Origin of the sequence: Streptomyces griseoloalbus, assembly GCA_014650015.1 — a bacterium.
Lineage (GTDB): Bacteria > Actinomycetota > Actinomycetes > Streptomycetales > Streptomycetaceae > Streptomyces > Streptomyces griseoloalbus.
In genome coordinates, this window is record BMUD01000004.1 from 114,956 (window position 1) to 226,733 (window position 111,778).

107 protein-coding genes and 7 pseudogenes (2 of these 114 cut by a window edge) are annotated in these 111,778 nt (G+C 72.6%); 53 read left to right on the forward strand and 61 right to left on the reverse strand.

Annotated elements, in window-relative coordinates; genetic code table 11:
- The 5 genes from IE178_RS07645 to IE178_RS07665 all read right to left on the reverse strand — a co-directional run.
- A protein-coding gene (locus tag IE178_RS07645) for a glycoside hydrolase family 65 protein (protein ID WP_193511706.1) crosses the window boundary here: on the reverse strand, window positions 1-2,289 show its 5' portion. 81 nt of this gene lie to the left of the window's left edge; only the first 2,289 of its 2,370 coding nucleotides appear in the window; it begins with the start codon at window positions 2,287-2,289; its stop codon lies off the left edge, out of view.
- Between the two features lie 348 nt (window positions 2,290-2,637).
- Window positions 2,638-3,012 carry a roadblock/LC7 domain-containing protein gene (locus IE178_RS07650; RefSeq protein WP_184762749.1) on the reverse strand — a complete coding sequence of 125 codons (375 nt, stop codon included), beginning with the start codon at window positions 3,010-3,012 and terminating at the stop codon, window positions 2,638-2,640.
- 171 nt (window positions 3,013-3,183) lie between these two features.
- Window positions 3,184-3,696: a roadblock/LC7 domain-containing protein gene (locus IE178_RS07655; protein WP_193511707.1), complete on the reverse strand. Its 513-nt coding sequence runs from the start codon at window positions 3,694-3,696 to the stop codon at window positions 3,184-3,186.
- 38 nt (window positions 3,697-3,734) lie between these two features.
- On the reverse strand, window positions 3,735-4,514 hold the full coding sequence (locus IE178_RS07660; protein WP_193511708.1) for a hypothetical protein: 780 nt from the start codon (window positions 4,512-4,514) through the stop codon (window positions 3,735-3,737).
- Complete coding sequence (locus IE178_RS07665) at window positions 4,511-4,915, reverse strand: hypothetical protein (protein ID WP_184762746.1); 405 nt, start codon at window positions 4,913-4,915, stop codon at window positions 4,511-4,513. Before IE178_RS07665 ends, IE178_RS07660 begins: the two co-directional genes overlap by 4 nt.
- Before the next feature lie 462 nt (window positions 4,916-5,377).
- Here IE178_RS07665 and IE178_RS07670 point away from each other — a divergent pair, with 462 nt between their 5' ends.
- A complete protein-coding gene (locus IE178_RS07670; RefSeq protein ID WP_193511709.1) occupies window positions 5,378-6,538 on the forward strand; it encodes a hypothetical protein in 1,161 nt (386 codons plus the stop codon).
- A gap of 596 nt (window positions 6,539-7,134) precedes the next feature.
- Here the strand turns inward: IE178_RS07670 and IE178_RS07675 are convergent.
- Window positions 7,135-8,250, reverse strand: a complete 1,116-nt coding sequence (locus IE178_RS07675) for a hypothetical protein (RefSeq protein ID WP_193511710.1) — start codon at window positions 8,248-8,250, stop codon at window positions 7,135-7,137.
- A gap of 220 nt (window positions 8,251-8,470) precedes the next feature.
- Here IE178_RS07675 and IE178_RS35765 point away from each other — a divergent pair, with 220 nt between their 5' ends.
- From IE178_RS35765 to tgmB, 4 genes are all read left to right on the forward strand, one after another.
- Window positions 8,471-8,599, forward strand: a complete 129-nt coding sequence (locus IE178_RS35765) for a hypothetical protein (RefSeq protein WP_318279897.1) — start codon at window positions 8,471-8,473, stop codon at window positions 8,597-8,599.
- Between the two features lie 206 nt (window positions 8,600-8,805).
- Window positions 8,806-9,132 carry a YkvA family protein gene (locus IE178_RS07680; RefSeq protein WP_184762743.1) on the forward strand — a complete coding sequence of 109 codons (327 nt, stop codon included), beginning with the start codon at window positions 8,806-8,808 and terminating at the stop codon, window positions 9,130-9,132.
- Between the two features lie 120 nt (window positions 9,133-9,252).
- Entirely contained in the window at window positions 9,253-9,444 is a 192-nt protein-coding gene (tgmA, locus tag IE178_RS07685; RefSeq protein WP_184762742.1) for a putative ATP-grasp-modified RiPP, read from the forward strand.
- A 16-nt stretch (window positions 9,445-9,460) separates the two neighbouring features.
- Entirely contained in the window at window positions 9,461-10,444 is a 984-nt protein-coding gene (gene tgmB, locus IE178_RS07690) for an ATP-grasp ribosomal peptide maturase (protein ID WP_193511711.1), read from the forward strand.
- Between the two features lie 20 nt (window positions 10,445-10,464).
- Here tgmB and IE178_RS07695 read toward each other — a convergent pair whose 3' ends face one another.
- Together IE178_RS07695 and IE178_RS07700 are read right to left on the reverse strand one after the other, a co-directional pair.
- The gene (locus IE178_RS07695) at window positions 10,465-10,680 is read right to left on the reverse strand and encodes a hypothetical protein (protein WP_184762740.1); all 216 of its coding nucleotides are present in this window, start codon (window positions 10,678-10,680) and stop codon (window positions 10,465-10,467) included.
- 172 nt (window positions 10,681-10,852) lie between these two features.
- Window positions 10,853-11,326, reverse strand: a complete 474-nt coding sequence (locus tag IE178_RS07700) for a hypothetical protein (RefSeq protein ID WP_193511712.1) — start codon at window positions 11,324-11,326, stop codon at window positions 10,853-10,855.
- A 187-nt stretch (window positions 11,327-11,513) separates the two neighbouring features.
- On the opposite strand from IE178_RS07700, the gene IE178_RS07705 reads away from it, so the two are divergent.
- Complete coding sequence (locus tag IE178_RS07705; RefSeq protein WP_193511713.1) at window positions 11,514-12,485, forward strand: GlxA family transcriptional regulator; 972 nt, start codon at window positions 11,514-11,516, stop codon at window positions 12,483-12,485.
- Between the two features lie 42 nt (window positions 12,486-12,527).
- Here the strand turns inward: IE178_RS07705 and IE178_RS07710 are convergent, their stop codons facing one another.
- The 3 genes from IE178_RS07710 to IE178_RS07720 form a co-directional block, all read right to left on the reverse strand.
- A complete protein-coding gene (locus IE178_RS07710; protein WP_193511714.1) occupies window positions 12,528-12,785 on the reverse strand; it encodes a DUF5133 domain-containing protein in 258 nt (85 codons plus the stop codon).
- 112 nt (window positions 12,786-12,897) lie between these two features.
- On the reverse strand, window positions 12,898-14,667 hold the full coding sequence (locus IE178_RS07715) for an ABC transporter ATP-binding protein (protein ID WP_193511715.1): 1,770 nt from the start codon (window positions 14,665-14,667) through the stop codon (window positions 12,898-12,900).
- A 306-nt stretch (window positions 14,668-14,973) separates the two neighbouring features.
- Complete coding sequence (locus IE178_RS07720; protein ID WP_184762735.1) at window positions 14,974-15,831, reverse strand: aldo/keto reductase; 858 nt, start codon at window positions 15,829-15,831, stop codon at window positions 14,974-14,976.
- A gap of 269 nt (window positions 15,832-16,100) precedes the next feature.
- Here IE178_RS07720 and IE178_RS07725 point away from each other — a divergent pair, with 269 nt between their 5' ends.
- A complete protein-coding gene (locus IE178_RS07725; protein ID WP_184762734.1) occupies window positions 16,101-16,523 on the forward strand; it encodes a VOC family protein in 423 nt (140 codons plus the stop codon).
- 11 nt (window positions 16,524-16,534) lie between these two features.
- On the opposite strand, the pseudogene IE178_RS36895 reads toward IE178_RS07725, so the two are convergent.
- A pseudogene (locus IE178_RS36895) lies at window positions 16,535-16,999 on the reverse strand (substrate-binding domain-containing protein); the annotation flags it as partial.
- A 197-nt stretch (window positions 17,000-17,196) separates the two neighbouring features.
- Between IE178_RS36895 and IE178_RS07735 the strand changes: the two are divergent.
- The 3 genes from IE178_RS07735 to IE178_RS07745 all read left to right on the forward strand — a co-directional run bounded on the left by IE178_RS07735 (window position 17,197) and on the right by IE178_RS07745 (window position 20,111).
- The gene (locus tag IE178_RS07735; RefSeq protein ID WP_193511717.1) at window positions 17,197-18,087 is read left to right on the forward strand and encodes a Gfo/Idh/MocA family protein; all 891 of its coding nucleotides are present in this window, start codon (window positions 17,197-17,199) and stop codon (window positions 18,085-18,087) included.
- Between the two features lie 385 nt (window positions 18,088-18,472).
- Window positions 18,473-19,678, forward strand: coding sequence for a glycoside hydrolase family 64 protein (locus tag IE178_RS07740; protein WP_193511718.1), 1,206 nt, complete (start codon window positions 18,473-18,475; stop codon window positions 19,676-19,678).
- 226 nt (window positions 19,679-19,904) lie between these two features.
- Window positions 19,905-20,111, forward strand: coding sequence for a hypothetical protein (locus IE178_RS07745; RefSeq protein ID WP_184762731.1), 207 nt, complete (start codon window positions 19,905-19,907; stop codon window positions 20,109-20,111).
- A 91-nt stretch (window positions 20,112-20,202) separates the two neighbouring features.
- Here the strand turns inward: IE178_RS07745 and IE178_RS07750 are convergent, their stop codons facing one another.
- The 5 genes from IE178_RS07750 to IE178_RS07770 form a co-directional block, all read right to left on the reverse strand.
- Window positions 20,203-20,691, reverse strand: coding sequence for a DUF5709 domain-containing protein (locus tag IE178_RS07750; protein ID WP_184762730.1), 489 nt, complete (start codon window positions 20,689-20,691; stop codon window positions 20,203-20,205).
- A gap of 122 nt (window positions 20,692-20,813) precedes the next feature.
- A complete protein-coding gene (gene prcB, locus IE178_RS07755) occupies window positions 20,814-21,659 on the reverse strand; it encodes a proteasome subunit beta (RefSeq protein ID WP_193511719.1) in 846 nt (281 codons plus the stop codon).
- A 98-nt stretch (window positions 21,660-21,757) separates the two neighbouring features.
- Entirely contained in the window at window positions 21,758-23,254 is a 1,497-nt protein-coding gene (locus IE178_RS07760; protein WP_193511720.1) for a hypothetical protein, read from the reverse strand.
- Window positions 23,255-23,430: 176 nt separating this feature from the next.
- Window positions 23,431-25,785: a glycoside hydrolase family 65 protein gene (locus tag IE178_RS07765; protein WP_193511721.1), complete on the reverse strand. Its 2,355-nt coding sequence runs from the start codon at window positions 25,783-25,785 to the stop codon at window positions 23,431-23,433.
- Window positions 25,782-26,519 carry a beta-phosphoglucomutase family hydrolase gene (locus tag IE178_RS07770; RefSeq protein WP_184762726.1) on the reverse strand — a complete coding sequence of 246 codons (738 nt, stop codon included), beginning with the start codon at window positions 26,517-26,519 and terminating at the stop codon, window positions 25,782-25,784. The genes IE178_RS07765 and IE178_RS07770 overlap by 4 nt, the downstream gene beginning before the upstream one ends.
- Window positions 26,520-26,611: 92 nt before the next feature.
- On the opposite strand from IE178_RS07770, the gene IE178_RS07775 reads away from it, so the two are divergent.
- The 3 genes and pseudogenes from IE178_RS07775 to IE178_RS07785 all read left to right on the forward strand — a co-directional run bounded on the left by IE178_RS07775 (window position 26,612) and on the right by IE178_RS07785 (window position 28,892).
- Window positions 26,612-27,301, forward strand: coding sequence for a nucleoside/nucleotide kinase family protein (locus tag IE178_RS07775; RefSeq protein ID WP_193511722.1), 690 nt, complete (start codon window positions 26,612-26,614; stop codon window positions 27,299-27,301).
- Window positions 27,302-27,317: 16 nt separating this feature from the next.
- Window positions 27,318-27,821: a GNAT family N-acetyltransferase gene (locus IE178_RS07780; RefSeq protein ID WP_184762724.1), complete on the forward strand. Its 504-nt coding sequence runs from the start codon at window positions 27,318-27,320 to the stop codon at window positions 27,819-27,821.
- Window positions 27,822-27,872: 51 nt separating this feature from the next.
- A pseudogene (locus IE178_RS07785) lies at window positions 27,873-28,892 on the forward strand (phospholipid carrier-dependent glycosyltransferase).
- Between the two features lie 9 nt (window positions 28,893-28,901).
- Here the strand turns inward: IE178_RS07785 and IE178_RS07790 are convergent.
- Window positions 28,902-29,315 carry a DUF3662 domain-containing protein gene (locus tag IE178_RS07790; protein ID WP_193511724.1) on the reverse strand — a complete coding sequence of 138 codons (414 nt, stop codon included), beginning with the start codon at window positions 29,313-29,315 and terminating at the stop codon, window positions 28,902-28,904.
- A 53-nt stretch (window positions 29,316-29,368) separates the two neighbouring features.
- Window positions 29,369-29,530, reverse strand: coding sequence for a hypothetical protein (locus tag IE178_RS07795; RefSeq protein ID WP_184762721.1), 162 nt, complete (start codon window positions 29,528-29,530; stop codon window positions 29,369-29,371).
- A gap of 166 nt (window positions 29,531-29,696) precedes the next feature.
- On the opposite strand from IE178_RS07795, the gene IE178_RS07800 reads away from it, so the two are divergent.
- The 3 genes from IE178_RS07800 to IE178_RS07810 all read left to right on the forward strand — a co-directional run bounded on the left by IE178_RS07800 (window position 29,697) and on the right by IE178_RS07810 (window position 34,002).
- On the forward strand, window positions 29,697-30,614 hold the full coding sequence (locus IE178_RS07800; RefSeq protein WP_184762856.1) for a MurR/RpiR family transcriptional regulator: 918 nt from the start codon (window positions 29,697-29,699) through the stop codon (window positions 30,612-30,614).
- 391 nt (window positions 30,615-31,005) lie between these two features.
- Entirely contained in the window at window positions 31,006-31,380 is a 375-nt protein-coding gene (locus tag IE178_RS07805) for a hypothetical protein (protein WP_193511726.1), read from the forward strand.
- 219 nt (window positions 31,381-31,599) lie between these two features.
- Complete coding sequence (locus tag IE178_RS07810; RefSeq protein WP_193511728.1) at window positions 31,600-34,002, forward strand: SpoIIE family protein phosphatase; 2,403 nt, start codon at window positions 31,600-31,602, stop codon at window positions 34,000-34,002.
- Between the two features lie 40 nt (window positions 34,003-34,042).
- Here IE178_RS07810 and IE178_RS35770 read toward each other — a convergent pair.
- Together IE178_RS35770 and IE178_RS07815 are read right to left on the reverse strand one after the other, a co-directional pair.
- Window positions 34,043-34,675 (reverse strand): annotated as a pseudogene (locus IE178_RS35770) (peptidoglycan-binding protein).
- A gap of 75 nt (window positions 34,676-34,750) precedes the next feature.
- Complete coding sequence (locus tag IE178_RS07815; protein ID WP_193511729.1) at window positions 34,751-35,626, reverse strand: ATP-grasp domain-containing protein; 876 nt, start codon at window positions 35,624-35,626, stop codon at window positions 34,751-34,753.
- A gap of 94 nt (window positions 35,627-35,720) precedes the next feature.
- On the opposite strand from IE178_RS07815, the gene IE178_RS07820 reads away from it, so the two are divergent.
- Together IE178_RS07820 and IE178_RS07825 are read left to right on the forward strand one after the other, a co-directional pair.
- Window positions 35,721-36,443 carry a TetR family transcriptional regulator gene (locus IE178_RS07820; protein ID WP_184762717.1) on the forward strand — a complete coding sequence of 241 codons (723 nt, stop codon included), beginning with the start codon at window positions 35,721-35,723 and terminating at the stop codon, window positions 36,441-36,443.
- 165 nt (window positions 36,444-36,608) lie between these two features.
- Window positions 36,609-37,025: a Zn-ribbon domain-containing OB-fold protein gene (locus IE178_RS07825; RefSeq protein WP_193511730.1), complete on the forward strand. Its 417-nt coding sequence runs from the start codon at window positions 36,609-36,611 to the stop codon at window positions 37,023-37,025.
- A 24-nt stretch (window positions 37,026-37,049) separates the two neighbouring features.
- Here IE178_RS07825 and IE178_RS07830 read toward each other — a convergent pair whose 3' ends face one another.
- The gene (locus tag IE178_RS07830; RefSeq protein WP_193511731.1) at window positions 37,050-37,805 is read right to left on the reverse strand and encodes a class I SAM-dependent methyltransferase; all 756 of its coding nucleotides are present in this window, start codon (window positions 37,803-37,805) and stop codon (window positions 37,050-37,052) included.
- Between the two features lie 42 nt (window positions 37,806-37,847).
- Complete coding sequence (locus IE178_RS07835; RefSeq protein ID WP_193511732.1) at window positions 37,848-39,041, reverse strand: MalY/PatB family protein; 1,194 nt, start codon at window positions 39,039-39,041, stop codon at window positions 37,848-37,850.
- A 24-nt stretch (window positions 39,042-39,065) separates the two neighbouring features.
- Here IE178_RS07835 and IE178_RS07840 point away from each other — a divergent pair, with 24 nt between their 5' ends.
- Window positions 39,066-40,088, forward strand: coding sequence for a DUF3800 domain-containing protein (locus IE178_RS07840; RefSeq protein ID WP_193511733.1), 1,023 nt, complete (start codon window positions 39,066-39,068; stop codon window positions 40,086-40,088).
- Window positions 40,089-40,220: 132 nt separating this feature from the next.
- On the forward strand, window positions 40,221-41,594 hold the full coding sequence (locus IE178_RS07845) for a S1 family peptidase (protein WP_193511734.1): 1,374 nt from the start codon (window positions 40,221-40,223) through the stop codon (window positions 41,592-41,594).
- Between the two features lie 15 nt (window positions 41,595-41,609).
- On the opposite strand, the gene IE178_RS07850 is transcribed toward IE178_RS07845, so the two are convergent.
- The 3 genes from IE178_RS07850 to IE178_RS07860 all read right to left on the reverse strand — a co-directional run bounded on the left by IE178_RS07850 (window position 41,610) and on the right by IE178_RS07860 (window position 42,900).
- Window positions 41,610-41,972, reverse strand: coding sequence for a DMT family transporter (locus IE178_RS07850; RefSeq protein ID WP_193511735.1), 363 nt, complete (start codon window positions 41,970-41,972; stop codon window positions 41,610-41,612).
- Between the two features lie 186 nt (window positions 41,973-42,158).
- Window positions 42,159-42,344: a hypothetical protein gene (locus IE178_RS07855; protein ID WP_030863721.1), complete on the reverse strand. Its 186-nt coding sequence runs from the start codon at window positions 42,342-42,344 to the stop codon at window positions 42,159-42,161.
- A gap of 100 nt (window positions 42,345-42,444) precedes the next feature.
- Entirely contained in the window at window positions 42,445-42,900 is a 456-nt protein-coding gene (locus IE178_RS07860) for a hypothetical protein (RefSeq protein WP_438874355.1), read from the reverse strand.
- On the opposite strand from IE178_RS07860, the pseudogene IE178_RS07865 reads away from it, so the two are divergent.
- A pseudogene (locus IE178_RS07865) lies at window positions 42,892-43,098 on the forward strand (gfo/Idh/MocA family oxidoreductase); the annotation flags it as partial. The gene IE178_RS07860 and the pseudogene IE178_RS07865 sit on opposite strands and share 9 nt — an antisense overlap.
- Before the next feature lie 30 nt (window positions 43,099-43,128).
- On the opposite strand, the gene IE178_RS07870 reads toward IE178_RS07865, so the two are convergent.
- The 5 genes from IE178_RS07870 to IE178_RS07890 form a co-directional block, all read right to left on the reverse strand.
- Complete coding sequence (locus IE178_RS07870) at window positions 43,129-43,824, reverse strand: L,D-transpeptidase family protein (RefSeq protein ID WP_184762710.1); 696 nt, start codon at window positions 43,822-43,824, stop codon at window positions 43,129-43,131.
- A 123-nt stretch (window positions 43,825-43,947) separates the two neighbouring features.
- Window positions 43,948-44,760: an SDR family NAD(P)-dependent oxidoreductase gene (locus tag IE178_RS07875; protein ID WP_193511736.1), complete on the reverse strand. Its 813-nt coding sequence runs from the start codon at window positions 44,758-44,760 to the stop codon at window positions 43,948-43,950.
- Between the two features lie 50 nt (window positions 44,761-44,810).
- Window positions 44,811-45,725, reverse strand: coding sequence for an SDR family oxidoreductase (locus IE178_RS07880; protein ID WP_193511737.1), 915 nt, complete (start codon window positions 45,723-45,725; stop codon window positions 44,811-44,813).
- Window positions 45,726-45,825: 100 nt separating this feature from the next.
- Entirely contained in the window at window positions 45,826-46,455 is a 630-nt protein-coding gene (locus IE178_RS07885; RefSeq protein WP_184762707.1) for an MBL fold metallo-hydrolase, read from the reverse strand.
- Window positions 46,455-47,540, reverse strand: a complete 1,086-nt coding sequence (locus tag IE178_RS07890) for an S-(hydroxymethyl)mycothiol dehydrogenase (protein ID WP_193511738.1) — start codon at window positions 47,538-47,540, stop codon at window positions 46,455-46,457. Before IE178_RS07890 ends, IE178_RS07885 begins: the two co-directional genes overlap by 1 nt.
- Before the next feature lie 130 nt (window positions 47,541-47,670).
- Between IE178_RS07890 and IE178_RS07895 the strand changes: the two genes are divergently transcribed.
- Both IE178_RS07895 and IE178_RS07900 read left to right on the forward strand, forming a co-directional pair.
- A complete protein-coding gene (locus tag IE178_RS07895) occupies window positions 47,671-49,425 on the forward strand; it encodes an ABC transporter ATP-binding protein (RefSeq protein ID WP_184762705.1) in 1,755 nt (584 codons plus the stop codon).
- Window positions 49,426-49,546: 121 nt separating this feature from the next.
- Window positions 49,547-49,912 (forward strand): nuclear transport factor 2 family protein, encoded by a 366-nt coding sequence (locus tag IE178_RS07900; RefSeq protein ID WP_184762704.1) that lies wholly within the window; start codon window positions 49,547-49,549, stop codon window positions 49,910-49,912.
- Between the two features lie 18 nt (window positions 49,913-49,930).
- On the opposite strand, the pseudogene IE178_RS07905 reads toward IE178_RS07900, so the two are convergent.
- Both IE178_RS07905 and IE178_RS07910 read right to left on the reverse strand, forming a co-directional pair.
- Window positions 49,931-50,356 (reverse strand): annotated as a pseudogene (locus IE178_RS07905) (CU044_5270 family protein); the annotation flags it as partial.
- Between the two features lie 54 nt (window positions 50,357-50,410).
- Window positions 50,411-50,809 carry a tautomerase family protein gene (locus tag IE178_RS07910; RefSeq protein WP_193511739.1) on the reverse strand — a complete coding sequence of 133 codons (399 nt, stop codon included), beginning with the start codon at window positions 50,807-50,809 and terminating at the stop codon, window positions 50,411-50,413.
- Window positions 50,810-50,902: 93 nt separating this feature from the next.
- Between IE178_RS07910 and IE178_RS07915 the strand changes: the two genes are divergently transcribed.
- The 3 genes and pseudogenes from IE178_RS07915 to IE178_RS07925 all read left to right on the forward strand — a co-directional run bounded on the left by IE178_RS07915 (window position 50,903) and on the right by IE178_RS07925 (window position 53,860).
- Window positions 50,903-51,397 carry a MarR family winged helix-turn-helix transcriptional regulator gene (locus tag IE178_RS07915; RefSeq protein WP_184762702.1) on the forward strand — a complete coding sequence of 165 codons (495 nt, stop codon included), beginning with the start codon at window positions 50,903-50,905 and terminating at the stop codon, window positions 51,395-51,397.
- A gap of 305 nt (window positions 51,398-51,702) precedes the next feature.
- Window positions 51,703-52,965: a YncE family protein gene (locus IE178_RS07920; protein WP_193511740.1), complete on the forward strand. Its 1,263-nt coding sequence runs from the start codon at window positions 51,703-51,705 to the stop codon at window positions 52,963-52,965.
- A 78-nt stretch (window positions 52,966-53,043) separates the two neighbouring features.
- Window positions 53,044-53,860 (forward strand): annotated as a pseudogene (locus IE178_RS07925) (XdhC family protein).
- Window positions 53,861-53,977: 117 nt separating this feature from the next.
- Here the strand turns inward: IE178_RS07925 and IE178_RS07930 are convergent.
- Window positions 53,978-54,478: a metallophosphoesterase family protein gene (locus IE178_RS07930; protein ID WP_184762700.1), complete on the reverse strand. Its 501-nt coding sequence runs from the start codon at window positions 54,476-54,478 to the stop codon at window positions 53,978-53,980.
- A gap of 349 nt (window positions 54,479-54,827) precedes the next feature.
- Here IE178_RS07930 and IE178_RS07935 point away from each other — a divergent pair, with 349 nt between their 5' ends.
- A complete protein-coding gene (locus IE178_RS07935; protein ID WP_193511741.1) occupies window positions 54,828-56,765 on the forward strand; it encodes a glycosyltransferase family 2 protein in 1,938 nt (645 codons plus the stop codon).
- Between the two features lie 284 nt (window positions 56,766-57,049).
- Here the strand turns inward: IE178_RS07935 and IE178_RS07940 are convergent, their stop codons facing one another.
- The 6 genes from IE178_RS07940 to IE178_RS07960 form a co-directional block, all read right to left on the reverse strand.
- Complete coding sequence (locus tag IE178_RS07940) at window positions 57,050-57,853, reverse strand: class I SAM-dependent methyltransferase (protein ID WP_184762698.1); 804 nt, start codon at window positions 57,851-57,853, stop codon at window positions 57,050-57,052.
- Window positions 57,840-58,547: an SDR family oxidoreductase gene (locus IE178_RS07945; protein ID WP_193511742.1), complete on the reverse strand. Its 708-nt coding sequence runs from the start codon at window positions 58,545-58,547 to the stop codon at window positions 57,840-57,842. Before IE178_RS07945 ends, IE178_RS07940 begins: the two co-directional genes overlap by 14 nt.
- Window positions 58,544-59,611: a glucose-1-phosphate thymidylyltransferase gene (locus tag IE178_RS07950; RefSeq protein WP_193511743.1), complete on the reverse strand. Its 1,068-nt coding sequence runs from the start codon at window positions 59,609-59,611 to the stop codon at window positions 58,544-58,546. Before IE178_RS07950 ends, IE178_RS07945 begins: the two co-directional genes overlap by 4 nt.
- A gap of 100 nt (window positions 59,612-59,711) precedes the next feature.
- On the reverse strand, window positions 59,712-59,891 hold the full coding sequence (locus IE178_RS35780; protein ID WP_318279901.1) for a hypothetical protein: 180 nt from the start codon (window positions 59,889-59,891) through the stop codon (window positions 59,712-59,714).
- Between the two features lie 138 nt (window positions 59,892-60,029).
- Window positions 60,030-60,320 carry a CBS domain-containing protein gene (locus IE178_RS07955; RefSeq protein WP_193511744.1) on the reverse strand — a complete coding sequence of 97 codons (291 nt, stop codon included), beginning with the start codon at window positions 60,318-60,320 and terminating at the stop codon, window positions 60,030-60,032.
- A 130-nt stretch (window positions 60,321-60,450) separates the two neighbouring features.
- Window positions 60,451-62,898: a SpoIIE family protein phosphatase gene (locus IE178_RS07960; protein ID WP_193511745.1), complete on the reverse strand. Its 2,448-nt coding sequence runs from the start codon at window positions 62,896-62,898 to the stop codon at window positions 60,451-60,453.
- A gap of 294 nt (window positions 62,899-63,192) precedes the next feature.
- Between IE178_RS07960 and IE178_RS07965 the strand changes: the two genes are divergently transcribed.
- Window positions 63,193-65,340 carry a SpoIIE family protein phosphatase gene (locus IE178_RS07965; protein WP_193511746.1) on the forward strand — a complete coding sequence of 716 codons (2,148 nt, stop codon included), beginning with the start codon at window positions 63,193-63,195 and terminating at the stop codon, window positions 65,338-65,340.
- 95 nt (window positions 65,341-65,435) lie between these two features.
- Here IE178_RS07965 and IE178_RS07970 read toward each other — a convergent pair whose 3' ends face one another.
- Entirely contained in the window at window positions 65,436-66,782 is a 1,347-nt protein-coding gene (locus IE178_RS07970) for a S1 family peptidase (protein ID WP_193511747.1), read from the reverse strand.
- Window positions 66,783-67,348: 566 nt separating this feature from the next.
- On the opposite strand from IE178_RS07970, the gene IE178_RS07975 reads away from it, so the two are divergent.
- The 4 genes from IE178_RS07975 to IE178_RS07990 all read left to right on the forward strand — a co-directional run bounded on the left by IE178_RS07975 (window position 67,349) and on the right by IE178_RS07990 (window position 73,528).
- Window positions 67,349-67,564, forward strand: coding sequence for a type A2 lantipeptide (locus IE178_RS07975; protein ID WP_184762691.1), 216 nt, complete (start codon window positions 67,349-67,351; stop codon window positions 67,562-67,564).
- 111 nt (window positions 67,565-67,675) lie between these two features.
- Window positions 67,676-68,482, forward strand: a complete 807-nt coding sequence (locus IE178_RS07980) for an HlyD family efflux transporter periplasmic adaptor subunit (protein WP_184762690.1) — start codon at window positions 67,676-67,678, stop codon at window positions 68,480-68,482.
- The gene (locus IE178_RS07985; RefSeq protein ID WP_193511748.1) at window positions 68,479-70,701 is read left to right on the forward strand and encodes an NHLP family bacteriocin export ABC transporter peptidase/permease/ATPase subunit; all 2,223 of its coding nucleotides are present in this window, start codon (window positions 68,479-68,481) and stop codon (window positions 70,699-70,701) included. Before IE178_RS07980 ends, IE178_RS07985 begins: the two co-directional genes overlap by 4 nt.
- Window position 70,702: 1 nt before the next feature.
- Complete coding sequence (locus tag IE178_RS07990; protein ID WP_193511749.1) at window positions 70,703-73,528, forward strand: NHLP bacteriocin export ABC transporter permease/ATPase subunit; 2,826 nt, start codon at window positions 70,703-70,705, stop codon at window positions 73,526-73,528.
- Window positions 73,529-73,532: 4 nt separating this feature from the next.
- Here IE178_RS07990 and IE178_RS07995 read toward each other — a convergent pair whose 3' ends face one another.
- The gene (locus IE178_RS07995) at window positions 73,533-74,063 is read right to left on the reverse strand and encodes an SRPBCC family protein (RefSeq protein WP_184762687.1); all 531 of its coding nucleotides are present in this window, start codon (window positions 74,061-74,063) and stop codon (window positions 73,533-73,535) included.
- A gap of 5 nt (window positions 74,064-74,068) precedes the next feature.
- Window positions 74,069-74,410 (reverse strand): ArsR/SmtB family transcription factor, encoded by a 342-nt coding sequence (locus IE178_RS08000; protein WP_193511750.1) that lies wholly within the window; start codon window positions 74,408-74,410, stop codon window positions 74,069-74,071.
- Window positions 74,411-74,557: 147 nt separating this feature from the next.
- On the opposite strand from IE178_RS08000, the gene IE178_RS08005 reads away from it, so the two are divergent.
- Together IE178_RS08005 and IE178_RS08010 are read left to right on the forward strand one after the other, a co-directional pair.
- Window positions 74,558-75,568: a Ppx/GppA family phosphatase gene (locus tag IE178_RS08005; RefSeq protein WP_193511751.1), complete on the forward strand. Its 1,011-nt coding sequence runs from the start codon at window positions 74,558-74,560 to the stop codon at window positions 75,566-75,568.
- A gap of 27 nt (window positions 75,569-75,595) precedes the next feature.
- Window positions 75,596-75,778, forward strand: a complete 183-nt coding sequence (locus IE178_RS08010; protein ID WP_193511752.1) for a hypothetical protein — start codon at window positions 75,596-75,598, stop codon at window positions 75,776-75,778.
- A gap of 84 nt (window positions 75,779-75,862) precedes the next feature.
- Here IE178_RS08010 and IE178_RS08015 read toward each other — a convergent pair whose 3' ends face one another.
- On the reverse strand, window positions 75,863-76,471 hold the full coding sequence (locus IE178_RS08015; protein WP_193511753.1) for a flavodoxin family protein: 609 nt from the start codon (window positions 76,469-76,471) through the stop codon (window positions 75,863-75,865).
- A gap of 80 nt (window positions 76,472-76,551) precedes the next feature.
- Here IE178_RS08015 and IE178_RS08020 point away from each other — a divergent pair, with 80 nt between their 5' ends.
- From IE178_RS08020 to IE178_RS08030, 3 genes are read left to right on the forward strand one after another with little or no spacing between them, the layout of a single operon-like run.
- Window positions 76,552-77,565 carry an iron-containing redox enzyme family protein gene (locus tag IE178_RS08020; protein ID WP_193511754.1) on the forward strand — a complete coding sequence of 338 codons (1,014 nt, stop codon included), beginning with the start codon at window positions 76,552-76,554 and terminating at the stop codon, window positions 77,563-77,565.
- Window positions 77,566-77,611: 46 nt separating this feature from the next.
- On the forward strand, window positions 77,612-78,235 hold the full coding sequence (locus tag IE178_RS08025) for a HemK2/MTQ2 family protein methyltransferase (RefSeq protein WP_193511867.1): 624 nt from the start codon (window positions 77,612-77,614) through the stop codon (window positions 78,233-78,235).
- Entirely contained in the window at window positions 78,216-78,413 is a 198-nt protein-coding gene (locus tag IE178_RS08030; RefSeq protein ID WP_184762681.1) for a CDGSH iron-sulfur domain-containing protein, read from the forward strand. The genes IE178_RS08025 and IE178_RS08030 overlap by 20 nt, the downstream gene beginning before the upstream one ends.
- Window positions 78,414-78,578: 165 nt before the next feature.
- On the opposite strand, the gene IE178_RS08035 is transcribed toward IE178_RS08030, so the two are convergent.
- Window positions 78,579-79,016, reverse strand: coding sequence for a subtilase-type protease inhibitor (locus IE178_RS08035; protein WP_184762680.1), 438 nt, complete (start codon window positions 79,014-79,016; stop codon window positions 78,579-78,581).
- 325 nt (window positions 79,017-79,341) lie between these two features.
- Here IE178_RS08035 and abmR point away from each other — a divergent pair, with 325 nt between their 5' ends.
- On the forward strand, window positions 79,342-79,899 hold the full coding sequence (gene abmR / locus IE178_RS08040; protein WP_193511755.1) for an ATP-binding transcription factor AbmR: 558 nt from the start codon (window positions 79,342-79,344) through the stop codon (window positions 79,897-79,899).
- A 674-nt stretch (window positions 79,900-80,573) separates the two neighbouring features.
- Here the strand turns inward: abmR and IE178_RS08045 are convergent.
- Entirely contained in the window at window positions 80,574-81,284 is a 711-nt protein-coding gene (locus IE178_RS08045; RefSeq protein ID WP_193511756.1) for a GntR family transcriptional regulator, read from the reverse strand.
- Window positions 81,285-81,374: 90 nt separating this feature from the next.
- Between IE178_RS08045 and manD the strand changes: the two genes are divergently transcribed.
- The 5 genes from manD to IE178_RS08070 all read left to right on the forward strand — a co-directional run bounded on the left by manD (window position 81,375) and on the right by IE178_RS08070 (window position 87,627).
- Window positions 81,375-82,583 carry a D-mannonate dehydratase ManD gene (gene manD, locus IE178_RS08050; RefSeq protein ID WP_184762677.1) on the forward strand — a complete coding sequence of 403 codons (1,209 nt, stop codon included), beginning with the start codon at window positions 81,375-81,377 and terminating at the stop codon, window positions 82,581-82,583.
- Window positions 82,580-84,028 carry a mannitol dehydrogenase family protein gene (locus IE178_RS08055; RefSeq protein WP_193511757.1) on the forward strand — a complete coding sequence of 483 codons (1,449 nt, stop codon included), beginning with the start codon at window positions 82,580-82,582 and terminating at the stop codon, window positions 84,026-84,028. Before manD ends, IE178_RS08055 begins: the two co-directional genes overlap by 4 nt.
- Before the next feature lie 82 nt (window positions 84,029-84,110).
- Window positions 84,111-85,505, forward strand: a complete 1,395-nt coding sequence (locus IE178_RS08060; RefSeq protein WP_193511758.1) for an MFS transporter — start codon at window positions 84,111-84,113, stop codon at window positions 85,503-85,505.
- Entirely contained in the window at window positions 85,502-86,545 is a 1,044-nt protein-coding gene (locus IE178_RS08065; RefSeq protein WP_193511759.1) for an L-idonate 5-dehydrogenase, read from the forward strand. Before IE178_RS08060 ends, IE178_RS08065 begins: the two co-directional genes overlap by 4 nt.
- A gap of 113 nt (window positions 86,546-86,658) precedes the next feature.
- Window positions 86,659-87,627 carry a sugar kinase gene (locus IE178_RS08070; protein WP_318279908.1) on the forward strand — a complete coding sequence of 323 codons (969 nt, stop codon included), beginning with the start codon at window positions 86,659-86,661 and terminating at the stop codon, window positions 87,625-87,627.
- Window positions 87,628-87,963: 336 nt separating this feature from the next.
- Here the strand turns inward: IE178_RS08070 and IE178_RS08075 are convergent, their stop codons facing one another.
- The 3 genes from IE178_RS08075 to IE178_RS08085 all read right to left on the reverse strand — a co-directional run bounded on the left by IE178_RS08075 (window position 87,964) and on the right by IE178_RS08085 (window position 90,847).
- Entirely contained in the window at window positions 87,964-89,607 is a 1,644-nt protein-coding gene (locus IE178_RS08075; RefSeq protein WP_193511760.1) for an RICIN domain-containing protein, read from the reverse strand.
- A gap of 613 nt (window positions 89,608-90,220) precedes the next feature.
- A complete protein-coding gene (locus IE178_RS08080) occupies window positions 90,221-90,598 on the reverse strand; it encodes a toxin Doc (RefSeq protein ID WP_184762672.1) in 378 nt (125 codons plus the stop codon).
- Between the two features lie 3 nt (window positions 90,599-90,601).
- The gene (locus IE178_RS08085) at window positions 90,602-90,847 is read right to left on the reverse strand and encodes a hypothetical protein (protein ID WP_193511761.1); all 246 of its coding nucleotides are present in this window, start codon (window positions 90,845-90,847) and stop codon (window positions 90,602-90,604) included.
- A 125-nt stretch (window positions 90,848-90,972) separates the two neighbouring features.
- Here IE178_RS08085 and IE178_RS08090 point away from each other — a divergent pair.
- Window positions 90,973-91,517 (forward strand): annotated as a pseudogene (locus IE178_RS08090) (cytochrome bc1 complex cytochrome b subunit); the annotation flags it as partial.
- 181 nt (window positions 91,518-91,698) lie between these two features.
- Here the strand turns inward: IE178_RS08090 and IE178_RS08095 are convergent.
- Window positions 91,699-93,942: a glycoside hydrolase family 9 protein gene (locus tag IE178_RS08095; RefSeq protein WP_193511762.1), complete on the reverse strand. Its 2,244-nt coding sequence runs from the start codon at window positions 93,940-93,942 to the stop codon at window positions 91,699-91,701.
- A 359-nt stretch (window positions 93,943-94,301) separates the two neighbouring features.
- Between IE178_RS08095 and IE178_RS08100 the strand changes: the two genes are divergently transcribed.
- Window positions 94,302-96,680 (forward strand): SpoIIE family protein phosphatase, encoded by a 2,379-nt coding sequence (locus tag IE178_RS08100; RefSeq protein WP_184762669.1) that lies wholly within the window; start codon window positions 94,302-94,304, stop codon window positions 96,678-96,680.
- A 1-nt stretch (window position 96,681) separates the two neighbouring features.
- Window positions 96,682-97,335 (forward strand): DUF4232 domain-containing protein, encoded by a 654-nt coding sequence (locus IE178_RS08105; RefSeq protein WP_184762668.1) that lies wholly within the window; start codon window positions 96,682-96,684, stop codon window positions 97,333-97,335.
- Between the two features lie 55 nt (window positions 97,336-97,390).
- On the opposite strand, the gene IE178_RS08110 is transcribed toward IE178_RS08105, so the two are convergent.
- On the reverse strand, window positions 97,391-97,930 hold the full coding sequence (locus IE178_RS08110; protein ID WP_184762852.1) for a flavoprotein: 540 nt from the start codon (window positions 97,928-97,930) through the stop codon (window positions 97,391-97,393).
- 231 nt (window positions 97,931-98,161) lie between these two features.
- On the opposite strand from IE178_RS08110, the gene IE178_RS08115 reads away from it, so the two are divergent.
- A complete protein-coding gene (locus IE178_RS08115) occupies window positions 98,162-98,794 on the forward strand; it encodes a LysE family transporter (RefSeq protein WP_193511763.1) in 633 nt (210 codons plus the stop codon).
- A gap of 71 nt (window positions 98,795-98,865) precedes the next feature.
- Here the strand turns inward: IE178_RS08115 and IE178_RS08120 are convergent, their stop codons facing one another.
- Window positions 98,866-99,831, reverse strand: coding sequence for a cation diffusion facilitator family transporter (locus IE178_RS08120; RefSeq protein ID WP_318279910.1), 966 nt, complete (start codon window positions 99,829-99,831; stop codon window positions 98,866-98,868).
- Between the two features lie 100 nt (window positions 99,832-99,931).
- Between IE178_RS08120 and IE178_RS08125 the strand changes: the two genes are divergently transcribed.
- Window positions 99,932-100,957: a glutathione S-transferase family protein gene (locus tag IE178_RS08125; RefSeq protein WP_193511764.1), complete on the forward strand. Its 1,026-nt coding sequence runs from the start codon at window positions 99,932-99,934 to the stop codon at window positions 100,955-100,957.
- Between the two features lie 71 nt (window positions 100,958-101,028).
- A complete protein-coding gene (locus tag IE178_RS08130; RefSeq protein ID WP_184762665.1) occupies window positions 101,029-101,340 on the forward strand; it encodes a DUF4235 domain-containing protein in 312 nt (103 codons plus the stop codon).
- 70 nt (window positions 101,341-101,410) lie between these two features.
- Here the strand turns inward: IE178_RS08130 and IE178_RS08135 are convergent, their stop codons facing one another.
- Window positions 101,411-101,803, reverse strand: coding sequence for a VOC family protein (locus IE178_RS08135; RefSeq protein WP_193511765.1), 393 nt, complete (start codon window positions 101,801-101,803; stop codon window positions 101,411-101,413).
- 320 nt (window positions 101,804-102,123) lie between these two features.
- Between IE178_RS08135 and IE178_RS08140 the strand changes: the two genes are divergently transcribed.
- Window positions 102,124-103,155, forward strand: a complete 1,032-nt coding sequence (locus IE178_RS08140; protein ID WP_193511766.1) for a 7-epi-alpha-eudesmol synthase — start codon at window positions 102,124-102,126, stop codon at window positions 103,153-103,155.
- A 44-nt stretch (window positions 103,156-103,199) separates the two neighbouring features.
- Here IE178_RS08140 and IE178_RS08145 read toward each other — a convergent pair whose 3' ends face one another.
- Genes IE178_RS08145 through IE178_RS08165 form a run of 5 tightly spaced genes read right to left on the reverse strand, consistent with a single transcriptional unit; the run spans window position 103,200 to window position 107,535 of the window.
- Complete coding sequence (locus tag IE178_RS08145; protein WP_193511767.1) at window positions 103,200-104,435, reverse strand: cytochrome P450; 1,236 nt, start codon at window positions 104,433-104,435, stop codon at window positions 103,200-103,202.
- Window positions 104,432-105,037 carry a GTP-binding protein gene (locus IE178_RS08150; protein ID WP_318279911.1) on the reverse strand — a complete coding sequence of 202 codons (606 nt, stop codon included), beginning with the start codon at window positions 105,035-105,037 and terminating at the stop codon, window positions 104,432-104,434. The genes IE178_RS08145 and IE178_RS08150 overlap by 4 nt, the downstream gene beginning before the upstream one ends.
- Window positions 105,018-105,389 (reverse strand): DUF742 domain-containing protein, encoded by a 372-nt coding sequence (locus tag IE178_RS08155; RefSeq protein ID WP_184762661.1) that lies wholly within the window; start codon window positions 105,387-105,389, stop codon window positions 105,018-105,020. The genes IE178_RS08150 and IE178_RS08155 overlap by 20 nt, the downstream gene beginning before the upstream one ends.
- A complete protein-coding gene (locus IE178_RS08160) occupies window positions 105,386-105,796 on the reverse strand; it encodes a roadblock/LC7 domain-containing protein (protein ID WP_184762660.1) in 411 nt (136 codons plus the stop codon). Before IE178_RS08160 ends, IE178_RS08155 begins: the two co-directional genes overlap by 4 nt.
- Complete coding sequence (locus IE178_RS08165) at window positions 105,793-107,535, reverse strand: sensor histidine kinase (protein ID WP_193511768.1); 1,743 nt, start codon at window positions 107,533-107,535, stop codon at window positions 105,793-105,795. The genes IE178_RS08160 and IE178_RS08165 overlap by 4 nt, the downstream gene beginning before the upstream one ends.
- A 364-nt stretch (window positions 107,536-107,899) precedes the next feature.
- Between IE178_RS08165 and IE178_RS08170 the strand changes: the two genes are divergently transcribed.
- The 3 genes from IE178_RS08170 to IE178_RS08180 all read left to right on the forward strand — a co-directional run bounded on the left by IE178_RS08170 (window position 107,900) and on the right by IE178_RS08180 (window position 109,644).
- Window positions 107,900-108,280 (forward strand): anti-sigma factor antagonist, encoded by a 381-nt coding sequence (locus IE178_RS08170; protein WP_193511769.1) that lies wholly within the window; start codon window positions 107,900-107,902, stop codon window positions 108,278-108,280.
- Window positions 108,281-108,417: 137 nt separating this feature from the next.
- Window positions 108,418-109,080 carry a DUF4230 domain-containing protein gene (locus tag IE178_RS08175; protein ID WP_193511770.1) on the forward strand — a complete coding sequence of 221 codons (663 nt, stop codon included), beginning with the start codon at window positions 108,418-108,420 and terminating at the stop codon, window positions 109,078-109,080.
- Window positions 109,081-109,167: 87 nt separating this feature from the next.
- Complete coding sequence (locus IE178_RS08180) at window positions 109,168-109,644, forward strand: VanZ family protein (RefSeq protein WP_184762656.1); 477 nt, start codon at window positions 109,168-109,170, stop codon at window positions 109,642-109,644.
- Window positions 109,645-109,892: 248 nt separating this feature from the next.
- Here the strand turns inward: IE178_RS08180 and IE178_RS08185 are convergent, their stop codons facing one another.
- The 3 genes from IE178_RS08185 to IE178_RS08195 all read right to left on the reverse strand — a co-directional run.
- Complete coding sequence (locus IE178_RS08185; protein ID WP_193511771.1) at window positions 109,893-110,168, reverse strand: hypothetical protein; 276 nt, start codon at window positions 110,166-110,168, stop codon at window positions 109,893-109,895.
- Window positions 110,169-110,230: 62 nt separating this feature from the next.
- Complete coding sequence (locus tag IE178_RS08190; RefSeq protein ID WP_184762654.1) at window positions 110,231-111,040, reverse strand: SDR family oxidoreductase; 810 nt, start codon at window positions 111,038-111,040, stop codon at window positions 110,231-110,233.
- A gap of 256 nt (window positions 111,041-111,296) precedes the next feature.
- Window positions 111,297-111,778, reverse strand: partial view of a family 78 glycoside hydrolase catalytic domain gene (locus IE178_RS08195; protein WP_193511772.1) — the 3' end only. 2,767 nt of this gene lie beyond the right edge of the window; the window shows 482 of its 3,249 coding nt (coding positions 2,768-3,249); its start codon lies off the right edge, out of view; its stop codon occupies window positions 111,297-111,299.

Genomic DNA, 111,778 nt, shown 5'->3' on the forward strand with positions numbered 1-111,778 from the left:
CCGGCCGGACGAGGGCACGGTGACCTCCAGCAGGCCGCGTTCCAGCCGCAGCCGCACGCCCCAGTGGCCGTGGTAGCGCAGGGTGAAGCCGTAGGAGGACAGTTCCGGCAGGGGCACGGGGTCGAGCCACAGGGCTCCGCCGCGGGTCTCCAGTCCGGTCAGTCCGCGCTGGACCAGATCGAGGGTGCCGGCCATGGCACCGAGGTGGATGCCCTCACCGGTGGTGCCGCCCTGGATGTCGGCGATGTCCGCCTGGAGGGCCTCCTGGCAGAACTTCCAGGCGTCCGCGCGCCGGGCCCGGGCCAGGACCCGGCCGTGGACCAGTCCGCTGAGGGTGGATCCGTGGCTGGTGCGGTGCAGGTAGTGGTCCACCGTGCGCCGCCAGGTCCGTCCGTCCAGGTCCAGGCCCAGCCGGTGGAAGAGTCCCTGGAGTTCGGCGGGTGAGAAGAGGTAGCCGAGCATCAGGACGTCGGCCTGCTTGGAGGCCTGGTAGCGGTTGACGGTGTCCCCCTCGGCCTCCAGGATCCGGTCCAGGCGCCGGATGTCGCCGTACCGGCGCCGGTAGCCGCGCCAGTCGAGTTCGGCGAGTTCGCCGTAGCCCTCGAACTGGCTGATGACGCCGTGGTGGAAGGGGACGTGGAGGGTGCGGGAGATGTGGTCCCACTCGTCGAGTTCGCCGGCGTCCAGTCCGGTCCGCTCGGCGAGTTCCCGGCGGCGCGGCTCGGTCAGGCCGCGCAGCACGTCCAGGGTGCGGCTGAGCACCCAGGCGGCCGTGACGTTGGTGTAGGCGTTGTCGTCGAGGCCCGGCTCGGCGGCGTCCGGGTAGGCGTCGTGGTACTCGTCGGGACCGACCACGCCCTTGATGCGGTGCCGGCCCAGACGCTCGTCGTAGGTGGCCGAGTCGGCCCAGAAGCGGGAGATCTGCAGCAGCATCTCGGCGCCCTTGGTCTGCAGGAACTCTTCGTCGCCGCTGGCCTCGCAGTACTGCCACACGTTGTACGCGATCGCCGATCCGACGTGGTGCTGCAGATGCGAGCGGTCGGGCAGCCAGCGGCCGGAGAGGGGATTGAGATGCAGCTTCTGGGTCTCCTCCCGGCCGTCGCTGCCGCTCTGCCAGGGATACATCGCGCCTGTGTGCCCCGCGTCCCGTGCGGCGGTGCGGGCGCGTTCCAGGCGCCGGTGCCGGTAGTACAGCAGGGCGCGGGAGACCTCGGGGAAGTGCAGGTTGAGGTACGGCAGGACGAACAGCTCGTCCCAGAAGACGTGCCCGCGGTAGGACTCGCCGTGCAGTCCACGGGCCGGGACCCCCACGTCCAGGTCCGCGGTGTGCGGCGAGAGGGTCTGCAGGACGTGGAAGAGGTGCAGCCGCAGGATGCGGCCCGCCTCGCCGGGCACGTCCAGTTCGGCGCGGCGCCACAGTTGGTCCCAGGCCGTCAGATGCGGCTGGAGCAGCGCGTCGAAGGCTCCCGCCCGGCCCACCCGGTCGACGGCTGCGTGCAGCGGGTCACTGATCGCGGGGTCGCGTGAGGTGTGCAGGGCGACGACCTTGTCGACGGTGACGGGGCGGCCGGCGGCCAGTTCCAGGCGGGTCGTCTGGAGGGCACGCGGGCGGTCGTGCCGGTTCCTGAGGGGTGTGGGCGCCGTCAGCCGGGCGGCGAGGGCGACCCGGACGTCCGAGGTGCGGGTGCGGCAGCGCAGCCACACCGTGTCCGCGGCGGACGTGCCGGTGAGCACATGGGTGAGATGGCGGCCGTCCAGATCGCGGTAGCGCGGCACCCCGGCGTTGGTGACGCCGCCGTCGAGCGCCGCCTCGATCTCCAGGGTGCCCGAGAAGCCCTGGGCGGTGAACTCGGTGCGCAGGCCCGCCAGATGGGGGTCGGCCATGTGCACGAACCGGTGCTGGCGGACGAGGAGCGCCCGTCCCCCGCCTAGCCCGTAGCGCGTTCCGCGTTCCAGCAGCCCGGAGGACAGGTGGAGGGTCTCGCCGTGGTCGAGGACGGTCGCGGTGTCGGGGGACAGCCAGGGTTCGTCCGGCAGGCGGAAGCGCAGCGGCAGCCAGTTCGGCAGGTTGACCATGTCCTCGTTCTCGACCTGCCGTCCGGCCACCTCGGAGATGAGCCGGTTGTAGCAGCCGGCCGCGTATGTGCCGGGGTAGTGCACCTCGTCCGCGGAGCACTCCGGCAGCGCGCCCCGGGTGGCGAAGTAGCCGTTGCCCAGGGTGCACAGGGATTCCCTCAGGCGCGCGTCGGCGGGGTCGTACCCCTCGTGCTCCCAGGTCCAGCCCGTCACTTCGACGCTCCTCCCGCCGACGGCCGTGGCGCGTCCTCGGACGTCCGTACGACGACGTCGACGCCGTACCGCGGCGGTCCGTCCCTCGGGCGCCACCGACGGTGAGACCCACACCGGTCGTGGGCCGGACGGCCACCACGGCCGGGCGTCGCTCACGGGTACCCCCGACGGGTGCGGGACACACACCGGCGCGGGCGTCCGCCGCCCCGCACGTTCGGCCAGGTGGCACGGCCCGTCGCGGCGAGGTCGGGGAGGTCGGGGAGGTCGGCGGGGACCGGCGCCGGGGGCCCTTCGCGCGACGTGCGGCGCGGAGGGCCCGGGCGGCGCCGGTTCCGGTCGGGGGCCGGCTCAGACCTCCAGCTCGGACTCGATACGGCGCAACTGGTGCCGCGCCATGGCGAGGTTGGCCCGGCCCGCGTCGAGCACCAGGTACAGGAAGAGGCCGTTCCCGCCACGCCCCTTGAGCAGGCGGATCAGGTGGTACTGGCTGTTCAGGGTGATCAGGATGTCCTCGATCTCCTCGTTCAGGCCCAGGTGTTCCATCGTGCGCAGTTTGGACCGTACGACGTCGGTGTTGCCGGCGGCGGCGACCTCCAGGTTGAAGTCCTTGCCGCCGCCCAGCGTGCCGAGTGCCATACCGCTGGTGTAGTCGACGAGTGCGGCGGCCGTCGCGCCGTCGATGGAGCCGAGGCATTCCTTGAGCGAGGTCTCGGTGTTCGCCATGGGAGGTGTCCTACCTTTCAAGGGTGGTTGCTCTGGTCATTCGTAAAATCGGAGGGCCCGGGGGCTCTGGGTATGGCTGTCATGGGGAAGCCGTCCTTTCCGTCGGGATGGGTGGTTCGGGCCGGCCGCCGGGTCGTGCGCAGGCGCCCGGCCGTGGGGAAAAGCCGGGGGTCAGCCGCCGGGCCGGGGCCGGTGCGTGGGCCGCTGCGGGGTCCGCACGGGGAGGGTGCCGATGCGCCGGTCCGGGTCCTCGGCGGGCGCGGGGTGGTCCCCCCTCGCGAGCCGCTCGGCGTGCCGGCCGCCGCCCGGGCCGATGTGGGTGTCCACCAGCTCCGCGATCCGGGCGCCGCTGCGGCGGCCCTCCAGATGCAGCCGGCCCACGTTGACCCGGTCGTCGGCGAGGAGGGTGAGGACGACGGTGGTGCCGGCGGCGTACGTCGCGACATAGCCCTGGCTGCCGCGGACCAGAAGTTCGCGGAACTCGCCCCGGGCGGCGGCGTCCGTCATGCGGTGCGCGACGCCCAGCGAGGCGGCGGTGAGCGCGGCCAGCCCCTCCGGTTCGGTGTCCGGCACGTCGTGGGCCAGGACGAGGCCGTCGACGGTCGCCGCGAGGGAGCCCGCGAGCCGGGGTACGCGGCTGCGGAGCCGACGCAGTTCGTCCAGCACGTCGGTCTCGACGGCCATGAGCAGTCTCCTTTCGGCTCGCTGCCGGCGCGCGCGGATCACAGAGCCTCCAGGGCGCCCAGGAGCCGTCTCAACAGCGCTGTGTCGGGCTCGTCCCATGCCGCGCCGCCCGCCCCGGGGACGGGGACGACGGGTGCGGCGGGCAGGGGTGGCGCGGGCGTGATCATTCCGTCGGCGGCCAGGCGGCGCAGTTCGACGAGGGTGTGGAAGGTGCGGTGGGCGAGGGCCGAGGCGATCTGTGCGGCGGTGCGGACGCCGTCGACCAGGGCGAGGGTGCGTGCGCGGCGGGGCGGCAGCTCGGCGGGATCGGCGCCGGGCAGACGGGCGAGCGGGGCGGTGTCGACGGCCGGATCGGGCCAGATGCGGTGCAGCAGGTCACGGCGGCGCCACGACTCGCGCAGCACCGTCGCCACCGGTACGGGGCGGACCGCGCCGAGCCAGTGGGCGGCTCCGGGGCGGAAGCGGAGCGTGGCGCCGTCGTGGGCGAGCGCGCAGTACGCGGCGTCGAAGAGCGCGCCGAGATGGCACAGCTCCAGCGCCCCGGCGGTCAGCCGCCCGCTGTCCACCAGGTGGCGGCCGACACGGTGGCCGGCCCCGGCCCGCTCGACCGCCTCCCACCAGCCGGCCGGGGCGACGGCGCCGCTGCGGGTGAGCAGGTCGCCGAGGTCGGGGCTGTACGGGGATTCGACATGGATGACGCGTCCCGCCGAGAGGTAGAAGATCCCCGACTCCGTGGAGAGTGCCCCGGTGGCGTGGTCGGCCGCGAGGGTGCCGAGCCGTTCCGGAGCGGTTGCGTCCGTGGACGCCGCCGTGGTCATCCGAGCACCAGCCGGTCCGCCATCTCGGCCAGCCGGATACGGGCCAGGGCGAGGTTGCCGTCGGCGCGGTCGAGCCACAGGTACAGGAACACCGTGCTGTCGAAGGCCGTGACGACGAACCGCAGCAGGTGATACGCGTCCGCGGTGGTGAGGATCAGGTCCTGGACGGGTGGTTGTTCCTTGCCGGACCCGGCTCCGCCCCCGTCGGCCGGTGCGAGCGTGCCGCTCTCCATGGCCAGGCGGGCGAGTTCGGCGGTCTCCGCGGCCGCGGCCTCCGCGTCACCGCCCGGTGTCTCACCCACCGCGCCCAGGGCGAGCCCGCTGATCCAGTCGGCCACCAGGGCGCCGCGCGCCCCCGGCAGGCGCATGGCTTCCAGCAGGCTCTCGTCGATTCCGGGCACGCCGGATCCCCCATTTCGCACGGCTGTACCGCGAACGTGACGTCGACGCTACGGTGTGTGCTCGATCGAGGTGAGGGCATTGGCGTTTTCCGGTGGAATATGCGGCAGGGATGGTTCACCGCTGATAGGGTCCGCGCTTCTGCCGCACGGCCGAAGGGCCAGGGCCTTGGTGTGCGACCGGGTGCGGGCAGGGCCGGCCCCGGTGCGGATGGTGGGCCGACCCTGCTCGCGGGGCCCATTGTGGTGAGTCCGTACCGCCGGGACCACGGGTGAACGGCCGTCACCGCGTGTGCGCCGCGCACACCCCGCGCGCGACACGCCGCCTGCTCGCGGCCGCATGGGGGCCGTACGGGGCGGGTAGGCGCGGGCGGGGCAGCCGCCCGACGGAACCCCCCGCCTCAAGTCGCCGGCCGACGGCGACGATACTGGCAGCAGCACGTGCCCCCGCTCACCACTGGACCCATGCCGACCTCCTCCGCAGTCCGCCCCGCAGTCCCTCCCACGGTCTGGCTCACCCGCGGCCGCCATCCGGCGACCGCGGCCGACCAGGTGCTCCGGCGCAGCCTGCGCCGGCTCAAGGACAGCCGGGCCATCGACGATTTCCTCGAACTCCCCGCATCCGGGACCGCGCACGACCTGGTGTTCGAAGCCAGGCTCCGGGTCGCCGGTGAGGTCACCGTGCGCGCCCGGCTGACTCTCGCGCCCGGCACGGACAAGGGCCGGGACTGGATGCTGGTCGCGGAGGCGGAGCAGCCCTGGGACCGCTCCTGGCCCTCCCCCGCCGAGATGTTCTGGCCGCAGGATCCGGACGCCGAGTGGTACCACGACGCGGCGACGGGACTGCGGCTGGGGGAGATCAATCCGCTTCCCGAGGACGACAAGGCCGTACGACGGCTGCTGCGGGACTGCGCGCGCGACGCGTGGCACATCCACGTCGTCGTCCATGAGGCCATGACCACGGACGCACGCGGCCGGGTGCCGCTCGCTCGCTGGCTGCCGCCGGCGCTGCGGCACCGTGTCGTGGAGCACCGGGCCACGCCGCAGCAGTCGCGGGTGGCGAACTGGGCACTGCGGGAGTTCGGTGTGGAGGTCCCGCGAGGCGGTGCGGTGGTGCTGCCCGGCGACCCGGCCCGCGAGGGTTACGACGCCGAGGCCTTCGCCGTGCGGGCGGTGTTCCTCGACGGCACGGAGCCGGGCGAGCTCGTCGACGCGGTGACCCGGTTCGACGCTCTGCCGCGCGCGCTGCCGGACGGCGCGCAGGACGCCCTGACCGCCCTCCGGGAGGACTGGCGCCTGCTGACACTCGAGGAGGAACTCGCCCGCGAGCGGGCGCTGGTGGCCATGTACGCCGAGGCCCTCGATGCCATGACGAAGTCGCGCGACCTGTACCGCGAGGCGGCCGAACGCGCCCACGAGGCACTGGCCGCGTTCCGGGACGCGCCCGATGCCCCGGGCCCCGCGCAGCCGCCCCCGCCCCGGACGTCCTCCGCCCCCTCACCCCTCCAGCACCTGACCCGCACCCTGGAACGCCTCAAGACCGGCAACACCAGGACCCGCCGCCCCTCGGCCCAGGGGGACGAACAACCGGCCCCGGAACCACAGTCGACGACGTCCGACCGCTAGGGCCTGTCCGGCCATCCGCGCCGGCCGCCCGAAGGACGGGCCCCGCGGTGTCATGGGCTCTCCCTGGTCGAGCGGAGCCGGGACTTGGGGGAGCGCGCGGCCACAAGGCGCCGGAGCGCCTCGTGGCGGCGGAGTCGCGTGGGCGGTCCGCGTTCCAGGCGTACGGGGCGGGCGGGAGCGGTCGGAAAGGCTCCTGGGACCGTTCGGAGTGCGTCGCACCGGGCAGGGGCCGGGGCCCGGCCCCTGCTCCCCACTCCCCCTGCCTCGCGGGCGCAGACGCGCCGCACCGGGCAGCGGCGCAGCTGTCCGGGGTGTGCGGATCCGGTCCCGGGCGTCGGCCCGGAAAGCCGCTCGGCCGGTGCGGTCGGGCGGCGACCGCGCCACGCGACGGGTGGTGACCCCGGTCCCGAGCGGAGAGTTGACTCCGCCGCACGGCGCGCCCGGGGCCCCCGACTCGTCCTGAGCGCCGGCGCCGGGCGGCTGCCGCCTGCCCCGGCCGTGCGGGACGGGACGCCGCGTCCGAGCGGAGTGCGGTCGCCTCACGGTCGGCCGGAGCGGTCACTCCGTCACGCGGTGGTCACTCCGTCACGCGGTGGTCACTCCGTCACGCGGTGGGCCTTCGGTTCCGGCCAGGGTGACCAGCGGCCGCCGGGGAGTGGGGATACCACCCAGAGCACCAGTGCCGCCAGCGCCAGCAGTGCGGCCGCGGCGGCGGCCGGGACGGCGAGCCACGGGGGTGCGAGGCCGAGGCCCACCGCCCGGGACAGGGCGGCCGACGGGAAGGAACCGCCGTGGGTGTGCGCCGCCGTGAGAACCGCCGGGACCACGACCGCTCCCACGAGTGCCGCCGCACCGGGGCGGACCACCAGGAGCAGGGCCAGCACCGTGCAGAGCACCGGCAGGCCGACGGCGAGGGCGTGCAGACGCAGTGGGGCACCGTCACCTCGCAGGGGGAAGTGAGTCACCGCGCACACCGCGAGGGCCACGGCGGCGAGCCAGCCCGACCAGATCACCGGCCTGACGACCGGCTCGGGCGTGCGGTCGCGGGCGGCGGCGCCGGGGCTGCGGAGCCACCGGGTGTCACGGCCGGGCGAACCGGCGGGGCGAGGGCGTCGCGTTCGAAGGCGGCCCGCCACGCGGGCGGGGGGACTCAGCCGGCCGGGCAGGCGCCCGGCCTCCGGCCTCTCGTCGCCCTCGCCCCCTGGGCGGGACGAGGCCCCCGTCACCGACCGGGCGGGGCGTTCGGGTGGCCGGTGGGCGGCCAGGCGGTCGATCAGTTCGACCAGTTCGTCGACGGACCGGCCGGTCGCGGCCGCCCGCAGTGCCTCCTCGCGGCAGTGGGGCGCCAGCGGCTCGCTGTGCAGCAGCGCCACCAGACGGGTGACGTCCTCGACGGAGCGGTGTGCCGCTGCCGCGCGGATCGCCTCGTCCGCGCTGCCGGCGTCGCGCGGCGGCCGGGTCAGCCGGGCGACGAGGCGGGTGACGTCCTCCACGGACCGGTCGATCCCGGCGGCGCGCAGCGCGTCGACCACGGCCCGCGTGTGCTCGGGCGAGCGTTCCAGCGCGGTGATGAGGTCGACGACTTCCTCCAGGGGCCGGTCCGACACGGCCACGTGCACCAGGTCGCTGACCGGATCGCCGTACGGCTTCCCGGTGACCGCGGCGTCGGCGTGCGCCGGGGCCGGCGGACCCCCGGGATCCGGCGGACCCATGGGATCCGGCGGACCCATGGGATCCGGCGGACCCATGGGATCCGGCGGACCCATGGGATCCGGCGGACCCATGGGATCCGGCGGACCCATGGGATCCACTGGATCCACTGGATCCACTGGATCCACTGGATCCACCGGGTCCGATCGGGCGGCGCGGGCGGCGCGGTCCACCACCTGGGGCCCTGAGCGTGCCGGGTCCAGCCGGTGGGTGCCGGTCGCGGTGACCGTCGTGGCGGAGGGCGGGTCCGACGCGGCCGCCTCGGTGGGTATGACCGGTTCGTTCGAGGAAGAGGACGCGGAGAAAGTGGTCATGGTCGGCTCCCTGAGGAAGGCTGATGACCAGTTCTAGGCGCCCCCGCCGCTCGCTGCCACTTGGCTGGTCCACCGGGATGACCTGCGAGGACTCGGGGTTTCGCGCGCACGCCGCGGGGCATTCGACGCTGGCGCGCATGGCCGGTCCCCGCCGTCATACCGGCGTCCTGAGCGGGAATCCGCTCGGAGACGGCTGTGTCGCCGCGAGGACCCGGCACGGGTCACCGGAAGGAGGGCGGTCCGTTGGAGACGACCCCTGTGGTACTGACCGTCGCCGCGGTCATCGCGGCCGCGTTGCTGGCCGCCGCCGTCGCCGTCCTGGTACGCCTCGTCCGCACGCGGCGGCAGTTGCGGCGGGCGGGGCTGCCCACAGGGCCGCGCTGGGTGTTCTGGGGCGCGGTCCTCTATCTGGTGCTGCCGGCGGACCTGCTGCCCGATCCGGTCTACCTGGACGACATCGGCGTGCTTCTGCTCGCTCTGCGCACCATGCGTGGCTCCCTCGGGGCGGGGGCGCCCGGCGCGCCCCCGCGGCGGCCGGCTCGGCGACCCGCCAATGATCACGCTCCGTGAGGAAACCAACCACCCGTTCGATTCGTATAAGTCTCTGGAAGCCAAAAGAAGTCGGCGGACCACGCGACGGCGCCCCGTGGGCCGTCGCCTGATCGGCGCAGCACCGACGAGGGAGAGACGATGCAACCGTTCGCGCTCAACTACGCACGTCCGGCAGTGGAGTTGGCCGTTGCCACTCCGTACGCGTATGACTCCGGACTGCAGTTGAACGTACTCGGCGACGGACGGATCGCGGCCTGCGACCTCGCGCTGTTGCGTGAGGTGGGGACGACGACGTCCACTGCGGGCTCCAAGACCCACTTCGACGACTGAACGCGGACCGTAGACCATGACCGTGCTGATCCTCACCAGTGAGGAGGATGTGACCGCCGACATGGTGGTGGTCCATCTGAACGGCTTCGGAGTGCCGGTGGTTCGCCTCGATCCCGCCGATCTGACCGACGGCGTCTCGCTGTCCGGCGAGTACGTCCACGGCCGCTTCCGCGGCCATCTCTCCGCCGGAGGACGGCTGGTGAGCATCGGCGGGCTGCGGTCCGTGTGGGTGCGCCGGCCGGGCACGCCGGCCGGCCGCGCGCCGCAGCCGTCGGCGTGGCTGACCGAGGAGGCCTCGCAGGCGCTCTACGGCATGCTGCGGGGCTGCGACGCGCGCTGGATGAACCACCCGGACGCGGCCCGGCAGGCCCGCCACAAGCCGTGGCAGCTGCGGCTGGCCCAGCGCTGCGGCCTGCCCGTGCCCGCCACGGTGATCACCACGTTTCCGCGCGCCGCGCGGGAGTTCGCCGAGCGCTTCCCGGATCTGGTGGTCAAGCCGGTGTCGGGGGCGCATCCGCAGGATCCGCCCCGGGCCGTGCCGACCAGCCGGGTGGCGCCGGACACGGACTTCTCCGCGGTCGCGTTCGGGCCGACGCTGCTCCAGCGGCGGATCGCCAAGCGGGCCGACATCCGGCTCACCGTGGTGGGCGAGCAGTTGCTGGCGGCCCGCAAGGCGACGGCCGCGGACGCGGATCCGGAGGAGGTGGATGTGCGGTTCGCCACACCCGGCTCGCCCTGGGAGCCGGTGGAGGTCCCGGCGCGCACCGCCGACGCCGTCCTCGCGTATCTACGTCGGGCCGAACTGGCGTACGGCGCTTTCGACTTCGCCGAGGACGCCGACGGGACGTGGTGGTTCCTGGAGTGCAATCAGTCGGGGCAGTTCGGGTTCGTCGAGGTGGAGACGGGACAGCCGATCGCCCGGACCATCGCCGAGTGGCTGTCCCGCCCCATTCCCGACGAACCGGCGGAGCTCGACGAGGCCAGCAGCACGGTGCGATGAGCGACCGTCACCGCACGGGGTCAGTGCGTCCTCGGTCCGGGCAGCATCGCGGCGCGCTGCCAGCCGTTGCCCGGGGACTGCGGCCGGTCGAGGCCGGGGGCGTAACCGGGGGACTGCAGAGGCCGCATGACCAGCTCCAGTTCCCTGCTCACGCGTTCGGCCTCGCGGCGAACCTGCGCGGGCACGTCGCCGCACTCCGCGATGAGTCGGTCGTAGATGGGGGAATCCTGGAACACCCGACAACGTGCCTTTCTGCTCGACGGCCCCGGTGCGGGGACGCAACTGCCGAGTGTAAGCGCCCGTCCACCGTGACGTGGGAATTCCCCGGGACGAGTGATGCGGAACGGTCACCGCGCATCTGCCGCCCAGAGCGGTGACAGGGAGCGGGGCCGGGGCGGGGGTGGGCCGTCAGGCCCCCGTCGTCGAGCCGGGGCGGACGATCATCAGGACCGTGACGGTCGCCCACAACAGGTTGAACACCCCGGTGAACATCGCGAGTTGTACGGTGCTCTGCCGGTCGACGGGCCGGTGCTCGTTCAGCTGCCCGATGAGTTCGTCCTGGCGGGGCAGCACGAAGGCGAGGAGGACGCCGGCGGCCGCGGCGGTCAGGGCGATCGAGGTGACGAGCCAGCCGTCGCCCAGGACGCCCATCGCGAGGGCGGTGGCGAGGCCGAAGAGGGGCACGACGATCCCTATGCGGGCGTAGACCCGGCAGATGCGGTGGAGCAGTGCGACGGTGGTCACGGCCGTCGCGGCGGGCCCGTCGCCCTCGGCCGGGGTGGCGCGGCGCACGGCCGGCGGGAACATGCTGGCGGCGACGGTCACGGGACCGACGGCGATGATGGCGGCCAGGACGTGGAGGGACAGCAGGAGCTTGGTCACCGGGACTCTTTCCATGGTGTGATCGGCGGTGCCGGGCTCACGCTAGATGTTCGCCGGGTGATCACCCAGAGGCTGAAACGACAGGATCCAACGGATTCCCGCCAGCCCCGCCACCACGGCTTCGGCGGCTCGTCTCCCCGTCTTCCCGGTTCGGGGGCGTGGCGGGAACCCGCCTATCGTGGCGGTCATGCACTCCGTGGCGATCCTGGTTCTCGATTCCGTCGTGCCGTTCGACATGGCGGCGCCCATGCAGGTCTTCGACTGGACACGGCTGCCCGACGGCCGGCATCCCTACCGGGTCCGGCTGTGCGCCGAACGGCCGGAGGTGGTCGCGGACGGCGGGTTCACCCTGCGGGTCGACCGCGGGCTGGAAGCGCTGGCGGACGCCGACACGGTCATCGTCCCGGGCCGCGCCGAGGGCGCCCCGCCGCCGTCGCCCGCCGTGCTCGCGGCGCTGCGGCAGGCGGCCGGGGCGGGCACCCGGATCGCCTCCGTGTGCGTGGGCGCCTTCGTGCTGGCCGAGGCCGGGCTGCTGGACGGACTGCGCGCCACCACGCACTGGGTGGCCGCCGACCAGCTCGCCCGCGCCTTTCCGCGCGTCGAGGTGCAGCCCGACGTGCTCTATGTCGACAACGGACAGATCCTCACCTCGGCCGGCGCCGCCGCCGCGCTGGACATGTGCCTGCACATGATCCGCCGGGACCTGGGCTCGGCCGTGGCCGCGAACGCCGCCCGGATGTCGGTCATGCCGCTGGAGCGGGAGGGCGGCCAGGCCCAGTTCATCGTGCACGAGCACCCGCCCGTGCCCCGTGGCTCGGCCCTGGAACCCCTGCTGGACTGGATCGAGGACAACCTGGCGCACGAGGTCACGCTCGGGGCGATGGCCGCCCGCGCCGGTATGAGCGAGCGCACCTTCAGCCGCCGTTTCCGGGAGCAGACGGGCACCACGCCGCTGCAGTGGCTGCTGCGCGCGCGGGTGCGGCGCGCCCAGTATCTGCTGGAGAACAGCGACTGCACGGTCGAACGGATCGCCCAGCAGTCCGGCTTCGGGTCGCCCACGGCGTTCCGTGAACGGTTCCGCAAGGTGGTGGGCACCACGCCGTACGCCTATCGCTCGACGTTCAACGGGAGGCGTGCCGTCACCACGAGCGGCTCGTAGCGGAAGGGGGCGGCCCGGTGGCTCAGACGCTCGACGACAGCGTCAGGAAGCCAGGGGCAGGCCACCCTCCCCGCCCGCCTCCGGGGTCCGGCCGTTGGTGGGCCGTGCCCCGACGAGCAGGGCGTCCGCCTGGGCGATGGCGTCGTGAACGCCGGGCGTGCCCATCATCACGCAGAGCCGGTGACTGACATCCTCGAGTTCCCGCGCCGCCGCCGGCGAATGTCGCTCCGCCTGAGCGATCTGCAGCGTCGCGTACCGCGTCAGCAGCTGTCTGACGACCTTTGGGTCGGTTACGAGCACGAAGCGCCCCTCTCTGGTTTTCGCTGCGTATGCCCGAACCAGGCGGAAGCACTCACCCCATTCAGTCACCTGACCGAAATTGACCGAAAACTGTCGCCCGCTGACCGGAGTGTCAGGCGACCTGGCCGCTGTGCAGCGCCGTGTACGCCCCGCCCCGGCGCAGCAGGTCCTCGTGGGTGCCGATCTCCTGGATCCGGCCGTCCGCCATCACCACGATCCGGTCGGCGCCGCGCACGGTGGACAGCCGGTGTGCCACGACGAACGTGGTGCGCCCGCGCAGCAGCCGCGCCAGGGCCTCCTGCACCAGGGCCTCCGAGCGGGTGTCCAGCGCCGACGTCGCCTCGTCGAGGACCAGCACCTTGGGGTCCCGGATCAGGGCGCGGGCGATGGCCAGGCGCTGCCGCTGCCCGCCGGACAGCCGGGCGCCGCGTTCCCCGACGAGGGTGTCGAGGCCCTGGGGCAACCGGTCGACGAACTCCAGCGCGTTGGCGTCGCGCAGCGCGGCCCGCACCGTCTCCTCGTCGGCGTCGTCCATGCCGTAGGCGACGTTCTCCCGGACGGTGCCGTCGAACATGATCGACTCCTGGGGCACCACCGACAGGAAGCGCCGGTAGGTGCGCAGGTCGAGGCTGTTCATGTCGGTCCCGTCGAGCAGCAGCCGGCCCGAGGTCGGGCGGATGAAGCCGATGACGAGGTTGAGCACCGTGGACTTGCCCGCCCCCGAGGCGCCCACCAGAGCGATGGTCTCCCCCGGAGCGACATCGAGGGTGAAGTCGCGCACGGCGGGACGGCCGTCGCTCTCGTACGCGAGGCCGACGTTCTCGAAACCGATCGCGCCGCGCAGGGCGGTGAGCTCCGCCTTGCCCTCGTTGTCCTCCAGTTCGGGAGCCTGGAGGACCTCGCCGACCGAGCGGACGGACTCCAGACCCTTGGTGATGACCGGGGCCAGACCGGCCAGCGTGGTCGTCGAGTTGGTGAGCGTGGTCAGGAAGGCGCTGAGCATCACGACGTCGCCCGCGGTGACGCCCCAGACGTCGTAGTACGAGATCAGCGCGGCGCCGGCCAGCACCAGCACCCCCACCACGTTGAGGACCACCCAGGCCAGCGATCCGAACCGGCCGTTGACCAGGTCCAGGCGCATCCCGGAGGTGAGCAGCCGCTTCAGGGTGCCGTCCATCCGGCGCAGCGCCTTGCCTTCCAGGCCGTGGGCGCGGGTGACGGGAATGAGCCGCGTCATCTCCGTCACCCGGGAGGACAGCGCCTCCACCTCGTGGCGGAAGTGCTCGTTGTGCGTGCGCAGCCGGGCCCGGAGCCGGGCGACGAGCAGGGCCGCGGCGGGCACGACGATCAGGAAGACGGGAAGGAACTCCGGGGTGCGGATCGCGATGATGACGAATCCGCCGGTGAGCACGGTGAGTGCGCCGAGCCCGATCTCCGCGGTCTGCTGGACCATCTGCTCCACGGTCTCCACGTCCCGGACGACCTTCGCCTGGAGCACGCCGGCGCTGACGCGGGAGTGGTAGCCGATGGAGAGCTGCTGCATGCGGGTGCACAGGGCGGAGCGCAGGGCCGTGCCCATGCGGCGGACGCTGCCGTACAGCAGACGGACGTACAGCACGTGCAGCGGATAGTTGACCAGCAGGATGAACATGATGACGCCGGTGCTGGTCCAGAGCCGGGAGATCGGCTGGTGCTGCACGACGGTGTCGATGATGGACGCGGTGATCAGCGGCAGCAGCCAGACGGGACTGTGCTTGACGGTGAAGACGACGACGGCGCCGGCCAGCCGGCGGCGGTCCGCCCGGAGGAGATAGGCGAGGGTGCGGATCGGATGCTCGCCCCGGTAACGGTGGTCGAGCGGTCTTTCCAGCGACGTCGCCATCAGTGGTGGTCCTCCCCGGTGAGCCGGCGTGTGCAGTAAGCGCTTTCTCGCCTTGCGTGCCCGGAGTACACCAGGCACGCGAGGTGTTTCGTCGGCGGCGTCCACCGCCTGAGACGGGCCGCGCCGGCCCTGGGCCTGTCCGACCGTTCCCGCTGTTGCCCGAGGGACGGCTCCGCGGCGTCGGGTGCGTGCTCTCGGCGTGCCGGCCCCTGGCCCTCGTCCTGGAGGTACGTGGGTCAGGGGCCGGTGCGGTGAGAGTGCGTGCCTGGCGTCGCGGAGCAGACGGGAAGGGTCGGACAGGCCCTCTCAGGCGGCGTCCAGCTCCGCAACGTCCTCGGCCGTCAGCACGAGGTCCGCCGCGCCGATCGAGTCACGGATCGACTCCGGCCGGCTCGCTCCCGGGATCGGTACGACGACCGGCGACTTGGCGAGCATCCAGGCGAGGCACACCTGGTGCGCGCTCACCCCGTGCGCCCGGGCGATCCGCGCGAACGGAGCGTGGGTGGCGGCGAGTTCACCGGCCCGGGAGATGCCGCCGAAGGGGCTCCAGGGCAGGAACGCGATGCCGAGCTCGTCGCACAGGCGCAGCTCCGGCTCGCTGGAGCGGAAGGCCGGGGAGAACTGGTTCTGTACGGAGACCAGCCGGCCGCCGAGGATCTCGTCGGCCTGCCGGATCTGCTCCGGGTCGGCGTTGGAGATGCCGGCCATGCGGATCTTTCCCTCGTCCAGCAGCTCGCGCAGGGCGCCGACGGACTCCGCGTACGGGACACGGGGGTCGGGCCGGTGGAACTGGTACAGGCCGATGGCCTCCACCCCGAGCCGGCGCAGGGACGCCTCGCACGCGCTCTTCAGATGTGCGGGGCTGCCGTCCCTCGTCCAACTGCCGTCACCGGGGCGCAGATGACCGCCCTTGGTGGCGACCAGGACGTCGCCACCCCGCTCGTGGGAGGCGAGGGCCTTGGCGATCAGGGTCTCGTTGTGGCCGACCTCGTCGGCACCCACGTGGTAGGCGTCCGCTGTGTCGATCAGCGTGACGCCTGCGTCCAGGGCGGCGTGGAGGGTGGCCAGGGAGCGGGCCTCGTCCGGGCGCCCCTCGATCGACATGGGCATGGCGCCCAGTCCGATGGCGCTGACCTCGACGTCACCGATACGGCGGGTGTGCATAGTGCGCGTGACCTCTTCCGGCTGTCGTTCCGCGGTCCTTGGAAGGCATGGGGAAAGCGCGTACCAGCCTGGTCGCGGTCCGGCCGGAAATCCAATAGAAGAAACCGAACGCATTCAGCAGGCGGGGCGCTGAATCGGGTGCCCGCCGCCGACAGCGTCGCCGCGCGGCTGTCTCGGGCGCCCGCCGCCGGCAGCGTCGCCGCGCGGCTGTCTGTGCCCGGCGTTACGCTGCGCGCAGCCGAACTTCTGCACCCTTTCGGGAGGTATGTATGGCCTCGACCCTCAACCCGTATCTGAGTTTCGACGGGGACGCACGGCAGGCGATGGAGTTCTACCAGGACGTCTTCGGCGGCGAGCTGAGCCTCCATACCTACGGCGAGTTCGGCGGGCCGGGCGCCGAGAACGCCGAGAACGCCGACAAGATCATGCACGGCATGCTGAAGACCACCGAGGGCTTCACCCTCATGGGCGCCGACATGCCGCCGGGCATGAAGCACTCACCGGGCAACACCTTCGCCGTGAGCGTCAGCGGCGAGGACGAGTCCGCGCTGCGCGGCTACTGGGACAAACTGTCCAGCGGCGGCTCGGTGTCCGTGCCGCTGGAGAAGCAGATGTGGGGGGACGTGTTCGGGATGTGCGCGGACCGCTTCGGCGTCCCCTGGATGGTCGACATCAGCCGGTCCGAGGGCTGAGCCCACCAGCGGACCGGCTCGGGGTCCAGCACCGCCTCCCGCGGCGGTGTTGCTCGTCCCGCAGCCGCTCCGCGGCGAACCGCACAGCGTGCTCGGCCATCGGACCGGCGTCCTGGCGGACGGCGGTCAGGCCGACGGCGTCATGCGGGACAGGCGGCTGTCGTCGTAGCCGACCAGCGACAGACCGCCGGGGACGCCGACGCCCGCCCGGGTCATGACCGTCGACGAGCCCATCGCGCACCGGTCGGCGCCCGCGAGGTCCGCGGTCGGCAGCGGCGGTCCGCCTTCGCCTTCCACCGACAGCCGACAGCCGGTGGCCGGTGGCCGGTGACTGACAGCCGGTGGCCCGTCTCGCCCCCGGACCGCTCGGTGTGCTCGCCGGGGATCACCACGGCTCGGAGTCCCGCGCGTGGCGGCGCATCGCGACCCGGCAGGCGCGCCGTCGCGCGTCCGGGCCGGGTACCGCGTCCGCCGTCGTGGGCCGCGGCCTGCCCGACCCGTCCACCGGTGAACCCGCCCTCCGGCGTCGGCCACCCCGCGGGCTCCGCGGCTCCCGGTGACCGGCTGTTGACATCACCTTTCGACAGGATCATCGTGCTGACCCGGAGCACGTCGGGAGAGCGCGGGGACAGACGGTCCGGCGGCGGACGCCGGCCCCAAGAGAGGCGGCGGCATGCGGATCGGACTGCTCGGCACCGGACCCTGGGCGCAGGTGGCACACGCCCCCGCGCTGAGCGGGCACAGGGACCTGGAGTTCACCGGCGTGTGGGGCCGCCGGCCCGACGCCGCCCGGGAGCTGGCCGACCTGCACGGCACCCGGGCCTACGACGACGTGGAGGCACTGTTCGCCGACGTGGACGCCGTCGCCGTCGCGCTGCCGCCGGCAGTGCAGGCGGAGCTGGCGGTGCGGGCGGCGCGGGCCGGATGCCATCTGCTCCTCGACAAGCCGCTGGCGCCGACGGTCGCGCAGGGGCGGGCGGTGGTCGAGGCGGCCGAGGAGGCCGGGATCGCCTCGGTGGTCTTCTTCACCACCCGCTTCCAGCCCGGACCCGAGGCATGGATCACCGAACAGGCCGGCACCGGCGGCTGGTTCACCGGGCGGGCGCAGTGGCTCGGGGCAGTGTTCACCGCCGAGGACAATCCCTTCGCGGCCTCGCCGTGGCGGCGGGAGAAGGGCGCCCTGTGGGACGTCGGCCCGCACGCCCTGTCCGTACTGCTTCCGGTGCTCGGCGACCCACGGCGGGTGACGGCGGCGGCATACGGCCCCGGTGACACCGTCCATCTCGTCCTCGACCATGTGAGCGGTGCGTCGAGCAGTCTCACCCTGAGTCTGACCGCTCCCCCGGCCGCGGCCGGCGCCATGGTCGAACTCCGCGGCGAGGCGGGGGTCACGGTCCTCCCGCAGGCCACGCAGGGAGCGGTCCCGGCCCTCAGCCGGGCCCTGGACGCCCTCCTCGCCGCGGCCGGCACCGGCACTCCCCACGCCTGTGACGCCGCGTTCGCCCTCCGGGTCACGGAGATCCTCGCCACGGCGGAGACGCTGCTGCACAGCGGAGCGCGCTGACCGCGTGCCGCGGCCGGCCCGGAGGTTCGACCCCGGACCCGGGCCGGCGTCCCGGCCCGTCACCCCGGACCGGCTGCGGAATGGAGCGCTTTCAACGCGCTCCGTGTTCGCCCGGATCGGGCGCCTTAAGCCACCCTTAAAGGCCGGTTAAGCCCTCGTGGGCTCTTCGTCATTGTTTCAAGTAGGCCCAGGTCACAGCGGGTTGGGGACAAGTCGGACCATTGGCGGGGACCGTCGTGGTCCCTACCATCGAGAGCGCGCGCCGGTCCCGACCAACGACATGAGAGCGCTCTCAGCGCAGCAGGACGCGTCTCTGGTGTCCGTCCCTCCCCACGTCGGCCGGCGCGGTCCGAAAGCCGCACGAACACCCCAGGAGACCCCCCACATGACTCCTCGTCACCAGCGCACCCTCGGCCGCCGCAAGGTCCTCTTCGCCCTCGGCGGCGCCGCCGTGGCCGTCCCCGCCGCGGCAGCGCTCGCTCCGCACGCCCTCGCCGGGCAGTCCGACGGGCGGAAGGCCGCCGCGACGGCGGCGGGGCCCCTGCCGCTGACGATCGCCAACGACAGCGGTTCCTTCGGCAACGAGAACGTGCACCTCTACATCGTGGGCAACGCGGACGGCCGGCAGGTCCGCGTCACCCCGGAGGGGACCCTCGCCCCGATCGCCGCGTCGGACAACGGCCCCGACGGCTTCACCGACTACGCGATCAGCCTGGCCGGAAGCGGCGAGACGAAGCTGTCCCTGCCGTACATGTCCGGCCGGATCTACGTGTCCCTCGGCGAGAAGCTCAAGTTCAAGGCCGTCACGGACGGCAACGGCAACGCGGCGCTGCAGTACCCGGCCGGCTGGGTCACCTCGGACCCCAACTACGGCGTGCTGCACGACTGCGCGGAGTTCACGTACAACTCCTCGGGCATGTTCTGCAACACGACGATGGTCGACATGTTCAGCGTGCCGCTGAGCATCCGGCTGACGGGCGCCAAGGACCAGACGACGGGCACGGTGCGCGAGGGAGGCCGCGCCGCCGCGTTCGCCGCCGTCAAGGAGATGGAGGCGTTCTCCCGGCTCGTCGTGGACGACACCCGGATCATCGCCCCCGGCCACGGTCTGGACGCCGGTCTGTTCGCCGAGGACTACCTCGCCCCGTACATCGACGAGGTGTGGAGCACCTACACCGGCAAGGACCTCAAAATCACCACCAATGCCGGTACCTTCACCGGCCGGGTGCGCGGCGACCGGTTCACCTTCGACGGACCCGCCCAGGTCTCCTTCGGCAAGCCGTCCACGCGGGACGTCCTGTTCTGCGACGGTGCCCTCGCCGCCCCCAACGACGGCACCACCGGTCCGGTCGCCGCGGTGCTGGGCGCCGGCTTCAACCGCTCCACGCTCCTCAGCCACCCCGACCAGCCGACCACGGACCCCTCGGTCTTCTACGCGACCGAGCTCACCAACCACTACTCCAAGGCCATGCACACGGCCACCGAGGACGGCAAGGCGTACGGCTTCGCCTTCGACGACGTGGCCGACTTCGCCTCGTACATCCAGGACACGGCCCCGACGGGCCTGCGGCTGACGCTCTCGCCCTTCTAGGGCCTGTCTGTCCTCGGGCGGGCCTCCCGGTGCGCTGCCCGGGCCGGCACTGCGGGAGCAGGTTTCCCGTCGGCCCGGGAAGGTACCCCGGCATCCAGGAGGCGGCCCTTCACCGCGGTGCCGCGGGCGTTCCGGATGCACGGCGGGCCCCCGCGTTGAATGGTGATATCGGACCCGATGACAGCACCGGGGCCGCAACAGCGATCCGGACCCGAGGAGCCAGAAGATGTCGACGTCCCAGCCCGACGCGTCCCGGCAGCCCGAGGACCGCGCCACCCCGGACAGCCTGCTCCACGCCCGCACCGGCACGGATGTGTCGCCGGAGGACCTGGTCCTCGCCTCGGGCAAGGACCTCACCCCGCAGAACCTCGACTGGGCCCGGCGGAAGCTGGCCGAGGAGGGGCCCGCCGCCCTCGACAAGATCCTTCCCTGAGATTCCCGCAGGCCCTGCCGGTGGGGCAGGACACGGCGCCGCCGGTCCGGTGCGATGGTGCACCGGACCGGCGGCGCCGTGAGGGCTCGGCTCAGGTTCTGTCCTGATCGTCCGGGAGCGCCGTCTCGTCCTCGATGACGTGTACGGCGGCCTCCTCGGCGCCGGCGGCCCCTCCGTCGATGCCGACGTCCTCGGCGACGCTCTCCTTGGTGGTGTCGGTGTGGGCGCCCTCGTCGGGGGCGACCAGGCGTCCGGCCCGGCCGGTGCCCGCCTCCGGGTCGACCGGCTCGCCCTCGCCGCCGGGAAGGTCGCCCACCTCGTCCCCGACGGGCACGGACGCGTCCGGCACCTCCTGGGCCAGCCGTTCGTCGAGGGTCTCCCCGTCGTGCTGCTCGGCGGCCGTGGTGCCGTGCTTGGTGACGCCGAGCGGTTTCTCCGGCGGCGAGTAGCCCTCGTCGAGGGTGTCGTCGTAGGACCGTTCGTCGAGGGCGTCCTGCATGTCGAGCGGCGCGGCGTCCTCCTGCTCCTCGTTGCTCCCGGTGGGCTGGTACGCGTCGTCGGCCATCGGTTCGGTGCCCATGGCTGCCTCCCTGTCACGCTGCGTCGGCTCGTTCCTCCGCGGGTGTCAGATCCGCGTTTCCCGTCACGCGATCTCTAACCCAGTGCGCCGGACGACAGGGAGCGTCACGCGCGGTGCGGAGGTCACACGGGCGCGTTCGGCCCGTCCGGCCGGGACTGCCGCCGCTCGACCACGGCGAGGCTCAGCCGCCGGGTCTCCGTTTCGGCGAGCCGCTCGTACCCGTCCCCGGTGATCACCGACACGACCGGGAAGATGCGGCGGGCGACGTCCGGGCCACCGGTCGCGGAGTCGTCCTCGGCCGCGTCGTAGAGCGCCTCCAGGGCGACCAGGGCGGCCTCGTCGCGCGACATGTCCGGCCGGTGGAGCTTCTTCAGCGCTCCCCTGGCGTACGGCGATCCGGAGCCCTCCGCGTGGAAGCCGAACTTCTCGTAGCGGCCGCCGGCGGCGTCGAAGGAGAAGATGCGGCCCCGCGCGCCCGCGGGCGCGGTGGTGTCGTAGCCGGCGAGGAGTGGGACGACGGCGAGACCCTGCATGGCCTGGCCGAGGTTCTGGCGGATCATGGTGGCCAGCCGGGTCGCCTTCGCGGCGAGGGTCATGGGGATGCCCTCGATCTTCTCGAAGTGCGCGAGTTCGACCTGGTAGAGCCGCACCATCTCCAGGGCGATCCCCACGGTGCCGGCGATCGCGATCGCGGTGTGGTCGTCGGCGGGCAGCACCTTCTCCAGGTCGCGCTGGGCGATCAGGTTGCCCATCGTGGCTCTGCGGTCGCCGGCGATCAGCACGCCGTCGCGGTAGGTGAGGGCGAGGATCGTGGTGCCGTGCGGGCTCTCCGGGGCGCGGACCCCCTGGGGCAGGGTGCGTGTGCCCAGCAGCTCGGGGCGGTGGACCGCCAGGAACTCGGTGAAGGACGAGGTCCCCGGAGTGAAGAACTCCTCCCCCAGCCGCCCTTCGTGATCGCTCCCCGCCATGCCGCACTCCCCCTCGTCGCACATCCGCGTTCCGACAACCGAGTCCTACCTGGACCGGGCGCGCGGGAAACACCGCCGGCGGTACGGGGTGATCGCCGTCACCCTGCGGTGCCCGGACCGGGCGCGGGGGCGATACGCACCTGGAGGTCGCCGATCCGGTGGGCGGGCCAGGCACGGGCGTAGCCGGGCGGTGTACCGCCGGGGCCGGTGAGCGTGGCGACGGGGATGCGGTCGGCGGTGCGCAGGATCTCGGCGGCCGTGGTGTTCTCGTTGTTCCCGGCGGTCGCACCGGAGGAGCAGCCGGCGTAGTAGCCGACGGGAATGGCCTCGTGGCCGGTGATCAGACAGGGTGGGCGGACACCGAGCCGGTGCAGCCGGCCGGCCATGCGGGCCCAGTCGCGGCGGCTGTCGGTGTTTCGGTCCACGGTGTGCACGAGGACGGCCAGCTGCACCGTCAGATGGCCGGCCAGCCCGAGCGCGACCAGGGCCCCGACGGTCGGCCGCCACCTCCCGCGCGGCGCTGTGAGCAGGTACCACAGCGCGTCGGCGACCGGGATCGCGAGCAGGGCGTAGGCGGGCTGGAGGAAGCGGGGCGCCGCGTATCCGATCATGAACAGGTACGGAAGTGCGGCGGTCGTGGCGCAGACCAGGGGCACCAGGGTGCACAGGGTGCGCCGGGCCCGCACCGCGACGATCAGCCCGAGCACGGCGAGCACCGGCAGGACGAACCACCACAGGGTGATCACCGGGTGCGGCATCGGCCCCGTGCACGGACGGCACAGGGCACGCCCGCCCAGGCTGCGCAGCTGGTCACCGACGGCGATCTGCACGCCGAGCCCGCCCTGGACGCGGGAGGCCTCGGCCAGCCGCTCCCCCAGGCCGCCGAATCCGGCGTACGCCTCGATCACCCACTCGGCCGCGCCCGCCACGAGACCGCCGACGAGGGCGAGCAGCAGCCGCCCGTGCCGGCCCGCCAGGGCGAGGACGAGGAGCGGGACCGCCACCCAGACGGCATCGGTGGGCCGCATCAAGGCCATGAGCACGGCCCCCGCCACGACGCCCCACAGCGGGCCGCCGGCCGAGCGGTCCACGCGGTGGCGCAGGAAGCAGCCGGTGGTGATCAGCGCGCCGGTGGCGACCCAGTAGTTGGGCATGGCCTGGGGACCGTAGAAGAGCGTCACCCACAGGGAGGCGAAGAAGGCCCCGGCGGTGACCAGGACCCGGGTCGGGAACAGGCCGCGCCAGGAGCGCAGGGCGAGGTAGAGGCCGAGCCCGGACAGTACGGCGAGATGGACGCGCAGCAGCACCGTGGACGAGGACCAGGACGCGACGGGCGCCACCAGCAGGGAGACGCCCCGCGAGCGGGGGGCGCTGAAGAAGGCGGCGGGGTGGTGGGAGGTGACCTGGCTGATGTAGACGATCTCGTCCCAGCCGAGGCCCAGCACCGGCCGGACGAGGGCGAGTTGGGCGAGGGTGAAGACGGCGGCCGGCACCGCGAACGGCCAGGCGCCGCGCGTGCGCCGGGAGGCGCCGGGCGCGGGCCGGTGTCCTGCTCGCCGGGTGCCGGCGAGGAGGGCACCGGTGCCGTCGGTCATCGTCCGTCCCTCGTCCCGCGCGTCATGGGTCCCGGCGGTCCACCGGCCGTGCGGTCCACGGACCGGGGGTGAAGGGAACCGGGCTTCCGGAGAACACGGACAAACTAACCCGCACGGGGCGGGCACGCAGGGCGGGATACGGCCAACCGCGTCACCCGCCCCGGTGCCCGCCACCGTCAGCGCGGGTGCGGTCCGCGGTGCGGGGGCTGCTCGGGGGCAGGGCGCGGCGTGGACGGCGGGACGGGCCGTTCGACGGGGGCGTCCTTGCGTACGGTCAGCTCGGTGCCGTGGTGACGGAGGGTCAGTGGGGGGCCGGAGCGCAGCGTGTACGTGGCCCGGTCGGGCGTGACCTCGACACGCAGGCACCGGCCGAGGAACCGCAGGGTGAAGGCCAGACGGCCGAGCCTCGACGGCAGCCGCGGGGTGAACCGGAGGCTGCCGTCGTCCCAGCGCATGCCGCCGAACCCGGCGACCAGCGCCGTCCAGGTGCCGGCCAGGGAGGCGATGTGCAGTCCGTCCCGGGTGTTGTGCTCCAGGTCCGCGAGGTCCATCAGGGCGGCCTCGGCGGTGTAGGCGTGGGCCAGGTCCAGGTGGCCGGTGCGGGCGGCCAGGACGGCCTGGACACAGGCCGACAGCGAGGAGTCCCGTACGGTCAGCGGCTCGTAGTAGGCGAAGTTGCGGGCGATCTGCTCCTCGTCGTGGTTGTCCTCGAAGAAGCCGGCGCAGGTGTGCATCGCCAGCACGAGGTCCGCCTGCTTGATCACCTGTTTGCGGTAGAGGTCGAAGTAGGGGAAGTGGAGCATCAGCGGGTACTGGTCGGGGCGGGTGCCGGCGAAGTCCCAGCGCTGGTAGCGGGTGAAGCCCGCGTGCTGTTCGTGTACGCCGAGTTCGTCGTTGTAGGGCAGGTGCACGGCCTCGGCTGCGTCCCGCCAGCCGGCGCTCTCCTCCTCGTCGACGCCGAGCTCCGCCGCCCGGTCGGGGTGGCGTTTGCAGGCGTCGGCGGCGGCCAGCAGGTTCGCCCGGGCCATGAGGTTGGTGTACGTGTTGTCGTCGGCGACGGCGCTGTACTCGTCCGGTCCGGTGACCCCGTCGATGTGGAAGACGCCCCGGTCGTCGTGGTGGCCGAGGGAGCGCCAGAGGCGGGCGGTCTCCACCAGCAGTTCCACGCCGGTGTCGTGTTCGAAGCGCTCGTCGCCGGTGGCCTGGACGTAGCGCACCGCGGCGTCGGCGATGTCGGCGTTGACGTGGAAGGCGGCGGTGCCGGCCGGCCAGTAGGCGGAGCCCTCCGAGCCCTCGATGGTGCGCCAGGGGAACGCGGCCCCGCGCAACCCGAGTTGGGTGGCGCGCTCACGGGCGACGGGCAGGGTGGTCTGCCGCCAGCGCAGCGCCTCGGCTGCGGCGTCCGGCGCGGTGCAGATCAGCAGGGGCAGTACGAAGACCTCGGTATCCCAGAAGGCGTGACCGTCGTAGCCGGAGCCGGTCAGTCCCTTGGCGGGTATCGCACGCCGTTCGGCGCGGGCGCCTGCCTGCAGGACGTGGAAGAGGGCGAAGCGGACGGCCTGCTGGATCTCCTCGTCGCCGTCGACCTCGACGTCGGCGCGGGCCCAGAAGTCGTCGAGGTACGCCCGCTGTTCGTCGAGAAGCCCCTGCCAGCCGCTGTGCGCGGCGGCCGCCAGCGCCGCCTCCACCTGGTCGCTCATCGCGGGCCGGGAGCGGGCGCCGGACCAGCCGTGGGCGACCAGTTTCTCCACCCGCAGCCGCTGCCCCGGTTCCAGCACCGACGTGACGGTCAGCCGGGCCACGTCCACGTTGCTCTCGCAGCCGGTCGTGGTCCGTTCGGGGCCGTCGATGGTGTGGTCGGCGGCCACGGCGACCCGGAGGCCGCTGCGCCGGGTGCGGTGCACCAGGCGCAGCCGGTGGTCCTCGGCGACGTCCTCCTCCGGTTCCAGCGGGGACTTCAGGGCGCGCGCGGCGCGCGGGTCGCCGTCCGGTCCCGGCAGGCTCTCGTTGGCGACCAGCTCGGACTGCACCACCACGCGCGTCCGGCTGTCGACGGGCTCGACCTCGTAGGCGACGGCGGCGACGGCCCGCTGGGTGAGGGAGACGAGGCGGGTGGAGCGCACCCGGACCGTGGACCCGGCCGGGGAGGTCCATTCGCAGACCCGCTCGAGGACGCCCCGGCGCAGGTCCAGGGTCCGCTCGTGGCTGACGAGCCGCCCGTAGCGCAGGTCGAACGGTTCGTCGTCGACGAGCAGCCGGATCACCTTGCCATTGGTGACGTTGATGACCGTCTGGCCCGACTCCGGGTAGCCGTAGCCCGCCTCGGCGTAGGGCAGCGGGTGCAGTTCATGGACGCCGTTGAGGTAGGAGCCGGGCAGGCCGTGCGGTTCACCCTCGTCGAGGTTGCCGCGCCAGCCGACATGGCCGTTGGACAGCGCGAACACGGACTCGCTCTGCGCGAGGACGCCGAGGTCCAGGCTGTGTTCGCGCACGGTCCACGGTTCGACGGCGTACGCCCGCTGTGTGATCACTGCTCACCCCCGAGTTCGGCCAGGTCCGTCACGACCCGGTCGGCGCCGTGCGCGTACAGCGCGTCGGTCTGGCCCACCCGGTCCACGCCGACGACGTATCCGAAGTGCCCGGCGCGGCCCGCGTCCATGCCGGCCAGCGCGTCTTCGAACACGGCGGCCCGGGACGGCTCGACGCCGAGGTCCCGGGCGGCGGCGAGGAAGGTGTCGGGTTTCGGCTTCCCGGGCAGGCCGCGCTCGGCGGCGACCACACCGTCGACGCGCACGTCGAAGAGGTCCTCGGCACCGATCGAGCGCAGCACGTCACGGCAGTTGGCGCTGGAGGAGACGATCGCGGTGCGCAGTCCGCGGGCACGGACCGCGGCGAGATAGCGCAGGGTGCCGTCATAGGCCTGCACGCCGTCGGTACGGATCTTCTCCAGCAGCAGCTCGTTCTTGCGGTTGCCCAGGCCGTGCACGGTACGGGCGTCGGGCGGGTCGTCGGGTTTTCCCTCGGGCAGTTCGATGGCGCGGGAGGCGAGGAAGGTGCGGACGCCGTCGGCGCGCGGGCGGCCGTCGACGTACTCGTCGTAGTCGGCGTCGCCGAAGGGCCGGAAGGCTTCGCCGTCCCGCTCGCGGAGGAAGGCGTCGAACATCTCCTTCCAGGCGGCCGCGTGGACGACGGCCGTCTTCGTGACGACGCCGTCGAGATCGAAGAGGCAGGCGAGAATGTCATCGGGCAGACCCAGATCCGTCATACAGGACACCGTTCCCCGTGGGGCGCCGAACAGTGAGTGGCGCGGGCCACATGGCGGCAGGCCCCGGCCGCGCAAGTGACACACTTGCCCGTGTGGCGCTGACCTTCGACGACCTCCTCCGCCGTGCCCGCTCCCTGCCCCGGGACGGCCGGCGCGCGATCCTCGGCATCGCCGGCAGCCCGGGCGCGGGGAAATCGACGCTCGCCGGGCATCTGGTGCGGGAGCTCAACGGCAGCGGGCAGCCGTGGGTCGCGCACGTCCCCATGGACGGCTTCCACCTCGCCGACGCCGAACTGGACCGTCTGGGCCGCCGGGACCGCAAGGGCGCCCCGGACACCTTCGACGCGGCGGGATACGCGGCGCTGCTGGGGCGGCTGCGCGAGGAAGCGGACGACGATGTCGTGTACGCCCCCGGGTTCGAACGGGGGCTGGAGCAGCCGCTCGCGGGAGCACTGCCGGTACCGCCGGCCGCCCGGCTGGTGGTGACGGAGGGCAACTACCTGCTGCTGGACACCGGCGCGTGGGCGCGGGTCCGGCGCCGGCTCGACGAGGTGTGGTTCTGCGTGCTGGACGAGGAGGAGCGGCTGCGGCGGCTGATCGCCCGGCACGAGGAGTTCGGCAAGAGCCATCAGGAGGCGGTGGCCTGGGTGCTGCGCACCGACGAGCGCAACGCCGAGCTGATCGCCCCGACTCGGGACCGGGCCGACCTGGTGGTACCGGAGTCCGCGTTGCCGGGCGCGTCCCGGCCGGTGAAACCGGCTGGACGCGGTGCGCCCCGTTGACGCAGGCTCTCCTCCCGTGATCAGAGAAGCCACCGTGCACGACGTCCCCGAGATCCGCGCGATGATCCGCGAACTCGCCACCTACGAGAAGGCGGCCGAGCAGGCCCGCGCCACCGAGGAGCAGCTCCACGCGGCCCTGTTCGGCGAGCACCCCGCGGCCCGCGTCCTGATCGCCGAGGACGACGGGACGGGAGAGGTCGCCGGGTTCGCGCTGTGGTTCCCGCGCTTCTCGACCTGGACCGGTACGCGGGGGATGCATCTCGAGGACCTGTACGTCCGCCCGCACACCCGGGGCGCCGGGCACGGCAAGGCGCTGCTGGCCGCGCTCGCGGCGATCTGCCGGGGACACGGTTTCGAACGCTTCGAGTGGATGGTGCTGGACTGGAACGAGCCGGCGATCGCGTTCTACGAGGGGCTCGGGGCGGAGCTCCTGGAGGAGTGGACGCTGTGCCGGCTGACCGGCGGCCCGCTCGAGGAACTCGCCGCGCGGGCACCGGCTGTGGTGCGCGCGGCGCGCTGACGGCGCCGGTGTCCCCCCAACCGCGCGGGGCCGGTGCGAGAGTGGAGGCCCATGAGGGCTCTTGCGGCGGCGGTCGTACGGGATGCGGTCGTCGGTGCTGACGGCGGGCCCGCGCCGGGGCGCGCGGGCCGGCGGTGGGCGGTGGCCGTTGTGGTGGTGCTGCTGCTCGGGCAGATGGCCGCGGCGATGGTCACCGCTGCCGTGCGGCAGACACCGACGATCGACGAGCCGGTGTACGTGGGCACGGCTGCCGTGTATCTGAAGGAGCACAGCCTGCGGTACAACCCCGAGCATCCGCCGCTCGGGAAGCTGGTGATCGCCGCAGGGGTGGCGCTCGCGGATCCGCACCTCGACACGGCGTTCGACGGCGATCAAGGTGAGTTGGGGCGGCGTCTGCTGTACGAGTCGGGCAACGACCCGTGGCGTCTGATGCTGTGGGCGCGCCTGCCGGTGATCGCCCTGACGCTGCTGTTCGGGCTGGTGGTGTTCGCCTTCGCCCGTGAACTGGCGGGCAGGGCCGGGTGTTTCAGCCGCGCTCGCGCTGTACTGCCTCTCCCCCGACGTGATCGCGCACGGCTCACTGGCCACGCTCGACGTGCCGGCCGCCGGGTTCGTCCTCACCTCGGTCTGGCTGCTCGTGCTCGTGGTGCGGTGGCGGCGGGTGCGGGTGGCGACGGCGGTGCTGGTGGCGTGCGTCGCGGTGAGCTCGCTGCGGACGTTTCCCTACTATCTGCCGTACTCCAACGAGGCGTTCGGCGGTCCTTCGAAGACCCGTTCCCGGCTGCACGACTCCAACGTGGACTGGGGCCAGGACCCCGGCCGGCTCGCCGACCGGCTGCGCCAGCGGTACCGCGGGGAGCGGATCTGGCTGGTCTACAAGGGCAGCGGGGTGCCCTCGTCGTACGGCATCGACGCCGCCCACCCGCGCCGGGTGCCGCCCGCCGAGGTGCGCGGGGTCCTGGTGGTGTCGGACTCCGCGGCGGCCAGGGCGACGGGCGGCTGGCCGAGTTGATCGAGGGCAGCCGCCCGGTCGACGACGTCGGTCACTCGATCACGGTCTACCGGCGTTGACCGGGGCCGTCAGCCGGGTCCCGGCTGCCCCGCCCGCTGGAAACCGTCGGCGCTCACGTGGGGCATCACGCTGCTCGCCACGCGGTAACGGCCGTTGGGCACCTCGGCGGACCGGCTGACGTGCACGGCGAGCGGGCCCGCCCATTCGTAGCCGTGGCGCGCGGCGTGCCGGGCCAGTCGGTCGGTGAGCGCCTGCCCCACGCGACTGCCGCGGCGCGTCAGTTCCTCGTGCACCGGGGCGGGCAGTTCCACCTCGTAGGCGTTGGGGACGAGCACCCGGCCCGCTCGGCACACCACGGCGTTGCTGTCGCACTCGCGCCGGAGGGCGTCGACGAGTTCGACCGGCTCCCGGCCGAACATCCGCGCCCACAGCGCCTCCCACCGGTTCTCCAGGGCCTCTTCCAGCGCGCTCAGGGCGCTCATGCTCTCACCTGCCGAAACGTAGTCCCGTCGAGGACGGGGATGTGAGGGACGGTCTAGCGTTCGTCGAAGTCGTCGGGCCGGATCTCGGCCTCCTCCAGGGCCTCGCGCATCGTGCGGCCGGTGCCGCCCTGATCGCGCGCGTCCTTGTGCTCCGGCCGCTCGACGGTGTCGTCGGTGTCCCGGGTCTTCGGCCGGTTCTCCTCGGGGACGGTCATGTCTGCTGGCTCCTCGTGTGCCGGGTGCTTCGATGCGTCGGCGGGTTCCCAGAGAAGGCGCGGATATCCCCGGAGAGGACGGGCCGGTGCACTCCTGCGAGAAGCACTGGCCGCCACGGTGCGTGGGCTATGTTGAACCCTCGTGGGAGACGAACGAGGCGCACCGGTGCGATCGCCGCAGCAGGCACGCGCACAGGCGTCCGCGATCACCTCGGGAAAGGCGCGCCAGGACACGGAGGTGTCCCCGACGGCCCAGCTCCGCACGTTGTTCGACCGGCCCCGTCTCTCCCCCGGCCAGCGACGCATCGCCCAGTACCTGATCGAGCACATCACCGAGGCGGCGTTCCTGTCGATCACGGATCTCGCGGACCGGGTCGGGGTGAGTCAGCCCTCGGTGACCCGGTTCGCCTCGGCGGTCGGCTTCAGCGGTTACCCCGCGCTGCGGGAGAAGGTCCAGTCGATCACTCTCGGGACCCGTTCCGGCGGCCCCGCCGAGGAGGTCCGGGGCAACGAGCTCCAGGCGGCCGTGGACGCCGAGATCGAGAATCTGGAGAACCTGAGGCGGGACTTCGCCGACGCCGACCGGGTCATCGAGGTGGGCCGCGGGCTGTCCGCGTCCACGCCGCTCACCGTCCTCGGTCTGCGTATCTCCGTCTCCCTGGCCGAGTACTTCGCCTACGCCGCCCGCCGTATCCACCCGGACGTACGGCTGGTGACGCGGGGCGGCAGCGTCGCCTACGACGCGCTGTTGCAGTCGCGAGAGGCGGGCGGCAGCTGGGTGCTGGCGTTCTCCATGCCGCGGCACGCCCAGGAGACCCTGACGGCGGTGCGGGTGGCCCGCAGCGCCGGGCTGAAGGTCGTGCTGATCACCGACCTGGCGCTGGGCCCGATCGCGGACGAGGCCGACATCACCTTCGCCACCGGCACCGGGTCACGGCTGGTGTTCGACTCCTACGCGGCTCCCGGCGTGATGTGCGCGGCGCTGCTCCAGGCCATGACGGACGCGGATCCCGAGCGGACGCAGGCCCGGCTCGACGAGTACGAGCACGTCGCCGACGAGCACCAGTTCTTCCTCAGGGACTGAGCCCGCCGAGGGGCCACAAAGGGAGCATCCGCATCAAAGCGCACATGAATGTTTTCATACGTCTTGAAAACCAGATGGCATATATAAATACTGCTCACGGATCGCGACCCGGCCACTCCGGACCGCGTTCCACCGCCCTCGCCCTCACCCGCTCCGCCCGGAAAGCCGACGGTCCGCCCATGCGCTGCCAGCACCATTCGCCGCGGACGGCACCGGTCCCGACCGGGCACCCGCGCGAACACCCGAAGCCGCCGGCTCCTACCCGCTCCCGCGGCCACGGTGTTCGGCCGGGCCTCCCCTGCCCGGCCGCTCGTGGCGGCCCCGGTCATCCCCTGGGCCGGGGCCGTCCCGCCCCGTCGTCCACCCCGGCGACGCCGTACACCCGGAAGCGATGATCATGCCCCTGACGTCCACGCGCCTCAGTCCCGACTGGCCCTGCCAGGTCAAGGCACCCGGCAGCTACGACTGGGAACGCTCGGCGGCCAAGTGGCTGCGCGAGCTGGTGCCTGCGCGCTACGCGAGCTACCCGGCGCTCATGCGGCACCCCGTCCTGCTGGCCCGGCACGCACAGATCCAGGTCGAGCACGAGATCCGGGTGGCCCGGACCGCCCTGCAGACCGCCCGGGCCGATCTGCCCCGGCTGGGACTGCACGAAGGGGTCATCGAGCACACGATCAAGCTGTACGCGGCAGAGGTCATGCAGCTCCAGCACATCGCCCGCAGCGTACGCGCGGTCACCGAGGCCCTGGCCGGCACCGGCCGCTGACCGCGCTTCCGCCCGGCACGCACCGGGCCGGGCTCCGGGGCATCCGCCGGGTCGGGCGAGCCCGCGGCAACGCCTCGGCACGCGCCGCGCCGCCGGGCCGGGCAGGTCCGCAGGTGGGCGGGGCGGCGCCGGAGGAACCCGCCGGCCCGGGGCGTCGGGGAATCCGGAGGGGACAAGCCTTTCAACGAACCGGGAGCGGTGTGCGATGCTCAACGCGTGATGAGCGAGCCCGTTGTCCCGGTGGAGTCCGGAGCCGCGCCGGACCTGGTGGAACTGGCCAGGGTCGTCGCCCAGCAGCGCGTCGAGATGGACCGGCTGCGCGAGCAGGCCGCCACGTCGGCCGTGGTGGAGCGCGCCAAAGGCGTCGTGATGGCGCTGACCGGCTGCTCCGCCGACGCCGCGGGCGAGACGCTGCTCCAGCGTGCCAAGGCGGCCCGCCGCACCCTGCTGGAGGAGTGCTGGATCACCCTGGGCCGCACGGCGACCGCCCAACCCGGCACCGATGCGTCGCCGGCAGGGCCGGTGCGGGACGCCGACGGCGCGACTGCCGGACTCCCCGAGGCCGACCCGACGCAGGAGCCCTTCGCTCCCGACGACGTCGCGGAGGCCCTCGGCCGCCTGGGCCGGGCCCTCGTGCACGCCGACACACCCCAGGCACTGGCCCGGTGCCTGCGCGACCACCTCGGGCAGGACCTGGGCGCGGACTCCGTCATGGTCTACGCCCGCCGGCTCGGCGGTGGCCTGGAACTGATCGGGCACGCCGGACTCGACGAACGGCTGGCCGCCCAGTGGCGTCAGGTGCCCCCCTTCAGCGGGGTCGCGGTACTGGACGCCCTGCGGGCCGGCGAACCGCGCTGGCTGGAGGACTTCACCGAGGACAGCGCACGGTACCCGCTGATCGGCGAACCGCCCGAGCGGTGGCTGTCCCGGGCCTGGCTGCCGGTGCCCGCCGCAGAGGGCCCCGAGGTCTGCATCGGCGTGCTGCGCGGGCGGTCCGGCCCGTTCACCCCGCGCGACCGCGCCCATCTGCGGGGAGTCGTCCGGCTGTGCGCCGGGCGGCTGCGTACGTTCACCGCACGGGCGGAGCCGACGGCGGACGCGCCCCCGGAGGGCATACGGGCGCTGTTCGCGGCGCTGCCGGTCGCGGCGCTGCTGCTGACCCCGCTGCGCGGCCCTTCCGGTGAGCCCGAGGACTTCCGGATCGACGCCGCCACGGAGCAGGCGGCCGACGTACTGGGCGGCACCGGCGGCGACCCGGTGGGACGGCGGCTGCGGGAGTTCTGGCCCGACCTGGATGACGCGCCGGTGGGGCGGGGCTGCCTGGACGCACTCGCCACCGGGGAGACGTACGTCAGCGAGCCGTTCGCCCAACAAGAGATGGTGGACAGTGTCGCGGAGCTGTCCACGTACTCCGTACGGGTGACCCGGCTGAAGGACGCGCTGGTGGTGACCTGGGTCCGGCACGCCTCGTCCGACCGGCAGGAGCAGCGGCTCGCCGACCTGCAGCGGCTGGGCAACCTCGGCTGGGCGAACTGGAACCTGGCCACGGACGAGGCGTCCTGGTCGTCGCAGGTCTTCTCGATCCTCGACCGGGACCCGGCGGACGGACCCGTCCCGCTCGCCGGCCTTCCCGGACTCGCGGTGTCCGACGACCGGTCCTCGCTCGGCCTCGCCATCGAGAACCTGATCCGCGAGGGGCGGCCCTTCGACCTCCCGTTCCGCGTCCACGGCACGCGCGGCGTCCGTCATCTGCGACTGGTCGCCGAGGCGGTGGCGGACATGCACGGCACGCCCGTCGACGTGCACGGATTCGTGCAGGACCTGACCGCGCGGCGGCGGGCCGAGCTCGCCCTGGTCGAGAGCGAGCGGGCGATCCTCACCCAGCACGACGTGCTCCAGTCCGAGCGGACCCTGGTCGCCCGTCTGCAGAACGCCCTGCTGCCCCTGCCCGAGCGGGCGGTGAACCTGGCCGGCCTGCGCGTCGAGGTCGCCTACCTGCCCGCCCAGGCGGGCATCCACGTCGGCGGCGACTGGTTCAGCGCCATCGAACTGCCCGACGGCGACGCGCTGTTCGTCGTCGGCGATGTCGCCGGGCACGGGGTGGACGCCGTCGCCACCATGGCCCAGCTGCGGTTCACCGCCAAGGGCATGGTCATCACCGGCTCCTCGCTGACCGGCGCGCTCGCCCGGCTCAACACCCTGCTGCTGCACTCCCGGGACCCCCACGGCACCGCGACCATGGTCCTGGCCCGCTACCGGCCCGCCGAACGGCGTCTGGTCTGGGCCCAGGCGGGCCACACCCCGCCCCTGCTGCTGCGCGACGGCGAGGTGAGCTTTCTGCGCCGGCCCAGCGGCATGCTGCTCGGCGCGACCACCACACCGCGGTTCGAGGAGGCCGAGTGCCGTCTCGAACCGGGCGACCGGGTGCTGCTGTACACGGACGGTCTGGTGGAGCGGCCCCCGGAGAACATCGATGTGGGCCTGGCCCGTCTCGCCGGGGCCGTGGCGGCCCACCCGGGCGACGAGATGGGGTCCCTGAAGACACTGCTGGAATCGATGCTGGAGGAGGAGCGCCGCGACGACGTGTGCGTGCTCGACATCCGTATGCCGAAGGAGCGGTAGGACAGTCCCGGAGGACGGCGGGAGCCGCACCGGGCCGGCGTCAGGCCCCCGGAGGGCCGGTGCGGGACTCCAGGGCGAGGCGGGTGTCGTCGCCGTAGAGGCCGGTCTCGTCGCTCCGGATGCCGTACCAGAGCTGGAAACGGGCGACGGCGGCGGAGGGCGGCGTCGTAGCGGCCGTCGGTGGCGCCGTCCCGGTGGACGTCCGGGATGCGCGACAACCGCTGCCGCGGTTCGGTCACCGCGGGCCCCGCGTCGCCCTCGCGGAGAAACCCCGGGTCGGCGGGAAAGGCGGGAGCGGTCGTGGCACTCGCGGGCGGGCCGGGGGCCGGTGCCGCGCGGCGTTCGGCGTCCCGTTCCGTGAGCAGGAGCGCGCCTCCGAAGCCGGCCACCGCCGCCGCGGCCACGGCGAGTGCCCAAGCGGTGCGGCGGCGGGCCCCGACGCCGCACCGGGCCCTCGGCGGCCGGCCGGCGGGGACGGGCGGGAGTTCCCGCGTGCTGTCCTCGGATCCGGCCGGGGCAGCGGCAGCGGCACCGACTCGTATCCGCCCCGGTCGTCCTGCGCGAACTCCCTGAACAGCTCCGCGAGTGCGTCGGTACGGCGTGGGCGCAGGACCCGCAGGGGTTCGAGGGGCGGTCCGTGGTGCGGCCGCCCGGGCTCGGACGGTGTCGTCACGTTGCTCTCCTTCCGTCCCGCGCGGGCGAGTCGAGCCGCCCGCGGGAAGGAATACGCGCCGCGGGCCCTGCGGGTTCAGCCGGCCGTCACCCCGGCGTCCCGGAGGAAGCGGCGCAGGGATGCCGCCATGGCGGACACGAACGCCTCCCGGCCGGCGTCGTCGAGGGCGTCGAGCGACAGGTACGGATTGAGGTCCTCCAGTTCCACCAGCAGCAGTTCGCCGCCCGGCGCGCGGCAGGCGTCGACGCGCTGGATGCCGTGGTCGAGGGTGTTCCAGTCGATGAAACCGCGGGCGAATTCGAGGTCGGACGGGGTGGGTTCGTACGCCTCCAGCTGCCAGCGGCTCTCCGGGCGAGGGGCGTGGAGGGCGTACTGGAAGTCGTGGTCGACGAAGTAGAAGGAGACCTCGTAGGCGAAGTCGATGTGCGGTTGTACCAGGACGTCGCCGTCGACGAGGCCGCGCACCTCGTCCGCGGGGACGACGCGCAGCCCTATGGAGTCGGCGCCGAGCCGTGGTTTGACCACGTACCGTTGCGTGTCGGGCAGCCGGTGCAGGTCCTGCGGCCGGCCGACGGTGGGGATCACCGGGTGACCGGCGGCGCTCAGGTCGAGCAGATACTGTTTGCCGGCCATGTCTCCCCTGCCCGTGAGCGGGTTGTAGACCGGTTTCCCGGTCGCCGAGGCGCGCTCGCGGAAGGCGTCGTAGGCGTCCTGGTACGCCACCACCGGGCCGCTGTTGCGGACCACGACGGCGTCGAAGCCGTCCATCAGGGCGGCGGCGTCCCGCGGATGGCACAGGGCCAGGTCGAGGTGCTCGCGCAGCCGGGAGGTCAGGAAGACGTCCTCGTCGCCGTAGCGGCGCCCGCGGGCCGGGTAGGCCAGGTCGGTGACGTACAGGACGCGGGGGCGGGCGGCATGCGGGCTCCTCGGGGACGGTGGTGGATCGATCATAGGAACGACCTGCGGGAAAGGGCCGCGGTGGTACTGGGTTCCGTCCTGCGTGCACCAAGTGCCATCGGTGGCCTCCCGGTGCTACGTTCCGTTCATGAGCTCCAGCAGTGCGGCTCCCGGCCGCGGTGACAAGGCCGTGAAGCCGCCGATGCGGGACGCACTGGTCGCGGCGGCGTTCCGGCTCTTCCTGGAGCGGGGCTACGAGGAGACCACCGTCGACGACATCGTGGCGCTCGCCGGGGTGGGGCGGCGCTCGTTCTTCCGCTACTTCCCGTCCAAGGAGGACGTGGTCTTCCCCGACCACGAGCGGTGCCTCGCCGAGATGACGGCCTTCCTGGCCGCGAGCGCGGCCGACGACGAACCGGTGCGCAGGGTCTGTGACGCCGCCCGGCTGGTGCTGCGGATGTACGCCGAGAACCCGGCCTTCTCCGTGCAGCGCTACCACCTCACCAAGAAGGTGCCGGGACTGCGCGCGTACGAGTTGTCCGTGGTCTGGCGCTACGAGCGGGCCCTGGCCAGGTATCTGCGGACCCGCTTCGCCGGTCTCGGGGACGGCGTCCTGCGGGCCGATGTGATCGCCGCGGCCGTGGTCGCGGCGCACAACAACGCGCTGCGGTCCTGGCTGCGTTCGGACGGGAAGGGCGACGCGCAGGCCGCGGTGGACCATGCGCTGGGGCATGTGCAGGCCGCGTTCGGCGCCACCCCGGCACCCCCGGTGACGCAGGGGCCCGAGGACGTGGTGGTGGTCGTGTCACGGCGTGGGGCGCCGTTGTGGCGGGTGGTGCAGGAGCTCGAGTCCGCGCTCGGGCGTGGCTGACCCGAGGCGGCCGGCCACCCCTCAAATGAGGGTACGGAGTGCCTTTACGGGTGACACTGAGTGCCATACGCTGTCGCTGTGCACGGCGGCGCGGCCCGCCGGGCACGCGCGTGCCCGGGCGACCGCGCACGCCGGATTCCGGCCGAGTGCAGGGAGTTGACCAGCGTGTACCACCACTCAGGAAGCGTCGCTCAGCAGGCAGCCGGCTCCGCCACGGGCGTCCTCGAACCCAAGGGGCCCGACCACGCGGAGGCCATGCTCTTCCAGCGCTGCACCTGGTGCGGCACCGCGATGTACCACCGGCTGCTGTGCCCGGTCTGCCAGGGCAGCGACCTGCGTACGGAGCGCAGCGGGGGCGTCGGTACGGTCCGCCATTCCACGGTGCTCCACCGCAACACCCCCGCGGCCCGCAATGTCTCCCTGATCGAGATGGCCGAGGGGTTCGTGGTGCGCGGCCGGGTCATGGGGCCGCCCATCGGCGTCCACAGCGGCGACCGGGTGCGGCTGTCGACGGCGAAGGATCCGGTGCGGGGCGAGCCGGTCTTCCAGCTCGTGGACGAGCCGTACCGGGCCTGGACCTGACGGACGCCGGGCGCGGCGCCGAGGTCAGCCGGTACGCCGCGCCACGAAGACGAACTCCCTGCCCGGGCGGTCGGGAGCGTCCCGCACCTCCTGCACCGCGTAGCCGTGCCCGGCGAGGTCCGCCTCGACCTCCTGCCGCTCGCGGAAACGCAACGTCGAGTCCGACGTCAGCACCTCCGCGCGCGCCCCGTCCGCGCCATCCGCCCCGTCCGCGGCGAAGACGTACGTCGACCGGAACGTCACCAGCGGCCCGTCCACCTCGGTCACCTGGACCCAGTGCTCGACCGTGCCGACGCCCGGCACGCGCGTCCTGCCGTACGACGTCTCCTCGGTCCACTCCTCCCAGGCACGCCTGGCCGGATCCCGGGTCTCGAACACCAGACGGCCCCCCGGCCGCAGTGCCGCGTGGGCTCCTCGCAGGGTGGCGTGCCAGAGGTCCGGATCGGCGATGGCCTGGGCGACGTTCGCCGTCATGGTCGCCAGGTCGACCCGCAGCGGCGGCAGCGCCGTCGCGTCGCCGTGGATCCAGCGGACCCGTTCGCTGCCCGGCTTGCCCCGGGCCACGTCGAGGGACGCCCCGGCGGGGTCGACGCCGACCACCTCGATCCCGAGGCCGGCCAGCAGCAGGGCGAACACCCCGGTCCCGCAGCCGATGTCCAGCACCCGCCGGGCGCCGAACTCCCGCGCCATGCGGAGGTACGCGTCCAGATCACCACGGTCGGGGTCGAGCGGGTCGTAGACGGCGGCCAGCCGTGGATGTGCGAAGCACTCGTCAGCCATGCCGTAGACGGTATGCGGTCGGGGCCCGCACCACCGCACGATTTATCGCCGCGCCTGCCGCTCCACGGCCACCGCCATCCGCCGGACGGCCTCCTTGAGCACCTCGGGCGAGGTGGCGAGGTTCAGGCGGGCGTGACCGGTGCCGCCCGAGCCGAAGGGGAGACCGGAGTTGAGGGCCACGCGGCCGTGCCGGAGGAACGCCTCGGCCGGGTCGTCGCCCAGGCCCAGGGCCCGGCAGTCGAGCCAGGCGAGGTAGGTGGCCTCGCCGGGGCGGTAGCGGATCGCCGGCAGGTGCTCGGCCAGCAGGTCGGCGAGCAGCCGGCGGTTGGCGTCGAGGCCCGCGAGCAGGGCGTCCAGCCAGGCGGTGCCGTCGCGCAGGGCGGCGGTGTGGGCGAGGACGCCGACATGGCTCGGGCCGTGGCCGACCTCCTCGGGCATCCGTGCCAGGTCCTCGGCCGCCGCCGGCCCCGCGATCGCGAGCGCCGCCTTCAGCCCGGCCAGGTTCCACGCCTTCGAGGCCGACATGAGCGACAGGCCGCGCTCGCCGCCCGGCACGCTCAGATACGGCACGAACCGTGTGTCGCCGACGACCAGCGGCGCGTGGATCTCGTCGGCGACGACGCGTACGCCGTACCGCTCGGCGAGGGCGGCCACGGCGGACAGCTCGTCGGCGCGGTGCACGGTGCCGGTGGGGTTGTGCGGGCTGCACAGCAGGTAGGCGGCCCGCTCCCGATCGGCCGTCACCCGGCGGAAGGTGTCCTCCAGGACGTCGAGGTCGATCCGTGCGTCCGCGCCGAGCGGGGCCTCGACGACCCGCCGGTCCATGTGCCGGACGAAGTCGTGGAAGGGCGGGTACACCGGCGAGTTCACCACGACCGGATCGCCGTACCCGGTGACCAGTTTCAGCATCTCGACCACGCCCAGCATGACGTCGGGCACGATCGCGGTGCGTTCCACGGCGAGCCCGCCCCACGCCCACCGTTCGTCCGCGAAGGCGGCCAGCGCCTCGGCGTAGGCGCTGCCGACGGGGTAGCCGGTGTCACCGCACTCCATCGCCCCGGTGACGGCGCGGACGATCGGCCCGGCGAGGGGCACGTCCATCTCGGCCACCCACACGGGCAGCACGTCCTCGGGGTACGTGCGCCACTTCATGCTGGTGCGGCGGCGCAGGTGGTCGAGGGTGAGGGCGTGCAGGGGATTCGGGTCACCGGACGTCTCGTGCGGGATCCTGGTCATGAGCACACGATAGGGGGCTGTGGTGTGAGCGGACATCGGCAGAACGGAGCGGGTGCCGTCGGCGTCGGCGCGCCGCTGGAGATCGCCTGCGACGAGTCGGGGTCGGACGGCGAGAACCTCACCGGCGGGAACACCGATGTGTTCGCGCACGCCGGCGTGCGGGTGTCCGTCACGGCAGCGGCCGACGCGGTACGGGAGATCCGGGACCGGATCCGCTCACCGGCCGAGGAGTACAAGGCGAACCACCTGCTGCGGGAGAAGCACCGGGCAGTGCTGGAGTGGCTGCTCGCGCCCGGCGGGCCGATCCACGGCCGGGCCCGTGTGCACCTCACGGAGAAGGCGTTCTTCGTGGTCGACCGCGTGGTCGCCCTGCTGCTGGAGGATCCCGCCGAGGCGGTCGTCCTGTTCCGGACGGGACGCCGGGCCTTCGGGGCGGACGGGTGGACGGAGTTCCTCCAGGCGGCCAACGAGTTGCTGCGCGTGCGGGGCGGCGGGCAGACCGGGGCGTCCGTCGCGCTCTTCCTCGGCACGGTCGACGGCCTGCGCCGCGCCCACGCCGGTACTCAGGCGGCGCTGGTCCTGGAGCGGCTCGCGGCGCGGCCGGACCGGGCCGAGGCGTACCGGGCGAGGCTGACCGAGGGGTCGGCCGTGCGGATACCGGTGCTCAATCCGCTGCTTCCGGCGATCATCTCCACGGCCGCGTACTGGAGCGCGGGCGGGCGGCCCGTACGGCTGGTGCACGACCGGCAGAACCTGCTCACGCCCGAGCGCATCGCGTGGATCGAGGAGAGCGCACGGCGTGACGGGATCGCCCTGGAGGAGGTGCGGCTGGTCGTCGCGCGGGAGGATCCGCGGGTGCAGCTCGCGGACTTCCTCGCCGGGATCGCCCGGAAGGTCGCCTCCGACGAGCTGAACGGCCACGGGGACCCGGCGCTCACCGTACTGCTGCGCCCCTATGTGGACCCGGCGTCCGTGTGGGGCGACGCCCGCAGCGCGGCCGTGCTCGGCCTGGACATCCCCGACCCGTCGGCCCACGCGGCCGGTTGACCGCCGCCGCGCGCACGGGATCCCGCGCGGGCTGAACACGCCGCGCCCCCTGCCCGTATGGAGACAGGGCCCTCGAGTCAGGGGAGGCCCCCGCGGTGTGCACACCGCGCTGTTCCGGTTCGGGAGTCACGCATGAGGCACGCACGACGACGGGTCGTCCGAGTGACACGGCTGGCGGCCCTCGGAGGACTTCTCCTGGGGGCCACGATGGTCACCCACGCCGTCGCCAGTGAGCCCCGGGCGCCCGACGCGGTGCCGTACGCCACCGCCGGGGAGGCCGCGGCCGGCCCGGGCGCCGGCCTCGTGTCCCGGCTCGGCACGTCCCGTACGGCGGGCAGCTGGACCGACGCGGACGGGGGGACGGTGGTCGCGGTCACCGACGAGGAGGCGGCGGCGGAGGTACGGGCGTCCGGCGCCGAACCGAAGATGGTGGAGCGCAGCATGAGCGACCTGAAGTCGGCCGCGAAGACACTGCGTGAGGCGCCGCGCGTGTCCGGGACGGCGTGGGCCATGGACTACCGCTCCAACGAGGTGGTGGTGCGCGGCGACAGCACGGTGTCCGCGGACGACTGGTCCGAGCTGACCGAAGTGGCGGACGGCATCGGCGGTTTCGTCCGCATGGAGCGCACCGAGGGCACCTTCACCACCCGTGTCAACGGGGCGCAGCCCATCCTGTCGACGGCGGGCCGCTGTTCGGCGGGCTTCAATGTGACCGACGGGGAGCGGGACTTCGTCCTGACGGCCGGGCACTGCGGGCCCGAGGGGTCGGTGTGGTTCGCCGGCGACGGGGTCCGGCAGGAGGTCGGTACCACGGTCGGCGGCAGCTTCCCCGGCGACGACTACTCACTGATCGAGTACGCGGGCGGCCGGGCCGGAGCGGGTGCCGGTGTGGTGGCGGTCGGCGACGGCAAGGGCGTACGCATCACGGGGGTGGCGGATCCGACGGTCGGCCAGCGGGTGTTCCGCAGCGGCAGCACCAGCGGGCTGCGCGCCGGCGAGGTGACCGCGCTCGACGCGACGGTGAACTACCCCGAGGGCACGGTCAGCGGTCTCATCGAGTCCGACGTGTGCGCCGAACCGGGTGACAGCGGCGGTCCGATGTTCTCCGAGGGCATCGCGCTCGGTGTCACGTCGGGCGGCAGCGGTGACTGCCGGACGGGCGGTACGACGTACTTCCAGCCGGTGACGAAGGCGCTGGCGCGGCTCGGCGTACGGCTCATCGTGGCGCCCGGGGCCGACGGCGGTGCGGCGGCGCCCTCCCCGGCGCCGCCGCAGGCGCAGGGCGCCGGGACTCCGGAGGCGGCCTCACCGGGGTCGGCGGCTCCGGTGCGGGGCATCCTCCCGGACCCGTCGACACTGCTGACCCGACTGGCCGACCCCCGTAACGTCGGTCCCGGTCTGCTGGTGATCGGGGGCAGTCTGGTCGCCCTGGTGGCGACGCGCTGGATACGGGCGGAACAGGACCGCAAGGCGTACCGGCGCCACTATTCGGCGACGTGGGGCTGATGCCGGGGCGGTCTGTCAGCCCACGGTGAGCAGCACGGTGGCCACGGCGGCTCCCACCGGCCCCACCGCCTGTCGCCGTGCGATGCGTTCGCGCAGCACGGTGAGGCCGAGGACCACCCACCACAGGGGGGTCCCGTGACGACGATGCCCGCCCGGGGCGAGGGCCCCCGGTCGGTCGCCGAGGACGAGCACCCCGCACAGCACGGACAGCGGGACGCCCGTGACGGCGCTCACCGGCACGACCACGCTCATGGCCCCATGGCTGAGTCCACGGTTGAGGAAGCGCATCGCGGTGGCGCTGCCGACGCCGGACAGCGCACCCCGGAGCAGGTCAGGAGGGACGACGGTGTCGGCGGGCAGGAGAAGAGCGGCCCCCACGGCGAGCAGCAGCCCGCCGATCTGGCCCCGGAAGGTGACGGCGGAGTGCGGGACGCGGCGGCTCAGCAGGCCGCCGGCGAAGTCGACGACGCCGAGCAGAGGGCCGAGGTCAGTGCGAGAAGGGCACCCATTCGTCCATGGGTGCCCGGTGGGCGGGGTGGTGAGGCCGAGGTGGCTACGCGGCTCTCAGGCCGCCCTGGCCGGCTGCGGGAGGGCCGAGGCCCACTCCTGGACCAGGCGCTGGTACTCCTCGCGCTGTTCGACGCTCAGTGTCCCGCCCGACCGGAGCCACAGGGCCCGGATCTCCTCGTTGACCTCGGCAGCCGATCGCTCGGAGGAGGGTTCAACAGTGGTGGACATGCCGTGAAGCATACGGCGCCGAAGGTGAAGACGCTGTGAGCGATCGCACGCTCATCGGACATTTCCGACAGTGTTGCTGATCACGTCCATCTGCCAAGCAACGTGGGCGAGTTCACACCTCGACCGCTCCCAAAACCCGCACCTGGAGCGCCAGGACGGCCGCGCCCCGTGCCCAGTCGTGGAAGTCGGACACCTTGGTCTCCAGGTCGACCGGCGCGGCCGGCGGATGACGGTTGACGCGAATGCTCTCCTCCACGGTCCTTCCGGCCACGTCCATCAGGCCGACCCCCTCCCCCGCGAGCAGGATCTTCCGCGGGAGGACGAAGTCGGAGATCTGCGCCACCAGCGCGCCCAGGGCACATCCCGCCTCCTCGATGACGCGGGCCGGCAGGGGGTCGCCGGCGGCGGCGAGGCGGGGGTGTCCGTGTGCCGGTTCCGTGGTCATCTCCCCCAGCAGATCGGCGACCTCCGCCGGGTCGTGGCCGGTCAGGGGGCGGTCATGGCGGGCGACGATCTCGCTCCTCCGGTGGTGACCACGCCGTAGACCGTGTCCGCGGCGTTCGACCACCTGCGCAACGGTCACGAGGGCAGCCACCACTTCCTGGTGGACGGCTTCGTGACCGCGGTCGCCATCCGCACCCTGCCGTCGGTGAACGCGTGGGTGGCCGCCCGCTGCACCCTGCCGGGCATCGTCGCGCACGAGTCCGCGCGGCAGGGCGGGGTCAGGCTGGAGATCCCGGACTTCGGGGACGCGCCCGGGGCGTGAGGTACGCCGCCTGCCGGGCGCCCGGAGGGATCAGGTGCCCGGCTTGCGGCCGTACACGTAGACGTCGTCCCCGTTCTTCAGCAGCGACCAGTACTTCTTGGCGTCGGTCTTCGTCATGTTGACGCAGCCGTGGGAGCCGGGCGGGTTCCACATGCTGACGCCGGCCGAGTGGAAGGCCTGGCCGCCGTCGAAGAACTGGCTGTAGGGCATCGGCACGTCATAGATGGTCGAGACGTGGTCGATGTTGCGCCAGTAGATCTTCTTCAGGCCGGTGCGGGTCTCGTGGCCGTTGCGACCGGTGCGGACCGGCACCGGGCCGAAGACGAGCTTCTTGCCGTCCTGGATCCAGCTGAGCTGGAGCGTGAGGTTCACGCAGGCGATACGACCCTTGTTCACCGGACATTTGCCCGACTTGTTCGGGTTTTTCCCCACTGCTTTCTGTTTGTTCATCAGGTCCATCACACCCCAGGTGACAGGACCGGCGTACCCGATGTTCGGCGTGATGCCGTGCTTGGTCTGGAAGGCGCGGACGGCCTTGCAGTCGGCGGAGGACTGCTTGCCGTCGACCGGCCGGCCGAGGAACTTCTCCACCTGCTTCTGGTACGGGCCCGCCGTGGTGGTGCAGCTCGCGGCCTGCGCCGGCGCCGCGCCGAGCGCGAGTGTGAGCGGGGCCACCAGCGAGGTGACCCCGAGAACGACGACACTGCGTCTGCGTTTGTCCCCCATGGTCCGTTTTGCCTTTCCCGTGGAAGTGAGGTGCGCTGGCCTGCGCACTCTGCCAGGTAGACGGCCCACGGGGAAGTTCGGTTGTACGGGACGGCCGTCCGCGACCGAACGGTGACCACCCGGCTACGGCGTCGGCACGCTGCTTCCCGGCTCGGCGAGCGCCTGCCGGAAGCCGGAGTTCACCGCTGTGATGCCGCCGTCGACGACGAGGGTGGTGCCGGTGATCCAGGACGCGTCCCGGGAGGCGAGGAAGGTGATGGCGGCCGCGATGTCCTCGGGTTCGCCGACACGGCCCAGGGGATGGAGGCGCCGGGCCGCTTCGAGGTCGTCGGGCCTGCCCTCCCAGGCCCGGGTGCGGACGGTGCCCGGTGCCACGAGGTTCACGCGCACGCCCCGGGGCGCGGCGTGCCCGGCGAGGGTGCGGGTGAGGGAGAGCAGGCCCGCCTTGGCCGCGCTGTAGGCGTGGTTGCCGAAGTCCTGGAGACCGTTGACGGAGCCCACGCCGACGATGGCGCCCCGGCCGGAGGCGGCGAGGTGCGGAAGCGCGGCGCGGCAGCAGCGGTAGGCGCCGGTGAGGGTGACGTCCAGGTCGCGGGCCCACTCCTCGTCCGGCTCGTCCTCGAAGCGGGATGCGTCCGGGGTGCAGTGGGCGGCGTTGTTGACCAGTACGTCGAGCGAGCCGAAGGCGGACACGGCGTGGGCGACGGCCGCCTCGACCGACGCACGGTCGGTGACGTCCGCGGCGCGGGCCTCGGCGCCGAGTCCCCGCTCCCGGAGCTTCGACGCCGTCCTCTCCGCCTCGTCCGCGTCCACGTCCACCACCAGTACCCGGGCCCCCTCCCGCGCGAACCGCAGCGCGGTGGCGGCGCCGATGCCGCGTGCCGCCCCGGTGATGAGAACCCCGTACCCCGCGAAGCGCCGTGTGTCCGTCGTCATGGGGTGACGGTAGCCGCCCGGTCGATCAGGGCGGCAGGGGCCGGACGGGATCAGCGGTAGCCGGTCACGTCCGCCGGCTTGCCCGTGTCCTGGACCTCGACGATGTAGCGCCAGGCGTCCGGGCGGCTGCCGTCGAGGTCGGTGAAGCCGTACTCGCGGGCGAGTCCGCCGCTGGAGAGGGAGGTGCCGTTGAAGCGGGCCACCTCGGGGTCGGCGGCGAGGGCCGCGACGGCCCGGCCGACGTAGCGCGGCGTCTCCGAGATGGCGAAGTGCGGGACGCTCTCCAGGGCGTCGCGCCAGTTGTCCTCCCGCACGCCGAAGTGGTCGAGCATGATCTCCGAGCGCAGCCAGCCCGGGGTCAGGGCGACGGCGGTGGCACCGCGCGGTGCGAGTTCGTGGCCCAGGGCGAAGGCCATGCGCAGGACCGACGACTTGGCGACGTCGTAGAAGAAGGAGTTGCGGTAGGTGTCGCGGTTGTAGTCGGCGGTGCCGTCGGTGACCTCGACGACCAGTCCGCCGGGGTTGCGCAGCAGCAGGGGCAGGGCGTGGTGACTGGTGATCGCGTGGGTCTCCACCGCGAGGCGCAGCAGCCGCAGCCCCTTGTCCAGATCGTGCTCCCAGACCGGCGTCTCCCACTCGAAGAGCGTCTCGCCGCCCCAGATGTCGTTGACGAGGACGTCCAGGCGGCCCTGCTCGCCGGCGATGCGGTCGACCAGTGCCTTCACCTGCCGCGGTTCGAGGTGGTCGGTCGGCACCGCGATTCCCTCGCCGCCCGCCTCGGTGACCAGCTCGGCGGTGTCCTCGATGGTCTCGGGCCGGTCGTATTCGGAGCGCCGGGCGCGTGTGCTGCGGCCCGTGACGTACACGGTCGCGCCCGCCGCCCCCAGCTCCACGGCGATTCCCCGTCCGGCGCCCCGGGTCGCCCCGGCCACCAGCGCGACCCTGCCCTTCAACTGCTCCGACATGTACGGCCTCCCGTCACTGCACTGTGCTGACTCTCCGAGAGTGACGGGTAAGCCGGACATCTTCTGTCACCTTTTCGCGCCGGTCACCCGGGCGGTCTTCTCAGTGGCCCCGGGCGATCCATTCCTCCAGGTGCGGGGTCTCCGCGCCGATCGTGGTCGGGTCGCCGTGGCCGGTGAGGACCTTCGTCCCGGGCGGGAGGGTCAGCAGGCGGTCCCGGATCGAGTCGATGATCGTCGGGAAGTGGGAGAAGGAACGGCCGGTGGCGCCGGGGCCGCCCTGGAACAGGGTGTCGCCGGTGAACACGGTGGCCAGCCCCGGGTCGTACAGGCAGACCGCGCCCGGCGCGTGCCCCGGCGTGTGCAGCACCGTGAGGTCGGCGCCGCCCGCCTCGATCACCTGGCCGTCGACCAGCCAGGAGTCGGGGTCGCGGTCGGGGTGGGTCTGCTTCCACAGCGGCAGGTCGTCGTGGTGCAGCCAGATGGTGGCGCCGGTGCGCTCGGCCAGGGCGGGCGCGGCGTCGATGTGGTCGTTGTGGGCGTGGGTGCACACGATGGCGGTGAGGCGCCGGTCGCCCACGGCCTCGGCGATGGCGTCGGCGTCGTGGGCGGCGTCGATGACGATCGCCTCGTGGTCGTCGCCGACGATCCACACGTTGTTGTCGACGTCCCAGGTGCCGCCGTCGAGGCTGAACTGCCCGGAGGTGACGAGTCGTTCGATGCGGGCGGCCATCACAGCACCACCACCGAACGCAGCACGTCGCCCCGGTGCATCCGCTCGAAGGCCTGCTCCACCTCGTCGAGCTGGATGGTCTCGGTGACGAACGCCCCCAGGTCCAGGCGGCCTTGGAGGTGGAGGTCGATCAGCATCGGGAAGTCCCGGGAGGGCAGGCAGTCGCCGTACCAGGAGGACTTCAGGGAGCCGCCGCGGCCGAAGACGTCGAGGAGCGGCAGTTCGAGCTTCATCTCGGGGGTGGGCACGCCGACCAGGACGACGGTGCCGGCCAGGTCGCGGGCGTAGAAGGCCTGTCGGTAGGTCTCGGGGCGGCCGACGGCCTCGATGACGACGTCGGCGCCGAAGCCGCCGGTGAGTTCGCGGATCGCCTCGACCGGGTCGGTCTCGCGGGAGTTGACGGTGTGGGTGGCGCCCATGGAGCGGGCGGTCTCGAGCTTGCGGTCGTCGATGTCGACGGCGATGATCTTCGCGGCTCCGGCGAGCCGGGACCCGGCGACGGCCGCGTCCCCGACGCCGCCGCAGCCGATGACGGCGACCGAGTCGCCCCGGCCGACGTTCCCGGTGTTGATGGCGGCGCCGATGCCGGCCATCACCCCGCAGCCCAGGAGCCCGGCGACCTGGGGGGCGACGGCGGGGTCGACCTTGGTGCACTGTCCGGCGGCGACGAGCGTCTTCTCGGCGAAGGCGCCGATGCCCAGGGCCGGGGAGAGTTCGGTGCCGTCGGTGAGGGTCATCCGCTGCTTCGCGTTGTGGGTGTCGAAGCAGTACCAGGGGCGTCCGCGCAGACAGGCCCGGCACTTCCCGCACACCGCACGCCAGTTGAGGATCACGAAGTCACCGGGCTCGACGTCGGTGACGCCGTCGCCGACCGACTCGACCACGCCCGCGGCCTCGTGGCCGAGCAGGAAGGGGAAGTCGTCGCCGATGCCGCCCTGCTTGTAGTGCAGATCGGTGTGGCACACCCCGCAGGCCTGGACCCGCACGACCGCCTCGCCGGGTCCCGGATCGGGTACGACGACCGTCTCGATCCGCACCGGCTCGTCCTTGCCGGGTGCGATCACGCCGCGTACTTCCTGCGCCATTCTGCTGACTCCTTCGTCGACCGGTGTCCGTCCTCCTGACCCTACGCGCGAATGATCGGTCGTGCCGCCCACCGTGCCGCGGGCCCGCCCGCGCGACTAGCCTGAACGCTCCGACCGGTGAAGGAGCGACGTGAGCATCGCAGCGCAGGAATCCGGCCCGCCCGCCTGGCGGCTGCTTCTCGGATATGTACGACCGCACCGCTGGGCCCTGCTGGGCGGCGCCCTGCTCTCCCTGATGACCGGCGCGACCGGGCTGATGCTGCCCCTGGTGGCCCGGGACCTGATCGACGACCTCTCGGACGACCGGGCCATCACCGGCGCGCTGCTGCTGATGTCGGCCCTCGTCGTCGCCAACGCCGTGCTGGGCGGGCTGGGTTCGTACGTGCTGCGGCGCACCGCCGAGTCGGTGGTGCTCGGGGCGCGGCGCTCGCTGTCGTCGTACCTGCTGCGGCTGCGGATCGCCGCCGTGGACCGCAGCGAGCCGGGCGATCTGATGGCCCGCATCACCTCCGACACCACGCTGCTGCGCGAGGTCACCACGGACTCGCTGGTCGGTCTGGGCACGGGTGGGCTCACCCTGGTCGCGACCGTCGTGCTGATGGGTTTCGTGGACCCGGTGCTGCTGGGGGTCACCCTGGGCGTGATCGTGCTCGCGGGCACCGTGCTCGGGGTGATCGTGCCGCGCATCAACCGGGCCTCCCGGCGGGCGCAGGACGCCGTCGGTGTGATGGGGGCCTCGCTGGAGCGGGTGCTCGGCGCGCTGCGCACGGTGAAGGCGTCGGGTGCCGAGCCCCGGGAGGAGCGCACGCTGCACGAGGCGGCGCAGGAGTCGTGGCGGCAGAGTGTGCGCGCCGCCAAGTGGTCGGCCGCGGCGGGCAACACGGCCGGGCTGGCGATGCAGATCGCGTTCATCACGGTGCTCGCGGTGGGCGGCGCTCGGGTGGCCACCGGCGCCATCGACATCGGGACGCTGGTGGCGTTCCTGCTGTTCGTCTTCTACCTCATGTCGCCGATCCAGGAGGTCGTCGGCGCGATCACGCAGTACCAGGCGGGCAGTGCCGCCCTCGCCCGGATCCAGGAGGCGCTGCGGCTGCCCGCCGAACCGGCCGCCGGACCCGCGCCGTTGCCCCAGTCGGGCACGGCGCCCGCCGCGCTCGCCTTCGAGGACGTCCGCTTCCGGTACGCCGACGACCTGCCGTACATCCATCACGGGGTGACGTTCACCGTGCCCGCGCAGGGCATGACCGCGTTCGTCGGCCCGTCCGGCGCGGGCAAGACCACCGTGTTCTCCCTCATCGAGCGGTTCTACGACCCCGACTCCGGGGTGATCACGCTCGACGGCCGGGACCTTGCCGACTGGGAGCTGTCGCAGTTGCGGGCCGCGATCGGGTACGTGGAGCAGGACGCGCCGGTACTGTCCGGCTCGCTGCGGGACAACCTGCTCCTCGGCAACCCCGAGGCGGACGACGAGACCCTGACCCGAGTGCTGAAGACGACCCGGCTCGACGGTCTGGTGTCCAAGCTGCCGGACGGTCTGGACACCCTCGTCGGGCATCGCGGCACCAAGCTGTCCGGCGGCGAGCGTCAGCGCGTCGCCATCGCCCGCGCGCTGCTGCGCCGGCCCCGGCTGCTGCTGCTCGACGAGGCCACCTCGCAGCTCGACGCGGTGAACGAGGCGGCGCTGCGGGACACCGTCGCCGATGTGGCCCGTACGACGACGGTCCTGGTCGTCGCGCACCGGCTGTCCACGGTGACCATGGCCGACCGGATCGTGGTGATGGACGCGGGCCGGGTGCGCGCCGTCGGCACGCACCGGGAGCTGGTGACCGGTGATCCGCTGTACGCGGAGCTGGCGGCGACGCAGTTCCTGGCGACGGGTGAGTGAGCGGCGTTGTGAGCCGTACGGGCCTGGCTTGCCGTGTCCGCCGGGCCGGAGGAGTCTCGTAGGAGAGGCCCGTCCCGGCCCGCCGGAGGACCGGCCGCGGCCTCGGAGGAGGTAGGTCATCATGGGAACCGCGGCACAACCGGTCTTCGGCACCGACACACTGCGCCGGGGCATCGAGGCGGACACGTCGGCGACGTTGGTGTCGCTCTACGCGGACGACGCGGAACTGCGCATCGTGGACCGCAACAGCCAGCCCAGCCACCCCACGGTCCTGCACGGCCGGGACGAGATCGCCACCGTGCTCGACGACGTCTACGGCCGCGACCTGACGCACAAGCTCGAGGGGTGTGTCGTTCAGGGCGACCGGGCCGCCTACAGCGAGAGCTGTGTGTACGGGGACGGGGTGCGGGTGCTCTCGGAGTCGATGCTCTCGCTGCGGGACGGCAAGATCACCGAGCAGACGATGATCCAGGCCTGGGACGAGTAGGACGGGGCACGGGGGCGATCAGCGCAGCCAGGCGCTGTACTGCATGACGTCGCCCGCCCGCGCCCCGTACACGGGCTGGTCGGTGGTGAAGGTGAGTTCCAGCCCGAGCACGGCGCCGGTGGACGGGTCCAGGATCAGCATGTGCCGCGGGCCGGAGTGGTCGTCGTACACATAGGCCTGGCCGGGACGGTCCAGCCGGTCCGTCACCTCGCCCACGGGGCGCAGTCCCTCGGCGTCCGCCAGCAGCCGGGCGAGCGCAGCGGACTCGCGGGCGCCGAGCGTCCAGTGGTCGAGCGGGAAGTCCTGCCGGCTGATCACCTTGCCGTCGTCGACGAGGCGGGGTTCGCCGTCCTCGTCGGTCAGGACGGGTCGGCCCGGGTGCCGCGGGTCGGTGGCCACGACGAGTTCGGTGTGCCGTCCGTCCGGCGTCCAGCGCACGATCCGCGGCGGCCTCGGGCTGCGGACGAGCGGCAACAGGCACGGACACGTAGTTGCCGCTCAGTTCGCTGGGGGTGGATCGACTTCGCCGCCGACGCCGGAGCGTCCTGGGGGAACGCCGACGACGTACACCGTCACATGCCGTCGGACGGATTCACCGAACACCTCGACCACGGCATCGGTGACAGACGTGATCAGCTGCGTGGGGGCATGGTCGATGCCCGGCAGGTGCAACGCCGCTTCACGTACGTTCAGTGAGACGATCGGCGCGTTCACCGCGGCGGGCACGCCGCCGATGCCCCAGCGGTGGCGCGGGATGCCGAACAGCTCGACGACCGCCATGGGGCGTGCTCGCTCTCCGTAGACCTTGACCAGTGCCTCGGTCAGGGCAAGGACGAGTGCCGGCTCGACTTCTCCGTCGAGCTCCTCTTCGTGGATCCGTACCTCGAAGTGCGGCATCACAGCTCCGTCCAGGTGGTTCGCTACCATGAGGAGAATTTCACTTTGCAACCAAAGTACCTTTGTCATCAAAACTAAATGGAGGGATGGTCGATGTCAATCGAGGGCCGGAGCGGCCGCACGACGAACCGGGAGGGAGCCGATCCGGAAGTCGACGAGGCGATCAGGGCACTGCTGCTTCTCATGCCTCGCATGGTTGGACGCGCGAAGCGGATCCGGGTGCCCGAGGAGCTCCAGTCGCTTGCGCTCGCGCCGCGGCACCTGTCGCTGCTGTCCTATCTGCTGTTCGACGGCCCGATGACCGTGAACGATCTGGCCGCCCGCCTGGAGGTCGCCCCGACCACCGTCAGCCTCATGGTCAGCGAGCTGAGCCGGAAGGACATCCTGGAGCGGCGCGAGGACGAATCGGACCGGCGTCGGCGCATCGTCAGTATCACCGACAGCAAACGACCGTCGATCGACAGCTGGTTGGCGCGGGGAGCACGCGCCTGGCGTCAGGCGCTGCAGCCCCTGACCCCCGAACAGCGGCGGATGTTCGTCCGGACTCTGCGGGCATACGAGGCGGCCGTGGCTGATGAGGACGACTGATGACGAGGTCGGCCGCCGCCGGCGTCGTCCGCCACCCGTTCGACCGGTGCGCCGGCGACGCTCGGCCTGCCGCCCCTCGGCGGACTTCCCGGCGTAACGGCCGCTCGGTGCCCCCAGCCTGCCCGGCACCGGTCCTTCCCTCCTCGTACGCACGGCGATTTTGTCGTGTCCGCGGTCTTGTGGAGAAGGCCACCCGTCCTTACTTTTCAGTAAGTTGAGTTCGAAAGCATCCGTGTTCGGATTCCCGTTCCCTGCCTTGGCATGTCCCACTCACCGCGCCCCCACCCGCAGAGGAGAGAGCAGTCATGCCGATCCGCAGAACCAGGCACCTGTGCACCCTCGCCGCCGCCCTCGCCCTGACCGTCACCGCGCCCGCCGCCGTCGCCACCGCCGCCGGCTCCGCCCCGGGCTCCTCCGCCGCCCTGCGCGAGGTGCTGTTCGTGGGCAACAACTGGGACGGCACCGCCGATGTCATCGAGTCCAGGGGTGACTTCGCGAAGATCGGCAGGATCGACGTCATCCCCGACAAGGACGAGCGGATGGCCGAGATCAACGCCGATCCGATCCACTGGATCTACTTCATGGCGATCCGCAACAGCGTCGGCGAGGGCCACGACCAGTTCGTCGACGACATGTACTCCACGCCGGACGGCACCTCGGTGGTGGTCTCCCGGCCGAGCTTCGCCGACGTCGTCTCCCTCGACCTCGCCACCGGCCGGGTCAACTGGCGTTTCCCCGTCTCCGGTTACCGCTCGGACCACATGGCGGTCTCCCCCGACGGCAAGCGGGTCGCCGTCTCGGCGTCGACCTCCAACAGGGTGCACGTCCTGGACATCGAGACGGGTGAGGAGTTCGGTTCGTTCGCGACGGGCGACAAGCCGCACGAGAACGTCTTCAGCCGTGACGGCAAGTACATCTGGAACATGGCCATCGGCGAGGTGAACACCGCGCTCGACGCGACCTGGCTGGACTGGACCAAGGGCGACCGCCGCATCACCGTCGTGGACGCGACCACCTTCGAGCAGGTCAAGGTGGTCGACATGCGCGACCGGCTGGACGCCGTCGGTCTGAAGGACCACTCGGACGCGGTCCGCCCGGCCGCCTTCTCCCCCGACGAGTCGAAGCTGTACTTCCAGGTGTCCTTCTTCAACGGCTTCTTCGAGTACGACGTCGCCACCGACCGGATCACCCGCACCAAGACCCTGCCGAAGAACCCGGCCACCAGCGACGACCGCACCACCTGGGTCAACGACTCCCGCCACCACGGCATCACGATGAAGCCGGACGGCACCAAGCTGTGCGTCGCGGGCACCATGGACGACTACGCGACCGTCGTCGACCGCGCGACCCTGGAGCAGGGCCCGCTCGTCACCGCGTCCAAGCCGTACTGGGCGACCGTCAGCGGTGACGGGAAGTCCTGCGTGGTCTCCGAGTCCGGCGCCGACCAGGTCACCGCCATCGACTTCGCGACCGGCGAGAAGACCGTGTCCGTACCCGTCGGCGACCACCCGCAGCGGGTACGCCTCGGTCACGTGGGGGCGCACTGGAGCGGCACGTCCGGCGGTTGAGCCGGGCGCGGACGCGGAGAGCGGGCGGGACGGGCTCACCCGCCCGCTCTTGGCGTCACCTTCGGTTCAGCGGCTGTGATCGGTGCGCGCACGCTCCGGCACCGAGCCGTGGGTGACCGGCGCGTAGGACCGGAAGGCGCCACGGTCGTCGAGGTGATGCGCAGCGCGCCCCGTGGTCCGGGGGCGGCGATGGCCGTGGGCCCGGACGACGAGGTGGTGGGCAGCGTGTCCGGGGCTGTGTCGAGGGCGCGGTGTTCGAGCCGGCGACGCGGGAGGCCGTCGCCGACGGCGGGGCCCGGACGGAGACCCTCGGCTACAGCGACGAGGACGCCATCGCGGTCGGTCTGACCCGCGGCGGCGGGATCACCGTGCTCGTGCGTCCGGTCACGCCCGAGCTCGACCGGGCGTTCGGTGCCGTCGCGGGGTCGGTCGCCGCGGGCGAGCCGGTGACCGTGGCGACGGTCACCGACGGCTTCGCGCCGCGCGGCGCGACCCTCGCCGTCCGGCCGGACCGGGCCCTGGGCATCCTGGGGACGACCGGGCTGGACGCCGCCGTCACCGCCGACGCACGGGGTGGCCGCACCCTCGGCGCCACCGGGCTGCGCCACTACGGGCCCCGGGGGCAGCGCCGTGAGGACACGGTGAGCGTGTTCCTGCAGTCCTCGCGCCGCCGCCGCGCATGCTGGTCTTCGGCGCGATCGACGAGCGGGAGCTGTCCCGGCTGCGCTCACCGGTCGGGCTCGACCTCGGCGCGCGTACGCCCGAGGAGGTGGCCGTGTCCGTGGCCGCCGAGATCGTCGCACTGCGCTGGGGCGGCCCGGGCGCCCCGCTGACCGCGACGCGGGGAGCGGTCCCTCCACGGCCCCCTCGGAACGCGGAACAGACCGGTGTGTGAGTCCGGCCGAGGCGGGTAGTCGCCCGGTATCGCCTCCGATCGTGGGAAGGAGGTCCGTGAAAGCGCAACTACTCGCAAGCCCGGGCCGCTTCCACCGAGACGAAGCGGCCCGGACCGTCAGCGCGGGGGCAGCCGGTGGAGTTCCACCTCACCGAGCCCGGCCCCGGTGATCGTCGCCGTCATGTAGGTGCAGTGGGGCTGGCGACGGCGGTCCGTGGGTGAGCCCGGGTTGAGCAGACGAAGTCCGGTGGGAGCGGTCGTGTCCCACGGGATGTGACTGTGTCCGAACACCAGCACGTCAAGGTCGGGGAAGCGCGCGGCACACCTCGTCTCGCGGCCCTGCGCCGGCCCCGTCTCGTGGATCACGCCGAAGCGCAGCCCGCCGAGGTCCGCGTACGCGATCTCCGGCAACCGGGCACGCAGTGCGGCCCCGTCGTTGTTCCCGTACACCCCGACGAGCCGGCGGCTGCGGCTCTCCAGCAGGTCGAGGGTGGCGGTGTCGACCCAGTCCCCGGCGTGGAACACGACGTCCGCACGCGGAATCTCGTCCAGCAGCGGTGCGGGCAGCTGCCTGGCGCGTTTGGGCAGATGGGTGTCGGACATCAGAAGGAGACGCACGGACAGCAGCCTAGGCTGTCTGACCATTCGCGTCGTCGCCCGCAGGGCGGCTCGCGGCGTCAGGTGCGTGCTCTCGGCGTGCCGGGCGCAGAGCCTCGTACGGGATGTACTCGGCTCTGCGCCCGGTGCCGCGAGAGTGCGTGCATGGCGTCGCGAGGCAGGCGGGAATCGTCATACAGGCCCTAGCCGGCACGGAGCGTCCGGCGGCGCGTCGCGCCCCAAGTGACGTCCGGGACAAGCCGATCGGCGAGGTGAACGCGGGACCGTGGTGGCGGTGGGGTTACGATCGGGCAGCGCATCCCAAGCCCTCACATTCGACCGCAGGACACCCGAAGGGCCGTACCTCCAGATGCCGGTCAAGGTCAGCGTCATCGTGCCCGTGTACAATCCGGGCATCTACATCGAGGACTGCATCGCCTCGCTGCGGCGGCAGTCGCTGCCACCCGACGCGTACGAGGCGATCTTCGTCGACGACGGTTCCACCGACGGGACTGCGGCCCGGCTCGACCGGCTCGCCGCCGAGGACCCCCGGATGCGGGTGATCCACCAGGAGAACTCCGGCTGGTCGGGCAAGCCGCGCAACGTGGGGATCGCCGCCGCGCGGGGCGAGTTCGTGATGTTCGTCGACAACGACGACTACCTGGGCGACGAGGCCCTCGAGCGGATGTACGCGTACGGCGTGGCCCACGGCGCCGATGTCGTCGTGGGCAAGATGGCCGGCAAGAACCGCGGGGTGCCCGTGGAGTTGTTCCGCCGCAACCACCCGCGGGCGACCGTCGAGAACGCCCCGCTGATCGACAGCCTCACGCCGCACAAGATGTTCCGCCGCGCGTTCCTCGACCGGATCGGGCTGCGCTTTCCGGAGGGGCGGCGGCGCCTGGAGGACCACGTCTTCGTCACCGAGGCGTATCTGCGGGCGGACAACGTGTCCGTGCTCGGCGACTACGTCTGCTACTACCACATCAGACGCGACGACGCCTCCAACGCCGGCTTCCAGCGCTTCGACCCGGTCGGGTACTTCACGAACCTCCGGGAGGCGCTCGACGTGGTCGAGCGGTACACCGAGCCCGGGGCGGTACGGGACCGGCTGTTCCGCCGCTGGCTGCGGGTGGAGATGGTGGAGCGGCTGCGGGCCCGGCGGCTGCTGGCGCTGCCGGACGACTACCGCAGGGAGCTGTTCGCGGAGATCCACAAGGTCGTCGTCGAACGGTTCGGTCCGGGTGTCGCGGCCGGGTTGCAGCCGACGCAGCAGGTGGTCGCCGCGCTGACGGCGGCCGACCGGTACGACGACGTGGTCGCCTTCGCCGAATGGGAGGCCGGCGTCGCGCCGAGCGCGGCGCCCACGAGCGTGGAGTGGCGGGACGGCTCGCTGCACATCGGCTTCACCGCCGAGTACACCTCCGCCGGCGAGCCGATGACGTTCCCCGCGGACACCGTCCGTACCCCGTTGTCCGACCCGCCGAAGAGTGTCGAGGAGGCGGTGGCGTGGGTCGGCGCGCAGACCGCGGCACGCTACGGCCAGGCCACCGCGGACCTGCTGCTGCGGGAACGGGCCAGCTCCGCCCAGTACTTCCAGCCCGTGGAGTTCACCGCACAGACCGTTGCCGTCGAGGACGGCGAACGGGCGCGGCTGGTACTGCGGGCGACCGCGACTGTCGACCCCGCCGCCCTGCCGGGCGACGGGGTCTGGGACGCCGTGGTCCGGGTCAGGCTCGGCGGCTGGACCAAGGAGTGCCGGCTGGGCCCCGCCGCGCGTGACACCCGCCCCGCGCCGTACGCGGGCGTCGTCGGCGACCGGGCGGTCCTGCCGTACTGGACCGAGCCGCACGGCAATCTCGCGCTGGACACGGCCGCCAAGGGCAGGCGGCTCGGGCTGGACGGTGTGCGGCGGCCGGACGTCACCGTGTCCGGGGCCCGGCTGCGCGCCCGTATCCCGCTCCACACGGCGGGCGGCGCCCCGGTGGGGCTCAGGTTCACCTCGTCCGGCAGGACCCTGCGCGCGCCCGGCACCCTGACCGATGAACCGGATGGGCCGGGGTCCCTGCTGGAGGCCACCCTGCCCTCCGGCCTTCCCCGGGGGATCTGGCGGGTCGCGCTGAGCCTGGACCCCGATGCCGCGCAGCCCCGTTGGGCGGGCCTGCCGTTCGCGCTGCGCGCAGCCGGTGACAGAGTGCTGGTGGTGCCCGTTCCCCGCCCCCGTGCGGTACGGAAGCTGGTGCGCGGGGTGCGGCGCGTGCTCGGCGCCGCCCGCGCGAAGGTGTCTCCCCTGATCCGGGGAAGGCGGTGACGGAGTGAGCGCGCCGGCGACCGGGGGCGCCTGAGTGCCGCAGCCCCAGGTCGTGCGGACGTCCGGGAGTGCCGCAGCCCCAGGTCCTCCCGGACGACCGGGGCAGCGTCCGGGAGTGGTACCGGGACGAGGATTTCCGCGAGGCGGCGGGATACGACCTGTCGGCCCGGTGCCGTCCCCCGAGGACCGGAAGCGTGCCACGCCGGCCGAGGCGGAGCGCCTCGGCCGGCTGCCCTCGTACGAGGCCTGCCGCGCACGCTGTGCAGCGCTGCGCGGCAGGGGGCTCAGCGGCTGACGCCGACCTGTTCCAGGGCGCGGCGCAGGGGCTCCCAGCCCACGCGCCGCGGCAGGCCGCGGTTGCGCGCCTGGGCGAGCGCACGCCAGAAACCGGCCTGCAGCAGCGCCTCCGGGGACACCGCACCGGCCCGCTCCAGGATCGCCTCGGGCACCTTCTGCGGGTCGGGCACCTTGTACTCGGCCATGATCTCGTCGTACTTGTCGTGCAGCACCGTGTTGTCCGGGTCGGCGCCGAAGATGACGAGCTGGCCGGTGGGCTCGGTGTCGACCAGGACGGTCACCAGGTCGGGACGGTAGCGCGCCAGGACTTCGGTGATCTTGTAGACGTCGCCGGTCCAGGCGGTGGTGTGCCGGTCGCGGGCGGCCTCGTCCACGCTGCGCGGCAGCATGTCGTCGAGGACGATCACGCTGGACCAGTCCGAGTGCTTCTCGACGTTCATGAAGTCGCGCAGGGCGTACTCGAACAGGTGCATGCCGTCGATGAACGACAGGTCGAGCGTGGTGCGGCGCCAGTACCCGAAGGGGCTGCGTCCGCGGCGCAGATTGCGCAGCGGGTGCCGGCCGCCCTTGAGGTGGGCCAGCGGGTTGTCGCGGGCGAAGAAGTCGTCGCTGGTGGCTTTCACCAGGTGGACGTCGCACTTCAGTTCCGAGACCACCTTGAATGCGGGGTCGACCGCGATGCTGGGGACGCGTGACAGGCGCAGGCTGCGCCCGTCGTTGACGCCGATCTCCAGGTAGTTGCGGTTGGCGCTGGCCTTGTGCAGTTCCCGGAGGAACTCATGGCGTTTCACGAAGGGGACTCTCCTTGCGGATTCCGGGCAGTGCTTCGTGCAGGGCGGCGCGCCAGTCACGCGGCGCGGGCAGGCCTATCTCCTGCCTGCGGGCGTGCGCCGGGGCGCTGTGGGCGGGGCGCGGCGCGGGCCGCGGGAAGGCCGCCGTGGTGGTGGGCCGTACCCGATCCGGGTCGGCACCTGCGCGGCGGAACACCTCGCGGGCCAGGTCGTACCAGGTGGCCTCGCCGGAGTCGGTGGCGTGGAAGACGCCATGTGTGCCGTCGCCGAGGCGGGAGCCGAGGTCGGCTGCGCGCTCGGCGACGTCCGCGCTCCAGGTGGGCTGCCCCCGCTGGTCGTCGACGACGTCGACGGTGGGGAGGCGGGCTTCGAGACCGATCATCGTCCGCACGAAGTTAGCGCCGTGGACCCCGTGGAGCCAAGCGGTGCGCACGATGGCGCCCGCGCCGGGCCATTCCTCCCGTACGGCCTGCTCGCCGGCGAGCTCGGAGCGGCCGCAGGCGGTGCGCGGGGCGGTGGGGTGGTCCTTCGGGCAGGGGGTGAAGACGGAGCCGGTGGAGACGCGGATCAGCCGGGCGCCGTGGGCGGCGCGGGCGCGGGCGGGCAGGCGCGGTGCGGGCAGGTCGGAGGCGAGCAGCGTGCGGACGTAGTGGGAGCCGATGGCGCCGGCGGCTCCGGTGACGAGGAGGTTCATGAATGGATCTGCACCTTGCTGTGGTCGCCGAGGACGAGCCGGTGGGCGCTGGGGACGCCGGGCGCGGGGGTCACCTCGACATGACGGCCGATCAGCGAGGACTCGATGCGGCCGACGCCGTCGATGGAGGAGTCCCGCAGCACGATGGAGAATTCCAGTTCGCTGTCGGTGATCCGGCAGTTCTCCGCGACGGAGGTGAAGGGGCCGACGTAGGAGTCGCTGACGACCGTTCCGGCGCCGATGACGGCGGGGCCGACGATGCGTGAGTTGACGATCCGCGCGCCCTCCTCCACGACCACCCGGCCGATGGTCTCCGACCGGTCGTCGACGTCGCCGTCGATGCGGCGTTCGACGCCTTCGAGGACGGAGCGGTTGACCTCCAGCATGTCGACGACGTTGCCGGTGTCCTTCCAGTAGCCCTGGATGACGGTGCAGCGCACGTCGGCGCGGGAGTCGATCAGATGCTGGATGGCGTGGGTGATCTCGAGTTCGCCGCGCCAGGAGGGCTTGATCGCGCGCGCCGCCTCGTGGATGGCGGGCGTGAAGAGGTAGACGCCGACGAGGGCGAGGTCGCTCTTGGGGTCGTCCGGCTTCTCCTCCAGGCCGATCACCTGGCCGGACGGGTCGAGTTCGGCGACCCCGAAGGAGCGGGCGTCGGCGACGCGGGTGAGCAGGATCTGCGCGTCGGGCCGGTGGCGGCCGAACTCCTCGACGAGGCCGGTGATGCCGCCGACGATGAAGTTGTCGCCGAGGTACATCACGAAGTCGTCGTCGCCGAGCCAGTCCCGGGCGATCAGCACGGCGTGCGCCAGTCCCAGGGGCTCTTCCTGGGGGATGTAGGTGACCTGGAGACCGAACTTCGATCCGTCGCCGACCGCGTCCTCGATCTCCGCGGCCGAATCACCGACGATCATCCCGACGTCGGTGATGCCCGCGTCCGCGAGGGACTCCAACCCGTAGAAGAGCACGGGCTTGTTGGCCACGGGCACCAACTGTTTCGCCGAGGTGTGGGTGATCGGCCTCAGCCGGGTTCCGGCGCCACCGGACAGCACGAGAGCCTTCATCTGGCTCACCATAGTCCTGTTCCGGCGCACGGAACATCACGTGCTTTACTCGTGTATTACGAAACCCCCGGTGAGGACCGATGAGTCGCCCGGATACCCGCTAATCATCGCCTCTCACGATGTTTCCCTCCGAACCCCTGTTCGGGGTGGCGGAACCGGTACCGCGGTCCACGGCGGGCAGGCAGGTACGCAGCGGGTCCTTGCCGCGCAGTCGCCGGGCTCGCGCCCAGCCGGTCTCCGCTCGGCGGGGCGCGGGTCGGTCGGTGGTCTCCGAGGTCACGACGCATCATCTTCCTTCTGCATCCGCTGTCGTCCGGGTCCCCGGCCCGCCGCTCGACAAACACCCGACCGTTGTCCGAGCCTCCCTGTCTGAACGCCCCGGCCCGGGCGGTGAGTTCCCCGCCCGGGCCGGCCGCGCTCAGGTGTTGGGCCGGGCCACGCTGATGTCGCCGAGGGCCGACTCCGGGTCGCGCTCCAGGTTCTCGCTGCACGCGCCGGCCACGGTGGTCTCCTCGGGGTCGCCGCCCCGGGCGAGCGACCGCACCACCAGGTCGCGGTCGGTGACCAGTCCGCGCAGCCGCTCGCCGTCGGTCACCAGGACGGCACCGAGGTCGCGGTCGCGCATGATGCGGGCGACCTGCGCGACGGAGGTCTGCGGCCCCACGGTCACCGGCGCGCCGGTCATGATGTCGCGGACATGCTGTGTCATGACGTCTCCCTCTCCGCCGTCTCTCTGCCGCGTTCCGGGTGCCCGGTGGAGCCGTGCGGTCACCAGGCGCGTGCGGCCGCCCGAGGAGACGGTCCCGGTCGGGCGGGGGCGGCTGTGCGGCGTCGTCCGGTCAGTGCCGCAGGACGAACTCCGCCCACACCTGCTTGCCCCCGCTGACCGGAAGCGTGCCCCAGGCCGCCGACACGGCCTCGACGAGCAGGATGCCCCGGCCTCCGGTGGCCTCCCACCCGATGCTGGTGGGCTTCACCGGGGTGCGCGGCGAGGCGTCGGCGACCGCGAGGCGCAGCCGGCCGCTGACCAGCGTGATGTCGAGACGCACCTTGCCGTCGGTGTGCACCAGGGCGTTGGTGACCAGTTCCGACACGACGAGCAGGGCCGCGTCGATGTCCTCGCTCACGCCCCAGGAACGCAGGGTGCGCCGGGTGAAGCGGCGGGCGTGCCCGACCGCCTGGGGCACCCGCCACACGCTCCAGCTCTCCCGCAGCGGACGTACGGCCATGCCGTCGTAGCGCAACAGCAGCAGGGCGACGTCGTCACTGCGCGGGGCCTTGCCGAGCAATGCGTCCGCGACCTGCCCGAGATGGGCGGGGTCGGCGGCGGACAGCTGCCGGGCGAAGCGGTCCATGCCCTCGTCGATGTCGGCCTCGTGCGACTCCACCAGGCCGTCCGTGGTGAGCGCGACCACCGTGCCGGGCTGCAGCCTGAGCGGGCTCATGGGGAAGTCGCTCTGCCGCACCACCCCGAGCGGCGGGCCGCCCTCGGCCTCCGCGATGTCGGTACGGCCGTCCGCGTGACGCAGCACCGGCGGCAGGTGACCCGCGCGCACGCACCAGGCGGAGCCCTCCTCCATGTCGACGTCGACATAGCAACAGGTGGCGAAGAGGTCGGTCTCCATGTCCATGAGGAGCCGGTTGGCGTGGGACACCACGACGTCCGGGGGATGTCCCTCGACCGCGTAGGCGCGCAGCGCGGTGCGCATCTGCCCCATGAGGGTGGCGGCGCCGGCGCTGTGGCCCTGGACGTCGCCGATGACGAGGGCGACGTGGTTGTCGGGCAGCGGGATCACGTCGTACCAGTCACCGCCGAGCTCCAGGCCGGCGGTGCTGGGGAGGTAGCGGGCGACGGCGACCGCTCCCGGCAGCCGGGGCAGACGGCGCGGCAGCAGCTGGCGCTGGAGCATGCCGACCAGTTCGTGTTCGGCGTCGAAGGCGCGGGCCCGCATCAGGGCCTGTCCGGCGAGGCCGGCGGCGGCGGTGAGCAGGGCGCGTTCGTCGGCGCCGAAGTCGTGCGGGGTGTCCCAGCCGATCAGACAGGCACCGGCCATGCGGTTCCCGGCGGGCAGCGGCAGCATGGCCAGTCCGCCGGGGCCGACCTCGGCGAGGGCGGCCTCCAGCGGGGAGCCCGCGGGCCAGATCCGGGAGCGGCCCTCGCGCAGGGCCGCGGCGAGGGTCGGCACGGTGCGCAGGGGCGCGTCGGGCCACTCGGTGCGCCACTCGGTGCGCCACGACTCCGGCCAGGCCTCCGGTTCGGGCGGGTCGAGGACGGTCACGACGAGCCGGTCGTTCTCCAGCTCGGCGAGCGCGATCCGGTCGGCCCGCAGCGGCCGGCGCAGCGCGGCGACCACGGCCTTGCCGACGTCGCGGACGGTGACCGCGGTGGCCAGAGCGGCGGCGAGCCGCTGGACGCGGGCCACGTCGGTGATGTCGGAGCGCAGCGTGGAGGCGTCGGCGACGGTGCCCACGAGGCGCGCCGGACGCCCCTCGCCGCCGGGCACCAGCCGGCCGCTCAGCCGGAGCCACTTGGGCGGGCCGGCGGGCTGGAGGACCCGGAACTCCAGTTCGCGGTCGCCGATCGTCATGTGGTCGGCCTCGACGACGGACATCAGCGAGGGCAGGTCCTCCGGCACCGTCAGGCTCAGCAGGGTCTCCACCCGCCCGTCGAAATCGTCCGGGTCCAGTCCGAACAGCTCCAGGATGTCCACGCCCACCCGGACCCGGCCGGTGTCCATGGCGAGGTTGAAGCCACCCGGCGGCAGGTCGGCGCCGTCGGCGGTCGCGGCCGGCACGGGGGAGGCGATGGCGTCGGCCACGAGGCCGAGGCAGACACGGTCGTCGGCGTCGAACCCGTGGGTGCGCTCGCTCACCGCGAGCAGGCAGCCGCCGCCGTCGTCGCGCACGGGCAGGGCCGCCAGGAAGAAGTCGCGGCTGGGCACGCGCCGCGACTGGGCCTGCGCGGCGAGGTCCTCCGGGCCCAGCCACACCGGCCGGCCGCGGTGGGCCTCGGCCACCGGGGCGCGACCGGCGGTGGGGTAGCTGTCGCGTACCCCGCACATGGTCCTGGGCACGCCGACGGACTCCGCCAGGTACAGCAGCTCTCCGTCCGCGCTGGGCGTGTACACGGCGGCGAATGCGGCGCCGGCGAAGACGAGGGCCTGCTCCAGGATTCTGCGCACCCGTTCGGGCGACTCCTGGTCGGCCGCGATCGTCCTCAGGGCACCTTCCGCACGCAGCGTTCTCGTGCTGCGACCGTCCGCGCCCTCACTGACCACGTTGGCCATTACAGCGCGTATGGGGCACCTGCGCAGCCCCTGTGCGCGTTCGGCGGCGCCCGGTCCGCGGCGGGCCGGGGCGTGCGCGGCGGGCCGGGCGCCGCCGGTGCGCCCCGGGCGGTCGGCGTAGTGCGCCCCGAGGGCTGGGTGAACGGGAGTGGTGCGTCGTGGGCGCTGGGCGGTGGCCGGCCCGCTCGCCCGGGCATCCGGCCCTCGCCTCGCCGCTCGCCGTGCGCGAGGTCGCATGAAGGGGGAGATTGGGTCCCGGGGTCGGTGGCACGGCCGTACGAGGAGGTGGCCGGCGTGTCCGAGGGGCAGTCGTCCGCGCACGTGCCGTCGGGTGCGCGGCGCCCGGCGGGCCGTCCGATGCTGTCGCTGACGCTGGCCTCGATAATGGACGAGGTGCACGCCCACTCCGGGGCGGTGTACCTGCTCTCGCCGGACCGGACGGTGCTGGAGATGGCGGTGATGGCGGGGCTGCCCCGCACCTTCGCCGCCCCCTGGGAACGGGTGGGGGTGAGCGCGCCGATCCCGATCTCCGACGCGGTGCGCGGGCGGCGGCTCGTCTGGGTGGGCGGCGAGGAGGAGATGGCCCGCCACTATCCCCGGATCGCCATGGTGCTGCCCTACCCGTTCGCGCTGGCGGCCCTGCCGGTGGCGACCGTGACCAGGGCGTACGGCGCGATCTTCGTGACCTGGCCCGGCACGCATCCGCCGGACCTGTCCGACTGGGAACGCGATCATCTCACCGCCGCCTGCGACCGGCTGGCGGTGCGGCTGGAGCGGGCCGCCGAGCAGCGTCTGCCCCTGCCCCCCGAGCCGGATCTGCTGGCCGCGCCGCTGGTGGGAGGCATGGCCGGCACGCTCGGCCCGGTGGAGGCGGTTCGGATGGTGTCCCGGCTGCCCTACGGCTTGTGCTCGCTCGACGTGCACGGCCGGGTCGGCTTCGCCAACGCCGCCGCGGCCGACCTGCTGGAGGTCCCGGTCGACCGGCTGCTCGGCGCCCAGCTGTGGGCTTCGGTGCCGTGGCTGAACGATCCCGTGTACGAGGACCGCTACCGGGCCGCACTGTTCAGCCAGCACGTCACCTCGTTCGTCGCGCTGCGTCCGCCCGGCGAGTGGCTGTCGTTCCGGCTGTATCCGAGCACGAGCGGGCTCAGTGTCCGGATCAGCCGGGCACGCGCCGTGGCGGAGATGGACCGCTCCGCGCCGCGCCCCGGGCACCGTCCGACGCGACTGGTCACCATCTCCCAGGTGCTGAGCCTGGCCGGTGCGCTGACCGAGGCGGTCGGGGTGCAGGACGTGGTGCACCTGGTCGCGGACGAGATCGCGCCGGCGGTGGACAGCCAGGGGCTGGTGCTCCTCGGTTCCCGGGCGGGCCGGCTGCGTGTGCTGGGGCACCACGGGTACGCCGATCCGCGGGTCGTGGAGCGGTTCGAGGGGATGCCGCTGTCGGAGCCGCTTCCCGGCAGCCAAGTGCTGCGCACCGGGGTGCCCGCCTTCTTCGAGAGCCGCGCGGAGCTCGAGCGCCTGTATCCGGCGCTGCTGGTGGAGCCCTCCGAGTTCGCGGCGTTCGCGTATCTGCCGCTGATCGTCTCGGGGCGCCCGGTGGGGACGCTGGTGCTGTCGTATGCGGCGCCGCACCACTTCGCGACGGACGAACGGGCGGTGCTGACCAGTCTGGCGGGGCTGATCGCCCAGGCGCTGGAACGGGCGCTGCTCTACGACGCCAAGCACCGGCTCGCGCACGGGCTCCAGGAGGCGCTGCTGCCGCACACGCTGCCGACGCTCTCCGGGATCGAGGCGGCGGCCCGCTATCTTCCGGCCACTCAGGGCATGGAGATCGGGGGCGACTTCTACGATCTGGTGCCGACGCGGGGGACGGCGGCGGCGGCGGTGATCGGGGACGTGCAGGGGCACAACGTGACGGCGGCCGGGCTGATGGGTCAGGTCCGCACCGCCGTGCGCGCGTACACGGCCGTCGGGCAGGCGCCCGAGGAGGTCATGCGCAGCACCAACCGGCTGCTGCTGGACCTGGGGTCCGACCTGTTCGCGAGCTGCCTGTATCTGCGGCTCGATCCCGCGCACGGGCGGGCGGTGATGTCCCGTGCGGGTCATCCGCCGCCGTTGCTGCGCAGGCCGGACGGGCGGGTGCGGGTGCTGGACCTGGCCGGTGGTCCGCTGCTGGGCATCGACGGCTCGGCGGCCTATCCGTCGACCGAGGTCGCCCTGCCTCCCGGTTCGCTGCTCGTCCTGTACACCGACGGCCTGGTCGAGTCCCCCGGTACCGACTTCGAGGACGCCCTCACCGATCTGGGCCGGCGACTGACCGACCTCGGCGACCGGCCTCTCGACGACCTGGCCGACGCCCTGGTCCAGCACGGCGCGGACGCGGAGGGCCGCCTGGACGACATCGCGTTGCTGCTGCTCAGGGCGCTTCCCGAGGGCTGACCCCGGCGAGCGGCGGTCCTGCCCCGCCCCATCCGGTGGCGGGGCAGGACCGGGGAACGTGGCCCGCGTGCTGAGCCGGTGTCAGTGCGTCGGTGTCAGTGCGTCGGTGTCAGACCGGAGCCGTCCCCGGCGCCCTCGCCGGGGCCCTCCCCGGCGCCCGCACCGGCCTCCTCGCCACCCGCCTGATCGCCCGCACCGGCCTCCTCGCCGCCGACGTCCTGACCGCCGGCCTCCTCGCCGCCGATCTCCTGGCCACCGGCTCCCTCACTCGCGCCGGACTCCTCGCCACCCGCCTGGTCGCCTGCGCCCGCGCCGTCGCCGTCGCCCGCGCCGAGGGTCGCACCGACCGCCTCCAGGGCCGTGGTGACCGGCTGGAAGAACGTCTCGCCGCCGGCGGTGCAGTCACCGCTGCCGCCCGAGGTCAGGCCGATGGCGAGACCGTCCTGGGTGAACATCGAGCCGCCGCTGTCACCGGGTTCGGCACAGACGTCGGTCTGTATGAGACCGGTGACCGTGCCCTCCGGGTAGTTCACCGTGGCGTTCAGGCCGAGCACCTGTCCGTCGGCGAGCCCGGTGGTGCTGCCCATCCGGAACACCTCCTGTCCGACGGTGGCCTCCGCGGCCTCGGTGATCGGGACGGTCCCTTCGCCGAGGTCGACCTCGCTCGGCGCCTCGGTGGCGGGGTCGTCGTACGTGACGAGCGCGAAGTCGCCCTCGCCGGGGAAGACCGCCTGGTCGACCGTGGCGATCGGCTGTCCGCCCTGTGCGTCGGACCACTGCTCGGCCGCGACGCCGCAGTGACCGGCCGTCAGGAAGGCCGGAGTGCCGTCGCCCGCGGTGACGTTGAAGCCGAGCGAGCAGCGCGAACCGCCGGCGAAGATGGCGTCGCCGCCGGACGCGAACGTCTTGAACGTGCCCGCGGACCTCTTGATGGCCGCCATGCCGGAGCCGAGGCTGCGCACGGTGGACTCCAGCCTGTTCCACCTGTCCCCGGTCACCGTGCGGTCCGCGGTGACGAGGATCTTGTTGGTGCGCGGGTCGACGGCCCACGAGGTGCCCGGGATGGTCGCCCGCGCCTTCAGCGTCCGCGCCCCGGCCTCCAGCTCGGTCATGCTGTTGTCGACCTCGCGGACGGCCGCGCCCGCCTTCTCGGCCCGCACGATCACGTCGCTGTCGTCGCCCGGTACGACGTTGACGACGAGCTGCCGGCTCGCACGGTCGTAGTAGGAGCCGGCGAACGCGTCGCCGAGGAGCCCGGCGAGCCGCGAGGCGAGGTCCGGGGCGTCCGTCGCCCTGAGGGTTTTCGGCGCTGCCGCGGCGTCGTCCGACGCGCCGTCCTGCGACGCGCTGGCGTTCGGGAGCAGGATCGCGGCGGCGCCGAGCGCCACCACGCCGCCCGCGGCAATCGCGGCCCTGCGCTTCGGAATTCGCTGGTGACTCAAACTTCTCGACCTCCTGGGGGGACCGGAGTCGTGCCGCCGTTCGGCAGCTGTCGGGGCGCCCGGATGGCTGTTGGTACGCGTGTGCCACGAGGTGTGTTCAATCCCGATCCCTCCTCACCGTCCGCGATCGACCATGAGCGCTGCGTGCCGATCGCGGAGCGGAATACAGGCTTCAGCGAATCTGCACAGCGACTGCCCAACCCGGTCACCGGATCCGGGATTCGCCCACAGACCGGCCGGCCGGGTCACGCCTTTGGCGAGGTGTGCCGGATTCCGGTCCGGGGGGCGCAAGCGGCGGGACGAGCCGATGCGGTGGGGCATGTGAAGAAGTCGCCCCCGAGCCGTGCCCTCGTCTGCACGCTTGGACGCCTGCTGGACGCAAACGGCCTGGTGAGACGTTTGGGTGATTGGAAGCCCGCGCCTACAGCGTGCTTTGATCCATCGCACCGCAAGGCCGTTCCGGGCTCCCGGCGACGGGCGTTCGGCGCCCGCGGTCGCGGCCTTCATCTCCCCAGAGGGGGGCCGCTCCCCCCTTGTGACATATCCATACGAAGGGAAGTTCCATCATGAACTCCACCCCCCAGGTTGAGACCGTCGAGATCTCCGACGCCGACCTCGACACCGTCTCCGGCGGCCTGTCCGTGAACGCCGTGAACTCCCTCACCGGCGCGGTGGACAGCATCGCCCCGGTCTCCGGTGTGGTCGACACGGTCGTCGGCACCGTCGAGGGTGTCACCGGCCTGAACACCGCCCCGGTCACGAACCTGGTCGCCGGTCTCTGATCGCGCCCTTGTGTCACTGAGTCCCGGAGCCGCACCTCGGCTCCGGGACTCAGTGATCCGCCCATGGTCCCGCAGTGACGTCGCACAGCTCACGCAGGTGAGGGAAGTCCCGTGCAGTTCCGCCAACAGGCCCTCGCCAAGCTCCAGTCACCGGAGGAACTCGACCTCCCGGTGCGTTTCGCCCGCCCCCAGGGCTGGCTGGTGCTGTCCGTGACGGTGATCGCGATGGCGGCCGCCTCGGTGTGGGCGGTGACCGGATCGGTGGCCTCCACGGTCAGCGCGCCCGCCATCCTCACGTACGGGCAGGGCAGCTACGTCCTGCAGAGCCCCGTCGCCGGCCAGGTCACCGCCGTGCTCGCGAAAGAGGGCGAGCGGCTGCCCGCCGGCTCCCCCGTCCTGAAGGTGCGCACCGAACAGGGCGACACCGTCGTACGTACCCTGGACGCGGGCCGGATCACCGCGCTCGCCGCCAGCGTCGGGCAGATCATCGGCACCGGCGCGAACGTCGCCGCCGTGGAGAAGGTCGCGCGCGCGAACGCAGCGCTGTACGCGACCGTGTACGTCCCCGCCGAGAACGCCGCCGGCATCCCCGCCCACGCCTCCGTCGATCTGACCGTGCAGTCGGTGCCGAGCCAGGAGTACGGCGTGCTGCACGGCGAGGTGAAGTCCGTGGACCGATCGGCCCAGTCCGCCCAGCGGATCGCCGCGTTCCTCGGTGACAGCCAGCTCGGCGAGCAGTTCACCGAGAAGGGCAGGCCGGTGGCCGTCACGGTGGAGCTGGAGAAGTCGTCCACCACCGAGAGCGGTTACGAGTGGTCCTCCGCGGACGGTCCGCCGTTCCGGCTCACCTCGATGACCCCGGCCACGGGTTCGATCCGGCTGGCCGACCGGCGCCCCGTCGATTGGCTGCTGCCGTGACCACCGCCCAGGAGACCCGCGGCAGACGCCGTGCCGCCCCGCCCCGGCGCAAGGTGCCCACGGCCCGGGCCAGGACCGTCCGTACGCCCACCGTGCTCCAGATGGAGGCCGTGGAGTGCGGCGCCGCCTCCCTCGCCATGGTGCTCGGCCACTACGGCCGCCATGTCCCGCTGGAGGAGCTGCGGATCGCCTGCGGTGTCTCGCGGGACGGCTCACGCGCCAGCAACCTGCTGAAGGCGGCCCGGAGTTACGGGCTGACAGCCAAGGGCATGCAGATGGATCTGGCCGCCCTCGCCGAGGTGACGGCTCCGGCCATCCTGTTCTGGGAGTTCAACCACTACGTCGTCTACGACGGCATGGGCCGCCGGTTCGGCCGCCGCGGGGTGTACATCAACGATCCCGGCAAGGGGCGGCGGTTCATCCCCCTGGAGGAGTTCGACGGCAGTTTCACCGGTGTCGTCCTGGTCATGGAGCCCGGCGCGGACTTCACCCGCGGCGGCCGCAAGCCGGGCGTGCTCGGCGCGATGCCGGCCCGGCTGCGCGGCACCGCGGGCACCATGCCCGCCGTGGTCCTGTCGAGCCTGCTGCTGGTGGCGGTCGGCGCGGCGGTGCCCGGCCTCAGCCGGACCTACATCGACGAGTTCCTGATCGGCGGCCAGACCTCGACGCTGGGCGTGCTGTTCACGTCGATGGGCGCGTGTGTGCTGCTCACGCTGGTGCTGACCTGGCTCCAGCAGGCCAATCTGCTGCGCGGCCGGCTGATCTCCTCCACCCTGTCCAGCGCCCGCTTCCTGCGCCATCTTCTGCGGCTGCCGGTGACGTTCTTCTCCCAGCGCAGCCCGGCCGACCTGGTGCAGCGGCTGCAGTCCAACGACGCGGTGGCCGAGACGCTGGCCCGCGATCTGTCGGCGGCGGGCGTGGATGTGGTGGTGGTCGTGCTGTACGCGGTGCTGCTGTACACGTACGACCCCCAGCTGACCTTCGTGGGCATCGGTGTGGCGCTGCTGAACATCGTGGCGATGCGGGTCGTCATCCGGTTGCGTGCCACCCGTACGGCGAAGCTGCGCGCGGACAACGCGCGGCTCATCAACACGGCGTACACCGGGCTGCAGTTGATCGAGACGCTGAAGGCGACCGGCGGGGAGGACGGCTACTTCCGCAAGTGGGCCGGGCAGCACGCCACCACCCTGGAGGAGCAGCAGCGGCTCGGCGTGCCGAGCGCCTGGCTCGGTGTGGTGGCGCCGACCCTCGCCACGCTCAACAGCGCGCTGATCCTGTGGATCGGTGGCATGCGGGCGGTCGAAGGTCACATCTCGGTCGGTCTGCTGGTCGCCTTCCAGGCGCTGGTCACCCGGTTCACCGCCCCGCTGACCCGGCTCAACGGCGTCGCGGGCCGGATCCAGGACTTCGCCGCGGACGTGGCCCGGCTGAAGGACGTGGAGAACTTCAAGGCGGACCCGCTCTACGGCCGTCCCGGCGCCGGCGACTCGACCCGCCGCCTGCACGGGCACGTCGAGCTGCAGAACCTCTCCTTCGGCTACAACCCGCTGGACAAGCCGCTGCTGACGGGGTTCGACCTGACCGTCGGACCCGGACAGCAGGTGGCGCTGGTGGGCGGCTCCGGCAGCGGCAAGTCCACGGTGTCCCGGCTGATCTCGGGTCTGTACGCGCCGTGGGAGGGCGTGATCCGCATCGACGGGCAGCGCATCGAGGACATCCCGCGCGGGGCGCTGGCCGCCTCCGTCTCCTTCGTCGACCAGGACGTGTTCCTGTTCGAGGGCACCGTCCGCGACAACGTGGCGCTGTGGGACCCGTCGGTCCCGGACGAGGCCGTGGTGGAGGCGCTCAAGGACGCGGCGCTGTACGACGTGATCGTGCGCCGGCCGGGCGGCATCCACAGCCCGGTCGAGCAGGACGGCCGGAACTTCTCGGGCGGTCAGCGCCAGCGCCTGGAGATCGCGCGGGCGCTGGTGCGCCGGCCGAGCATCCTGGTGCTCGACGAGGTGACCAGCGCGCTGGATGCCGAGACGGAGCTGGTGGTGATGGACAACCTGCGTCGACGGGGCTGCGCCTGTGTGGTGATCGCGCACCGGCTGAGCACGGTGCGCGACAGCGACGAGATCGTCGTCCTGGACCACGGCACGGTCGTGGAGCGCGGACGGCACGAGGAGCTGGTGGCGCGCGGCGGCGCGTACGCGGCGCTGGTCAGGGAGCGATGAGATGACAGCCGTGCACGAGGGACCGGGCGGCGACCTCGTCCTGGGCGCGCTCGGGTCACTGGGCACGCCGATCGACTGCGCCGGGTTCAACCGTCTGGACCTGGAGGGGCCGCAGGTGCTGTGGCTCATCGCGTCCGGCTCCGCGGACCTGTTCGCGGTCGACGCCGAGCAGCAGGGCCACTGGCACCATCTGGGCCGGCTGGAGGCGGGCTCGCTGGTGCTGGGCCCGGTGGCCGGTCCGGCCCACACGCTGGTGGCGCGTCCGCTGCGGGACTGCGTGGTGCACCGCATCGGGCTGCGCGAGCTGTACCAGCCGGCCGGCACCCAGACCTGGTCGTACGACGAGTACGGCAATCCGCAGTACGTGCCGCCGACGACGAGCCCGCTGGAGTACGCGCTCGCGCTCGGCGTGGGCCGCGGTCTGTCGGTGCTGTTCCAGGCGCCGATGGCCACGGACCGGGCCGCCGCGCCCTCCGACGACGACGTCTTCTGGATGCAGGTCCCGCCGGGCAGCGTGCAGTACGGCTCGCTGTACGGCGCGGAGGCGGCGGCCGACCTGCCGATGGATCCGGCGCTGTGGCAGAGCATGGTCGACCAGCAGTACCGGCTGATGACGACGCTGGACCGGTGGATCGAGCAGCTGGAACACACCCATGAGACGCGGACCGCCGAGGGCATCAAGGCCGGTGAGGCGGTGCGGGCCCAGGCCGACCGGACGCTGCTGGCCTCCATCGGCAAGCGGTCGGGCCGGAGCACGACGGCCGCCGACGCGGACGCCACGTACGCGGCGTGCAAGCTGGTCGCCCAGGCGGCCGGTATCCCGCTCGCCGCGCCCGCGCAGTCCGGCACCGGCGGGGACCGGCTCGACCCGGTCGAGCAGGTCGCCCTGGCGTCCCGGGTCCGCACCCGTGTCGTACGGCTGTCCGACCGCTGGTGGCGGGACGACGTCGGCCCGCTGGTGGGTCACCGGGCCCTGTCCGGTGCCCCGGTGGCGCTGCTGTGGCGGCGCGGCGGCTATGTGGCGGTGCATCCCTCGACCGGGAGGGAGACACCGGTCGAGAAGGCGAACGCCGAGGAGTTCGAGCCCCGCGCGGTGATGTTCTACCGCCCGCTGCCCGAGCGGCGGCTGAGCCCGCTGAGGCTGCTGCGGTTCTGCATGACGGGGACACGCGGTGATCTGACCGGTCTGCTGCTGAGCGGTCTGGTGACGGTGGCGATCGGAGCCCTGGTGCCCCTCGCCACCGGCAAGGTACTCGGCGAGTACGTGCCGAAGGCTCAGACCGAGCTGATCGTGCAGGTGTGTCTGGCGGTGATGACGAGCAGTGTGGTGGCCGCCGCCTTCATGCTGCTGCAGAACCTGACCCTACTGCGGCTGGAGGGCCGGGTGGAGGCCACGCTCCAGCCGGCCGTGTGGGACAGGCTGCTGCGACTGCCGACCAGCTTCTTCACCGAGCGTTCGACCGGTGAGCTGGCGAGCGCCGCCATGGGCATCAGCGCGATCCGCCGGCTGCTGGCCGGGGTCGGTCCCACGGTGGCCCAGTCGGTCACCGTGGGCGCCATGAACCTGGGGCTGCTGCTGTGGTTCAGCGTGCCGATGGCGCTGGCCGCGATCGGGATGCTGGTCGTCATCGCGGGGGTGTTCCTGGGGCTCGGGCTGTGGCAGGTGCGCTGGCAGCGACGCCTGGTGGTGCTCAGCAACAAGTTGAACAACCAGGCCTTCCAGACCCTGCGCGGACTGCCGAAGCTGCGGGTGGCGGCGGCGGAGAACTACGCGTACGCCGCCTGGGCGTCCGAGTTCGCCCGAAGCCGTGAGCTCCAGCAGAAGGCCGGCCGCATCAAGAACCTCACGGCGGTGCTGGGCGCGGTCTATCTGCCGCTGTGCACCCTGGCGATGTTCATGCTGCTGGCCGGGCCGGCCCGGGGCTCGATGACGGCGGCGGAGTTCCTCACCTTCAACACGTCGGTGACGATGGTGCTGACCTCGGTCACCCAGCTGACCGGCGCGTTCGTCTCGGGGGTCGCCGCGCTGCCGCTGTTCGAGCAGATCAAGCCGGTGCTGGACGCCACGCCCGAGGTGCGTTCGGCGAGCACCCGGCCGGGCCCGCTGTCCGGGGCGATCGAGGCGCGGCGGCTGTCCTTCCGCTACGCCGACGACGGTCCGCTGGTCCTCGACGACGTCTCCTTCGAGGCGCGGCCGGGTGAGTTCGTGGCGGTCGTCGGTCCGAGCGGCTGCGGCAAGTCCACGCTGCTGCGGCTGCTCATCGGCTTCGACAAGCCCGCGTCCGGCAGTGTGCTCTACGACGGCCGGGACCTGGCCGCCCTGGACCCGTCGGCGGTGCGCCGCCAGTGCGGAGTGGTGCTCCAGCACGCCCAGCCGTTCACCGGCTCCATCCTGGACGTCATCTGCGGATCAGAGCCGTACACGCCGGAGGAGGCGATGGCGGCGGCGGAGATGGCGGGGCTGGCCGAGGACATCAAGCGGATGCCGATGGGGCTGCACACCCTCGTCTCGGGCAGCGGCGCGGTCTCCGGCGGCCAGCGGCAGCGGTTGATGATCGCCCAGGCGCTGATCCGCCGGCCGCGGATCCTCTTCTTCGACGAGGCGACCAGCGCCCTGGACAACGAGACGCAGCGCACGGTGATCGAGAGCACCAAGGCCCTGGAGGCGACCCGGATCGTCATCGCGCACCGGCTGTCGACGGTGCTGGACGCGGACCGGGTGGTGGTGATGGAGGACGGCAAGGTGGTGCAGCAGGGTCCCCCGGCCCAGCTGCTCGCCGACACCACCGGCCGGCTGCACGAGCTGGTGCGGCGGCAGCTGGCGTGAGGCGTCAGGCGTCCGTGCCGGGAACCGGCGCCCCGGAGGGCATGCCCGCCGCGACGTAGGCCGCGTACAGCTCCTGCCAGGGCGCCCGCGCGCCCGCGTGCGGCCCCTCGAACCGCTCGCCCCGCGCCCACGCGTCCAGTGCGGCGAGGCACACCTCCCAGCCGGCGCTGTTGCGGGCGGCGGTGTTCTCGGCGCCGAGCACGTTGGTGAGGGTGAAACGGGTGCGCTCGTCCGCGAGCTGTTCCAGGTCGAAGTGGAGTTCGTCGCCGTCCCACTCGAAGGACAGGTGCCGGGGCGGGTCGACGGCGACGACCCGGCCGGTGGAGTCCTCCAGCCGGGGGTCGCCGCTGAAGGCGACGGCGCCTCCGGGGCGCAGGTCGATCTCGGCGCGGGAGGGGAACCAGTGGGCCAGCTCGTCCGGGTCGGTGACGAACCGCCAGACCCGGTCGACGGGGTGGTCGTACTCACGGCTGAAGCGGACGGCCGGGCGTCCGTCGTCCAGGGTGACGAAGGTGCCGGTGGGCTCGGCGGCCATGGGGATCAGTCCTTCGGTGCGGGGGGTTCGGGGGTGTCCGGCGCCCCGTCCAGCCGACGGCCCAGGGCGTCCAGGCTCTCGTTCCACAGCTCTCGGTACGGGGCGAGCCAGGCGTCGAGCGCGGCGATGGGAGTGGGGTCGAGGGCGTAGACGCGGCGCTGCGCGTCCTGCCGTACGCGGACCAGGCCGGCCTCGCGGAGCACCTTCAGGTGCTTGGAGGTGCCCGGCTGGCTCAGACCGCACGCCTGCACGATCTCCCCCACGGGCCGGGGCCGCTCGAGGAGCAGCGCGACGATGGCCCGCCGGTGCGGATCGGCGAGGGCGGTCCAGAGGGCTGCGTCGGACATGAGTCCAATATGCCTCGATGGTTATATGACCGTCAAGGAATGAGGAAGGTCAACGGGAGATTGCCGTTCGGTCACACCTCTGGCCTGTCTTCGCCGTCCGCCGGGGCCCGTCCGTTGGCCGGCGCGGTAAATGGGTACCCACGGGCCATGCGAACCAGCGTGGTGGATGTCGGATCCAAGACCGTCAGACTCGTCGTGTCGGACACGGAGGGCGGTGCGCCGCTTCCGGTGCACACGGCCAAGTGGCCCCTCAGGCTGTCCGATTCGATCACGCCGGGGGCGCCGGTGCCGGAGCGGGCCGTGGAGGACCTGGTGGACGCGGTCGCCGCGGCGAACAGGACGGCCTCGCGATGGGGTGCCGCGGGCCCGCTGGCCTTCGCGACCGCCGTGGTGCGCGGCGCCCCGAACCGGCAGGAGGTGCTGCGCACGGTCCGGGCGCGGACGGGCGTCGACCTGTGCACCCTGCCGGGTGACGTCGAGGCCGAGCTCACGTTCCTCGCCGCGCGCCGCTGGATGGGATGGCGCTCCGGACCGCTGGCCCTGCTGGACATCGGCGGGGGGTCGCTGGAGGCCGCCTTCGGGCGCGGCCGGCTGCCCGACTTCGCGGCCTCGCTGCCGCTGGGGGCGGCCCGGCTCACCCATGAGTACTTCGAGGACCAGGACCCTCCCTCCCCGGAGCGGATACGGGCGCTGCGCCGCCGTGTGCGCCATCAACTGCGCGACGTGGCGGCCCGGATCCGCTGGGAGGGACCGCGTACCGCGGTCGCCACCTCCCGCACCTTCCAGCAGCTGGGACGGCTGTGCGGGGCCGCGCCCGGCCGGCACGGGCCGTTCGTGGAGCGGCGGCTGTCCTGCGCCGATCTGCGCGGGGCGATCGACCGGCTGTCCGTCCTGCCCGCCGCGGAACGCGCCCGGTTGCCCGGTATCTCCGCCCCGCGTTCCGTGCAGAGCCTGGCGGGCGCGGTCGTGGCGCACACGGCCATGAAGCTGACCGGGCTGCAGACGGTGACCATCTGCCCCTGGGCACTGCGCGAGGGGGTGCTGTTGCGCCATATCGAGGACGGCCCGTCCTGGTGGGCGGAGATCACCCGCCTCAACGAGAAGGAGACCGCCGGCGCCGACCCCGTACCCCTGCGTGTCGCCGCCCAGCGCGGCTGAACCGACCGTACGACGAACGGAGACCCCGTGTCCGAGCACGACGAACACGACGAGCGCGAGCAGCCCGAGACGGCCGTGGAGGAGGTGCTGCGCGAGGTCGAGGAGGCCGGGCGCCACGCCGAGGACTCCGCCGGGCGCCGCCACCGGGGTGAGGCGGGCGACGCCGTCACCCCGAACACGGAGGCGCAGGAGCAGTCCCACGGGGAGTAGCCGGCCAGGGGGTGTCGCTTCGATCTCGCCGAGGCGGTGGGCCCGGGAGCCGGCCTGATCCACAGGGCACCCCTCGGGGGCCCCCTACCGCGGCGGCGGGCCCAGTGGCCGTGCCTCCAGGGCGCGGGCGACGCCCAGCAGGTTGGCGGCCATGGCTCGGCCTGTTCTGCGGGACCAGTCGTGGCCGCTGCCGCCCTCGAGGAAGCTCGGTCCGGGGCCGGGACCCTGGTTCCAGTAGGTCCACGCCTGGCCCGGGATGGTGTAGCCGATGTCCTGCAGGCCGCCGGTGATCTCGCTGATCACATGGTGGGCGCCGTCCTCGTTGCCGGTGACGACGACGCCCGCGACCCGGTTGTAGGCGACCGGCCGGCCCGCGTCGTCCGTCTCGGACAGCATGGCGTCCATCCGCTCCAGGACCCTCTTGGCGACCGAGGACGGCTGGCCGAGCCAGGTCGGCGAGGCGACGACGAGGATCTCGGACGCCAGGATCTTCGCGTGGACGGCCGGCCAGGCGTCGCCCTCGTGCACGGCCTCGCTGACCACCCCCGGGGCGATGTCCAGGTCCACCGCGCGCACGACCTCGACCTGCACGCCGTCCCTCTCCAGCCGTTCGACGACGGTCCGCAGCAGCGCCTCGGTGTTCGAGGTCTCCGGTGACCTTTTCAGGGTGCAGTTGATCGCCAGTGCCTTCATGCCGACACGGAGTACCCCTCCGGCGGCCGGATACCTCGCGGACGGGGGTGCCCATGCGCCGTCCGGGTACACGGAGGCGCATGAAACACCCGAGTGAGGAACCCCGGCTGCCCGCACCGCGCGGCCCGCTCAGCGCCGCCGTCGAGGACCATCTGCGGGGCACCGGCCCCCTGCCCCCCGACGAGGAGATCGCCGCCGCCCCCGTGTACGGCGACGACCTCCAGCTCGCCCTGTATCTCTGCTACGAGCTGCACTACCGCGGGTTCGCGGGCGTGGCACCGGAGCTGGAATGGGACCCGGAGCTGCTGCGCGTCCGCGGCGCCCTGGAGCGGCGCTTCCTCGCCGCGCTCCGCGCCGACGCCCGGCGGCACGACCGCCTCGACGACGCGCTCGCCGGGATCCTGGTGGAGCCGGTGGACGGCACCGGTGTCAGCCACTTCCTGCGCGACAAGGGCGAATTGTGGCACCTGCGGGAGTATGCCGCCCAGCGGTCCCTGTACCACCTCAAGGAGGCCGATCCGCACGCCTGGGTACTGCCCCGGCTGTGGGGGCGGGCCAAGGCGGGGATGGCGGCGGTGGAGTTCGACGAGTACGGCGGCGGCCGGGCCGAGCGCGTGCACGCCCGCCTGTTCGCCGACCTGATGACGGACCTGGGCCTGGACACGGCGTACGGCCGCTATCTGGACGCGGCCCACGCCGAGCTCCTGGTCACGGTGAACCTGATGTCCCTCTTCGGGCTGCACCGCTCCCTCCGGGGTGCCCTGGTGGGCCACTTCGCGACGGTCGAGATCACCTCGTCCCCCGGGTCCCGGCGGCTCGCCGAGGCGATGCGCCGGACCGGCGCGGGGCCCGCCGCCGTGCACTTCTACGACGAGCACGTGGAGGCGGACGCCGTGCACGAACAGGTGGTGCGCCAGGACGTGATCGGCGGTCTGCTGGAAGTGGAGCCGCATCTCGAGGCGGACATCGCCTTCGGCGTCGACGCGACGGTGTTCGTCGAGGACCGGCTCGGCGACCGGCTGCTCTCCGACTGGACCGCGGGCCGGTCGTCCCTGCGCACACCTCTGACCCAGGAGTTCACTCATACCTCCTGAGCACGGGGGTACCCGGTGGTCTGTGAAATCGCTGGTACCACCGGGCGTGTACGCCCCCCAGGAAGACACCGAGTTGCTGGTCGGCGCCCTCTCCGAGGAGCCGGTCCCGCCGGGCGCCGACGTGCTCGACGTGGGCACCGGATCGGGTGCCCTGGCCGTGGCGGCCGCCCGGCGCGGCGCCCGTGTCACCGCGGTCGACGTCTCGCGGCGGGCCGTGTGCGCGGCCCGGCTGAACGCGCTGCGGGCCGGGGTGCCCGTGCGGGTGCGGCGCGGGAACCTGTTCGCTCCGGTGCGGGGCCGGTCGTTCGATCTGATCCTGGCCAATCCCCCGTATGTTCCGGCGCCCCACGGGCTACCGCGTGGCGCCGCCCGGGCCTGGGACGCGGGCGGTGACGGGCGGCTCGTCCTGGACCGGATCTGCCGGGAGGCCCCCGCGCTGCTGCGGCCCGGCGGTGCGCTGCTGCTCGTGCAGTCGGCGCTCAGCGATCCCGAGCTGACGCTCGGCCATCTGCGGGCGGCCGGGATGAAGGCGGCGGTGACCCGGCGCCGTCGCATCGCCTTCGGCCCGGTGCTGCGGGACCGGGAGCACTGGCTGCGGGAGCGGGGGCTGCTGCCCCCGACCGAGAACAGGGAAGAGCTGGTGGTGGTCCGTGCCGAACTCCCCGTCTGACACACCGCGACGCGTCACCGTGCGGCGCAAGGGGCCCCTGCTGGTGGAGGGGCCGGTGGAGGTGGAGCTGGAGGACGGGACGATCGTGTCCTCCGACCGCTTCCGGGTGGCCCTGTGCACCTGTCGCCGCAGCCGGCGCTACCCCTGGTGCGACACGAGCCACCGGGACCGGGCCTGAGCCGCCCTCGCGACCGGTGCGGGAGGCCGTGAAGCCCGGAGGCCGGCGGGCGGCCCCACTCCGCCCGCCGGCCTCCCTGTGCGGGATCGCACGTTCCGCGAGAGGGCTCGCACTCCCCATATCTGCGAGCCGCCGCGCGGTCACGGGAACCGTGCGATCCCGGTCTCAGAACGCGAAGACGCTCGAACCGTGAGCGTTCATCACGCACGCGTTGGAGAAGATCCGCTCGTAGGAGACGCGCTGCCCCTGCCACACGCCGTCGACCGTGACGACCACGGGGTCGTACTGCCGGGTGCAGATGACGCCTTCTCTCATCGTCAGGGCGTCCAGCTCGCCGCCGACGTGGTGCAGGTCCGCGCAGGCCGACGCGGCGGCCGGGTGGGTGCCCGAGGGCCCGGGGGCACAGGTCAGGGTGACCGCCCGTTCCGGCGCGACGGTCGCCGCGCTGTCGCCGTGGCCCACGGTGAGCACCAGGGCCGAAGGGGCGTAGAGGGCCGACGGGGTGGTCGCCGGGGCGGCCGACGCCACGGCCCCGTACAGGGGTGCGCAGACGGCTGCGGCCGTGAGGCCGAGGGTGGTGGCCCAGCGCGCGGTGTTCCGCATTGTGTGCATCCTTCCGCTCGTTTACGACGAGGTGCCGGCCCGCGCTCGGTCGGTGCCGAACCGGCGAGCGGGAGTCTGCCGAGTCCGCGGCGGAAACACACGTCGACCGTGCGGATTTCAGTAACCTTGCGTATTGAATCAGTGGCGTGAAGTGACGGAGTCGGCGGGGCTCGGCCCGGCAACCGGGCGGCAGCCGCATATGCGAAGTGGCCAGATGGCCGAATACCCGCCGCTGAGCAATCGGCCTGAAACATTCCGATTCCGCTGTCGGCAGACCGTTCGAGGACCCCTTGTGTTCATGGAACGCGCGAGTAATGGTCATTACATGATTACGAACGAGCAGCGGGAGCAACTGCGGGGCTGGTTCGCGGGCCGGCTCCCCGACGATCTCTTCGAGGAACTGGCCGACCTCGCGGTCGACCGCGAGGAGATCACGGTGATCGGCCGGATTCCCGGCCCCCGGTCGGCCGAGGGTGCCTCGCCGGCCGAACGGGAAGCGGCGATCGAGGGCCGGATCCAGGAGTTCCGGGAACGCACCCGGGACGACCGGATCGCGGTCGCCCGGGACGCCGAGCACCGCTTCGGCCGGAAGGTGTCCTGGGGCGTGGAGTGCGACGGGCGCCGCGCCCTGTTCACGCATGTGGCCGCGCCCGTCATGACCCGGCTGCGCCAGCCGGAGCGCCAGGTCCTCGACACCCTCATCGCCGGCGGGGTGGCCCGCAGCCGCAGCGAGGCGCTGGCCTGGTGCGTGCGTCTGGTCCAGCGGCACACCGACGACTGGCTCACCGAACTGCGCGAGTCCCTGGAACACGTGCAGCGGGTACGGGCCCAGGGTCCGGACGGCGAACCGCGGGAGGACGGGCCGGCCGCCGGCGGCGAGTGAAGGGCGCTGTCAGGGGCGTCCGTCACGGTGCCGGCATGACTTAATTCCTCCTGGTGGCCGGTACCTGGCTCGGAGCGTGGGCGGGGGACGAGATGGCGGCCGGACCGCGCACGGCCGGGCATGAGGCCCATCCGCCGACCGGCCGGTGAGCTGCCGGCGACGTACGTCAAGTGTCCGCCGGACGGCGAGGGGCCCCCGCCCGCCCGGCGGAACCAGAACCGCTGAAGAGCGGGAACGGGCAGCTGGTGACGAGGGACACCGGGCACTGGCCGATGTCCTCCCGCCCGCGCGAACCGGCCCGGATCCTCCATGAGGCGGCCGACGGCCGCTGACCTCCGGGTCGCCCGCCGCTGGACGGGTGCGTCCGGACGGCGCGGGGACGGATGGCCGGGTCCAGCTCAGGCACCCGGGCCGCCTCTGCATCGGGGCGAATGGGTGGATCCCCACTCTTCCGGGGTATACGAGATCGTCTCTCCCCCGAGCGGGGAGGTCGCCGGCAGACCGCCGAGCGGATCCTCGACGAAGTCGCCGCCCGCTGCCGGCGAGCCTCTGGCTCAGATCACCAGGTGCCGAAACGCCGGCGGACAGCCACCTCGGTTCCGGCGCCTCACGTCAGGGCCGGTTCGCTGCGGGGACGTACACACTCACCGGCCGAGCCGGGGCGAGCGGCGGGGTCACTCCCACACCACGACGTTGCGTCGCACGGGCATCGACGAGACGTCGCTGGCGAACAACTCGGGCGAGTGCGCGCGGATGCGTTCGATGTCGCTGAAGACGGCCCTCAGGTGGGTACGCATGGCCGTGCGCGCGAGCGGGAGGTTCCCTCCGACGATCGCCTCGAAGATTTCGTGGTGCTGAGCGGCGAACACGGCCGGGGACTCGTTCTCGTGGAGGCCGAGGCGCCGGGCCCGGTCCAGGTGACCCTTGGCCGCGGCGACGGTGGTCCAGGCATTGCCGTGACCGCTCAACCGCATCAGGCCCTGGTGGAAGGCCTCGTCCAGATCGAAGAACTCCTCCAGGCCCAGGTCCGGGTGGCGCTGACGGTTCAGGTTGCCTCGCAGTTCCTCGACGACCGCGGAGTCGAGCCGTTCGGGGAGATCATCGAGTGAGGCCATTTCCACGGCCTCCCGGAGGAACTGCGCGTCCGCTACCTGCGCCGGATCCACCCGCGCCACGAAGGATCCGATCTTCGGGAAGACCTGCACCAGACCCTCCTGGACCAGCAGGATCAGGCTCTCCCGCACGGGCGTGCGGCTGACGCCCAGTGACGCGGCGAGTTCGTTCTCCGAGAGAGCGGCGCCCGGGGCGAGTTCAAGGGACAGGACCATCTGACGCAATTTCAGGTAGATGTCGCGCCGGCTCGTTCGCCCGTTCGTTGGAGGCATGTGTACATCGTACGTAGGACGACAACACAAGTATTGCCATGCTGCGCGACAGATGCTTGTATACAAGCACTTCGCGACCAAGGAGTGCTAGTGAGCAAGATCGAACGCGTCGAGGTGTTCGTCGCTTCCCCCGGCCGTACTTTCGTCACGCTGCGCATCACCACCACGGACGGGGTGACCGGACTGGGTGACGCCACGCTCAACGGTCGTGAACTGGCCGTCGCCAGTTACCTTCGCGATCACGTGGTCCCCCTCCTGATCGGCCGGGATCCCGCCCGCATCGAGGACATGTGGCAGTACCTCTACAAGGGCGCCTACTGGCGGCGCGGGCCGGTCACCATGACCGCGATCGCCGCCGTCGACACCGCTCTGTGGGACATCAAGGGAAAGACAGCCGGGCTGCCCGTCTACCAACTCCTCGGCGGCCGGTCGCGCGACGGCGTGCTGGTCTACTCGCACGCCAGCGGCACCGACACGCCCTCCCTGCTGGACGACGTGGAGCGCTATCTGGAGCTGGGCTACAAGGCCGTACGGGCACAGGCCGCGATCCCTGACGTCGGCGGCACGTACGGCGTGCGCAAGGGCACCGTCTATGAGCCGGCCGCCACGGAGCTGCCCGACGAACAGCCCTGGGACACCGAGGCCTATCTCGGCTTCGCGCCCACCTATCTGGAGGCGGTGAGGGAGCGTTTCGGCTTCGGCTTCCACCTCCTGCACGACGTGCACCACCGGCTGACCCCGATCGAGGCGGCCCGGTTCGGCAAGAGCGTCGAGGGCTGCCGGCTGTTCTGGATGGAGGACCCGACCCCGGCCGAGAACCAGGAGGCGTTCCGGCTCATCCGCCGGCACACCACGACACCGATCGCGGTCGGTGAGGTGATGAACTCGATCTGGGACGTCCAGCACCTGATCACCGAACAGCTCATCGACTACGTCCGTACCACCGTCGTCCACGCGGGCGGCATCACCCATCTGCGGCGGATCTTCGACCTCGCCGCGCTCTACCAGGTGCGGACCGGCTCCCACGGGGCCACCGACCTCTCCCCGGTCAGCATGGCGGCGGCCGTGCACATCGACATCACCGTGCCCAATTTCGGCATCCAGGAGCACATGGGCCACCCCGACGAGACCGCTGAGGTGTTCCGTACCGGGGTGACCTTCGCCGATGGCATGCTGCACCCGTCCGAGGAACCGGGCCTGGGCGTGGAGTACGACGAGAAGGCGGCCGAGCGCTTCCCCTACCGACGGCGCTACCTCCCGGTCGCTCGCCGTCTCGACGGTTCGGTGCACGACTGGTGAGCGCCGACGCCCTCCCACGGCTGGACCGCACGGCGCTTGACCGGCTCGCGCCGGAGACGCGGCCCGCGGTCGACCCCGCCGCACTGCGCACCCGCGTCGTCCACTTCGGCCTCGGCGCCTTCCACCGGGCGCACCAGGCCGTCTACACCGAGTACGCCGCAGCCCGCTCCGGCGAACCCTGGGGTATCACCGTGGTCGCGCCCCGGTCGGCCGGAACCGTACGAGAGCTGAGGAAGCAGGACTGTCTGTACTCGCTCACCGAACGCCGTCCGGACGGACTCCGTACGCGCGTCATCGGTTCGGTTGTCGATGCTCTGGCCATGGGGCCCGACGCCGGAGCCGTCGATGCCCTGCTCACCGACCGCGAGGTGACGGTGGTGTCCCTGACCGTCACCGAGAAGGGCTACCACCGTTCCCCCTCCACCGGCGGGCTGGACACCGCGGCCGGGCCCGTCGCCGCCGACCTCGCGGCGGCCCCCGACGGGCCCCTCACCACGGTGGTCGGACGGCTGGCCACCGGGCTGGCCGCACGGATGCGCGCGGGCGCGCCCCCGGTCAGTGTGGTGTCCTGCGACAACATGGCGGACAACGGCGCCGCGCTGAGCCGCGTGGTCCACGATTACATCCGGGCCTCGGCCTGGCCGGACCGTGGTCGGATCCTGGACCGGATGGCCGAAGCCGTCTCGTTTCCCGCCACGGTCGTGGACCGGATCGTGCCTGCGACGAGCGAGGCCGACCGGGCGGCCGGCGCCGCGCTCGGGGTGCGCGACGCCCTCCCCGTAACGGGCGAGCCGTACCGGCAGTGGGTGCTGGAGGACTCCTTCGCCGCACCCCGGCCGTCCTGGGAGCTCGACGGCGCCCTGTTCGTTCCGGACGTTGCGCCCTACCAGCTCACCAAACTGAGGCTGCTCAACGGCTCCCACTCCGCGCTGGCCTACCTCGGCACGGCCGCGGGACTCACCACGATCGCCGAGGCCATGGCGGCGGACTGGGGCGAGCGCGTGGTCCGGGCGCTGTGCGCGGAGGTCGCCCCCACCCTCCCGGCCGACGGCCCCGATCCGGTCGCGTACGCCGAGGACCTCATCGTTCGTTTCCGCAATCCCGCCATGCACCACCTGCTGCGGCAGATCGGCTGCGACGGTTCACTGAAGATCACGGAGCGCTGGCTGCCCGCCCTACGCGACCTGCGGGCCCGGGGCACACGCACTCCGGTCCTCGAACTCGCCCTTGCCGCCTGGGTGCACGGCACCCGCCGGACCGCCGCATCCGCCGACCCTGCCGCCGAGGCGCTCAGCGCCTGCTGGAGGGCCGCGGTGTGTCCCGCCGGGACCGTCCGCGCGCTGCTGCGCGTGCTCGGCGCGGCGGACCTGGCGGACGACGACGCGCTCGCCACCGCCGTGGCGGACCGGCTCCCCGCCCTGCGCGCAGGACGCGTCGAGATCTGAGCCCCTCGGTCACCCCTCGTCCCGGCTTTGTCGATCACCCGCATCCGAGCCTCACTTCGATCCCCGAACAACGGAGTTCACGATGAAGGACAGCGTCATAGCCCCTCAGCAGACGCCATCCGCCCAGCGCAGCACACGCGATCTCACCCGGGCCGCCGTCTCGGGCTGGCTCGGCACGGCCATGGAGTTCATGGACTTCCAGCTCTACTCGCTGGCCGCCGCGATCGTCTTCAACAAGATCTTCTTCCCGGACGTCAGCCCGGCCATCGGACTGGTCGCCGCGATGGCCACCTACGGCGTCGGCTACGTCGCCCGTCTCGCCGGCGCCGTCTACTTCGGGCGGATGGGCGACCGGATCGGCCGCAAGAAGGTCCTGTACGTGACGATCCTGCTGATGGGCGCCTCCACCACCCTCATCGGCACCCTGCCCACCTACGCCACCATCGGCATCCTCGCGCCCATCCTGCTCGTCGTGCTGCGCCTGGTGCAGGGCTTCGGCGCGGGTGCCGAGATCGCCGGGGCCACCGTGATGCTGGCCGAGTACGCGCCCGTACAAAAGCGCGGTCTCATCTCCTCACTGGTGTCACTCGGCACGAACTCCGGGACACTCGCCGCTTCCGGCCTGTGGGCCATTCTGCTCGCCGTCCTCAGCGAGGACCAACTGCTCTCCTGGGGCTGGCGACTGCCCTTCCTCCTGAGCTTCCTGCTGATGATCTTCGCGATGTGGCTGCGCCGTAGCCTCAAGGAGAGTCCGGTCTTCGAGGAGCGCCCCGACGTGGTGGACGGGGTGGCGCTGGCGCGCACCGAGGTCGAGTCCGCGATCGCCACGGCGGATGAGCACAAGGGCAGTGTCCTGGCAGCGGGTATCCGCCAGCGCAAGGGCAAGGCCTTCTTCCTCGCGCTGGGACTGCGCTTCGGCCAGGCGGGCAACTCAGGGCTGATCCAGACGTTCCTGGTCGGCTACATCGCCACCAACCTGGCGGTCAGCCGGTCCGTCCCGACCGACGCGATCCTGTACGGCTCGCTGGTGGGCTTCGCCACTGTGCCGGTGGTGGGCATGCTCGGCGACCGCTTCGGACGCCGCGCGATCTACCTCGCGCTTTCGGGTCTGACCGTCGTCCTCGCCTTCCCGGTGATGCTCCTCATCACTTCCGGCTCGACCCCGGGCGTGATGATCGGCATGGTCCTTGGCCTGAACGTCGGCGTCCTTGGTCTGTTCTCGCTCGAGAGCGTCACGATGGCCGAACTCTTCGGCTCCCGTACCCGGTTCACTCAGCTCGCGCTCGCCAAGGAGATCGGCGGCATCCTCGCCACCGCCATCGGCCCGGTCCTCGCCGCCACCCTTACGGCCGTCACCGGCAGCTGGTGGCCCATCGCGGCCATGCTCGTCGTCTACTCGCTCATCACCTTCGTCAGCGCGTTCCTCGCGCCCGAGACACGCGGACGCGACCTGGTCCGGCTGGAGGACGCCGTATGAAAGCCGTCGTAGTACACGGACCCGGCGACGTACGCGTCGACGAACGGGCCCGGCCCGTGCCTGGCGCGGGCGAGGTGCTGCTGGCCCTGGAGTGGGGCGGGATCTGCGGATCCGACATCGCCTACTGGAAAAAGGGCGCCTCCGGCACCGCTTCGCTGGTGCACCCGCTCGTGCTGGGACACGAGTTCGCAGGCCGGATCGCCGCGCTCGGCGACGGAGTCACCGGCCTGCACGAAGGGCAGCCGGTCACCGTGCACCCGGCCCAACCGGTCGGCGACGGCGCCCTTCCGGAACGGATCGCCGGACGCACCAACCTGTACCCGCGCGTCCGCTACTTCGGCTCGGCGGCCCTCACCCCGCACACCGACGGCGGGTTCAGCGAATACCGGGCGGTCCCCGCGACCCAGATCCGGCCGCTGCCGGACGGCGTCGGCACCGAACAGGGCGCCCTCGCCGAACCGTTGGCCGTCGCCCTGCACGCCGTCGGCCGGGCACCCCGACTGCGCGGCCGTACCGTCCTGGTCAACGGCTGCGGACCGATCGGTTCGCTGGTCGTCGCCGCCGCGCGGTACCACGGAGCCGACCGGGTCGTCGCTGCCGACCTGGCCGCGCCCTCCCTCGCTGTCGCCCGTGCCATGGGCGCCGACGAGACGCGCGACCTCTCCGCGGGCGACGTGCTGCCCGAGGACGTGGACGTGGTCTTCGAGGCGTCCGGTGCCCCGGCGGCGCTCGGGCCGGTGCTTCGGGCCACGGCCCGAGGAGGCACGCTCGTCCAGGTGGGCAACCTGCCCGGTACGGCCGCGGCCGCGGCTCTCGGCGACCTGGTGACCCGGGAGATCACCTGGATCGGCTCGTACCGCTTCGTGGACGAGATCGACGAGGCGCTGCGCGCGCTTCGGGACGGTCTGGACGTGACCCCGCTGATCACCCACCGCTTCCCGCTGGAACGCGCCGAGGAGGCACTCGCCACCGCCGCCGACCCCAGGAGCGGAAGCAGCAAGGTCATGCTGCGCCTGACCGCCGAATCCACCGAGTCGTGAAGTACGACGAGCCCTCGCGTACCGGTCTGCCCGCCCTATCGGACCACACCGTCCGTCAGGAGAATCCAGTGCCCCTGCCGTCTCCTTCCCCCGCTGCCGACCATCAGGAGCCGGTGGCCGACCTCGTGTGCGTCGGTGAGACGATGGTCGTCCTCAGCCCGCCCGACGCCCGCCCCCTCGCCGAGCAGCCCGTGCTCACCATGGCCATCGGCGGCGCCGAGTCCAACGTCGCCTGCGCACTGGCCGGCCTCGGGCACCGCGCCGCCTGGCTGAGCCGCCTGGGCGACGATCCCTTCGCCCGTCGCATCCTGGCCGAACTCACCGCGCGCGGCGTGGACGTGAGCGCCGTCGAAACCGATCCGGACCGGCCGACCGGCGTCTACTTCAAGGACCCGGGTCCTGACCACACCCGCACGCACTACTACCGTGCCGGATCGGCCGCCACCCGAATGGGACCCGAGCTGGCCCGGCGGCCCGCGCTCCGCGAAGCCCGCATCGTGCATGTGTCAGGCGTCGCCGCGGCCATCTCCGACAGCTGCGCCCGCCTGCTGGAGACGCTGCTCCTCGGACGGGGAGACAGCGCCGGACGTGGGCCGGTCGTCTCCTTCGACGTCAACCACCGTCCGGCGCTGTGGCGTGGCGGCAAGGCAGACGCCGCTCGAAGTCTGCTGGCACTCGCCCGCGCCGCGGACATCGTGTTCGTGGGACGGGACGAGGCCGAGGAACTGTGGGGCACCGCCCGCCCGGCCGACATCGCGGCCCTCCTCGATCCCGCGCCCGTCGTCATCGTCAAAGACGCCGAGCACGGAGCGACCTCGTTTGCCGACGGCGTGCGGACGTTCGTGCCCTCGCTGCCCACCAAGGTGGTCGAACCGGTCGGCGCGGGCGACGCGTTCGCGGCCGGTTACCTGACGGGCGTCCTGGAGAACCGCAACGAACGCTCACGGCTGCGCCTCGGCCATCTGGCAGCCGCCGCCGCGCTGCGCACCAGGGACGACGTCCCCGTCATGCCGCCGCGCACCGAGACCGACCGGTACCTCGCCCTGGACAACGACGCCTGGGCCGCCATGGCACCACAGTGAGGGAAGCCACCGCGCACCAGCCCGGGGTGCGCCTCGGCGAAGGAGACCTTCCACCCGTGGCCGCCGGCTTCCCCGCCCAGCTGTCGAAGGGCCGTGTGACCGCCTGCGTCCGTGCACCGCAGATCCCCGACGCGGCGGCGTTGTGGGCGGCCCCGCGCGCCGGCGGCATCCATGGGATCGAGTTCACCCGCACCGCCCCCGGACTCGCCGCACACCTGACGACGGGGCCTGCCTCCCGGTACTCCCCCGGCCGGAACTCCTCCCGGCCGGCGCTCCTCCCGGCCGGGAGGGGACGGCCGCCTTCCGGCCCACTCCCCCGCCGCGGCCCGGCGCGCGTCATGTCACCGGCTCGGTCAGCTCCGCCTGCCGGGCCCCCGGGGTCCCCGTCCCGCTGACGGACAGGGAGCCCGTGGCCGTCCGGACCGGTTCGGCCGCCCAGCGCTGGTTCACGGTACGGGCGCGCACCGTGACGACGATGCCGGCGTTCGCGTCACGGGTGGCCGGGGTGAGAGCCAGTTGTTCGTCCCAGCGGGGCAGCAACTCCCCCTGGACGGTCAGGTCGTACCGCACGTCGTCGCCCCGCCGGTCACCGGCGTCGGCGCAGGTGCCGAGGACGACGACTCCCGCGTCCTTGTGCGAGTCCAGGCACAGACCGGGGTCGGCCACGCTGCGCAGCAGCCCGTCGTCCTCGTAGGTCCACTGCTGGGTCCACGCCGAGGAACACTCGGCCAGCCGTGTCCCGGAGCCGTCCTGGGGCTCGCCCCGGGTATCGAGGCAGAGGCCGGAGGCGGCATTGCGCAGCCGCGTCCGCCCCGGTGCGGAGGGCAGGCCGACGGCCCCGGGCGGGGACGCGGACGGCACCGCGGCGCGACCGCCCGCCGCGCCGGTGGAGCCCGTCGGGTCGGCCGCGCCGCCGTCCGGGGTGGAGGACCCGGCGATGAGCACGCTCACCAGCACCCCCGCCGATACGGCGCCGATGCCGGTGAGCAGGGTTCTGGTGGAGCGCACCGGGTCCGGGAGCCCGAGGCCCGCGAGACGGTCGGGAACGGGGATCCGGGACAGCAGGCGGTGCCGGCCGCTGCCGGACTGCCCGTCTCCGCCCCGGCCCCGGCGGCGGGCGGCGCGGCCCGCGCGCGAACCGGCCGTCGCACGCCCGGGCCGCGAGTCGAGATAGCGTCTGGCTCCCCAACCGAGCACCGCCTCGGCGACCAGCGTGCCCAGACCGCCCTCGAAGTGGCTCAGTTGTTCCGCCGCGTACCGGCAGTAACGGCACTCCGACAGATGCTGCCGGACGTCCGGCAGCAGGGTCCCGCCCCGGCGGATGGGGACGTCGAGCAGACGGTTGTAGAAGCGGCAGTCCTTGGTCGGTGCCAGTTCCTGATGCGCGTGGACACAATTCTGACGGAATGTGTCACGTGCCTGTTCAAGTGCGCCCGACGCGATGTCGGCATCCATGCCGAGCAGACCGGCCGGCACGGAAATGGGCTCGGCCTCGACCTCTACGTGCCAGAGCAAACAGCGCGCGAGTGCGGGCAGGGACCGGAATGCCCGCTGGGCGAGCGTGCGGTTTTCCGGAGTCATGGTGGTCGCCGTGCGCATGCCGCGTCCGCCGGCGGGTTTCTGCAACTCCGGCAGAACCCCGGCTATTCGATCGTCGGCGGCCCACTCCCGGACCGTGTCCCGGACGCCCACGAGCAGCACCGGCCGGAGCGCGACGGCCGATTCGCCGACGGCGACCCGGTCCAGGACCCGGTGCAGGGCGGCCGCGGTCACCATGGCGGCGGCCTGCCCCGACGAGGCGAGGCAGACAGTCGCGTAGTCGTGCATGGAATGCCAGTGCCGCGCGGTCAGCAGCGCGACGGAATGAGCGGCCTCGCCCTCCGGACGGCCTCGCAACCGGGCGGCGAGGGACTCGTCGGATTCCCCCGGGTCCCCGCCGGGCGGGGGATACGGAGGTCGAGAGGGGTGGGGGGTGTGCACTGAGATGGTTCCTTCCCACAGCGCATGTGCCATTCGAGCGTTTCCGACGCCGAAAAAGGAGCCCCGTTGGCGCATACCTCTTTGGCGTGGCGCGGGGGGCGTGAATGTACCGTCGGCGAAAACCGACCCGGTTCCTCGACTCGCGTGCGATCCCGGCCCTTACCCCCCGCACGGGTGGCTCACTCTCGCACAACCGGCACAGGGCCAACAAGGCGCTCGGGCTGGATCCGGGCGTTGACAGAAAGTCAGAACGGGAAACCGGCCACGGCCCTCGTTCCGGCTTTCGATCAGCGTTTTCCCGTGGTTCACATCCAGGGCGGCAGAAGGGATGTCCGGCGCCCGCCGCCGCCTCCTCGGCGCCTCCTCACCCGCCCGACGCGTCCCCGGCGCTTCCTCCTGCCCCACCCGACGCCTCGGCACCCCGTGTGAACTGCGCGCTCACGCCTGGACCCGCGCACGCTCCCTGCGCACGCCGCAACGCGGTCAACCGGTCACGGCCCTTCGCGGTGGCGCGGAGACGGCGGCTCTCCCGCGCGGCGGCCGCCGGCCCCGAAGGGCCGGGGTGGCCCGGGTCCCCCGTCCGGTGCCGTCTCGTACCCCGCCGGGCGCGGTCTCAGATCTGCCAGGAGCGCAGCCGGTCGGCCGCGCCGTAGACGTCGGTCTCGCCGGCGATCAGGTCACGCGCGAGATCGACCAGGGCACCGTAGGGCGGGTCGATGCCGGCCCCGCTGACGAACATGTAGGCCACCGCCGTGGCACAGGCGAACCGGGCGTTGGCCGAGGGCAGCGGCCGGAGCACGGCCAGGGTGTGCAGCAGCGCGGCCGCCCGCCAGGCCGGATCGGAGTCGACGCCCAGCCGGGGCGGGTCGACGCGATGGCGGGCCACGGCCGCGACCAGGGCGGAGAAGTCATTGACGGTGGGCTGGTCCGGAAGGACCTCCTCGTGCCGCTGGAGCAGCCAGGGCACGTCGATGTGCAGCACGGGTGCCATCGGTCAGGCGGCCCGCCCCGCGCGCTTGGCGGACGGTTCGTCGTCCGGGAAGGCGGCGGCGAACTCGTCGGCGTGGGCGGCGAAGAACCGGCGGAAGGCCTCCGCGCCCTCCTGCAGGGCGCGGTGGCGGGCGATGTCCGCCGCGGCCGCCTCCCGCACGAGCGCCTTCATGGACGTACCCCGCTCCTTGGCGATCTGCCGCAGGTCCTCGAGCTCGCGGTCGCTGAACTCCACGTTGAGAGCTGGCATGACCTCACGGTACCGTTCGGGTACTGAATCGTAAATATCACCAGGTCAAGGGACACCTCAAGGGGTACCGGCAGGCCGCGGGACACGGCAGCTCACTGAGACGCGGGTCACCTTCGCACGCGGCGATCACGCTGTGGTGGCACACCCTGGTGCCGGGTGTGCGACACCGATCGTGGTGTTCCCGCTGCCGCTGGTGTACATCGGCGCGTATCCGTTCCTGAAGGCCCGGTTCACCGGTGACCGCGGCGAGCACCACCTGCTGGACCGGCCGCGCGACCGTCCGGTGCGCACGGCGATCGGGGCGTCCTGGATCAGCCTCCATCTGGTGCTGCTGCCGGGCGGCGGCAACGACATCGTGGCGACCCGGTTCCATCTGTCGGTCAACACGGTGACCTGGGCGGTGCGGATCGCGGTGTTCGTGGTCCCGGCGGTGGTCCTCGTCGTCACCCGGCGCGTCCGCCTGGGCCTGAGGCTGCGCGACCGGCAACTGGTGGCGCACGGCAGGGCGACCGGCGTGATCAAACGGCTGCCGCACGGTGAGTACGTCGAGGTCCACGAGCCGCTCGACCGGGCCCGGCTGCACATCCTGACCGCTCACGACCGGCCCGCGGAACTCGTGGCGCACGGGCCGGCGGCCGAACGGCCGCCGGCCCGGCGGGAAGGTGACTAGGGGGTGTCATTCGGATCCTGCCGGGGTCGCGGGGCCCGGCACGCGCATCCGCCGCGTTCTCGTCGGTTGCCAGGGCTCCGCCCCGGCGCCCTCCTGCGCCTCGCGGCCGCACGCACCGGACCCCGCTCGGCTCGGCCGCAAGGCGCCGTTTCCCGAAAGTCGGCCTGATCCAAACGCCCCCCTAGCCCTGGTCGGCCACGAAGGAGGCCATACGGGTCAGGGCGGCGTTCCAGTTGATGGTGTGCTCGTTGGTGGACCAGGACTGGATGTCGTCGATGAAGCAGAACTGGCCCACGCAGCCCTGGAGTTTCGACTGGGCGAAGGGGTCCTGGATGCTGGAGTTGGGTCCGCCGGAGAGCGTGCCGGCGGGCGGCTTCGGAAGGTTCGGGTCGAGCTGGCGGGCGTACCAGCGGCTGTGCTGGTTGTGCGCGTTGGCCTCGCCGTAGCCGGTGACGTACGACATGTTCAGGGCGTTGCGGCCCAGGATGTAGTCCATGCTCTGCAGCGCGCCGTCACGGTACTTGGCGGCGCCGGTGAGGTCGTAGGCGGTGGCGAGGACGACCGCGTTGTTGAGGACCTGGTGGCTGGAGCCCCAGTCGTAGACGTTGCCGGCCGGTGCGTAAGGCATGCCGTACGGGTGTGCCTTGAGGGTGGCCAGGTAGCCGTCGGCGCCCTTGACGACGGAGGCGCGCACCGTGTCCCGGCCGGGCAGCCGGTTCGGCACGGTCGCGAGGTCGAGCCGGCCGGCCGCGGCGGTGCGCGACCAGTCGAAGCCGAGCGGACCGAAGATGTCGGCGGTGTGCACCGGGGAGTTCAGGATGTGGTCCTTGAACTGCCGCTCCCCCGTGGTGAGGTACAGCTCGGCGGCCGCCCAGTAGAACTCGTCGGCCACGGTGTCGTCGGGGTAGGCGCCGCCGCCGATGCCGTCGTCGGGGTCGGCGAGCAGGTCCGGGTGGGCGAGTGCCGCCGTCCAGGCCTTGCGTGCCGCCGCCAGGGTCGTGGCCGCGAACTCCTTGTCGTAGGAGCGGTACAGCCGTGCCGCCTGGGCGGCGGTGGCCGCGAGGTTCAGGGTGGCGGCGGTGGTCGGCGGGTGCAGCTCCCGCTTCTGCGGGTCGTCACTGGGCAGCAGCGGCAGCCCGGTCCACTGCTCGTCGTGGATCTTGTGGTGGGCCATGCCGGCCAGCGGCTCGCCCTCGGGTACCTGCATCTTCAGCAGGAACTCCAGCTCCCAGCGGGCCTCGTCCAGGATGTCCGGGACCTTGTTGCCGCTCTCCGGGATGTTCAGCGTGCCGTCGCCGAGCCTGTCCGCCCGACCGGTGCGGGCGTGCCGGGCGCGTTCGTAGGTGCTGAGCACCTCCCAGGTGCTGATGCCGCCGTTGACGACGTACTTGCCGTGGTCGCCGGCGTCGTACCAGCCGCCGGTGACGTCGAGGGTGTAGTCGCACACCCCGGGCTGACAGGGCACCTCGCCGTCGCCCTGGTTGGGCGTCACGCCCACGTGTCCGGCCGGACGGCCGTACCCCGGGCGCAGGTCGTCGCGGATCTCGGTGCCGCTGCGCTGGGTGTAGTAGTACTTCGCCGCATCCAGCCGCAGCCGCTCGTAGGCGCTCGCGTCGATGTCGAAGGGCCGGCTGGTCTCGCCGTCCACGACCAGGGTGTAGCCCGTCCCGCGCTCGCGGTGGGCGCCGAAGTCGACGGAGTGGACGTTCTCCCCGGAGGAGCCGTCGACGCCGCGCGGCACGGTCCAGCCCTGCCGGACCACCTGGCCGCCGGCGTTCTTCAGCTGCCAGGGCAGCCGCTCGGTGGCGTCGGTGACCAGGGTCGCGTTCTTCGGGCCCGCGGGCAGATAGCCGACCTGGTTGACGCGGACCCGGGGCCCGGTGTCGGGCTCGTACGGCTCGGGGGCGACCCCGCCCAGCAGGGACACGTCGTCCATGCAGAACCGCCAGGGGTCCGCGCTGCCGCCGAGCTGGAAGCCGACCTGCGCCCGGGCGGTGTCCACGGGTGAGGTGAAGGTGTACGAGTAGGTGTCACCGGAGACGCTGAGCTGCGGGGACACCTCGTAATAGGTGTCGTACGGCTCCACCGACAGGCCGACGATCGCCCGCACGACATGACCCGCGGGCGAGCCGGTGGCGCTGAAGGAGAAGCGGTACGACTCCCCCTTCACCAGGGTGATGTCGTTCTGGCCGACTGCCGCGTCCCAGCGGTTGGTGGTGCCGCCGGGGACGTCGGCGCACAGGCGGCCGTCGGACGGGCCCGCGGTGACGTCGGGGGAGGCCCACCAGGGGTCGGTGCCGGTGTCGAAGGTTCCGTTGCGGACCTGCTCGACCTCGTCCGCCCCGGCCGGCGCGGCGGGCAGCGCGGTGAGAGCGGTCGCCAGGAGGCCGGTCAGGGACAGCAGAGCGGTTCTGCGTCTGTTCACGTCTGGGCTCCTCTTGGGGAGGTGCGGGAGCATATGGGAGCGCTCCCATCTCCGTAACGCAGAACATGGTTGTGGCAGGTGTGACGGTCCGTCAACGGTTGGGACAGGACTGATAAAGGTCGCCTCCCCGGTCACTCTCCCCGGCCGCCCTCCCCCGCTCGCCGCCCCGGCCGCCGCCTCGCGCCGCAGGGGGAACGTCAAGACCACGTGTCCGCACTGGCGTCCCACGTGCCCCTGCGGGCACTCGTGCGAAGCGCGGGCGGGAGCGTGGTTCCCGGTCACGCCGGGCCCCCAGCCACTAGGCTGGAACACAGGCGATACAGCGGTTCACGGTGAGTGTGCGCGATGGAGTGGCGACGATGAGGCCGGACGACCCGTTCGACGATGCCGTGACGGCCCGGGCCGTCATCGCCCCCGACGGCACGCTCGCGCGGTGGAGCGAGGGTGCGCGCCTGCTGCTGGGACACCGGGCCGAGGAGGTCGTCGGCCGCCCCGCCGCCGGCCTGCTGGCCGACGGTGCGGGCCCGCCCCGGCTCCCTGCCGCCCGCTGGAGCGGCACGCTCGCGCTGCGGCACCGTGACGGCACCACCGTCACCGTGTGGGTGCTCGCCCACCGCAAACAGCCGTCCGACGACGGCCCCGGTGAGTGGCTCGCCGTCACCCCGCTGGAGGCCACGAATCACGAACTGCCCGACGACCCACTGGTCCGGACGGCCGTGTTCCAGTCACCGTGCGCCGCGATGATCTTCGACGAGGGGCTGCGGCTGCGCGGGGTCAACGACGCCATGGCCCACCTCCTCGGTCTGCCGGCCAACCACCTGCGGGGGCTCAGGCCCACCGACATCGGTGGCCGGCCGCAGCACACGGAATTCGAGCGGCAGCTGCGCCAGGTGCTGCGCACCGGCCGGCCGACCGAGATGCAGACCTACATGAAGGCCACCGGCGAGAGCCGCGCGCACGCCTGGCTGGCCCGGCTCGCCCCGCTCACCGACCAGGCCGGTCGGGTGCGGGGCGTGTGCGCGACGGCCCACGACCTCACCGAGCAGTACCGGGCGCGCGAGCGCCTGCAACTGGTCAACGAGGCCAGCATCCACATCGGCACCACCCTGGACGTGACCCGTACGGCGCAGGAGCTGGTCGAGGTGTGCGTGCCCGCGCTCGCCGACTTCGTCAGCGTGGACCTGCTGGAGCCCGAGGAGCCCGGAGGTGAGCCCGCCGGCCCGATGACCACGCCGGTGGCCCTGCGCCGGGTCGCCCATCAGTCGCTCATGCCGGGCAGCCCCGAGTCGGTCGCCGAGGTGGGCGAGGTGGTCGTGTACCCGGCGGCCTCGCCCCAGGCCGACTCGCTGATGGCGGGCCACAGCGTCGTCGCCTCGGTGCACTCGGGCGATCTCGACCCGTGGCTCGCCGTGGACGAGGCACGCGCCCGGCAGGTCCGCGAGTACGGCGTCCACTCCATGCTGTCCGTCCCGCTCCAGGCGCGCGGCATCACCCTCGGCGTCGCCGCCTTCACCCGCTTCAGCCGCCCCGAGGCGTTCACCCACGACGACGTGCTGCTGGCCGAGGACGTCACCGCGCGCGCCGCCGTCTGCATCGACAACGCCCGCCGCTACTCCCGCGAACGCGAGACCACCCTCACGCTCCAGCGCAGCCTGCTCCCCCGCGCGCTGCCACGCACGGCAGCCGTGGAGGCGGCCACCCGGTATCTGCCGGCCGCGCGCTCCGGAGTGGGCGGCGACTGGTTCGACGTGATCCCGCTGTCCGGGATGCGGGTGGCCATGGTGGTCGGGGAAGTCGTCGGCCACGGCATCCAGGCCTCGGCGACCATGGGCCGGCTGCGCACCGCGGTGCGCACCCTCGCCGACATCGACCTGGCCCCCGACGAACTGCTGACCCACCTCGACGACCTGGTCCTGCACCTGTCGCAGGAGTCGGTCGGCGACAACGGCACCGGCGAGGTCGGCGCGACCTGTCTGTACGCGGTGTACGACCCGGTGTCACGGCGCTGCACCCTGTCCCGGGCGGGACATCCGCCGCCGGTGCTGATCCCGCCGGGCGGCCCGGCCCGGCATCTGGATCTGCCCTCCGGGCCGGCGCTGGGCCTGGGCGGACTGCCCTTCGAGTCGGCCGAGCTGGAGCTGCCCGACGAGGCGGTACTGGCGTTCTACACCGACGGACTGGTCGAGTCCCGTGGGCGGGACACCGAGGCCGGTCACGCCCTGCTCCGGGAGGCGCTGTCCCCCGCCGGCGGTCCGCTCGACGAGATCTGCGACCGCGTGCTGCACACCGTGCTCACACCGGGCGGCGCGACGGACGACGTGGCCCTGCTGCTGGCCCGTGCCCACGGGCTGCCGTCCGGGCAGGTCGCCACCTGGGACATCCCCGCCGACCCGGCACTGGTCGCGCCCATCCGCAAGCAGGTCGTCGATCAGCTGGCCACGTGGGCGCTGACCGAGGCGTCGTTCACCGCGGAGCTGGTGGTGAGCGAACTGGTCACCAACGCCATACGGTACGGGGCTCCGCCCATCCGGTTGCGGCTGATCCATGACGCCTCGACGCTGATCTGCGAGGTGTCCGACACCAGCCACACGGCCCCGCACCTGCGGCGGGCCAAGACCTGGGACGAGGGCGGCCGGGGCCTGCTGCTGGTCGCCCAGCTCACCCAGCGCTGGGGCAGCAGACACACGGCCGACGGCAAGACCATCTGGTCGGAGCTGGCGCTGGGGGAGGAGATGTGAAATGGGGTGCACCATGATGAGCAGATCACGGCTCGCGTCGGTGGCGGGTGCGCTCGTCGTGCTCGGCGCGCTGGCCTCCTGCGGCACCGAGAGCGGCACCGCCGACGCTCCCCTGCGGCCCTCGGCGTCCGTCGGCCGGACGGCCGGTGAGTCACCGCGCGGCGCCGTCCCGAGCGAGGACGCCGCGTCCCCGAGCGACCGGGCCCCGACGGTGACCGGGCGGACGAACTCCTCGGCTACCCGGTGTCACACCGCCGAACTGAGCGCGGCCGTCGGCCGTATGGACCCGGGGGCGGGGCAGCGCAACTTCCCCGTCGTGCTGACGAACGTCTCCTCCCGCACCTGCACCCTGCACGGCTATCCGGGCGCCGCCTTCGTGGACGCGGCCGGCGAGCAGCTGGGCCGGGACCCGGAGCGCACCCCCGGCGGCGCGGCCACCGTCACCCTGGCGCCCGGCGACAGTGCCTGGGCGGGGCTGCGGTTCTCGAGCCCCGGCGTCAGCGGCGCCCGTACGGCCACCCCGGCGACCCTCCTCGTCACCCCACCGGACGAGCGGAACCCCTTGGAGGTGCCGTGGCGGGCCGGGGCCGTCCCGGTGTCCGGCGACTCGTCCTCGGTGTTCCTCACGGTGCTCCAGCCGGGCAGCGGTCCCTGACCGGTCGCACCAGGCCTTCGCCCGGCCCAGCGTGACGGAACCAGGGATGCCGCGGTCAGGGGCCGGCGACCGGAGGCGGCCCCAGGAGGTCGAGTGCCCGCTCCCAGCCGAACTGAGCCCGTCCGCCGTCCGGGTCCGTCTCCCCCGCGTACGGGTCACCGAAGCGCACCCCCATGCCGCGCAGCCGGGTGACGCTGTCCCGGTAGGCGGGGTGGGCGGCCAGCGCGTCGGCCACGCACGGCAGGACGGCGATCGGTACGCCGAGACCGGCGGCCTCGCAGAGGGTGCCCAGGGCGAGGGTGTCCGCGATTCCCGCCGCCCACTTGTTGACGGTGTTGAAAGTGGCGGGCGCGACCACCACGGCGTCGGGCGCCGGGAAGGGCCGGGGCTCGCCCGGGGTGCGCCAGGCGGACCGGATCGGGTGACCGGTCTGCGCCTCGACGGCGGCGGTGTCGAAGAAACCGTTCATGGCGACCGGTGTCGCGATGACGCCGACCTCCCAGTTCCGTTCCTGTGCGGAGGTGATCAGCTTGCTGACGTCCGCGGCGACACCGGCGGCGCAGACGACGGCGTAGAGGAAGGGCTTCTGTCGCATCTCGCGCTTCTCGCGCAGCACTTGCTTGGCGCGCCGCACGTGTTTCTCGGCCTGTTCGGTCACCCGAACACCCTAGTCACTCCCGGAAAATCGGTGGCCCGTCACCGATGGACGGCTCCAGTATCCAGCCATGCCCACCCACTGCGTACCGATGCCGCTGTCCGCCTCCGCCACCGCCGCGGGCCGACAGCAGCGGCCCTGCCCGGGCGGAGAACCGGCACCGCCGCGCCGATGACGGCCGCCGTCCTCGCGGGGCTGCTCGCCGGCTACGGCATCGCCGTCCCCGTGGGCGCCGTCGGGACGTACCTCGTCTCCCTCACCGCCCGCACCTCCCCGCGCACCGGTGTCTGCGCGGCCCTCGGCATCGCCACGGCCGACGGGCTCTACGCCCTCGCGGCCACCCTCGGCGGTTCGGCCCTCGCGTCGGCGCTGCGGCCGGCGCTGGAGCCGCTGCGCCGGGTCTGTGCCCTGGTGCTGCTCGCGCTGGCGGCGTGGGGCGCGGCCACGGCCGTACGGCGGTACCGGGGCCGGCGGCTCACCAGCCGGGCCGAAGCCGCCCCGCCGAGTCCCGCCCGGGCGTATCTGACGCTGCTCGGCATCACCCTGCTGAACCCCACCACCGTGATCTACTTCGCGGCGCTCGTGCTCGGCTCCCAGAGCGAGGAGGCGGCCGGGCTCGCGGAGCGGACCGTGTTCGTGACGGCGGCCTTCGCCGCCTCCGCGAGCTGGCAGGTGCTGCTCGCCGGGGGCGGCGCCCTGCTGGGCCGGGCGCTGACCGGTCACCGGGGGCGGCTGGTGACCGCGCTGGTGGCGAGCGGGGTGATGACGGCGCTCGCGGTACGGATGGTGACGGCTCCCGCCTAGAGGGCCTGTCCGCCCGCCCGGGATTTTCCCGGGCGACGCGCATGAAGCGCCTGCCGTCGGGCAGCCGTGAGTCAGGCCCCGCCGCGTTCCCCCGTCGCGGCGGGGCTTTCCCGTGCCTCCCGTGCCTCCGGTGAACCGCGGTCGGTGATGTCGAGGAAGATCTGCTCCGCCTCGGGCACCTCGCGGGCGATGGACCGCTTGATGCGTACGGCGACCTCCTCCACCCGCTCGCTGTCCAGTCCGGGCATCAGGTCGACGCGGGCGGCGACCAGGGCGGTGTCCAGCCCGGTCTTCATCGTGAGGAGCGCCTCCACACTGTCGATCTCGGGCTGTTCCCCGAGCAGTTCCCGGATCCGCCTGCTCGCCTCCGGGTCGGCGGCCTCGCCGATCAGGTGGTCCCGGGCGTCGCGCCCGAGGCGGTAGGCGACGTAGACCAGCAGTGCGCCGATGGCGAGCGAGGCGGCCGCCTCCCACACCACCTGCCCGGTGACCATGTGCAGCGCCATGCCCGCGATGGCCAGGGTGACGCCCACCACCGCGGTGCCGTCCTCGGCGACCACCGTGCGCAGCGCCGGATCGCGCAGCCCGCTGCCCGCGCCGCCCTGCCTGCGCACCTGGTAGAGGGCCCGCAGCAGCGAGGCGCCCTCGGCGAGCAGGGCGACACCGAGCACGATCAGCCCGGCCACATAGCCCTCGCGGTCCTCCCCGCCGCCGTTCGTGAGGGCGCCGATGCCCTGGTAGAAGGAGAAGCAGCCACCCATCACGAAGATCCCGACGGCCGCCAGCAGAGCCCAGAAGAACCGCTCCTTGCCGTAGCCGAAGGGGTGCCGCCGGTCGGCCGGGCGCCGGCTGCGCCGCAGCGAGGCGAGCAGGAACACCTCGTTGAGGCTGTCGGCCACCGAATGCGCCGCCTCCGACAGCAGTGCGGGCGAGGACGCCACCACACCGCCGACGGCCTTGGCGACCGCGATCACCAGATTGGCTGCGAGCGCCACCAGCACGGTGACGCGGGTTCTGCGATCCGATCGTGTAGTCACCTCCGCCGATTGCCCCGGTCGGCCTAGGTCACACCGTGCCGTCGGCGGAAAACGGGGAACGCGGTCACAGGGACATCCCGACGGAGACAAGGAGAGCATCATGGGCCGCGACGACGGGGGCGGCGGCAACAGCGCGTACGGGAGGAAGATGTTCAAGAGGTCCAGGGCGCACTTCGCGGACCGCATCACCGCGGACGGCCGGGACGGGTGGCCGGTGGCGTCGGGGCGCTACCGGCTCGTCGTGAGCCGCGCCTGCCCGTGGGCGAGCCGGGCGCTGGTGTCCCGGCGGCTGCTCGGACTCGAGGACGCGCTGTCCCTGGCCGTCGCCGACCCCCTTCAGGACGACCGCAGCTGGCGCTTCACGCTGGATCCGCAGGACCGCGACCCGGTCCTCGGCATCCGGTATCTGAGCGAGGCGTACGACCGGCGGGAGTCGGACTACCCGGGCGGGGTGAGCGTGCCGGCGATCGTGGACGTGCCCAGCGGGAAGCTGGTCACCAACGACTACCAGCGCATCACCCTGGACCTCGCCACCGAGTGGACGGCCCTGCACCGGCAGGGGGCGCCCGATCTGTATCCGGTGGAGCGCCGCGACGAGATCGACGCGCTGATGGAGGACGTCTTCCAGGACGTCAACAACGGCGTGTACCGGGCGGGTTTCGCCACCGGCCAGGAGGAGTACGAGGCCGCGTGCGCGGCTCTGTTCCGGCGGCTGGAGCTGCTGGAGCGGCGGCTGGAGCGGCAGCGGTATCTCGTCGGCGACACCCTCACCGAGGCGGACATCCGGCTGTTCACCACGCTGGTGCGGTTCGACGCGGTGTATCACGGCCACTTCAAGTGCAACCGGTGGAAACTGACGGAGAGCCGGGTGCTGTGGGCGTACGTCCGTGACCTGTACCAGACGCCCGGCTTCGGCGACACCGTGGACTTCGACCACATCAAACGGCACTACTACCAGGTGCACACCGGCATCAACCCGACCGGCATCGTGCCCCTCGGTCCCGACCTGTCCGGCTGGACGGCGCCGCATCACCGTGAGGAGCTGGGCGGCCGGCCGTTCGGGGACGGCACTCCACCGGGACCGGTGCCGGACGGCGAGGAGGTGCCGGCGCGGGGCCGACCCTGACCGTTCCCGGCCTGTCCGGGCCCGACGATCCATCCACCGACGAGACGACGAAGCCGACCTAGGAGAGGCACGTGGCGAAGAAGAGCAAGAAGGCCAAGAAGAAGCTGCCCATGGCGTACAAGCCCATCGGATTCGCGCTGGGCTGGACCAGCGGAACCGTGGCGGGGATGGCCTTCCAGAAGGTCTGGAAGCTGGTCCGGCACGAGGACGACGCGCCGGACGCGCTGGACCGGGACCGCCGCTGGGGCGAGATCCTGCTGGCGGCGGCGATCCAGGGCGCCATCTTCGCGGTGGTGCGCAGCGCCGTGGACCGCGCGGGTGCCAAGGCCATCGAACGCTCCACGGGCACCTGGCCGGTCCCCGAGAAGGGCGGCCGCGACTGATCCGCCGGTACGGACACCGCCGGCGTCGGCGGTGTCCGTACCGGCCGCCCCGCCGCCCCCGGCGGCGGGGTCACCCCTGTTTGGGCGCCGTGGGGGTGCCTCGGCGGACGGTGAAGGAGTGGCCCGCCGGGTCGGCGTAGCCACGTTCCTCGGTGGGTCCCGACGCGTCGCCCGACTCCATCGGACGGCCGCCGAGGCCGACGATCCGGCGCTCCACCGCATCCACGTCGTGCACCACGAACTCCAGGTGCGCCTGGAGGGAGTTCTCGGGGCGCGGCCAGCTCGGCGCGGTCGCGTTGACATCGCGGCGCAGCGCCAGGCGGAAGCCGTCGGCGGCCCGGATCTCCACCCGGTTGGCGTTGGCGTCGACCTGCTCCGCCTCCAGCAACTCCCTGTAGAACTCGGCGAGTTTTTCGGGTTCGGCGCAGTCGAGCACCACCACGCCCGCAGTCACCAGTGCCATGTCTCCTCCTCGAGGGTCCGGGGCTCGGGGCGCTCCTGCCCCGCCCGGTAGGTGACACCTGTCCCCGCTCGCCGGTTTCAGTCGGGTTCCCGGGCCGGGGACTCCTGAGCGGCGCGGGACGGTTCGCGGCTCAAGTGGCCTGTGGGGTAACGGACATCACGACAGCCCACCGTGTAGATCATTTACGCTCGGGGCAGCCTCGTAGCGCTTCTCGATTCAACTTCCCTGCCAGGCAGCTGAGTTCGAGTGCGTGGGCGGTCGCCATGGCCGCCCGCTCGCAGGGCGGGGGACTCTGCGTTCCGTCTCCCGAAAGGAAGCACATGCCTCAGGACGTCCGGTTCGACCTCCCCTTCGGCACTCCCGTCAGCGACCATCTGGAATACGCCCGGGTACGGCATCTGCGCTGGGTGCGGGAGATGGGGCTGGTCCGCAGCCGGGCCGGATTCGAGGAGTACCGCTCCTGGGATCTGCCCCAGGCCGCCGCCCGTACCTACCCGTACGCCTCGGCGGAGGACCTGGTCGTCCTGATGAACTGGTTCTCCCTCGCCTTCCTGTTCGACGACCAGTTCGACGCCGGGCGGCCGGACCGCGCGGAGCGCATAGACGAGGTGGCCCGGGAACTCATCGTGACCCCGCTGCGGCCTGCGGGGAGTACGCCCAGGGTCGCCTGCCCCCTCACGCTCGCCTGGGCCCAGGTCTGGGAACACCTTTCGGATGGCATGTCCCTGACCTGGAAGACCCGGTTCGCGGCCTCCTGGGGCCGGTTCCTGGTCGCGCACTGCGAGGAGGTCGACCTGGCCGCCCGCGGGCTGGCCGGGACGCTGGGCCTGCGGGAGTACGCCGCCTTCCGGCGCCGTACCGTCGGCATCCATCACAGCATCGACGCGGGCGAACGCAGCCGTCGCTTCGAGGTTCCGGCGCAGGCGATGGCGCATCCGCTGATGGAGCGACTGCGTGATCTGGCCGCGGACACCATCGGGTTCATGAACGACATCCACTCCTTCGAGCGGGAGCGGCGCCGCGGTGACGGCCACAACCTGATCGCCGTGCTGCAACGGGAGCGGGGCTGCTCCTGGGAGGAGGCCGCCGCCGAGGCGTACGGCATGACGACGGCGTGCCTGGCGCGGTACGTCGAACTCGAGGCCCGGGTGCCGCGGATGTGCGACGAGCTCGGACTCGACGCGGACGAGCGCGACCGGGTGCGCAGGGGCGTGGAGGCCATCCAGCACTGGATCAACGGCAACTACGAGTGGGCGCTGACCACCGGCCGGTACGCGGCGTCGAAGGAGGGCCCGGTGGCCACCGCCGAGCAGGCCGGACGGGGTGCGGTGGACGATCTGCTGACGGTGTGAGACGGCTGTGCTGCCCGGCCGCCGGGCCGTGCCGGGCAGTGACCTCACCCGCCGAACTCGACCGGCAGGCGGTCCAGTCGGGACTCCCAGGTGGAGGCGGTGGAGCTGAGCTCCTCCGGCGGCACCGCAAGCCGCAGTCCCGGCAGCCGGTGCAGCAGGACGTCGACGGCGATCTCGATGACGGCCTGGCCCATGTTCTGCCCGGGGCACTCGTGAGGGCCCGAACTGAAGGCCAGATGAGCCTGGTTGCCCTGGACGGAGACCCCGGTGTCCGGTCGGATCTCGGGGTCCTGGTTGCCCGCGGCGAGGCCCAGCACCAGCAGGTCGCCCTCCCGGATGCGATGGCCGCCCAGTTCCAGGTCGCCGGCGGCGAAGCGGCCCGGCAGGACGGCCAGCGGCGGGCTGTCCCACATGACCTCCTCCACCACCGCGGAGATGTTCAACTGGCCGCTGATCAGCCCGGAGAGCCGGGTGGTGTCGGTGAGGACCAGTTGCAGCACCCGGGCCAGCAGATTGCTGGTGGTGGTGTGCGCGGCGATCAGCACCAGACGCAGATGACTGACGATCTCGTCCTCGTCGAGTCCGGCGTGATGCTCCAGCAGAGCGGTGGCGAGGTCGCCGCCGGGCTCGGAGCGCTTGCGCACGACGAGTTCGCCGAGGATCTCCTGGATGCGCGCGTCGTGCGTGACGGCGTCCTCGCCGCCCTTGAGGACCTGGGCGCAGGACTCGACCAGATCGCGCCCCTCCGCCTCGGGCAGCCCCAGGACGCGGCTGAGCACCAGCATCGGCAGATACTCGGCGTAGTCACCGACCAGGTCGGCGCGTCCGGCATCGGCGAAGGCGTCGATCTGCTTGTTGGCGTAGTGCGTGGCGTGCCGGCGGATGCCTCGCCCGGCCGCCGCCTGGAGACCGTCGGTGACGGCCCCGCGGAGCCTGCGGTGCGGTTCGCCGTCCTGGGAGACGCAGTCGGGACGCCAGCCGAGCATCGGGATGAGCGGTGAGCTCTCCTCGACACGGCCGTCGAGCCAGTCCCGCCAGATCCGGGCGTCCCGGGTGAACTGGCGGGGGTTGTCCAGTACCCGCCGGGCGTCCCGGTAGCCGAGCACCAGCCAGGCCGGCACCTCGCCCTCCAGGAGCACCGGCGCCACCGAGCCGTGCTCCTTGCGCAGCCGTTCGTAGATGCCGGCCGGGTCGGTGGCCGCCTCCGGCCCGTACAGGCGGGTGAGTTCCGCGCCGTGGTGGGCGACGGGACAGCCGCGGAGGGCGTCGAAGGCGTTCACCGGGGCTCCACCGCGACGGCCGGGCGTCCCTTCACGTGCCGGATGAGGGCGAGGAGCACGTCACGGCTGGCGGCACGGTCGCGGGCGTCGAAGGACACGATGGGGATGTGCGCGGGGACGTCCAGGGCGTCCCGGATCTCCTCCACCGGGTAGTCCCTGGAGTCGGGGAAGACGTTGAGGGCGATGACGAACGGCACGTTCTGCCGCTCCATCTCCTCGATCGCCCGGAAGCTGGAGGCCAGCCGCCGGGTGTCCACCAGGACGACCGCGCCGAGCGCCCCTTTGAACAACCCGTTCCACAGGAACCAGAAGCGCTCCTGTCCGGGCGTGCCGAACAGGTACAGCACCAGGCTGTCGTTGAGGCCGATCTTGCCGAAGTCCAGGCTGACGGTCGTCTGCGACTTCTCGGCGACCCCGATGAGGTCGTCGACGCCGACGCTGGCCTGGGTGAGGGTCTCCTCGGTGGTGAGCGGCCTGATGTCACTGACCGAGCGGACCATGGTGGTCTTCCCGGTGCCGAAGCCGCCGGCGATCATCACCTTCACCGAGCGGACGCCCCCGTCGGCGTGCCGACCGATTCCGTCAAAGCCTTTCGAGTCCACTGAGTACCTCCTCAAGGAGTGCGAGGTCGGGCCCGCGGCCGGCGACGTGTGCCGGGGTGGGGTCACGGGCTTCGACACGGCCCGCGTCCAGCAGGTCCGACAGCAGCACCGCGAGAATGTTGAACGGCAGTCCGAGGTGGGCGCCGAGTTCGGCGACCGAGAGCGGCTCCCGGCAGCGCCTGATGATCTCCTCGTGCTCGTGCTGCAGCCCCGGGACGGGGGCCGAGCGGGAGACCACGAGGGTCGCCACGTCGAGGCCGGCCGCCGAATCGCCCGGACCGCTGCGTCCTTGGGTGAGGACGTAATAGCGCTCGAGACCGGACGGATCCACGGGTCGGCGGGGAGCACTCATCCAGAGTGCTCCTCCAGGCGCGCAGTGGTGCCGAGGAGTTCGCCCATCCGGCGGGCGAGGTCCCTCATCTGGTGTCCGAGGAGTCCTTGGTCCAGGCCCTCCCGCGCGAGGACGCCGAGGTAGGTCTCCACGCCCGCCCGGACCACGAACAGGTGGCCGCCGTCGACCTCGATCATCGCCAGCCGCAGCTGTCCCGCGTACGCGGGGAACTGCTCGGCGACCGGCTGGGCCAGGGCCTGCAGACCCGCCACCACGGCCGCGAAGCGGTCCACGTCGTCGGGGTCGTCCGCCCCGTAGGAGGTGATGGCCTTGCCGTCGCTGGAGGCCACGAGGGCGAATCGGATCTCCTGGATGCTCTCGACGAGATCGCGGAGCGCCCAGCTCACGTCGGTTCCCTGGTGCGTCATGTGGTCTGGTCGCTCTCTTCGGTGCGGTGCTCGGTGGACTCACGTCCGGTGGGGGTGTCGGGGTCGCCTGCCGTCCGGGGCGCCCGGTCGGGTGCGCGTCCGGCGGTGGCGAAGGCGGCGAGGCCGGTGAAGGACGCGTCCGGCGGTACGACGGACACGGGGCCGTGCCCGTGCTCCCCCGGCGCGGTCCGCGCGAGGGGCCGCGGGGCGTCCGTCCCGGTCCGCCTGCCGCTGCGGCGGCGGGGCAGTCCGCCGGGGGTGGTGTCGGCCGACCCGGCGGGGACGTCCGCGGGCGGTTCGGTGACGGTGGCCGGCTCCCGGCCGGGCGCGGTGGTGCGGGCTTCCGGCGCGGTGGTCGTGGCGGTGGTGGGCAGCGGGCTGAAGTACTTGTGCGGTACGACGACCACCACGGAGGTGCCGAGCCACGGCGAGTCGGCGAAGGTGACGCGGATGCCGTAGCGGCGGGCGAGGATGCCGACGACCCTGAGCCCGATGTTGGCGTCCTCGGTGATGCCGCCGATGCCCGCGCCGGGGGCGGTGCCCGCGAGGGCGTGTTCGGCCTCTCGCTTCTTCTCCTCGCTCAGTCCCTTGCCGGAGTCCTGGATCTCGATGCCGACGCCGTTGGGTACCTCCCGGCCGGAGACCAGCACGGGTTCGGTGGGCGGCGAGTAGCGGGCCGCGTTGTCGAGGAGGTGGGCGAAGATCAGCGTGAGGTAGTCCACCAGGCCACCGTCCACGCCCAGTTCGGGCAGCCGGTTCAACTGGATGCGGTGGAAGTCCTTGATCCGGCCGATGCCGCCGCGCACCACGCTCAGCAGCCGCTGCGGTTCCTGCCACTGCCTGCCGGGCCGGTCGGACCCGCCCAGGACGCCGATGCTGGCGGCCAGGCAGTCGGCGGGGCCGATCTCCTGGTCGAGCTCCATCAGCCCCCGCGCGACGGCCGGCAGCCGGCCGTGCTCGCCCTGCATCTCGTGCAGCCGGCCACGGAGCTTGCTGGTCAGTACATGGATGCGGTTGCCGATGCTGATGACGGCCTGCTCCGCGGAGGTGGAGCGGTCGAACTCCTCCTCCAGGCCGATGAGCGCGGTGCGCAGGATCTTGCGGAGCTCGACCTGGAGGCCGGCGCCGTCCTTCGCGCACCGCGCGACGCTCGGCAGCAGGTCGTCGATGGCGTCACCGGCGCGCAGCCGGCCGATCGCCGCGGGCAGCTGTTCGTCGGCGAGGCGGGTGACGGCGGCCAGCTGGTGGGCCAGTTGCTCCTGCCATGCCCCGGTCCGTTCGGCGAGCTGTGACTCGTAGGTCCTGGCCTGCTCGGCCAGCCGCTCCTCGAACGCCCGGGAGTGGTCCGCGAGCCGGTCCTCGTAGGCGGCGCCCTGCTCCGCGAGCCGGCGTTCATAGGCGGCGCCCTGCTCGGCGAACGCGTCCTGTCGCGCGGCGCGTTCGGCGGCGAGCTTCCGCTCCTGGCCCGCCATGTGCTGCTGCCACTGCTGGGTCCGCTCGGCCTGCGCCGTACGGAAGTCGGCCTCGGATCGCAGCAGTTGGGACCGGCTGCGGAGCAGCAGGCGTACGCACACGGTGCAGGCGGCCGTCGCGGCGGCGCCGAGGACGGCTGTGACGATCCGGTCCGACCCCATCGACGTGGCGGCGATCGTCCCGCCGCCGAGGCCGAGCGGCATCAGCCACCAGCTGCGCCAGGCGACGGGGGGCCGCGCCGCCGGTGGCGGAGTGGCGAGTTCCATCTGCATCCTTCGGAGCGACACGATCGACATGGGGGGGGGTGCAAGGGACCGCACTCATGAGTACGAACCGCGAAGCGACCCGTCGCGGTTCGGGTCAACTCGCAGCGCTGGTGCGGAGCTTATCCGGTTGCCGACCTTGAGGATCAAGTTCGGCCGCTGCCGGAAGTGAGGATTCCGTCACGCTCCGAAGGGGGCCGCCCGGCCTACCCGGCCGGTTCGAAAGAACTTCAGCCGCAATGCGAAGACATATGTCAATCGAACATGCTCAAATTCACTCGACCGAAGGTAACTTGCAGGGAGGGAACCGGTGTTGGAGCCGATCCCCACCCCCCGGGGCACGGAGCAGGCTGGAGGCGATGGCGTGGTGCGGCACGAACCTGCACCGCTGACCCGGCATCTGCGCGTCCGCCGGGACCGGGGACACACGGTGCTGGAGTTCCGCGGTGAGATCGACATCGCCGCGGCCGTGGAGATCGTCCCCCATCTGGACATGGCGACCGCCGCACCGGACGCCCGGGTCGTGATCGATCTGACCCGTGTCGAGTTCTTCGACCTCTCCGGCCTGCGCCTGCTGTACCGGGCCCGGCACCGCGTCACGGACGGACCCGGCCGCCTGTACCTCGTCTGCGCCCACCCGATGACCCTGCGCATGTTCCGGATCACCGGACTGTCCCGCCTGCTGCCCCCGTGGCCGACGCTGGACGCGGCCCTGGACAAGCCCGAGCCCCCGTCCGGCCCGGTGTGACGGCGCCCCCGGGCACCGCGTGACCGGACGCCGCCGTGCGCCCCCGCGTGCTCCCGGTGCGGTCGTCCGTTTCTCGACTGCTCTGTCTGGTCATGGAGCTGAGGGGCATTCGATCGTAAGGAAGGAGGGCCGTCGCCATGACCGCTTCCGTGAAGGGACTGCCCGGGCGCGTACCGGGCTGGGTGAAGGTGCTCGGTGCGGTGGTGCTGCTGCTGGCCGTGCTGTTCGCCGGGATCCGGCTGAGCGTGCTGCCGGGACTGAAGGACCTGTTCGGCACGGAGACCCGGGACCGATCCGGGCCGGCGCTCCTGGAGTCCATCCAGGACATCAGCCGCTACGAGGCCGCCTCGGGCAACTTCCAGGTGGTGGTGGACCTGGAGAAGGACGCGAAGTTCCTGCCCGACGCGGTCCGCGGCAGCCGCACGCTGTACGTGGGCGCGGGCACCGTCGACGCCTACGTCGACCTCGGCGCGCTGGACGAGGACGACGTACGGATCGACGAGGACCGTACGTCCGCCACGCTGCGGCTGCCCCACGCCCGCCTGGGCACGCCGGCCCTGGACCCCGAGCGCTCCTACGCCGTCTCCAAGCAGCGCGGGCTGTTCGACCGTCTCGGCGACCTCTTCTCGGACAACCCCAACAGCGAACAGGCCGTGCAGAAGCTCGCGGTGCGGCACATCGGCGACGCGGCGAAGGAGAGCGGACTCACCGCGCGGGCCGAGACGAACACCACCGACATGCTCGAAGGCCTGCTGCGTTCCCTGGGGTTCGAGAAGGTGCGGGTCACCTACGGCGACTGACTGACCGGTACGACCAGGGGCCCGGCGTGACGGCCTCGTGCGGGGGTAACCGGCGTAGCACACGGAAGTTGACGACTGGAGGATCGAATGGCCCGCGCCGCCCCCCGTCCGCTCCCCCTGCCCCTGCGGCTGCTGGCGATGCTGTGCGCGTTCGCCGTCATGGTCGTCTTCGCGGTGGTCCTGGCCCGGCTCACGCTGCAGCCCTCCCCCGCCTCGGAGGCGCTGACCCACACCAATCTGCGCCCGGGCCGCTCCCTGCGGGCCTATCTGGACCAGCCCGCGCTGCACGACGCCTTGCGCCAGATCGGCGGCAACATCCTGCTCGGCGTACCCTTCGGCGTCCTCGCGCCGGTCGTCGCGCCGCGCACCCGCGGGTTCCTGCGGGTGCTGGTGCTGACGGCCGTCGTGATGCTGCTGGTGGAGACGGCGCAGGGCGCCCTGGTGACCGGACGCGCCTTCGACATCGACGACGTCATCCTGAACACCGGCGGGGCGTTGATCGGCTACCTGCTCGTGGGCCGGCGCCTCGGCCGCACCGTGCACGCGCGAAAGCCGAAGTCCTGACCCCTGCCCCACACGGCGAGTGGTCCCGCCGTGCCGCTGCCGGCGGCACGGCGCGCAGGCCGCGCACGACAGGTCAGGGCCTGTCTGACCATGCGCGTCGCCGCCCGCAGGGCGGCCTCGCGGCGTCAGGTGCGTGCTCTCGGCGTGCCGGGCGCAGAGCCTCGTACGGGATGTACTCGGCTCCGCGCCCGGTGCGGCGAGAGTGCGTCCATGGCGTCGCGAGGCAGGCGGGAATCGTCAGACAGGCCCTAGAGACGCCCGCTCCGGTCGCGGCGGGTTCGTGAGGACCGGCGTACGGTCCAGGTGAACTTGTCCCCGCCCACCCAGCGGACCACGTCCGGATCGTCCAGGTCATGGACCGTGATCCCGAACGCGGCGGCGGCGTGCAGCACGTCGGTGAGGGTCTTGGCCTCGCCGACCACCTGTCCGTCGATCTCCACGATACGGAACGGCGGCGTCCCGGGCTGTACCCCGAGCACCATGATCCGCGGGTGCGACATGTACGGGCTCGCGCTTTCGGTCATGCATCGAGGGTAGAGCGCAAATGGTGCCAACGGGGCGTCCGGGGCGTCCCGGGCGCCTCCGTTCAGGGCCGCCGCCAGTCGTCCCGCGTCAGATGCGACCCGGCCTGCGGACCCATCCGGAGCATTCCGCCGTCCACGCTCCAGGAGGCGCCGGTGACGTACGAGGCGTCGGGTCCGGCGAGGAAGGCGATCACCGCGGCGACCTCGCGGGCGTCCCCCGGCCGCCCGAGCGGGACGCCGGGACGGGACTCGGTGCGCGGATCGGTGTCCGCCCGGCCGGTCATGGGCGTGGCGATCTCGCCGGGGGCGACGGCGTTGACGGTGATGCCGTGCTCGGCGAGTTCCAGCGCCATGACCTGGGTGAGCAGCCCGAGACCGCCCTTGGCGGCGCAGTACGGCGCGGCGCCCACGCGGGGCTGGTGCTCGTGCACGGACGTCACATTGACGATGCGGCCCCCGTCGCCCTGCCGGATCATGTGCCGCGCCGCCTTCTGCCCGCACAGGAACGGGCCGATCAGATCGACGTCCAGGACCTCGCGGACCGTCCGCAGATCCAGGTCGAGGAAGGGCGTCATCGTGCCCGTGCCGGCGTTGTTGACCAGCACGTCGACGCGGCCCAGACGGTCGCACAGCTCGTCGACCGTGTCCGCGGCGGCGGGCAGCCGGGTGAGGTCCATCGGGGCCACCTCGGCCCGCCGGCCGTGCGCCCGGACCTCCTGTGCCGTCTCCTCGGCGCCCTCGCGGTCGCGGTGCCAGGTGATGCCCACGTCCATGCCCGCGGCGGCCAGGCGTACCGCGGTGGCCCGGCCGATGCCGGAGTCGGCGCCGGTGATCACGGCGGCCTTGCCGCTCGGGGCGGTGGGGACGGACATACGGACCTCCTGGTCGGTGCGTCGGTGCGTCGGTGCGTCGGGACGTCGGAGCCCCGGCACGCCGAAAGGCCGAAAGGCCGGAACGCCGACGCACCGGGACGCCGAAGCGGAACGGGACGACGCATCGCAGTACCCCGGTGCGTACCCGGCCAACCCCGCTCGGCGCCGTGTGGCCGAAGGCGCTGCCCGATGCGGTGAAGCCCTGGCCGCGCCCCGTTCGACGGGGCACGGCCAGGGCTTCTCGGAGGTTCGTCCCTCAGGACACGGGCGGGGCGGAGCGGAAGGTCCAGTGACCCGAACCGACCTGGTACACGGCCTCTTCCCCGGTCACCCGCAGCAGCCGCGCTCCCTTCGGCGCCTCGGCACGTCCGTCGGCCGCGGGGACGTGCACCTCCGCGGTGCTGCCGGCGGGGACGTCCACGGTCAGCCGGAAGCTGTCGGCCGTCCGCACCCAGTCGGTGCGGGCCGTGCCGTACGGCGTCCGGTAGGAGCCCGACGCCGAGGTCATGTCGCCCTCGACGGCCGGGTCGATCAGGAGCTCGGCGTAGCCGACGGAGTCGGCGGTCTGGGCGATGCCGGCGACGCGGGTGGTGAACCAGGAGTCGATGGCGCCGAGCATGAAGTGGTTCTGCGACTGGCCGGGGCCGCCGTCCCAGGACTCGCCCAGGGTGGTGTTGCCGGCGCGTACCTGGTAGCCGTAGCTGGGGCTGGTCGTCCGCGTGGCGATGGCGTGCACGA

Coding starts and splice junctions, on each gene's coding strand:
- IE178_RS07815 (WP_193511729.1), bottom strand. CDS start 35,626: ATGATCGATCCACCACCGTCCCCGAGGAGCCCGCATGCCGCCCGCCCC.
- IE178_RS07870 (WP_184762710.1), bottom strand. CDS start 43,824: ATGGGGGACAAACGCAGACGCAGTGTCGTCGTTCTCGGGGTCACCTCG.
- IE178_RS08180 (WP_184762656.1), top strand. CDS start 109,168: ATGGCCCGCGCCGCCCCCCGTCCGCTCCCCCTGCCCCTGCGGCTGCTG.
- prcB (WP_193511719.1), bottom strand. CDS start 21,659: ATGGCGGGGAGCGATCACGAAGGGCGGCTGGGGGAGGAGTTCTTCACT.
- IE178_RS07910 (WP_193511739.1), bottom strand. CDS start 50,809: ATGCCGCACTTCGAGGTACGGATCCACGAAGAGGAGCTCGACGGAGAA.
- IE178_RS08140 (WP_193511766.1), top strand. CDS start 102,124: ATGCCTCAGGACGTCCGGTTCGACCTCCCCTTCGGCACTCCCGTCAGC.
- abmR (WP_193511755.1), top strand. CDS start 79,342: ATGATTACGAACGAGCAGCGGGAGCAACTGCGGGGCTGGTTCGCGGGC.
- IE178_RS08045 (WP_193511756.1), bottom strand. CDS start 81,284: ATGCCTCCAACGAACGGGCGAACGAGCCGGCGCGACATCTACCTGAAA.
- IE178_RS08165 (WP_193511768.1), bottom strand. CDS start 107,535: ATGGAACTCGCCACTCCGCCACCGGCGGCGCGGCCCCCCGTCGCCTGG.
- IE178_RS07720 (WP_184762735.1), bottom strand. CDS start 15,831: ATGCACACCCGCCGTATCGGTGACGTCGAGGTCAGCGCCATCGGACTG.
- IE178_RS07935 (WP_193511741.1), top strand. CDS start 54,828: ATGCCGGTCAAGGTCAGCGTCATCGTGCCCGTGTACAATCCGGGCATC.
- IE178_RS08135 (WP_193511765.1), bottom strand. CDS start 101,803: ATGGCACTGGTGACTGCGGGCGTGGTGGTGCTCGACTGCGCCGAACCC.
- IE178_RS07805 (WP_193511726.1), top strand. CDS start 31,006: ATGATCATGCCCCTGACGTCCACGCGCCTCAGTCCCGACTGGCCCTGC.
- IE178_RS08005 (WP_193511751.1), top strand. CDS start 74,558: ATGCGAACCAGCGTGGTGGATGTCGGATCCAAGACCGTCAGACTCGTC.
- IE178_RS08065 (WP_193511759.1), top strand. CDS start 85,502: ATGAAAGCCGTCGTAGTACACGGACCCGGCGACGTACGCGTCGACGAA.
- IE178_RS08115 (WP_193511763.1), top strand. CDS start 98,162: ATGACGGCCGCCGTCCTCGCGGGGCTGCTCGCCGGCTACGGCATCGCC.
- IE178_RS07670 (WP_193511709.1), top strand. CDS start 5,378: ATGCCGACCTCCTCCGCAGTCCGCCCCGCAGTCCCTCCCACGGTCTGG.
- tgmA (WP_184762742.1), top strand. CDS start 9,253: ATGCAACCGTTCGCGCTCAACTACGCACGTCCGGCAGTGGAGTTGGCC.
- IE178_RS08160 (WP_184762660.1), bottom strand. CDS start 105,796: ATGACGCACCAGGGAACCGACGTGAGCTGGGCGCTCCGCGATCTCGTC.
- IE178_RS08190 (WP_184762654.1), bottom strand. CDS start 111,040: ATGTCCGTCCCCACCGCCCCGAGCGGCAAGGCCGCCGTGATCACCGGC.
- IE178_RS07650 (WP_184762749.1), bottom strand. CDS start 3,012: ATGGCGAACACCGAGACCTCGCTCAAGGAATGCCTCGGCTCCATCGAC.
- IE178_RS08000 (WP_193511750.1), bottom strand. CDS start 74,410: ATGTCCGACGCAGCCCTCTGGACCGCCCTCGCCGATCCGCACCGGCGG.
- IE178_RS07990 (WP_193511749.1), top strand. CDS start 70,703: ATGACAGCCGTGCACGAGGGACCGGGCGGCGACCTCGTCCTGGGCGCG.
- IE178_RS07890 (WP_193511738.1), bottom strand. CDS start 47,540: ATGGCGCAGGAAGTACGCGGCGTGATCGCACCCGGCAAGGACGAGCCG.
- IE178_RS08060 (WP_193511758.1), top strand. CDS start 84,111: ATGAAGGACAGCGTCATAGCCCCTCAGCAGACGCCATCCGCCCAGCGC.
- IE178_RS07875 (WP_193511736.1), bottom strand. CDS start 44,760: ATGACGACGGACACACGGCGCTTCGCGGGGTACGGGGTTCTCATCACC.
- IE178_RS07770 (WP_184762726.1), bottom strand. CDS start 26,519: ATGACGGATCTGGGTCTGCCCGATGACATTCTCGCCTGCCTCTTCGAT.
- IE178_RS07975 (WP_184762691.1), top strand. CDS start 67,349: ATGAACTCCACCCCCCAGGTTGAGACCGTCGAGATCTCCGACGCCGAC.
- IE178_RS08020 (WP_193511754.1), top strand. CDS start 76,552: ATGAAACACCCGAGTGAGGAACCCCGGCTGCCCGCACCGCGCGGCCCG.
- IE178_RS07845 (WP_193511734.1), top strand. CDS start 40,221: ATGAGGCACGCACGACGACGGGTCGTCCGAGTGACACGGCTGGCGGCC.
- IE178_RS07675 (WP_193511710.1), bottom strand. CDS start 8,250: ATGGGTCCGCCGGATCCCGGGGGTCCGCCGGCCCCGGCGCACGCCGAC.
- IE178_RS07715 (WP_193511715.1), bottom strand. CDS start 14,667: ATGGCGACGTCGCTGGAAAGACCGCTCGACCACCGTTACCGGGGCGAG.
- IE178_RS08105 (WP_184762668.1), top strand. CDS start 96,682: ATGGGGTGCACCATGATGAGCAGATCACGGCTCGCGTCGGTGGCGGGT.
- IE178_RS08175 (WP_193511770.1), top strand. CDS start 108,418: ATGACCGCTTCCGTGAAGGGACTGCCCGGGCGCGTACCGGGCTGGGTG.
- IE178_RS08100 (WP_184762669.1), top strand. CDS start 94,302: ATGAGGCCGGACGACCCGTTCGACGATGCCGTGACGGCCCGGGCCGTC.
- IE178_RS07885 (WP_184762707.1), bottom strand. CDS start 46,455: ATGGCCGCCCGCATCGAACGACTCGTCACCTCCGGGCAGTTCAGCCTC.
- IE178_RS07830 (WP_193511731.1), bottom strand. CDS start 37,805: ATGGCTGACGAGTGCTTCGCACATCCACGGCTGGCCGCCGTCTACGAC.
- IE178_RS07920 (WP_193511740.1), top strand. CDS start 51,703: ATGCCGATCCGCAGAACCAGGCACCTGTGCACCCTCGCCGCCGCCCTC.
- IE178_RS07790 (WP_193511724.1), bottom strand. CDS start 29,315: ATGAGCGCCCTGAGCGCGCTGGAAGAGGCCCTGGAGAACCGGTGGGAG.
- IE178_RS07745 (WP_184762731.1), top strand. CDS start 19,905: ATGTCGACGTCCCAGCCCGACGCGTCCCGGCAGCCCGAGGACCGCGCC.
- IE178_RS07950 (WP_193511743.1), bottom strand. CDS start 59,611: ATGAAGGCTCTCGTGCTGTCCGGTGGCGCCGGAACCCGGCTGAGGCCG.
- IE178_RS07705 (WP_193511713.1), top strand. CDS start 11,514: ATGCACTCCGTGGCGATCCTGGTTCTCGATTCCGTCGTGCCGTTCGAC.
- IE178_RS07660 (WP_193511708.1), bottom strand. CDS start 4,514: ATGACCACGGCGGCGTCCACGGACGCAACCGCTCCGGAACGGCTCGGC.
- IE178_RS07750 (WP_184762730.1), bottom strand. CDS start 20,691: ATGGGCACCGAACCGATGGCCGACGACGCGTACCAGCCCACCGGGAGC.
- IE178_RS07915 (WP_184762702.1), top strand. CDS start 50,903: ATGTCAATCGAGGGCCGGAGCGGCCGCACGACGAACCGGGAGGGAGCC.
- IE178_RS07855 (WP_030863721.1), bottom strand. CDS start 42,344: ATGCTTCACGGCATGTCCACCACTGTTGAACCCTCCTCCGAGCGATCG.
- IE178_RS07735 (WP_193511717.1), top strand. CDS start 17,197: ATGCGGATCGGACTGCTCGGCACCGGACCCTGGGCGCAGGTGGCACAC.
- IE178_RS07725 (WP_184762734.1), top strand. CDS start 16,101: ATGGCCTCGACCCTCAACCCGTATCTGAGTTTCGACGGGGACGCACGG.
- IE178_RS07795 (WP_184762721.1), bottom strand. CDS start 29,530: ATGACCGTCCCCGAGGAGAACCGGCCGAAGACCCGGGACACCGACGAC.
- IE178_RS08185 (WP_193511771.1), bottom strand. CDS start 110,168: ATGACCGAAAGCGCGAGCCCGTACATGTCGCACCCGCGGATCATGGTG.
- IE178_RS07955 (WP_193511744.1), bottom strand. CDS start 60,320: ATGACACAGCATGTCCGCGACATCATGACCGGCGCGCCGGTGACCGTG.
- IE178_RS08110 (WP_184762852.1), bottom strand. CDS start 97,930: ATGCGACAGAAGCCCTTCCTCTACGCCGTCGTCTGCGCCGCCGGTGTC.
- IE178_RS07820 (WP_184762717.1), top strand. CDS start 35,721: ATGAGCTCCAGCAGTGCGGCTCCCGGCCGCGGTGACAAGGCCGTGAAG.
- IE178_RS08080 (WP_184762672.1), bottom strand. CDS start 90,598: ATGGCACCCGTGCTGCACATCGACGTGCCCTGGCTGCTCCAGCGGCAC.
- IE178_RS08155 (WP_184762661.1), bottom strand. CDS start 105,389: ATGAGTGCTCCCCGCCGACCCGTGGATCCGTCCGGTCTCGAGCGCTAT.
- IE178_RS08085 (WP_193511761.1), bottom strand. CDS start 90,847: ATGCCAGCTCTCAACGTGGAGTTCAGCGACCGCGAGCTCGAGGACCTG.
- IE178_RS07810 (WP_193511728.1), top strand. CDS start 31,600: ATGAGCGAGCCCGTTGTCCCGGTGGAGTCCGGAGCCGCGCCGGACCTG.
- IE178_RS07945 (WP_193511742.1), bottom strand. CDS start 58,547: ATGAACCTCCTCGTCACCGGAGCCGCCGGCGCCATCGGCTCCCACTAC.
- IE178_RS07740 (WP_193511718.1), top strand. CDS start 18,473: ATGACTCCTCGTCACCAGCGCACCCTCGGCCGCCGCAAGGTCCTCTTC.
- IE178_RS07655 (WP_193511707.1), bottom strand. CDS start 3,696: ATGGCCGTCGAGACCGACGTGCTGGACGAACTGCGTCGGCTCCGCAGC.
- tgmB (WP_193511711.1), top strand. CDS start 9,461: ATGACCGTGCTGATCCTCACCAGTGAGGAGGATGTGACCGCCGACATG.
- IE178_RS07995 (WP_184762687.1), bottom strand. CDS start 74,063: ATGGCCGCCGAGCCCACCGGCACCTTCGTCACCCTGGACGACGGACGC.
- IE178_RS07880 (WP_193511737.1), bottom strand. CDS start 45,725: ATGTCGGAGCAGTTGAAGGGCAGGGTCGCGCTGGTGGCCGGGGCGACC.
- IE178_RS07760 (WP_193511720.1), bottom strand. CDS start 23,254: ATGACCGACGGCACCGGTGCCCTCCTCGCCGGCACCCGGCGAGCAGGA.
- IE178_RS07835 (WP_193511732.1), bottom strand. CDS start 39,041: ATGACCAGGATCCCGCACGAGACGTCCGGTGACCCGAATCCCCTGCAC.
- IE178_RS08015 (WP_193511753.1), bottom strand. CDS start 76,471: ATGAAGGCACTGGCGATCAACTGCACCCTGAAAAGGTCACCGGAGACC.
- IE178_RS07960 (WP_193511745.1), bottom strand. CDS start 62,898: ATGGCCAACGTGGTCAGTGAGGGCGCGGACGGTCGCAGCACGAGAACG.
- IE178_RS08035 (WP_184762680.1), bottom strand. CDS start 79,016: ATGCGGAACACCGCGCGCTGGGCCACCACCCTCGGCCTCACGGCCGCA.
- IE178_RS07900 (WP_184762704.1), top strand. CDS start 49,547: ATGGGAACCGCGGCACAACCGGTCTTCGGCACCGACACACTGCGCCGG.
- IE178_RS08125 (WP_193511764.1), top strand. CDS start 99,932: ATGGGCCGCGACGACGGGGGCGGCGGCAACAGCGCGTACGGGAGGAAG.